The sequence below is a fragment of the Actinoplanes octamycinicus genome (assembly GCF_014205225.1).
Classification (GTDB): domain Bacteria; phylum Actinomycetota; class Actinomycetes; order Mycobacteriales; family Micromonosporaceae; genus Actinoplanes; species Actinoplanes octamycinicus.
Map to the genome: position 1 here is coordinate 7,571,231 of NZ_JACHNB010000001.1, position 113,817 is coordinate 7,685,047.

A 113,817-nucleotide genomic window follows, 5' to 3' on the forward strand; every position below is an offset into this window, starting at 1 on the left:
GGCGAAGCCGAGGGCGCCGCGGTTGGCGCGCAGGGTGGTCTCGTTGTCGTAGTAACCGTCCGGCAGCGAGGCGCCCTCTCCCCCGCCGTGCAGCCAGACCACCAGCGGCCGGCGGCTGCGCCGGTCCCGCGGCGAGGAGAGCCGGTACTTCATGCCGCTCGCCGAGACGTGGTGGCTGAACGCGTCCACTTCGGGGTTGACCAGCGGGCCCTGCACGAAGCGGTCGACGGTGACCCGGCCGCCGCCGCGGGTGAGCAGTGGGGCGTTCTGGGTGATCGTGTAGACCAGGTCGAGCCGGACGTTGCGGCCCCTGCTCGCGATGTAGCCGAGGGTGCCACCGCCGACCTGGCCCTCCGCGGAGCTGAGCTGCAGGACGATGGCGCCGTGCCGGTCGAGGCGGGCCGAGATGACCGGGCGGTCCAGGTCGTACTCGCTGTAGATCTGGTCGCCGGGGGCGAGCGGGATCGGGCTGGTGGCCTTGGCATGCACGGTGAAGGTGTCCGCGGTGAGGCTGTCCGGGACGATCCGGCCGAGCCGGGCGGTGTCCAGGGTGAGCGAGGTGACCTGCTCGCCGCCGTCCAGGGTCTCCGCGTTGAGGGTGAACCGCACCGAGGTGCCCGGCAGGCCCGCGGCCGGCAGGGCGAGACCGGCGGCCAGCAGCGTGCGACGGCTGACGTGGTTGTCCATCACAAGACCCCCAGACAAAGACACTTGTCGATACGTGGAACGTATCGCGGTCACTCCGTCCCGGCAACGGTTAGGGTTGCCGCGCACCATGGGGAGGGACGACCGGATGGACGACGACCACCGCCGGGCCGGCGACGCGATCCGGGCGGCGCTGCGGCCGGGCGAGCGGCTGCGCGAGCACAGCCGGATCCTGCGGTCGCCCGGCCTGGACGAGGCGCCGCCGACCGCCGGTGACCGGCTCAGCGCGATGAACCCGTTCGCCGGCTTCGGCCAAGTGGCACGCGCGGACGGGCTCGGATACGCGCTGCTGTCGGTGGCGCTGGGCGAGCCACCGGACGACAGCCGGGGGCAGCGGGCCATCGAGAAGGACCGGGCGCTCCGCAAGTACGGACGCACCTTCTGCGGCGTTCCGGGCAGCGGGGCGGGGCACCTGCTGGAGGCGTTGAGGAGAGATTCGCCGGCGTGGGCCGCGCTGACCGATCAGCGTCTGGTGGTCTTCGCCGAGCCGGGCCCGCGACCGCCGGCCGGCCCCGTGTCGGCGTTCCTGGACCTGGTCAAGGCCACTGTGGAGGTGGGCGAGGCGCTCTTCCGGCAGCCGGCGCCCCGGGCCTTCACCGGGCCGGTGTCCGCGGTGTTCGAGTGCGCTGCGGGCGCGGTGGCGGCCAGCCCGGCGCCGCCGGTCGACCGGCTGCCGCGCGTGGTGCTCTGGTTCGCCGACCAGTCCTGGCTGGTGGTGTCGCTGGGTGCGGGACCGGCCGGCGCGCGGCTCACGGAGGCGTTGCTGTGGGGCGCGGCGCGCTAGTCGTACCGGAAACTGGTCGGACCGCGCCCGAAGCGGACCGGACGCCAAAGGCGACGAGCCCGGCCGAGGTGGCCGGGCTCGTCGGTGGGACGGATCAGGCGAGGTCGAAGCGGTCCAGCTCCATGACCTTCGTCCAGGCCGCGGCGAAGTCCTTGACGAACTTCTCCCGGGCGTCGGTGCTCGCGTAGACCTCGGCCAGGGCCCGCAGCTGCGAGTTCGAGCCGAAGATCAGGTCGACCGCGGTGGCGGTGTACTTGACCTGGTCGGTGGCGAGGTCACGGATCTCGTAGACGTGCTCCTGGGACTCGGACGCCTGCCAGCGGGTGCCCGGGGAGAGCAGGTTGGCGAAGAAGTCGTTGGTGAGCACGCCGGGCTTGTCGGTGAGCACGCCGTGAGCGCTGCCGCCGACGTTGTTGCCGAGCGCGCGCAGGCCGCCGACCAGCACGGTCATCTCCGGGGCGGTCAGGTTCAGCATGTACGCCCGGTCGACCAGGAGCACCTCCGGCTGGGTCTTCTCGCCCGGCCGCAGGTAGTTGCGGAAGCCGTCGCCGCGCGGCTCGAGGACCGCGAACGACTCGACGTCGGTCTGCTCCTGGGTCGCGTCGGTGCGGCCCGGGCGGAACGCCACGGTCACCTCGACGCCGCCGTCGCGGGCCGCCTTCTCCACCGCGGCCGAGCCGGCCAGCACGATGAGGTCGGCGAGCGAGATCTTGGCGGAGGCCGACGACGCGTTGAACTCCTGCTGGATGGTCTCCAGCTTGGCGATCACGTCACCGACGCCCTGGTTGACCTCCCAGCTGCGCTGCGGCTCCAGCCGGATCCGGGCGCCGTTGGCGCCACCGCGCTTGTCGGTCGACCGGTAGCTGGCCGCCGACGCCCACGCGGCCTGCACCAGCTGCGTGGTGCTCAGGCCGGAGGAGAGCACCTTCTCTTTGAGCGCGGCGATCTCGGTCTCGCCGACCAGCGGGTGGTCGACCGCCGGGACCGGGTCCTGCCACAGCTGCGCCTCCGGCACCCACGGGCCGAGGAAGCGGTCGACCGGGCCCATGTCGCGGTGCAGCAGCTTGTACCAGGCCTTGGCGAAGGCGAGGGCGAACTCGTCCGGGTTCTCCAGGAAACGACGGGAGATCTTCTCGTACGCCGGGTCCACGCGCAGCGACAGGTCGGTCGTCAGCATCGTCGGGCGGTGCTTCTTCGCCGGGTCGAACGGGTCCGGGATGATCTCGTCGCTGGTCTTGGCGACCCACTGCTTGGCACCGGCGGGGCTGGTGGTCAGCTCCCACTCGTACCCGAAGAGGATCTCGAAGAAGCGGTTGCTCCACTGCGTCGGCTTGTCGGTCCAGGTGACCTCGAGGCCGCTGGTGATGGTGTCACCGGCCTTGCCGCTGCCGTGGGTGCTCAGCCAGCCGAGGCCCTGCGCCTCGATCGGGGCGCCCTCCGGCTCCGGGCCGACGTGCGCGTCGGCCGGGGCGGCGCCGTGCGTCTTGCCGAAGGTGTGGCCGCCGGCGATCAGCGCGACGGTTTCCTCGTCGTTCATCGCCATCCGGGCGAACGTCTCCCGGATGAAGTGCGCGGCGGCGGCCGGGTCGGCGTTGCCACCCGGACCCTCCGGGTTGACGTAGATCAGGCCCATCTCGGTGGCGCCGACGCCCTCGAGCATGGTCTTCTCGGACTCGTAGCGGCCGGCCAGCCAGGTGTCCTCCGGGCCCCAGAAGATCTCCTCCGGCTCCCAGACGTCCTCCCGGCCGAAGCCGAAGCCGAAGGTCTTGAAGCCCATCGACTCCAGGGCCACGTTGCCGGCCAGCACCAGCAGGTCGGCCCAGGAGATCTTCTGACCGTACTTCTGCTTGACCGGCCAGAGCAGGCGGCGCGCCTTGTCCAGGTTCGCGTTGTCCGGCCAGCTGTTCAGCGGGGCGAACCGCTGCCCGCCGTCGCCGGCGCCGCCGCGGCCGTCCTGGATCCGGTAGGTGCCGGCGGCGTGCCAGCTCATCCGGATCATCAGGCCGCCGTAGTGCCCGAAGTCGGCCGGCCACCAGTCCTGCGAGGTGGTCAGCACCTCGGTGATGTCCCGCTTGAGCGCCTCGACGTCGAGCTTCTCGAACTCCTTGGCGTAGCTGAAGTCCGGGCCGAGCGGGTTGCCCTTCGACGAGTGGGCGTGCAGCACCGACAGGTCGAGCTGGTTCGGCCACCAGTCGCGGTTGGTGTGCGGGCGGCCGCCGGTCTTCGGCTTCGGCGAGTCGATCGCGGGGTTCTCGCTCTCGCTCCCGCTCGCCGTCACCGAGTCGTGGGCGACCGGACAACCACCGGTTGCCTTGGGGTCTTGGATGTCGCTCATGAGATTCCTTCCGAACGGGTCACGCAGTCGGGGCAGGTGCCCCAATAGACGACTTCCGCCTCGTCGACGACGAATCCGTGGTCGTCCGAGGCAGTGAGACAGGGGGCGTGACCGACCGCGCAGTCGACGTCGGCGATCGCGCCGCAGGAGCGGCACACGACGTGGTGGTGGTTGTCCCTCACCCGCAACTCGTAGCGGGCGGTCGCACCGGCGGGCTGGATGCGACGCACCAGCCCGCTGCTGGTGAGCGCACGCAGCACATCGTAAACCGCCTGGTGGGACACCGTGGGGTGATCAGCGCGCACCAGCGCGATCACCCCGTCGGTGTCGACGTGCGGGTGATCGCGCAGCGCGGTGAGCACCGCCAGACGCGGTCGGGTCACGCGCAACGAAACCGCCCGAAGCTGTGCCCCGAAGTCGGCCGTCATGCCGAAGACCTTAGACCCGTTTTCTGGAATCGATCAAGTTTTGGCGCACTTTTGTGGTGTGTCGCTTCCGACTGTCAGTCGAACGACGGGACGGCGCCCCGGGTGGCGCCGGAGCGACCCTTCGGCTCCTCCCAGTCCTCCTGCCGGCCGAGCGCGGTCATGTCCAGGAACCCGTACGACCCGCCGGTCTGCTCGGTGCCCCGGGCGAACGTCGCATAGGTGTGGAAAATCGCCTCGCCGTCGCGCAGGAAGCAGCTCATCCCGGGCTGCTCCATCGGCATGTTGGCCGGGTCGAGCATCCAGTCCATCCCGGCCGCGCGCAGTTCGTCCGCGGTGCGGTAGTTGAACTCGATCGGGGCCACCGAGGCGTCCAGCGTGACGTGGAAGTCGTAGTTGAAGTCCGAGCCGAAGGACGAGTACAGCGGGATCGACCAGCCCCGCTTCGCCCGGTAGGCCTCCAGCTTGGCGAGCGGGGCGCGGGCCACCACGGCGTACGAGGTGTCGCGCGCCGCCAGGTGCCGGAGCAGCCCGTCGTTGAGCTCGTCGACCGCGGCCGTGCAGCTGCAGCAACCGTCCTCCCACGCCGGGTCGAACATGAAGTGCTGCAGGATCAGCTGCCGCCGCCCGTCGAACAGCTCGCCCAGGGTGCGCGGACCGTCCGGCCCGTCGAAGGTGTACTCCTTCTCGATCCGTACCATCGGCAGCTCACGGCGCCGGGTGTTGAGTGCGTCCTTCGCCCGCACCGCCTCCTTCTCGCTGGTCAGCAGCGCGCGGCGGGCGGCCGTCCACTCATCGCGGGACACGATCTCCGGAAGGTTGTTGTTCGTCGTCATACCGGTTGGACGTTCCCGCCGACGGATTTAATACGGTCGGCAGGCCGAAAACCGGGAACAGCCGGGTGTCCAGGAAGGTGTGCAGCCCGGCGATCCGGTCGCCGCGCACCTCGATCAGCTGGATCGACCAGGGCAGCCAGCGGTCGCCGTGCCGGCGGTAGTGGCCGTGCCCGGGCATCCCGTTCCCGGTGACCGGCACCAGCCGGGAGTCACGGCACTCGTGCCCCGGGCCGAGCAGGAAGCGGCCGATCTCGGCGGCGCCCCGGATCCAGGCGGCGATCGGCGGCATCGTCTGCACCGCGTCCTGGTGCAGCAGCGTGACGAGAGTGTCCACGTCGTACCGCTGGAAGGCGTCCGCATAGCGGGCGACCAGCGCTTTCTCGTCGCCGCTGAGGGCGCTGTCGGACACGCCGCGGCCGGCCAGGGTGGTCCGGGCCCGCTGCAGCATCGCGTTGACCGCGCCGGTGCTGGCCTCCAGCAGGGCCGCGACGTCGGCGGCCGGCCAGGCGAGCACGTCGCGCAGGATCAGCACGGCGCGCTGCCGGGCCGGCAGGTGCTGCAGCGCGGCGACGAAGGCGAGCCGGATGGTGTCCCGGTCGGCGACCACGTCACCCGGGTCGGTGGGCAGCGGGGTCAGCCACAGCTGGTCGGCCGGCTCGGCCGGGGAGAAGGCCTCGACCGGCGAGGCCGGTCCGAGATCGATCGGGACCGCGCGCCGGCCGCGCTCGCGCAACAGGTCCAGGCAGACGTTGGTCGCGATCCGATAGATCCAGGTACGCACACTGGAGCGGCCCTCGAAGCTGTCGGCGCGCCGCCACGCCCGCAGCATCGTCTCCTGCGCGGCGTCGTCGGCCTCGAACGCCGAACCCAGCATCCGGTAGCAGTACCCGACCAGCTCGGGCCGCAGCTCGGCGAACTGCTCGGCCACCACGGTCATGTCCGCGATCCTATCCGGATCACCGTCCCTCGCTTGCTAGCTATTTAGCTAAACTGCTATAAACCTCGGCATGGATCAAGACGCAGGCGTGTTCCGCGCGCTGGCCGACCCGACCCGCCGGCAGATCCTCGAGGATCTCCGCGACGGCGAGCTGACCGCCGGCGAGATCGCCGACCGCTTCCCGATCAGCGGCCCGTCCATCTCGCGTCACCTCGGCGTGCTGCGCTCGGCCGGTCTGATCCGGGAGCGCCGCGAGGCGAACCGGATCTACTACGCGCTGGTCCCGGAGCGGCTGGCGCTCTGCGTCGGGCAGTTCCTCTCCGCCGTCTGCCCGGATCAGATCGTCGTGCGGCACCGCAGGAAGAAGGCCCAGCCGTGAGAACCCCTACGATGTCCGGCGTCATCGAGCGCCGCCTGCTGATCAACTACCGCACCGACCCGGACGCGGTCGCCCGGCTGCTGCCGGCCGGGATGCGCCCGCAGCTGATCAACGGGCACGCGGTGGCCGGCATCTGCCTGATCCGGCTCGGCCGGCTGCGCCCGCAGCCGTTGCCCGCCGCGGTCGGCATGCGCACCGAGAACGCCGCGCACCGCGTCGCCGTCGAGTGGGACACCCCGGACGGCGTGGCGAGCGGGGTCTACATCCCGCGCCGGGACACCGACTCGTGGGCGACCACGCTCGCCGGTGGCCGGCTCTTCCCCGGCGAGCACCACCGGGCCCGCTTCGACGTCGACGAGGACGACCGCGAGCTGCGAGTGGCGTTCCGCAGCACGGACGGCACCGGGGCGGTCCGCAGCCACGTGCGGATCACCGGCGGCTGGCCGGGCAGCAAGCTCTTCGACGACCTCGGCCAGGCGTCCGACTTCTTCCGGCGCGGCTGCGCCGGCTACTCCCCGACCAGCGCCGGCCGCGCCCTCGACGGCATGCGGCTGCACAGCGAGACCTGGGCCGTCGAGGCGGTCGAGCTGACCGAGGTGCACTCGACCTTCTTCGACCGGATCCCGGCCGAGCCGGACAGCGCCTTCCTGATGCGCGACCTGCCGGTAACGTGGCACTCCCTGTCACCGATGCGGATGGACTGACGATGATCCTGGAGCGGGTGGCGTTCCCCGGCGGGCTGCACTGCGAGACCACCGCGCTCGGCGCGCTGCTCGGCCACGCCGGGCTGGAGCTGTCCGAGCCGATGATGTTCGGGCTCGGCGAGGGGCTCGGCTTCGTCTACTGGGACGCCAAGACGATGGACTTCCCGTTCCTCGGCGGCCGGTCCAAACCGATGATGGTCACCCGCACCCTCGCCGGGCATCTGGGCCTGGACCTGCGCGTCACCGAGACCGCATCGGCCGGCCGGGCCTGGCGCGCGGTCACCGACGCGCTGGACGCCGGACAGCCGGTCGGGTTGCAGCTCGACTGCTACCACCTGGACTACTTCACCACGAAGGTTCACTTCGGCGGGCACGTCGTCGCGATGTACGGCTACGACGACACCCGGGCGTACCTGATCGACACCGCCCAGCAGGGTGGCGCCGTCACCACGTCGCTGACCAGCCTGGCGCTGGCCCGGTCCGAGCGCGGCCCGATGACCGCGCGGAACCTCTCGTTCACGATCGCCACCCCGCCGGGCCCGCCCGACCTGGCCGCCGCGATCCGGCAGGCGATCCGCGGCAACGCCGAGACCTTCCTCAACCCGCCGATCGCCAACCTCGGCCACCGCGGCATCGCCAAGGCCGCCACGCAGGTCAAGAAGTGGCTGGCCCGGTCCGCCGACCCGGGCCGGGACCTGCCGCTGGCCGCCTCGCTGATGGAACGCGGCGGCACCGGCGGCAGCCTGTTCCGCGCCGTGTATCGCGACTTCCTCGCCGAGGCCGCCACCCTGATCGACGACGACAGCCTGCGCCGCGGTCATCAGCTCTACACCGAGATCGCTCCGCTGTGGACCGAGGTCGCGACGCACCTCACCGTCGCCGGCGAGACCGCCGACCCCGCGCACCTGGCCCAGGCCTCGAAGATTCTCGCCGACCTCGCCCTGCGCGAGCGCGAAGCCATGACCGTCCTGGCCGAGATCCGATGACCCCGATGCCCGGGTGGAAGATCGGTCAGGACATCCAAGACCTTCTTGCGTACGCGAAAGCCGAAGGCGCCGCGGGCTATGAGGTGCACGAGGTCCGGCTGTGTCAGTGCGCGTCATGCGGCGGCCGCGTCTTCGGCCTGCACGGCGACCCGGAGGAGAACACGGCGAAGCGCCTGTGCCGTGGATGCGGCCGGGAGCACTTCATCGCGGACAGCGGCGACTACTGGGACGACAGCAAGGCCGGCATCATGGTCTGCGAGTGCGACGGTGACAGCGACGAGGAGGACTTCGAGCTCGCCGTGGCCTTCTCGCTCTACGAGGGCGGGGACGGCATCCGGGCGCTCGCCGTCAGCAGCCGCTGCGTCGCCTGCGGCCGCCTCGGCTACTGGGACGACTGGATGGTCCGCAGCGGCGACCTGCACCTGCTCGACCTCGCCTAACGTCGGGTGCCGCTGGTCTACCGCGCTCCCGTGAGTGACCTTGACGAGCTTCTGCCCCGGTCCGGGGGTGGGGGCGCCCGGCCTGCCCGCCGCGGCCGGGCTCTGGGGCAGCCGGGGAGAACCGGCGGGGCGGAACTCGCCGCTCTTGCGGCCGGGCTGACCCACCCGGGACTGCTCGTCTCGCGGAGTCAGGCGTCCACGGTGCGCGGGCCGACCGGCTCGGGGGTGGACGGCGTCGTGGTGTGCCAGGCGGCGACCAGGCCGGCGTACGGGCCCGGCTCGGACCGGAGGAGATCGTGCGGGCCGGTCTGGGCGAGGCGGCCGTCGGCGAAGACCAGGATGCGGTCGGCGGCCTCGGCGGTCGGGATGCGGTGGGCGATCGAGATGGTGGTGCGGCCGCGGGTCAGCTCGGTCAGGGCGCGCTGCACGGCGGCGTCGGTCTGCTGGTCGACGCCCGAGGTGGACTCGTCGAAGATGACCAGGTCCGGGTCGGCCAGGGCGGTGCGGGCCAGGGCGACCAGCTGGCGTTCGCCGATCGAGAGGCGCTGGCCGCGGACACCGACCGGGGTGTCCAGCCCGGCCGGCAGGGTGGCCAGCCAGTCGCGCAGGCCGAGCCGGTCGACGATGCGCTGCGCGTCGGCCTCGGAGGCTTCCGGCGTACCGACAAGAATGTTGTCCTTGATCGTCCCATCGAAGAGGAACGGATCCTGCGGGACGATCACCACTCGGCCGGCCAGGTCGCCCACGGAGTCCAGCAGAACCCCGGACAACCGGATCGTGCCGGAAGCTGCCGTCACCCGACGCGTCAGCAGCTTGGCGAAGGTCGACTTCCCCGACCCGGTCCGCCCCACCACCGCGACATGCTCGCCCGCCGTGATCCGCACCGACACGTCGTGCAGCACCAGCGGCCCGCCGGGATAACGAGCGGAGACATCCGCCAGGTCGACGCTGATCGGGCCGGGCGGCAGGGCGACACCACCGGAAGCCCGCTCCGGCGGGGTGGAGACCAGCTCCAGCGCCCGACGCCACCCGGTCAACGCGTTCTGCGCCTCCCCCAGGCTCTGCACCACGAACTGCAACGGCCGCACGAAGAACGTCACCAGGAACACCATGGCCACCACCTGCCCGGCCGTGAAGCCGCCCCACCACACCCCGCCGAGCAGCACGGTCACCGTCATCGTGGAGATCGCCAGCTCGCCCAGCGACGCGTTCCCGTGCAGCGGCACCAGCGTGCCGATCAGGCTGTCCCGGGCCCGGTCGACCGCCCGGTCCAGCTTGCGCCGGGTGCGTTCCTGGGTGCCGGTCGAGCGGATCAGCGGGCCGCCGGTCACCGACTCGGCCACCGCGCTCTGCATCGCCGACAGGTCGCGGCGGGCCCGGTCGAACCGGCGCGCGATGATCCGCTGGGTCCGGGTCATCGCCGCGATCAGCACCGCGGTGATCAGCAGCACCGGCACCGCCAGCTGCCAGCCGTAGACCAGCAGGATGCCGGTCGCGATCAGCAGCTGGGCGGCGTTGGTCAGGAACTGGATGCCGCCGCCCTGCAGGAACGTGGTGACCTGGTCCAGGTCGCCGGTCAGCCGGCTGACCAGGTCGGCGCTGGGCACCCGGTCGGCGGTGGCGGCGGCCATGTCGTGCACCCGGCGCAGCCCGTCGCGGCGCAGCCCGGCCAGCGCCGCCTCGACCTTGCCCTGCAGACGGCGGTTGAGCAGCAACGACGAGATGCCGGCGAGCAGCACCGCGCCGACCCCGACCGCGACGGCCGGGCCGACCGTGCCCGGCGCCAGCCCGGCGTCGATCACGTGCTGCACGGTGAGCGGCGCGATGATCCGGCCGGCGCCGGCCAGCAGCGCGAGCAGCCCGGTCGCGAGCAGACCCTGCCGCAGCTGCGGGGACTCCCGGACGGCGACGGCGATCAGCCGCCGTGGCCGGCTCCCGCTCAGGTCGGTCAGCAGCTCAGTGGACATCGGAGATCCGCCCCTCGTGAAGCATCACCGTTCGGTCGGCCAGCGTGCGCGGACCCGGCCGGCTGGTGCTGATCAGGACCGTCGGGCCGGGTTCCGCGGCGAGCCCGGCCAGCACCTGCTGCTCCACCCGGGCGTCCAGCGCCGAGGTGAAGTCGTCCAGGATCAGCAGCCGCGGCCGCCGCAGCAGCGCCCGGGCCAGGCAGATCCGCTGCCGCTGCCCGCCGGAGAGGGTGGCGCCGCGCTCGCCGACCACGGTGTCCAGCCCGTCCGGCAGCCCGCGCACGATCTCGTCGGCGGCCGCCCGGCGCAGCGCGGCCCACAGCTCGTCGTCGCGATGGCGGCCGTCCAGCACCAGGTTGTCCCGGATCGACTCGGCGAACAAGAACGGGCTCTGCGACACCGTCGCCACGTGCGCCGGCACCGCGCGCCCGGCCAGCTCGCGCACGTCGACGCCGTCCAGCAGCACGCTCCCGGTGTCCGCGTGGATCTGCCCGCCGGCCAGGTCGAGCAGCGTGGTCTTGCCGGCGCCGACCGGGCCGACCACCACGGTCACGGTGCCCGGTTCGAGCACCAGGTCGAGGTCCGCGACCAGCTGGCGGCCCTGCCGGCTGACGCCGGCGCCGCGCAGGTCGACCCGCATCGGTCGCGATCCGCTGAGATCGAGACTCCCTTCCGGTACGAGGTGAGCACTGCCCAGCACCCCCTGAACCCGCTCCCGCCCGGCCGCGGACATCGGCAGCATGGACAGGAACCGGCTGATCACGTTCAGCGGGATGGCGATCGTGATCAGCAGGTAGACCACGCCGACCAGCGCGCCGACGCTGAGCGTGCCCTGCTGCACCCGCGGCGCCCCGAAGGCCAGCACCACCAGGACAGCGGCGGTCGGCAGCAGCTCCAGCAGCGGGTCGAAGACCGAGCTGACCGCGGCCATCCGCAGGTCCGCCTCGCGCAGCCGCTCCACCCCGGGCGCGAACCGGGCGTCCTCCCGCTCGACCAGCCCCAGGCTGCGGACCACCGGGCCGCCCTCGATCGACTCGTGCGCGACCCCGCTGACCACCCCGCGGGCGGCCTGCGCGTCCCGGGCCCGCGGCGCCAGCAGCCGCTGGTAGGTCACGTTCAGCGCGAGCACCAGCACCACCAGGGCCAGCCCGACCAGGCCGAGGCCGAGCGCTTGGCGGAACAGCTCGGTGAGCGCGAGCAGCAGCATGAACACCATGCCCACGGCGAAGTAGGCGAACTGCATCGGCGACCAGAGCGCGTCCACGTCGCCGCCGGCGTGCGCGAGCAGCCGGCCGGGCGAGCGCTCCCGGTGCCAGTCCGGGTGCAGCCGGAGGTAGCGGTGCACGACGGCGCGCCGGGTCTCGGCCTGCGCGCGGTACTGCACCCGGCCGGTGCTGACCCCGCGGATCAGGATGGTCAGCCAGCGGGCGGCCGAGACGCCGAGCACGAACAACGCGCTGAGCCACCAGGCGCTCGCCGGCACCGGCTCACCGGAGAGCGCCGGGACGACCAGGTGGTCGGTGGCCCAGGCGATCGCGGACGCGCCGGCCACCATGGTGGACCCGTTGACCAGCCCGGCCACGGTGGCCACCGCGGCGGCGCCGGGGTTGGCCCGGGCGCCGGCGAACTGGGTGGCCAGCGCGGACCTGCGGCGCAGGTCGGGCAGCGCGAGGCTCACGCGTTCTTCCGCTCGGGTCGGGCGATCGGGGCGCCGGCGCGGAGCCGCTCCAGGAACAGCACGATGGACGCGGCGACGGTCCGGTGGGTCTGGTCGTTGAGCACGTCGTGTGGGGCGCCGGCGATGCTCAGCAGGTCGGCGCGAGGCACCGTGGCGTACCACCGGCGGATGCCCTCGAGCGGGCTGATCGGGTCCCGCTCGCCGTGCAGGCCGAGGACCGGCACGGTGATCTCGCCGGGGTCGTCCGGATGGAACCAGTCGGCGGGCAGGTCGGTGAAGAGCTCGCCGGGCCGGACGCCGTCGTCGCTGATCCGCCGGCGGTGGGCCGGGCAGGCGGACCGGGCGTCCAGTTCGGCCGCCCAGTCGCGGTGCGGCGCGGCCTGCGGCGAGGCGGGCAGGCCGGCGAGGATCAGCGCGGAGGCGCGGGGCAGGCGGCGGGTCGCGGCCAGGCTGGCGGCGAACGCGGCGCCGGCGTCCGAGCCGACCACGATCCGCGGTGTCGCAGGCTCGGCGCCGGCCAGCAGCGCGGTCAGCTGCTCCCGGCTGCGGACCGGGTCGTCGCTGGGCGCGGTGACGGCGTGCACCCGGTACGCGTCGGCGGCGAGCCGGCGCCCGAAGCGCTCGTAGACCCGCGGCGACTCGCCGCGCCCGGGCAGGACGATCAGCGTGCCGCGTGGCGGGAGGGAGTCCGGCTCGGTCCAGGTCAGAACGGTGTCCTCGGAGGCGAGGGTCATGCGGCGGCCTTCCGGTGCGTAAACCCTATTACACCCACCAATCTAATAGGTTTTTGGATCACCTGTCCATCCTCGAGCTCTGGACAAAATCCTTTTCGGGGAGCCATGCTGACCTGCATGAATTCAGCGGCATTTCCTACTGCACCGATCGGTGATTCAGGTCACTCTCGCATCGTCGTGATCGGCGCGGGAGCGGTCGGCGCGTCGATCGCCGCCGAGCTGCACCGCGCTGGGGCCGACACCGTGCTGGTCGCCCGCGGCGCCCAGCTCGCCGCCCTGCGCGAGCACGGCCTCACCTACGTCCGCCCGGACGGCACACACCGGCTGCGCATCCCGGTGGTGGCCGGGCCGGACGAGGTGGAGCTCACCGGGACCGACGTGCTGGTGCTGGCCACCAAGACGCCGGACACCGCCGCGGCGGTCCGCGACTGGGCCTGGCAGCCGGTCAAGCGCGCCGACGGCGGCACCGGCGTCGCCGCCACCGACCTGCCCCTGGTCACCCTGCAGAACGGGCTGGACAACGAGCGCACCGCGCTGCGCTCGTTCGCGCACGTGATCGGCGGCGTGGTGTGGATCCCGGCGACCTTCGTGGTGCCCGGCGAAGTGGTCAATCACGCCGTGCCGGTCCCGGCGGTCCTCTTCCTCGGCCGCTACCCGGCCGGCGCCGACGCGCTGACCGAGCGGGTCGCGGCCGGACTGCGGCCGGGCGGCATCACCGTGCACGTGGTCCCGGACATCACCGCGCACAAGGCCGCCAAGCTGCTCGGCAACCTGGTCAACACGCTCGACGCGCTCTACCGGCCGAGCACGCTGCGGGACGCCGTGCTGGCGAGCCTGAGAGCCGAGGCCGCGACGGTCTACGCGGCCGCCGGAATCGTCCCGGCCACCCCGGACCACACCGGGTTCGACGCCGTCGACATCCCCGGCTACGCGAGGGCCGGCAACTCCACCCGGCAGAGCGTCACCCGCGCGACGCTGCCCGAGACCGACTTCCTGGACGGCGAGATCGTGCTGCTCGGCCGCCTGCACGGGGTGCCGACGCCGAACACCGCAGCGATCCAGGCCCGGCTGCACCGCGCGCTGGCCGAGGGAACACCGGCCGCCTCCCTCGACGACGCCGACCTACGCGCCACCGTGCCCGGCCTGGACTAGGAGCGGCCGGCCGGTGCCGGCTGTCCAACCCCGACGCCCGGATCGGGGTTGGACGAGCACGGCGCGATCGGTCCCTGCTGACCCGCAGGGGTGCGGCGATGATTTCTACCGGAGCCGATGGCGATCCGGGTCACTCTCGCTACGTCGTGACCGGGGCGGGCGCGGGACCCGGCCCGTCCGCCTGCCGGTCATGACCTGATCCAACGCTGGTTGCTGCCGCCGTTGCACGTCCACAGGACGACGGCGGTGCCGTTGGCCGTCCCCGCGCCGGTCACATCCAGGCACAGGCCGGACTGGACGCCGGTGATGGTGCCGTCGGCGTTGATCCGCCATTGCTGGTTGGCGGCGCCCGTGCAGGACCAGATCCGGGCCCGGGCGCCGGCGGAGGCGCTCGGGGCGTCGAGGCACTTGTTTCCGTAAACGGTCAGCTGGTTGGCCGACGTCGCCGTCCAGGTCTGGTTGGCGCCGCCGTTGCAGTCCCAGATCTGCACGACCGTCCCGTCGGACTGGCTCTGGCCGTTGACGTCCAGGCAGCGGTTGGAGCCCGCACCGCGGATCGCCCCGGTGGGGCTCGGACCGCCGCCGAGCGCGGTGACGGACAGGTTGTCGAACTGCGCTGTCACCCCCTGACCGGTGGCGTACCCGACCTGCCCCGCGACCCACGTGGCATCCGTGACGCTGCCGACGGTGGCCCCGTCGATGGCTGCGGTCAGGGTGCTGCCGTTGACCGTGAGGGCCAGCTTGTGCCAGCGGCCGGTGCCCAGGGCCGACGTGGTGCCGCTGATCAGGGTCCGCTGGTTGCCGCTGGTGTTGTTGCTGCGGATCGACCACGACCCGTTGTCGGCCACCCGCAGGTAGTAGGCGTTGAGGTTGTGCGGGTTGTCGTGGTTGTAGTTCCCGGCCCGGCCGATCAGCTGGGCATAGCCGCTCCTCTCCAGCATGACGTCGGAGGAGACGGTGTAGTTGCGCCAGTTGAGGTCACCGAGCAGCGTGAACGGCTCGGCGTGGCCGGAGGTCCAGAAGATCGGCGCCTGTTCCGCCATCTGGCGTACGCACTGACCGGCCCGGCCACCGCCGCACCCGGTCACCTCGAAGGAGCCCTGGTGATCCGACAGGTACTTCGCCTCGCGTCCGGTCGCGTAACCGTCGAAGTCGTCGCTGTACGGCAGCGCCAGTTGTCCCTGGGCGGGGCTGGCCGCGGTGCCCTTGCCCTGCCCGGTCGTGGTGGTGATGCTGTAGACGTAGCCGGGCTGGACGGTCAGCGAGAACGAGCCGTTGGACGGGGTGATGTCGGCGCGCCGGACGAACTGGTCGGCCGGGTTGCTCGACCGGACGTTGGTGGACCACACGTGCACGGTCCCGGCCGACAGTCCGCCGGTGACGGTGAACTGCAGGTCCTGGGCCGATCCGGCGTCCATCGTCTCGATCACGGTGCTGTAGTCGCCGGTGTTCGGCGCCCGGAGCGAGACGTAGCTGCCGTTGTTGCGGCTACCGCCCAGGTAGCCGCTGGCGCTGTCGAGGTAGCGCCAGCCCGGTGCGGTGAACTGGGTGGTGTGGCCCATGACCCAGGCACTCGTGCCGATCGAGTAGTAGCCGGACCAGGGCTGCGGCGCCACGGCCACCCCGGTCGTGACCCAGGGGACGTTCGGCGTGATCGCGGCGATGACCGGCCAGTTGAGGTAGGCGGTCATCTTGCCGTCGAGGTAGTCGCGGTTGATGCCGCGGGCCAGGGCCGGCGCGCCGGCGTTGTAGTCGTCCGAACCGTTCTCGCTGGCCCACAGCGTCTTGCCCGAGTTCACCGCGTTCGCCGAGCTGGGACAGGAGGTCTGCGCGCTGCGGTAGCCGCAGACGTAATGGCTGCCGACCACCGAGATCGCGGCGCCGAACGCGGGGTCACGCAGCGCGTCGTCCGCGGAGCCCCAGCCGAACTCGTCCGAGGCCACGATCTTCACGTTCGGGTAGCCGCGGGAGTTCAGCGCCGAGCGCAGGTTCTTGTACCAGTTCAGATCGCGGCCGCGTTCGTTCCAGCCGCCGAGGTAGTCGATGGTCAGTCCATGCGAGGCCGCGCAGCCGAGCCAGGCGATCAGATAGTCGATCGAGTCGCTGGACCAGAAGTTGCCGTTGCCGATCCAGCCCGGGGCGCCCCAGGACAGTCCGACCAGCTTGATGCTGGGATTGCGGACCTTCGCCTGGCCCATCAGCCACCACTCGTACCCGCGGTCGCAGTTCACGGCGCCGCGGGTGTGCTCGTGGCTGGGCTCCGCGCCGGAGGTCGAGTTGGTGTCCCCGCCGATCTCCACCTTCATGATCTGCATCGCCGCGCCGTATCCCGGCTTGAACAGGTAGTCGAGGATGTCGCTGCGCTGGGGTTCCGGGTAGTCGACCAGGAGGCGGCTGTTGCCGCCGCCGCCGCTGATCGCCCCGACCCCGTCGAAGGTGCGCCCGGCCGACGTGCCGTTGATCGTGATCGCCGTGGCGGCCCGCGCCGGCGCGGGATCCGCGACCAGCACCCCCGCCAGTGCCAGCAGAAGGCTTGTGGCCACCGCCCAGCCGCGGCGCGGCCGTCGGCGGTTCGACCCGTGGTCGTCACCTGTTGTCATCGGAATGTCGTTCCCTTCTGCCGGCCCGGCTTCGGGCGGTCCGAAGCCGGGCGGCGCAGCAGCGTGAGGGTGTGCGAGGTTCGGTGCCGGGCGCCGGTCAGGAGCTGGTGCAGGTGAGTCCGCCGGGCGCCGTGGTGGTGCTTCCGTTGACCAGGAAGCCGAAGCTGGTGGAGGCATTCGCGCCGAGCGACCCGTTGTAGTCGGCGTTGCGGACGCTGACCGTGCCGCTGGTGCCGGTGGCGACGCCGTTCCAGACGTTGGCGATGGTCTGCCCGCCGGCCAGAGTCAGTCGCACGGTCCAGCCGTGGAGCGTGCTCGAGCCGTTGTTGGCCACGGTGACCTCGCCCTGGAACCCGCCGCCCCAGCTGTTGGTCAGCCGGTACGTCGCGGTGCAGGCGCCCGGCGATCCGGAGACCGGCGGGATGCTCGGCGGCGTGCTGACCGGCGTGCTCGGCGGGGTGCTCGTGCCGGGCACCGAGGTCGAGGCGGCGTTGAGGGCGTTGAGCACCGAGGTGTACGCCGGCTTGGGGTTGCTGTTGCGGTCGAACAGCAGTGGGTTCTCGCTGCCGCGCCAGGAGTCGCTGTCGCGGATGCCCCACGTCGTGATGCCGACGCAGCGGGGAACGTTCGCGCAGGCCTGGGTCAGACCCGCGTACTGGGTGGCGGACGCGTTGGTGACGTCGGCCTCGGTCAGGGCCACGTCCACGCCGAGGGCGGCGAAGCTGGACAGCGTGGTCGGGAAGTTGCTCGGCAGCGAGCTGCCGCCGGTGAAGTGGGTCTGCAGGCCCACGCAGTCGATCGGCACGCCGCGCGACTTGAAGTCCCGGATCATGTTGTAGACGCCCTGCGTCTTGGCGTACGTCCAGTTCTCGATGTTGTAGTCGTTGTAGCAGAGCTTGACCGACGGGTCGGCGGCCCGCGCGGCCCGGAACGCCGCCTCGATCCAGTCGTTGCCGGTCGCCTGCAGGTTCGACTGCCGGCGGCTGCCGTTCTCGGCGAACGCCTCGTTGACCACGTCCCAGGCGTAGAGCTTGCCCCGGTAGTGGCTCATGACGCCGTTGATGTGGTCGATCATCGCGGTCCGCAGGGCGCCACCGCTGAGGCTGCCCCAGAACCGTGGTTGCTGGGCGTGCCAGGCCAGCGTATGGCCGCGGACCCGCATGCCGTGCTGGGTGGCCCAGTTGTAGATGGCGTCCCCGGCCCGGAAGTCGAACTGACCACGGTTGGGCTCGGTCGCGTCGGGCTTCATCTCGTTGACAGCCGTCATCATGTCGAACTCGCGGTTCGCGATGGTGAGGAAGCCCTGGTCGTTGAGCCGGTCACCGCCCATGGCGGCGCCGAAGTACCGGCCGCTGCGCTCGGCGGCCGCCTTCAAACTGGTTCCGGGCGGGCCGGTGAGGTCGGCGTGGGCGGAGCTGGCCACCGCCACCGAGGACACGGCGACGGCCACGGCGCAGACACCGCCGAGGAGCCCTCTGGCACGGCGTTGGGGCCGACCGTTCAGATCTTTCATCGGTGCGCTTCCTCCGGGGGATCAGCGGGTGGTGACGGTGAGCGTGGTGGGCGGGTCGTTGGCGCCGGTCACGGTGGCGATGAGGCCGAAGGTGGCGGTGGCTCCGGCGGCGAGAGCGCCGTTGTACGCGGCATTCGTCACCGTCACGGCGGCACCGCTCTGGGCGAAGGCGCCGTTCCAGACCTGACTGACGGTCTGTCCGCCAGGGAAGGTCCAGGACACGGTCCAGCCACTGATCGCCTGGGTCCCCGCGGTCACCGTCACCTCGGCCTGGAAGCCTCCGGACCACGAACTCGTCACCGCGTACACCGCCCGCGCTCCGGCCGGTACCGGGGCCGACGAGGACGGGACCGCCGAGGGCGACACGCTCGCGGAGACCGTCGGCGTGCCGCCCGGCCGGGCGGCCCGGTAGGTGTGGCCGGCGCGGGCGGTGAGCTGCACGGCGTCGGGCTCCAGGCGGGTGACGACGACGGCGGCGCCGGCGGTGACGTCCTCGACGGTGAAGTCCGCCGCGAACAGCCGGGCACGGAGCCGCACGGCGCCGTCGCGATCGGCGGTGATCAGCACCTCGTCCGCCTGACCGGCGTTCCACACCATGCCCACCGTGTAACCGCCGCGTCCCCGCAGGCCGGTCACCCGGCCGGCGGGCCAGGCGGACGGCAGCGCCGGCAGCAGGTGCAGCTCGTTGTTGTGGCTCTGCAGCAGCATCTCGGCGATGCCCGAGGTGGCGCCGAAGTTGCCGTCGATCTGGAACGGCGGGTGCAGGTCGAACATGTTGGGCGCGAGGCGGTCCGTACGCACCAGGTCGCCCAGCAGCTTGCGGGCCGGCGCGGCATCCTCCAGCCGGGCCCAGTAATTGATCTTCCAGGCGAGCGACCAGCCGGTCCCGTCGTCGCCGCGGAGCTCCAGGGTCCGGCGTGCGGCCTGGTGGAGCTGGGGAGTGCCACGCTTGGTGATCTGATTGCTCGGGTGCAGGCCGTACAGGTGGGAGACATGCCGGTGGTTCGGCTCGGTCTCGACCCAGTCGGCCAGCCACTCCTGGATGTTGCCGCGGGAGCCGACCCGCATCGGGGGCAGCCGGTCCCTGGCCGAGCGCACGCGGGTCCGGAAGTCCTGGTCGACGCCGAGGACCTCACCGGCCCGGGCGACGCCGTCGAACAGGTCGCGCAGGATCTGGTTGTCCATGGTCGGGCCGGCACACACGCTGGCGTTCGCGTGGTGCGGGAGCTCGGGAGAATTCGACGGGTTGGTGACCAGGTATCCGAGCGTCGGATGGCTGACCAGGGTGTCCAGGAAGAACTGGGCGGCGCCCTTCATGGCCGGGTAGTTGTCCCGGAGGAAACCGAGGTCGCCGGTGAACAGGTAGTGGTCCCAGATCAGCGTGGCCAGCCACGCTCCGCCGGTCTGCCACATGCCCCACAGCGCGCCGTCGACCACCGAGGTGCCGCGCCAGGCGTCGGTGTTGTGATGGGTGACCCAGCCGCCCGCGTTGTACTGCGCCCGCGCCGTCCGGGCGCCGCTCACCGCCAGGTCCTTGATCATGGCGAAGACCGGCTGGTAGCACTCCGCCAGGTTGGTGGAGTCGGCCGGCCAGTAGTTCATCGGCAGGTTCGCGTTGATGGTGTACTTCGAGTCCCACTGGGGACTGGTCGAGTCGTTCCAGATGCCCTGCAGATTGGCCGGCTGGGTGCCCGGCCGGGACGAGGAGATCAGCAGGTACCGGCCGAACTGGAACAGCAACGCGGAGAACTGCGGGTCGTCCACGGTGGCGTGGCGGGCGATCCGCACGTCGGTCGGCTGGTCGGCGGCGGCGGTGCGGCCGAGGTCGATCGTCACCCGGCCGAACAACGCCTGGTAGTCGGCGACGTGCCGGCTGCGCAGCTGGTCGTAGGCGATGGTGCGGGCGGCCGCCAGCCGGCTGCGGGCGAGACCCTGGTAGTCGCCGTTGACGGTGCGGAAATCGACGTAGCTGGAGCCGATCGAGACCAGCAGCGTCACGCTGGTGGCGCCGGACACGCGCAGCGTGCCGCCGGTGCTGGTGACCGTGCCGCCGGTGACGATCGCCTGGGCCAGGGCGAGGAACCGGACGGAGCCGGTGACGCCCTCCATGGAACCGGAGATGCCCTCGAGGGCGATCGTGGCGCTGTCCGGGCTGGACGTCGTGGTGCGTTGCGGGCTGGCGAAGGTGCCGCTGAACGAGACAGCGCCGGCCCGGTCCGCGGTCAACCGGACGACCACCACCTGGTCGGGCGCGCTGGCGAACACCTCACGCTGGTGGCGCACACCGTTCAGCACGTACGTCGTGGTGGCGATCGCGGTCGTCAGGTCGAGCCCGCGGTGGTATTGCGTCGCCCCGGAGGCGGAGCCGAACGCGAGCCGCAGATCCCCGACCGTTTGATACGCCAGCTGCCCGCCGGGTGTGCCCATCATGGTCTGGTTGATCAGATCCTGCGCTGACGTCCACTGGTCGGCGAAGACCCGCCGCCGGATCTCGGCCAGCGCGGCCGCTCCCCGCGAGTTGGCGGAGTCGTAGGGGCCACCGGCCCAGACCGTGTCCTCGTTGAGCTGGAGGCGTTCGGTGTCGATGTTGCCGAACACCATCGCCCCGAGGCGCCCGTTGCCGATCGGCAGCGCCCGCAGCCACTCGGCGCCGGCCGGCTGGTCGTACCACAGGGCCAGGTCGTCGGCCGCCCGCACCTCGGGCGGCGCGGTGAACCCAGCCCGGGCGGCGGCTGTCCACCCCAGCGGCACCAGCGCCGCTCCGGCCGCGCCCCCGAAGATCAGGTGTCTCCGTGTCACTTCGGGCATGGCGGTCTCCTCGGAGAAGAGCGGGATCGGGTGCCGGCCATTCGTGGAAGCGCTCCCAGCGCGCCCCCAGATTGCCAGATCGTTTCCAACTCATCAAGCGAGAGACGTCAATGCTTATCTGTCATTCCATGCCCTGGCCACATAACAGTTTTCGATGCTCGACTTTTGGAAGATGGCGCACGGCCGACTATTCCGGGACCGCTTCCACCATGTCCGCTCAGCGGGTCAGGCGGGCGCCGAGCAGACCGGGCAGGGCGCCGAACAGAATCGCGTGGGCGGGATCCTTGGTCAGCCAGAGCAGCCGATGGTGGGTCCCGTCGCGCAGGGTGATCCGCAGCGCGTCGTTCAGGACGCCGCTACGCAGCCGGGCGGTGGCGATCGCGTCGAAGGGGATGAACCGGTTGGTGCGGTGCTCGGCCACGATCGCCTCGCGGTAGTGGTCGAACCACCCGGCGTCGGCCACCGGCAGCGGCGCCCGCACCGTCGGCCCGATCCCGTTCGCCATCGTGTCGGCCAGGCTCAGCCGCCGCCGCACCAGCGCGACCGGGGTCAGCCACAGCTCGCCGTGGATCCAGTCGGACCAGCCGCTGGTGCAACTCCGGCTCACGCACTGCGCCACTCCGGCCACGAGGTGATCTTAGGGGGCACAGGGTTCCGCACGCCGGTGCGAGAACAAAAATCAACTTCAGGATCTTCAGTTACGCAGGCCCGCTGGGTGCGGATCGCATGCTCCCGGCACCCCTCTGTCAAGGGGTTGGTGTGAGGGGTGTTTTAGGGTGGTGGTTGGCGGGTCCGGGTTGTGACTTTTCCGAAGTGTCGATCTTGGGGTTTGGGTCGGCCGCGCTGGAGTTCAGAGTCGCCCCCGTGTGTCCTCCCGGACCCGTCGCTGTCTGTTGTGCCGTGTGGTCGTCTTTGATCATTTGGCGGTAGACGGTGTCGGACAGGCGTCGTTTCAACGCTCGCATGGCTTCCATCGCGGTTTTGCCTTCGGCGCGTTTGCGCTGGTAGTAGGCGCGGCCGGGGGTGTCGAAGCGGAGCTGGGTGATGGCCATGATGTGCAGGACCCGGTTGATGCGCCGGTTCCCGGCCCGGTTGAGCCGGTGATGATGGTTGTCGCCGGAGGACACGTCGATGGGGGCGGTGCCGTTCCAGGTGGCGAAGTGCCCGCGGGTCGGGAAGCGGCTGATGTCGCCGATGTCGCCGAGCAGGCGGGCGGCGCCGGAGGGGCCGATGCCGTTGAGGCTGGTCAGCTGGGTGCCGGTGGCGGCCAGCACGGTCTTCAGCTGCCGGTTGGCTGCTTTGATCTTGGTGTCCAGGGTGGTGAGCTCGTCGGCCAGGTCGCCGGCCAGCTGATAGCGGGTGGCGGTGACGATGTCGCCGGCCGGGACGCTGACGCGTTCGAGCAGGGTGCGGGCCTGGTCGGTGGTCAGGTTCTTCTTCGCGCCGCCGGGGATCAGTTCGAGCAGTAGCTGGTGCAGCCGGTTGATGGTCTCGGTGCGGGCGACACCGAGCTGGTCGCGGCGGTCGGCCAGCAGCCGCAGCGCGACGGTGGCGCCGTCGGCGTGAACGCGGCGCAGGCCCGGGGTGCGCAGGGCGGTCACCGCGATGTGGTGCGCGTCGTGACCGTCGGTTTTACGGCCGTGCCCGGTGTCAAAGTTGCGGGCTTTCGCGGCGAGTTTCGCCGGGACGTCCAGCACGGTTTCGCCGTCGGCGACCAGCCGCTGGGCCAGGTGCCGGCCGATGCCGTTACAGCCCTCGACCGCCCACACCCGGCCGGCGTGACGGCGGCCGGCGGCGAGCATCTGCTGGTAGCCACCGGTGTCGGTGCCGTACCTGCCACGGGCCAGCACCTGTTCACGCTCGTTGATGATCTCGATCGTCGCGGACCGCTTGTGCGGATCGACTCCAATGATCAGCTGACCCATGTACCCGTTGACCTTCCCGTCGTCGCGGCAGAACCACACCAGCGGGAGGGCAACGCTACTTACAGCTGGGCAAACCCCTCTTCAGCCACTCCGCGCCACGGTGACCGGCAGGGTCCAAGCCGGGAGAGAGCCACACCCCGCCATATGAGTGGGCAGCGCGGGCCTGAGCACCCTACCGATCACCTCGACCAAGCCTGGCCGGGCCGCGGTCGTACACCAAATTCTCTTTAAGTAGCGCGGGCCGAGCACGGCGATCTGGCCGCTGGCGCGTCCAGAGCGATCGCCGCACTCTTCACTGTCCGCGGGTGGTTCTGAAGATCAAAACCGGTCTGCAGGCTGCTGTGCGGTGCGTGCTTACCGCGTACCGAAAACGGACAACCGCATCGGAAGCGGACCTGGCGGTGTCAGAGGGGTTTGGTGCAGAGCACGTCCGGCATCGGCAGGTAGCCGAGTTCCTGCCAGAAGCGCAGGCCGGCGTCGTTCTCCGGCATCACCAGCAGGTTGATCCGCGGGCAGCCGAGCGCCCGGAAGCGGGCCTCCAGCTCGTGGACCAGCGCGGTGGCGATGCCCTGCCGGCGGCGGGCCGGGTCGACGGCGAGGCGCAGGATCCAGCCGCGGCGGCCGTCCCAGGTGCCCAGCACCACCCCGGTGACCTGGTCGCCGTCGGTCGCGACCAGGAACAGCTCGGGGTCGCGGGCGAGTTTCAGCTCCAGCTCGGCGCGCGGGACGACCTCGCGCGCGGCCGCCGCCCAGACAGCGGCGACCGCGTCGTAGTCCTCCCAGCCGAAGGTCCGGATCACGGTGTCGGCTGCCGCTTCTTGGCGGCCAGGGCGTCGGCCAGCAGCTGGACCAGGTGGACGCCGGAGACGTCGGCCAGGTCGTCGGCCTGGGTGCGGCAGGAGAAGCCGTCGGCCAGGAAGACGTCGCCCTCCTCGGCCTGCTCCAGCGCGGGCAGCAGCTGCTGCTCGGCGACCTGCACGGACACCTCGTAGTGCCCGCGCTCGACACCGAAGTTGCCGGCCAGGCCGCAGCAGCCGCCGAGCCGCTTGACCGTGGCGCCGGTGCGTTTGAGCAGCTTGGCGTCCGCCTCCCAGCCCATCACGGCGTGGTGGTGACAGTGCGGCTGGGCGACCACCCGGACCCCGTCCAGCGACGGCGGGGTCCAGTCCGGGGTGGCGGCGAGCAGCTCGGCGACCGTCCTGGTGGCGGCGGCCACCTCGCGGGCTGCCTCGTTGTCGACCAGCTCGACCGCGTCGCTGCGCAGCACACCGGTGCAGGACGGCTCCAGGCCGACGATCGGGATGCCCTTCTTGACCGCGCGGTGCAGCTCGTCGACGGTGACGCCGAGGATCCGGCGGGCCGCGTCCAGCTGCCCGGTGCTGATCCAGGTCAGCCCGCAGCACGCCTTCTTGCTGGTCACCTGCGGCGCGTAGCCGGCGTCGACGAGCAGGTCGACGGCCGCCTGGGCGATCTCCGGCGCGAAGTGGTCGGTGAAGCTGTCCACGAACAGGATGACCGGCTTGCCGGTCTTCATCGGCTTGAACGTGGACTTGAAGGTGCGGGGGGCGAAGGTCGGGATCGACCGCCGCGAGTCCACGCCGGCGAGGTAGAGCGCCAGGCCACGGATCCCGGGCAGGCTGGTCATCAGGTTCGCCAGCGCCGGCATCTTCGACGCGAGCCGGGACCAGCGCGGCAGCCAGCCCAGCGAATAGTGCGACCGCGGCCGGGCCCGCCCCTTGTAGCTCTGGTGCAGCACCTCGGACTTGTAGGCCGCCATGTCGATCCCGGTCGGACAGTCCGACGCGCAGCCCTTGCAGGACAGACAGAGATCAAGGGCGTCGTGTACGGCCTCCGCCCGCCAGTCCGGCGCCAGCTCCCCGTCCAGCATCTCCTGCAGCACCCGGGCCCGCCCCCGGGTGGAGTCCTTCTCGTTCTTGGTGGCCAGGAACGACGGGCACATCACCCCGCCGAGCACCGTGGTGTCCGCCCGGCACTTACCCACCCCGGTGCACCGGTGCACGGCCTGGTTGAAGTCCCCGCCGTCGTGGTGGTAGGCCAGCGCCAGCGGCACGGTCACCTTCCGCGCCTGCGACACCCGGATGTTCGCGTCCACCGGGTCCGGGTCGACCAGGTTGCCCGGGTTCAGCAGGTTGCCCGGGTCGAAGGTGTGCTTGATCTGCCGGAACAGGGTCATCGCCTCGGCCGAGTACATCCGGCTGAGCAGCTCGGACCGGGCCCGCCCGTCGCCGTGCTCGCCGGAGAGCGACCCGCCGTAACTGACCACCAGGTCGGCGGCGTCCTCCAGGAACGCCCGGAACTTGCCCGCCCCGCCCGGCTTGTCCAGCGGGAAGTCCAGCCGCACGTGCACGCACCCGTCGCCCAGGTGGCCGTAGGGCATCACGGCCAGCCCGTGCCGCTCGCACAGCGCGTCGAAGTCCCGCAGGTACGCCCCGATCCTGGCGGGCGGCACCGCGGCGTCCTCCCAGCCGGCGTGCGCGGGCAGGCCACTCGGGGCACGCCCGGCCAACCCGGCGCCGTCCTCCCGGATCTTCCACAGCGGGGCGGCCTTCGCGGTGTCCTCGACGATCACGTGGTCGACCGCCCCGGCCGCCGCGACCAGGCCCTCGACCCGGCCGCGAACCTCCTCCAGGTCGTCGCCGGCGATCTCCACCATCAGCCAGGCGGTGCCGCCGGGCAGCGGCGGGACCGCGTCCGGGCCGCGGCGGGACCGGACCACGTCGCAGATCCGGTGGTCCAGGCCCTCGCAGGCGGTCGGCGTGAACTTGAGGATCGCCGGGATGACGTCGCCGGCCGTACCGAAATCGGGGTAACCGAGCACCACCAGGACCCGGTGCGCCGGGTCGGCGACCAGCCGGACCGTCGCCTCGGTGACGATCGCCAGGGTGCCCTCGCTGCCCACCAGGAACTCGGTCAAGTTGAACCCGTTCTCCGGGAGCAGGTGCTCGACCGCGTAGCCGGAGACCTGCCGGCCGAAGGTGGCGAACTCGGTCCGGCCGACCGCCAGGTTCGCCCCGATCAGCTGGCGCAGCGCGTCCACGGTCTTCTCCGCGCCGCTCGGCTGCGGGCCGGTGACCAGGCGCTCGCCGTCGATCGTGAACGCCGTGAGCGCGACCGTGTTGTCCGAGGTGCGGCCGTAGCCGAGGGTCCGCGAACCGCACGAGTTGTTGCCGATCATGCCGCCGATCGTGCAGCGGGTGTGCGTCGACGGGTCCGGGCCGAACCGCAGCCCGAACGGCTTCGCCGCCGCCTGCAGCACCGCCTGCACGGTGCCGGCCTGCACCCGCGCGGTCCGCGCTTCCGCGTCGATCTCCAGCACCTTGTTCATGTGCCGGCTGAAGTCCAGGATCACGCCCGGCCCGATCGCGTTGCCGGCCACCGAGGTGCCCGCCCCGCGCGCGGTGATCGGGATGCCCAGCTCACGGCAGACCCGGAGGGTGGCCGCCACGTCGTCGTCGTGGCGCGGCCGCACGATCGCCTGCGGGACCACCCGGTAGAGGGAGGCGTCACTCGCGTACGCCGAACGGTGTGCCAGGTCGGTCAGCACGTCGGGGACGCCGGCCCGGGCGAGGGCTTGCACCAGGTCGGTGGAGATCGCTGCGGTTGTCACGTATCAGGGCAATCTGTAGGCGGTGTAGCGGAGCGGCTCGCACATTACCGACATGCCAGGGCGGGCCGGCGGAGGCTTCCCGCAGCTCGGGACTGGGTCACACCACCTCACGCGACGATCCGGTGAATCCTGCCGATGAAGTCCGGCCGCCGGTCCGCATGCTTATCCAGCAACAATCGTGCCTCGTACTCCTCGACGTCCGGATATTTCAGTCCGAGCTCGGCGAGCCGGATCGCGGCCTCCACCTCGGCCTCGAGCCACCCGGTCGCGGCGTGGCTGTCCAGGATCTGGACCAGCAGCTCCGCCAGCGGAGCCCCATCGACCGGGTCGAGGTGCGCCAGCAGGCAGCTGACCAGCTCGGCCCGGCAAGGCCCCGGATCCTGGAACGACACGAATACGTCCATCACATCAGTCGTGGTGAGATCCCGATCGCGTTCGATGCGGCGCAGCACCAGGTCGAGGTAGACAAAATCGAAATAGGGTGCCTCATCAAGACAATGTCGGTATCGTCGCACGCGCTCCGCGACCGGCTCGGAGGGTGGACCAACCAGCATGAGGATGTCCCGCAGCAGAACCGTCGGCCTGCCCCGCTGAGCGGCCGAGAAGATCACGCCGCCGGCTTGGCCGAAAGCCGGATCCATCAGTGGTTCCAGGGCATGCTGTTGAACGTCGTTGATCGCGTCGCAGGTGAAGTGGGCCTCACGGCCCACATCGCGCAACACGTTGCCGTAGGTGAGTGAGACGCCGGTGTGCTTCGGTTCGTCCGGACCCAGCGCCCATGCCAGGTCCACTTCCGGAATGACGCTGGGGTCGCCGTCGAAGGTGAGCACGACGTCCCGCTTCCCGGTGCGGCCCACTCGCTTCACCACCACTAGGCGGAGCAGCCCGGACCAGCCGCTGGCGCCACCCTGCGAGTGCCAGAGCAGGGCCATGTCCTGCCACTCCCGAATCGCCGCCTCGTCGGTGGTCCGGAACAACCGTCCCGCCGTCAGATCCTCGCCGCACAAGGCCAGGAGCAGCAGGTTCGCGGTGTAGGCGGCGATCCGGGACGGAACGGTCAGCGCGCGAGGCTGGTATCCGCCGAAGCCACGCGGCTCCCGTGGCTGCGGCGCCGCCCGGAACAGCTCGACCAGCAGTTCGGTCCACTCGGCCCGCGCCTCGGCCGGCTTGACCAGGACCATGCCGTGCAGGAAGGCCACGATCTGCCGCCGGTCCGCCAGCGGCGCCCAGGAGAGCAGGGCGTGCAGCAGGTCGTCGTCGGTCGGCTTGCCGCCGGTGAGGAAGGTGACGGTCCGCTGCCGGTTCACCATCTCGGTGACGATGGTGTGCAGGAGCCGGGCCACCAGGTACTCGCCGAAGGTGGCGTGCAGGAACTCGTAGGTGCCGAGTCGCACCCCGTCCCGATCGGCACCGGCGCGATGGACGAAGTAGAACGAGTCGAGCGCCTGCTCCACGGCGCTTTGCCGAGCCCGCAGGCCGGCCGGTTGCGCCACCCCACTGGGGGCGGCCGGCATCGGCAGGGCCTCCAGATCCCGGGCCAGATCGTCGCCGCTCACCCACTGCGCCCCGCGGTTGAACATCGCGAACGCCACCACGCTGAGCCGGTAAAGGTGCAACTCGACGAGCTGCGCCCGCTCCCGCTCGGGCAGCCCAGCCCCCAGCTTGTCCACCTCACGGCGGGCGAAGCGCGCCAACAGCCGCTCATAGAGCTCGTCCGGGCGCAGCGTGCCGGCGTCCCGCAGGGCATTCCCCTCGGCGTCGTAGAGGGCCAGCATCAGCAACAGCAGCGGCTGCTCGGCGAGATGCCGGTAGCGCAGCACGGTCACCAGGTCCAGCGGCGCCTCCGGGCCGGCCGCGAACCGGTCGGCGTTGGCCCGGTTCCAGACGTCGAGCCAGGCCGCGATCCGATGGTCGTCGAAGGGCTCCAGCCGGACCGCGACGGTGCCCTCGCTGGGCTGGGCCCGGTCGGCGACGCTGGTGCGGCTGGTGACGATCACCGCGACCGGCCGGTCCTGGTCCATCTCCCGGCGCTGGAAGGCGGTGACCCGGCTCAGGTAGTCGGTCTGGCTCACCCCGGTCGCCTGCAGCAACTCGTCGAAGCCGTCCAGGATGACCACCGGGAGCGCGTCACCGGACGACCGGCTCAGCGCCGGCCAGTCCAGCCGTTCACCGGTGGCGGCGCGGATCGCCTGTTCGATCTGCTCCTGCAGGTCGGCCGAGGCGGACACGTCGCGCAGCGGCACCAGCACCGGCAGGAACGCGCTGGCCGGCAACTGCCCGGCCAGCAGCTTGCTGAGCACCGACTTCCCCGAACCGGGTTGGCCGAGCACCAGCAGCGGCGCGGTGACCGCCTCCGCCGAGGTGAGGTGCCCGGTCAGGAACGACAGCAGATCGTCCCGGACCGGCTGCCGATCCCACCAGTTCTCACTGCTCAGCGGCAGGCTTCCGGTAACCACGCAGGACCGGTACAGCTGCGGTAGGAAGGCCTCGGCCAGCGACGGCATCCGCAGGCCGGTCGGCACGTCATCGGACGGGCGCCGCAGCGCGGCGGCGTAGGCCCGGGACAGCGCGGCCCGGCGGGAGTCCGGCGGCCGGCCCTCGGCGAGCCGGTCCAGCACGGCGCGCATCCCGGCCAGCGCGGTGGTCGCCTCGGCCAGCGCGCCGCGAGTGGCGTTGTGCTCGCGCATCCCGGCCCAGAACGCCACCTCGGGAAACTCGGACGCCAGCCGCCCGAGCAGGCTGTCGAACCGGTCCGCGGCCCGGTCCGGCAGCGCCGCCAGCGCCTCGGTGACCGTCCTCCGCTCGCCGGGCGACAGGCGCTCCCAGACCGCGAGTCCCTGGAGGAAGCCGCCGACGGTGTCGCCGACCTGGCGGTAGTGGTCGATCAGCGTCTGGCGGAACATCTCGTGCGACTCGGCGGCGCCGGGCACCGGGACGGACCTCCCGGCGGCGCCCAGCGAGCGCTGCTCGGCCGCGGTGAGCTCCAGGTCCCGGTGGCCGACCGGCAGCTTCGTCTCGGCGAGCGCCTCGAAATACGCGGTGACCGCGAGGACCGCGTGCGCGGCCCGCAGCCGCTCGGTCCGCTCCCAGCGGGACAGGGTCGACCGCCGTTCGATGAGTCCGGTCACGAGCTTCTCGACGACCTTGCTCAGTTCCGCCTTGGCGTCGAACCAGCCGAGCAGGTCACGGAACGGGCCGACCGCCGCCAGCAGGCCCGCGCCGAGCAGGGTGTCCAGGAGCTTGACCCACTTGTCGCGGTCGCCGCCGAGCAGCTGGACGGCGTCGTCGTAGCTCACCTCACGTCCCACCGCCGCAGTATTTCAACGGCTGTCCATCACCGGTGCGCTCCACGGCGTACGCGAATCGATGTTGTGCCCGGGTCAGCCGAGCGATGGCGCCCGCGTGGTCGAATGGGGCATGCTGCTCGCCCCGATGCTCGCCGCCGCGGTGGCGGCCGGACCGGTCTGCCAGGTCGACGACAAGCGGTTGGACGAGATATCCGGGCTGGTGGCGACCAGTGACGGTTACGTGGTGGTGAACGACAGCGCGGACGAGGCGTCGCACCGGAAGATCTTCTATCTGAAGCGGGACTGCTCGCTGAAGCGCACAGTGAACTATCCGTCGCGGCCCCGGGACACCGAGGACCTGCAGCTCGGGCGGGACGGGACGCTGTGGGTCGCGGACATCGGCGACAACGGGGAGAATCGGGACACCATCGCGCTGTGGAAGCTGGCGCCCGGCTCGTCGAAACCGAAGCTGTTCCGGTTGTCCTACCCGGACGGCGCGCACGACGCCGAGGCGCTGCTGCTGGCCGCGGACGGCAGCCCGATCGTGGTGACCAAGACGCCGGGTGCGGCCGGGGTCTACGTGGCCGACGGCGCGCTGCGGTCCGGCGGGACGACGCCGCTGCGCGCCGCGGGCAGCGTGACCGTGCCGATGACCACCACCAGCAACCCGTTCTCGCTGCCCGGCCACCTGGTGATCACCGGGGCGGCGAGCAGCCCGGACGGTTCCCGGGTGGTGTTGCGGACCTACGCGGACGCCTTCGAGTACGACGTGGCCGGCGGCGACGTGGTCAAGGCGATCACCACCGGGACGCCGCGGCAGATCGCGCTGCCGGACGAGCCGCAGGGCGAGTCGGTGGCGTACTCGGCGGACGGGACCGCGCTGCTGACCATCTCGGAGGGCGCGAAGCCGGTGCTGTTCCGCCACGCGCTCCCGTCCGCGCCCGCGGCGTCGTCGCCCGCTCCTTCTCCGTCGCCGTCCGCGGCCGGGGAACCGCTGGCCGCGATGAAAACGGCCGAGGACGAGCCGAACCGCCTTCCCATCCTGCTCGTGGTGCTCGCCGGGACGGCTGCGATCCTGGCCGCCGCGGTTCTCGTCCACCGCCGGACCAGGAGGCGGTAACCGCTTGCGGCCGTTCCGGCCGCGTCGCAAGGTTCAGGGATGGCTGCAACGATCGGCGCCGCTGGGCGCGTTCTGGGCGATGCTGAGGTACGCGCATTCGTCCGTGACCGGCTCGCCGAGGCGGACGTGGACGGCCGCCGGGTGTGCGTGATCGTGCCGGACGCGACCCGCAGCTGCCCGCTCCCGCTGCTGCTCGGCGCGCTGCACGAGCCGCTGCACGGGCGGGCCGCCGCGGTGACCGTGCTGATCGCCCTGGGCACGCACGCCCCGATGTCGCAGGCCCAGCTGGCCAAGCACCTGGGCGGGCCGTACCCGGGCTTCGAGATCCGCAACCACGAGTGGTGGCTGCCCGAGCGGCTGGTCTCGCTCGGCCGGATCGGCGCGTCCCGGGTGGCCGAGCTGTCCGAGGGCAGGATGGCGCAGCCGATCGAGGTGGCGCTGAACCGGGCGGTCGTCGAGCACGACGTCTGCCTGGTGATCGGGCCGGTCTTCCCGCACGAGGTGGTCGGCTTCTCCGGCGGCAACAAGTACTTCTTCCCCGGGATCGCCGGCCAGGAGATCATCGACTTCTCGCACTGGCTGGGCGCGCTGATCAGCAGCGCCGAGATCATCGGGACCCGCGGGATCACGCCGGTGCGGGCGCTGATCGACGAGGCGGCGGCGATGATCCCGTCGCAGCGGCTGGCGTTGTGCCTGGTGGTCGAGTCGGGGACCGGGGCGCTGCACGCGATGTCGTTCGGCGAGCCGGAGTCCGCGTGGGCGGCGTGCGCGGACGTCTCCGCGGTCACCCACGTGCAGTACCTGGAGGCGCCGGTGCACCGCGTCCTGTCGATCATCCCGGAGAAGTACGACGACATGTGGACCGGCGCCAAGGGGTTCTACAAGGTCGAACCGATCGTCGCGGACGGCGGTGAGGTGATCATCTACGCGCCGCACATCACCCGGATCTCGGCGATGCACCCGGAGATCGAGAAGATCGGCTACCACTGCCGGGACTACTTCGTGAAGCAGTGGGATCGGTTCCGGGACCAGCACTGGGGGGTGCTCGCCCACTCCACGCACCTGCGCGGGGCCGGCACCTGGGATCCGGTCGACGGGGAGCGGCCCCGGGTCCGGGTCACCCTGGCCACCGGGATCCCGGAGCACGTGGTCCGGGCCGCCGACCTCGACTATCTCGACCCGGCGACGCTCGACCTGGACGCTCTGGCCGCCGACTCGTTCGTGGTACCGCAGGCCGGCGAGATCCTGTTCCGCCTGCGGTGAGTGTCCGAGTCATGATCGACATCGTGCGGTGAGCTGAGGACCGCCGACGGGAGGAGAGCACCATGGACGGCGCGGAGGTCGACGAGGTGGTGGCCCGCCTGGCGGGGCTGCTGACCGGGATTGATCGGCTGGCGGTGGCGTTCTCCGGCGGTGTCGACTCGTCGCTGCTGCTCGCCCTGTCGGCGCGGGCGCTCGGGCCGGGCCGGGTCCTGGCGGTGCTCGGGGTGTCACCGAGCCTGCCCGCGGCGGAACGCTCCGCGGCGCACGAGGTCGCCCGCGGGATCGGGGTCCCGGTGGTCGAGGTGGTCACCCACGAGGGCGACCGGCCGGACTACCGGCGCAACGGGCCGGACCGCTGCTACCACTGCAAGGACGAGCTGTTCACCCGGATCGGCGACGAGGTGCTCGACGCGCATCGGGTGGACGCGGTCGCCTACGGGGAGAACGCCGACGACGCCCTCCGGCCGGATCGGCCCGGGTCGCGCGCGGCGGCCGCCCATCGGGTGCTGCGGCCGCTGACCGACCTCGGGCTGCGCAAGGACGACGTGCGGCGGCTGGCGCGGGCGTGCGGCCTGCCGTCCGCCGACAAACCGGCCGCGCCGTGCCTGGCCTCGCGGGTCCCGCACTTCAGCGAGGTGACCCCGGCGAAGCTGGCGCAGATCGAGCAGGCCGAGGCCGCCCTGCGGCGGATGGGCTTCGCCGATCTCCGGGTCCGCCACCACGGCGAGATCGCCCGCATCGAACTGCCGGTGGCGGATCTGCCTCGTGCCGTCACGCCGCCGCTCCGGGAGGCCGTGCACGAGGCGGTCCTGGCCGCCGGTTTCCGCTTCGCCGCGGTCGACGTGGCCGGCATCCAGTCCGGCGCCTTCACGCTGCCGTTGGTCCAGGTCACCCGTGCCTGATCCGCTCAACCCCGGCCCCGCCCAGCCCGCCCACACCAGCCACCCGGCCGGAACACCCGGCCCGGGACCGACACCGGACGAGCACCACCCCGCTCGCCCGGAGCCGACAACCAGCCACCACCTCGGCGGCCCGGAGCCAGCGCCCAACCACCATCCCGCCGGCCCGGAACAAGCGCGCAACCACCACCCCGTCACTAGCCCGGAGCCAGCGCCCAGCCACCGCTCCGCTGGTGACGGGCTGGCGCAGGGAGCGCCCCGCTATGCCGAACTGGATCTGGAACGGACGGCGCGGCGTGGGTATCCGGAGGCGGTCTACTGCGCCGGCAAGACGGCCGCGCAGGTGGCCGGCATCGCGGCGGCCGTGCGCGGACGACCGGATGTGATCACCCTGTTCACCCGGGCCCAGCCGGAGCACGCGGCGGCGGTGCTCGCCGAACTGCCGGACGCCTTCCACGACGCCGACGCAGGGCTGCTCGCCTGGCCGCCCACTCCCCCACCACCGTCCGGCGGGCTGGTCGTGGTGGCCGCCGCCGGAACCTCCGATCTGAGCGCCGCCCGCGAAGCCGAACTGACCGCGCGTTACCTCGGGCGACCGACCGAGCTGGTGGTCGACGTCGGCGTTGCCGGGCTGCACCGGATCCTCGGCCGTCTCGACCTGCTGCGCCGCGCCCGGGTCGTGGTGGTCGCCGCCGGAATGGACGGCGCGCTGCCCAGCGTCGTGGCCGGGCTGATCCCGGCGCCGGTGATCGCGCTGCCCACGTCGGTCGGTTACGGCGCGGCCCTCGGCGGTCTGGCGCCACTGCTGACCATGCTGAACGCCTGCGCCCCGGGCGTCGCCGTGGTCAACATCGACAACGGCTACGGCGCCGGTCACCTGGCCGCCCAGATCGCCGCCGACATCACCCACCAGCCATGGGCTTCCGCGCAGCATCCCGCCAGCACCACACCGCCGGAAACGCCCCAGGTCTCGCCCGCCGAGGCCGTCCGCCCCTCACGGACTCACACCCCACACCCCGATTCGTCCACTCCCGCCCCATCCCGCCGATCTCCCCATGCCACCGACCTCGCCGCGCAAGCCACCCCCGACCACGGCGCGGCAGCCGCCCCAGCCATGACCGGCCTCGCCACAACCAGCCGCCTTCCGGTGGGCTCCTCCGACAACACGCCTTCCCCGTCCACCGCACCCGCCGCCCTCGACAACCAACCTCCACACCGCACGGCCGCCGCGATCCCCGATCACTCGCGTCAGCAGGGCATCTCGGCGTTTCGGAGAGAGGGGTTGCCGGGCGGGCGGCATGCCTGGATCGACGCGTCGGCCGGGGTCGCCGGAGACATGCTGCTCGGAGCCCTGCTCGACGCCGGCGCGGACCTTGCCGTGGTCCAGGCCGCTGTTGACGCGGTGGTGCCCGGTTCGGTGCGGATCGGCTTCGGGGAGGTGACCCGGGCCGGGTTGCGAGCCGGCCGGGCCCAGGTCGACGTGCTGGTGGCGGAGCCGCCGCACCGGACCTGGACCGGGATCCGGGCACTGCTGGCTGCGGCTGAGCTTCCCGGGCCGGTCCGGGACCGGGCCGTCGCGGTCTTCGCACGGCTCGCTGAGGCGGAAGGCCGGGTGCACGGCATCGATCCCGGAGACGTGCGCTTCCACGAGGTCGGCGCGCTCGACTCGATCGCCGACGTGGTGGGGGTCTGCGCCGCCCTGCACGACCTGGGGGTCACGTCGGTCTCCGCCGGCCGGGTGGCCGTGGGCTCGGGCCACGTCCGGGGCGCCCACGGCCGGTTGCCGGTCCCGGTCCCGGCCGCCGCCGAACTCGCCCGCGGCTGGCCAATCGAGGCGGGCGGCCCCGGTGAGCTGGCCACCCCCACCGGCCTGGCCCTCCTGCGAGTCCTGGCCCCGGCCTGCGAAGACCTGCCACCGATGATTCTCGGCACCACCGGGGTCGGCGCCGGCGGCCGAGACCGCCCGGACCGCGCCAACGTCGTCCGCGTCCTGCTGGGAACGCCCGCTCCCGACCGGTCCGCCCCCACCGACCGGTCCACCGCTACCGACAGGTCCGCCCCAACCGACAGGCCCGCCCGAATCGACAGTTTCGCCACTATCGACCGGTCCGCCCCTATCGACCGGTCGCCCTCCACCCACCGGTCCGCTCTCAGCCATCGGGCCGCCGCGACGACCTCGGCCCGCTCGGACACGGACCGCGGTGACGGCACGGAGGCGGCGGTGCTTCTGGAGGCCAACGTCGACGACCTGGATCCGCGGCTGTGGCCGGGCGTGCTGGCCGGGCTCCTGGCGCTGGGCGCCGCCGACGCCTGGCTGGTGCCGATCCTGATGAAGAAGGGCCGGCCCGCGCACACCCTCTGCGTGCTGGCCGCCCCGGAGCGGACGGCCGCGCTCCGCGACTACATGTTCGAGCACACCTCGACGCTCGGGGTCCGCGAGTCCGCGCGGCTCAAGACCCCGCTCGATCGCCGCTTCGTGCCGGTCCGCCTCGCCGACGGCCAGGTCAACGTGAAGGTCGGCTTCCGCGACGGCGTGATCCTGCAGGTCATGCCGGAGTTCGACGATGTCGCGACGCTGGCCCGTCGAACCGGCCGCCCGGAGCGGGCAGTGCTGCAGGAGGCCATGACCGCAGCCGCGGCCGCCGGCCTGGTTGCCGGCCGGCCAGTGCCCCGAAGCCGAGCCGAGCCGGCCTGAACCGTCCTCCATCCCGCCAGGCTCGGGAGCGATTGGCAGGCAGGGAGTCAAGCGAGGGCGGCGAGCGGCAGTCGACGGGCAGCGGGCGGCGAAAGGCAGGCGGCGGGCAGCGGCCAACGGGCAGCGGGCGATACGGTCGGGTCGCTGCCGAGCGCTAGGAGTGGATCATGGCAGGGCCGACGCGGGAGCTGGTCGAGCACTACGTCCGGTTCTTTGAGGAGCTGGACGACATTCCCTGGGTTGTCGGGGAGTCGCTGTTCTGGACGGTGGTGCGGCCGGCCGGCGTGGACGCGGTGCTGTCGCTGATCGGGGGCGATCCGGGAGCGCTGGAGAGCTGCCGGCCGGATGAGGTCGCGTGGGAGGACGATCGGGTCTTCGTCGAGCAGCGGGGTGACGCGGTGCTGCTGGTCGGTCCCAGCGACGTCGGCCTGGAGGAGCTGGACCGGCTGCGGCGGCTCAGTCGGGACGGGACCGTGGATCAGGTGTTCTGGGCGATCAACAACTACAACCTGCTGCGCCACCTGGCCGGCGGGGAGCTGGTGACCGAGCTGAACACGCTCTGGCCCGCGGAGCGGTCGGGCGCCGACCCGGACGCGCTGAACGAGCATCTGGGCGCGCTGCACGAGCTGGACGCTCAGGGTGACGAGCGGGGCGCCGACCTGGACTGGCCGACCGCGATGGCCACCATGGAGTCGATCACCGGGTTCCGGATCGACGTGGACTGGTTCCGCCGGCCGCACTCGTGGGCGCGGATCAAGGTGTGACGCGGAGCTGGCCAGCGGCTCCGTGCGGTACCGCGAGGCGGGGCCTACCGGCGTACCGAAAAGGGAATCAGACGCTGACCAGGACCACGCCCGCGGCGACCAGGATCGAGGAGATGATCCGCCAGCGGCCGAACGGCTCGCCGAAGCGGACCACCCCGATCACCGCGGCGATCACCACGCTGCTCTCCCGGAGCGCCGCGACCGGGGCGAGCGCGCCGCGGGTCTGCGCCCACAGCACCAGGCCGTAGGCGCCGACCGAGAGCAGGCCGCCGGTCAGGCCGAGGGTGCGGTGCGGGCGGAGCTGGGCGAGCAGCTTGCGGCCGCGCATGGCCAGGGCGACCAGCGGGATCGCCGGTCCCATCAGCAGGAACAGCCAGCCGGCGTAGCCGGCCGTGGTGCCCGCGGCCCGGACCCCGATCCCGTCGATCGTGGTGTAGGCGGCGATGCTGACCCCGGTGAGCAGCGCCGCGGTGATCGACGGCAGCTGGGCCCGGCCGGGCACGCCGCCGGCGAAGACCAGGATGCCCAGGCCCACCGAGATGATCACCACGCCGAGCAACTGGACCGGGCCGGGCACCTCACCGATCAGCAGCGCGGCGCCGCCGGCCACCAGCAGCGGCGACGCGCCCCGGGTGAGCGGGTAGACCTGGCTGAAGTGGCCGAGCCGGTAGCCGCGCATCAGCAGCACCAGGTAGACGACGTGCACCGCCACCGAGAGCAGCAGCCACGGCCAGGACCCGGCGGCGGGCAATGGGGTGGCCAGCACCATCGGCACGGCGATCACCGCGCCCGCCACCTGGATCAGCACGAAGCCGATCAGCCGGTCCGGGATCGCGTGGGCGATCGCGTTCCAGGCGGCGTGCAGCACCGCGGCGAACAGCACCGCGACGACAATCCCGGTGGACAACCCGCGTCACCCCTTTTCTCGGCCCCGTCGGCTGGTTACCGTTCAGGATCATGACAAAGGCTCTCGTTCTCGGCGGCGGCGGTGTCACCGGCATCGCCTGGCATCTCGGTCTGCTCTGCGGTCTGCAGCGGGCCGGCGTCCCGCTGACCGGCGCGGACAGGATCATCGGCACCTCGGCCGGTTCGGTCGTCGGCACGCTGGTCGCCGCGGGCATCGACCTGGAGGCGGCGGTCGCGCTGCAGCAGGTCGACGTCACCCCGCGGCCCGGCGGCAGCGGCAGCGGGGGCGGCGGGAGCAACGGCCGCTGGCTGGCCGCGCTCGCCGTGCTGGCCGACCCGTCGATCCCGGCGCAGCAGGCCCGCGCCCAGGTCGGCGCGATGGCGCTCGCGGCGGACACGCCCGAGGAGCGGTCGTTCGTGGCGCAGATCGAGGCGATCCTGCCGGTTCGCGAGTGGCCGGACCGGGATCTGCGGATCACCGTGGTGGACACGGCCGACGGGCAGGACGAGGTGCTGACCGCCAAGTCCGGGGTGCCGCTGGTGAGCGCGGTCGCGGCGAGCTGCGCGGTGCCCGGCCTGATGCCTCCGATCACCATCGGTGACCGCCGCTACATGGACGGCGGGGTCCGGGTCGGTGCGGGTGCCGACCTGGCGGCCGGCGCGGAGCGGGTGGTGGTGATCGCCCCGCTCGCCATGCTCAGCCGCGACCGGATCGTCACCGAGCTGGGCCTGACCGGCGCGCCGAAGACCCTGCTGATCGAGCCGGACGAGGCCGCGGTCGAGGCTTTCGGCGGCAACTTCATGGATCCTTCGCGGCGCGGTCCGTCGGTCCGCGCCGGGTTGGCGCAGGCCGAGGCCATTGCTGATTCGGTACGCGCGGTCTGGTCCTGACCCGACGCCGCCAGCGATCGAACTCCCGGCCGGCGCCAAAAGCGATCCGGGCTCCCGGCCGGCGTCAAAAGCGGCCCGGGCTCCGGGTCGGCGTCAAAAGCGGCCCGGGCTCCCGGCCGGCTCCTTCAGCGAGCCGGGAGACAATCGTGCTCCTTGAGCGGGCCGGGAGCCGGCCGTGCTCCTCAGCGGACCCGGATCCCGGCCCGGTAGACGGCCGCCACCGCGGTCAGCGCCCCCGGGTCGGTCAGCGGGTCGCCGGCCACCGCGAGCAGGTCGGCGTCGTAGCCGGCCGCGACACGTCCCTTCCGGTCGCCCAGCCCGCACGCCCGCGCCGCGACCGAGGTGACCGACCGCAGCGCCTCGACCGGCGGGATGCCGAGCAGGCCCACCATCATCGCCGGGCCGTAGCCGAGCACGTCGGCCGGTTTGAGCGGCCCGATCCCGGCGTCGCTGCTGCACACCAGCGGCACCCCGGCCGCCCGCAGCTCCAGGAACACCGTGATGAGCAGCGGCAGCATCTTCTCGATCCGGGGTGGCCGGGACACCCCGGGCACCGGTTTCAGGGCGACCGTGGCGCCGATCGGGATGCCGGCCGCGGCGATCGCCCGCACCACCGCCGGGTCCGCCTCGGCGCCCTCGGCGGTCATGAACGTGCCATGCTCGATCATGTCGACGCCGGCGGCGACCGCGTCGGCGATCCCGGCCCCACCGTGCGCATGCACGGTCACCGGCAGGTGGCACCGGTGCGCCTCGTCGGCCGCGGCCCGCATCTCGGCCGCGCCGAACTGGGACACGTGCGACGCGCTGCCCTCGGTCAGCTCACCGCCGGTACCCATCACCTTGATCACGTCGACGCCGTGCTCGGCGTGTTCACGCACCGCGGCCCGGACCGCGTCCGGGCCGGGCTCGACGCCGCCGCCGAGGAACCAGCAGTGCCCCCGGCCGGTGGTGATCGGCGGACCGGCGACGAGCAGCATCGGGCCGGCGGCCGGGTCGGCGGCCAGCTCGGCGCGCAGCCGCAGCGACAGGTAGCCGCGGTCGCCGAGGTCGCGGGCGGTGGTGACGCCGGAGGCGAGGGCGAGCCGCGCGTTCGCCCGCATGGTGGACAGCACCTGCTCGTCGCCGGCCGTGGCCAGCCCGCTGACCGGGTCGGCGGTGGCGTCGAAGACGAAGTGGACATGCGTGTCGACCAGGCCGGGCAGCAGGGTGACCGCGCCCAGGTCGGTGACCGGGACGCCGGCGGGCAACTCGCCGCCGGACTGGACGGCGACGATCCGTCCGTTCTCGATCAGCACCGCGGGTTTCTCGACCGGCTGCTCGCTCACCCCGTCGAAGAGCCGGCCGGCTCGCACAGCCAGCATGAGAACCATTCGACGCCGGTTGCTCGGCTGCCGTCGATCGGCTACCCGGTCCGATTGCGAGCCTTTCAGGTGTCTTCGCGGAATGTCCGGCCCATGTCGCTCCGCATGGGTCCGGCCTGACCCGCCAAGACCTGAAGCAGTCGGGTTGCGGCGTGGGTGAGCGGGATGGCCTCCTGTTCGATGCGCCGGAACGGGGTGGGGCCGGCGGTGGCGATGGTGTGGTACGCGATGGTCTCCGCCTCGGTCAGGTGCGGCAGGAGCACCGGTGACGCTTTGATAGGCCGGCCCGCCCTGTCGTGGTTGACCCCGTGCAGCGCGTACTGGTGCAGGTCAGCGGCTTCCATGAGGATGGAGGAGACCTGTTTGGCCGGTGCGCCGTCCGGCGCGGGCTCGGCGAGGGCAGCGCGGAAATGGTCGAGGATCGCGTACCCGTCCGCGTCGATGTCGCCCCAGTAGACGACGTGCTCCGCGGAGCGGATCCACGGCACGTTCGCAAGGAGGACGGCCGCGGCCTTACCCCCACCCTCGACCACGATCGTATCGCTGACCGGCGGGAACCAGAGACGGGAGTCGCGGTTCTCCACGACCAGGACGACGCGCGGCTGATAGGCGATGTCGTGCACGTCCCCGGTGGTCCAGGCGTCGTGCCGGCGCCGGCCGGACGCGGCGTGGCGTGGGTCGACGTCACGCCCGGCGACGTCGCGCAGCAGCCCGCCGTGCGTGTCGAGCCATTTGGTGTGCATCCCCGGCACCGGAAGTTGCCGCCGCGTCCAATCACCGGCGTCGGGGTGCCGGCGCAGCCAGGTCACCGCGTTGATCAGGACGTCAACGTCGGTGGCGGCAAGGCGGTAGACGGCCCGCAGCGTGGCCGGGGTGAGGGTGGCGCCGGCCGATCGCAGGGCCGAGGCCAGCGCCCGGGCCCGGCCGATGTCCACGGCCGGTGGCCCGGCATCGTCGCGGGTGTCGCGGAGGAGCGTGGCGGCGCCGTCCAGGTCCGCCTGCAGCACGGCCGGGAAGTCGCCGGTGACGCCTCGGACGGTCACCGCGGCCCGGGCGACTTCCACACCGGCGGGGAGCCGGCCGCAGAAGTCGCGCCACTGCATGTGCCACCCGTGCCAGGCGGTGTATCCGAGCTGCTCGACGGCTCTGCCGGTCCGCACCCCCGGGCGCAGCCGAACGGAGAATGCGACGGGGTCGCCGGCGCCGAGTTCCGCGCACACCGCCTCCGCCCACTTCTGGTCGAGCTTGCGGCCGACCGCCGCGACCGCGGCGAGCGGGGTGACGAGCGCGCTCATGCGTCCGGCAGACCGACCAGGAGCTTCGCCCAGGATCGGCCGTGCGCATTCTTGAGGATCACGTACTCCGCGTCCACGTGCGGTTCGATCGCGCTGTGCTTGTCGTTCGGAGCGCCGATGACCAGTTGGAAGCCCAGTCCGCGCCAGGCACCGATGGCACGGCCGGTGAAATGCGCATCCGCCTTGATCAACGCCTCGTCGAGGAAGACCGGGGCGTAGCGGGGACGGGCAGCGCCCGCGTCACCCAGCTGGTATCGCAGTGCGGCGCCGACGATGAACGCGACGAGCTCCTGCGACTCGCCGCCGGACTTCTCACCGATGTGGTCGTAGACCGCGACGTGCCGGCCGTCGAGGTCGATCTTCTCGGCGCTGATCCGGACGTGGTTGCGCACGTCGACGAGGTCGGCGAAGTCCGGCGCGGTGCGGCGGATACGGTCGATCACCCTGGCCATCCGGTGATAGGCGCGTTCCCGGTCATCCTCGGTCGCGGCCTTGTCGATGAGGGCACGTACGTCGCGTAGCTCCTTGCGGAAGCGGGCGCGCGTCGTGGAGTGGCTCTCCTGCGGGTCGATGCGCAGCCGGTGTCCGTCGTCGGCGAACGGCAGTTCAGCGAGGATGCGGTTGACCGGGTCGATCCGGTCGCGGATCTCCCGGACCGCGGCGGCGAGTTCGCTGTCCAGGCCGGTCAGGTCGTTGCCGGACAGATTGAGCAGGCTGTCCCGCCACTCCGTCTCCAGCTCGTGCAGGCCACTGGACTCCAGGTCGGTGAGCAGGTGGTCGAAGTCGCGGTAGGAGGCGTCCGGGTCGACGCCGAGGTTCGGGTTCGGCCAGCGTTCGAGGAACGTGGAGAAGATGTCGAGCAGCGCCTTCCGCGACCGGCCGATCGAGTCCGCCGCGGTTCGCCGGTCGGTGTCGAGCCGCTCGGTCGCGCGTTTCACTCCCGCGTCGAACTGCGCGAGCAGGTCCACCGGGCCGGCGCTGTCCGGGTCGTTGTCGAAAAGGGTCTCCAGGTAGTCCCGGTGGTCCTCGTCGAGGGTGACGCCGGATGCGGTGGCCGTGTCGAGCGCCGTCTGGGCGCGATCCACCTCGTCGACGATGGCCGCCCAGGACTTCGCCACGGCGTCCCGGGTGTCCTTCTGCCGGCCGACACGCTCGGTGAGGTCTCTGACCTGCTGCTTGAGGTCGTCCAGCTGGCGCTGCAGCTGATCGATCTCCGGGTTGCCGGCGCGGATCTCCTCGATGACGCCGTTCCAGCGATCACGTTCCGCCCGCACCGCATCGACGTCCACCTGATCCCACGAGAACTCAGTCACCAGCTGGTAGGCGGTGCGTCTGGCTTCCAGCGAGTCGAGGTTCTCCTCCTGCGTCGACACTCTCGCGACGGCATCGTCGAGGCGCTGGCGCGTACGGGTGCTACGGTCCTCGAGTTCGGCGAGCGTCCTGCTGTTCGTGAAGCCGAGCACGTTGGCGCGGCCGTGACCGCCGTGCGCGCCGCGGCCGCCGTCCGACGTCTGGCCGGTGATCGTGAGGGCCTTGGCGTACTGCGGCAGCAGCCGGGGCGAGTCGACGCAGACGTACGCGAACCGGCGGGCGAGTTCGCTCTTGAGCCAGGCGGTGAACGGCGACGGCCGGTAGTCGAGCCGCCCGGGGAGCGTCTTGCCGTCGAGTCCGACCTCGTCCCGCAGCCCGGTGCGGACGCCCTCGAACTGGACCCGCCGCGCGGTCGACACCGAGTTGATCGCCTCGCGGAACGCGTTCAGCCGGCCGATGTCGATCAGCAGCCGGGTGGCGAATCCGCCGAGCGCCAGGTTGAACGCCTCCCGCCACGGCTCGAACTCGGTCCGCACCTCGATCAGCTCGCCGACGAACGGCAGGTCCTCAGGGCCGAGTCCGGCGGCCTCGGCCAACGCCGCGCGTGCCGCGTGCAGGTCGGTCGGGATGTTGCCGCGGCGGGCCTTGACCGCGGTGTGCTCGGCGCGCAACGCTTCCAGCTCCTGCTCGGCCGCTTTCCGCTCCGCCATCGCGTCGGCGTAGGCCTGCTGAGCGGTCCGCCGGGCGTCGACGTCCGCCACTGAGCGATGCGCCGTCTCGACCAGCCCGGCGAAGTCCGCACCGGTCGAGACCGAGGCGCCGATCGTGACCAGCACCCGGTCCAGTCGCTCCCGGGCGCGTTCCACCTCGGCCAGCCGCTGCTCCACGACGCGGATCTCCCGCTGCGCGGTGTCCATGCGGTCCCCACCCGAGGCGCGAATGGTGTCGGCGATTCCGTCGCGCTGCGTCTCGGCCGCGGTGACCAGGGCGTTGGTCTCCGCCAGCTCCTCCTGGGCGCGGCGGTGCCGCTGGTCCAGGTCCTTTTCTGCCGAGCGCAACAGGTCGAGCCGGCGGTGATGACGCCACAGCGCGGCGGGCGACGCCGCGTCGGTGAAGGACCCGATCTCATCGATCGACCGCAACCGGTCCACCGCTTCGTCGATGGTGCGCCGGTGGTCGCGGATCGGGGTCAACGCCTTCACCTGCTGGCGGGCGGTGATCATCCGGGCGCGGGTGCCGGACAGCTCGTCGAACTGCTGCACCACCGCGTCCGCGGTAGCAAGCGTGGAAGGCTCCTCCAGGACCATCGTCTTGTACAGGGCGTCGACCGTGGTGATCTGCTGGCCGGCCTGGATCCGGCCGAGCAACGCGACCGCTTTGTGCCCGTCCCCGGCGGCGCCGATGCCGAGCGTGGTGTGCAGGCGCGCGGTGAAGTCCCGGTCGGTCTCGCACCAGTTCAAGCCGGTTGCCACCACGTCGGCGCGGGCGAGCTTCCGGCTCGCCGGGCCCTCCAGCGCTCGCAGCTGATATTCGTGGTCGCAGGTGGCGCGTACCGCCACGACGTCGTCCAGGGTGCGGGCGGACGACGGGACGTACCAGGCGCGCAGCGCGGTGAACTCGGCACCGGTGTGGTCCACCCAGGTCATCGCGATGGCAGACCAGGTGTCGCGGCCGTCGCCACGCAGCACTCGGAGCTTCGTCTCCCCGTCGGTGCGTGACTCGTCGAGCTTGCCGCGCGCGTAGGAGAGGATGTTGCGCTGGTCCTTGCCCCGCGGCCGGCCGACCACTCCGCCGTTGGACGCCCCGTTGAAGGGAGTCGTGTGCGGCATGAGCAACGCGATGTACGAGTCCATCAGTGTCGACTTGCCCGATCCGGAACCGCCGCTCAGCAGGGTGGCGCCGGGCGCGAGCCGTACGTGGTGATACCCGTCGTAGCCGCCCCAGTTGACCAGTTGCAGGTCGCGCGCCACCCACTGCTGACCTCGGGACGCCGCCGGGACCAGGCCGAACAGCGTGTCGATCATGCTCATGCGGTGGCCTTGGCCTGGTCGCGCAGCCACTGGTCAAGCTCGGCCAATTTCTCTCTGCTCAGCACGACCTCCACCAGAGGGGTGATCCGGTACCGGCCGGTCGACTCCTCGGCGAGCAGGCCCTCACTGACGAGCCGCTGCACCGCGTTGCGCACCTCCTGCTGGCGCCGGGCCAGGTTGAGATCGTGCGGGTCGAAGTAGGTCAGCACGGTCTGCTCCAGTTCCTCGATGTCCACTCGAGCGGACGTCTCGCCCGTGCCGCGCTCCCGCTGGTAGACGGTGCGCAGGTGGACCAGGACCAGGGTCTCGGCCCGGTTGTAGGGGTCGTCCTTGAGCAGGATCGGCACGTCCAGCTCCACCGATCGCACCTGCTGCTTGTAGGCGACGCCCCGGTCGTGGTCGACCACCAGGCGGACGAACAGGTCGTGCATGCGCGACTCGATGATCTGCTGGTTCTCCAGCAGCGTGCGCCACTGCGCCGGGTTCTTCTCGGCGAGCAGGAACTTGCGCCGCAACAGCTGGACCAGCACCCGGCGGACATCCGCGTCCAGCGTGCCCGCGTCGCCGGCGAACAGCTCGGCGGGATCCTCCTCCATCGAAACCGGATCGATGAACCCGGCCGCCTCGCCCGCCGACCAGTCGTCGTCAGTCTCGACCGGCTCACTCATCGCCACCGCTCCTGTCCGCGCCGAACGGGTTCGCCGCCACCACACCGCCGAGAGCGAACCGCCGCCGGGTCCGGTCCGGGCGCACCGTATCGACCACCTCGACCTCGGCCGTCTCGGTCATCCCCGCACCGTTGGCGATCTCCAGCAGGCCGAGCAGATCGACCGGCCGCTGGAGCTCCGCACCCGCCGCGCGGAACGCGGCCACGACATCGACGCTCGCCGCGCCGCCCGCGAACGCCGCCAGATGCGTGTGCAACTCGGCGTACCGGGGGCCGCCCCAGGCCCGGGTGTCGACGGCCGGCATCTCCTCAGTCTCCGCCCAGTCCCGCAACGGCGCCGGAGGTTGCGGCGGCCGCGGGTCGGTCATCCGCTGACGCAGGTGTCCGACGTCGGCGACCGGCAAGCGGCGCAGCGGCTCGACGGCCTCGCCGCGCCGCGAGCCGGGAATCCACCTGTGCAGGCCGGACATGACATCCCGCAGCAATTCGTCCACCTGACGGTCCCGCATCGGATCGTGGTTGCGAACCTGGCTGGTGATCACGTGCGACGCCTGCCGCTGGGCGGCCAGCACCTCCTTGACCCCTTGTTCGATCCGCCGCGATATCTCGGTCAGCTCGCGCCGCTGCTGCTCCGGCAGCAGCTCGGTGAACCGGTGGCGCAGGACAGTACGCAGCTGCCCCCACAGGGTGTCGATCTGCGCCGGGTCGCCGATCAGGCGCAACGCCCCGGCAAAGGCGCGACCCTCCGGTGTCGCGTCCAAGATCCGCTGACCGCGCGCCAGGTACTCGCGCAGCACCTCACCGGTGGGCCGCACGTCGTGCCGCAGTTCCGCGACTACGTCGCGCTGAATCGCTTTGATCGACTCGGCCACGCGGGCGAAATCCGCGGGCAGTTCCCGCGCCAGGTGCAGCACGTTCTCGGCCGCTTCGAGCAGCTGCTCGTCGGCGACGGTCTCGACGGCGCCACCTTTCTCGAGCCGTGTCAGCTCCTTCTGCCGCTGCTGGATCTCCTCGTGCAGGCGCACCATCCGGGACATCAGGTCCGGGTCCGCGTCCTGCGCGAGTCGCTCGATCGCGTCCAGCAGCGTTCTGACCCGCGACTCGGACACCCTGGTCCGCGCCCCGCCCACCCGCCCGGCGACCTCGAGGGCACCGACGCCGTACGCCGACAGCCGGTACACCTCGACATCGTCGTCGGACACCTGCCGGACCAGCCATCCCGCCTGCACCCACTGCCGGCAGAGATCACGCGCGGTGCCCGCCGGCAGAGGCTGGCCGTCCTCGTCGCCGTAGCCCGCGGCCCGTAACTGGTCGAGGGCGTCGTTGATCTCCGCATGCGTGTCCGCGACCGCGACCGTCGGCCGTTCCGCGGTGAAGACCATCGCCAGCACCGTCACCACGAAGGGCGCGTGCGTCTGGTGCAGCAAGGCGAGCATCGGATTCTGGAACGCCCGCAACGCACCCTGATAAGCACCTTCAACACCTCGTGTAGCCATCAGCAGACAGCCTAAGGCCGGGCCGCTCCGGGCCGGTCAGCGGCCAGAACTCCCGCAGGAGCGGCGGCCCGGGACTCACTGGACCGGGTCGGCCAGGCCGCACTCGTAGCCCAGGATCACCGCCTGGACGCGGTCGCGCAGGTCGAGTTTGGCCAGGATCCGGCCGAGGTGGGTCTTCACGGTGCTCTCCGAGAGCACCAGGGTGGCGGCGATCTCCGGGTTCGACAGGCCGCGGGTGACCAGGGTGAGGACCTCGCGCTCGCGGCCGGTGAGGACGGCGAGCCGCTGGTCGGCGGCGGCGCGTGGCGGGGTGCTGCCCAGGTAGTGCGCGATCAGCCGCCGGGTCACGCTGGGCGCGGCCACCGACTCGCCGGCGGCGACCACCCGGACCGCGGAGACCAGGTCGGCGGCGAGCGCGTCCTTGAGCAGGAAGCCGCTGGCCCCGGCGCGCAGCCCGGCCAGCACGTACTCGTCGAGGTCGAAGGTGGTCAGGATGATCACCCGGGCCGGGTGCGGGCCGGTCCGGATCCGGCGGGTGGCCTCGATGCCGTCCAGGCCGGGCATCCGGACGTCCATCAGCACCACGTCCGGCCGGGTGCGGGCCACCACGTCGAGCGCCTGCGCGCCGTCGGCGGCCTCGCCGACCACGTCGATGTCCCCGGTCTCGTCGAGCACCAGCCGGAAACCGGTCCGCACCAGCGTCTGGTCGTCGACCAGCACCACCCGGACGCTCATCCGGTCACCGGCAGCAGCGCGCCGAGCCGGAACCCGCCGCCCGGCCGCTGCCCGGTCTCCAGCACGCCACCCAGCATGGTGACCCGCTCGGCGATCCCGCGCAGCCCGCTCCCGTGCCCGTCCGCACCGCCCGCCCCGGGGCCGTCCGGCCCGGGACCGGCCGCGCCGCCGCCCGGCCCGGGGCCGTCGTCGAGCACCTCGACCCGCAGCCGCTCCGGCTCGAAACAGAGGGTGACCTGGGCGGTGGCCGCCGGGCCGGCGTGTTTCAGGGTGTTGGTCAGCGCCTCCTGGACGATCCGGTACGCCGACAGGTCGACGGCGGCCGGCACCACCTCGGGCACCCCGTCGATGTGCAGCTCGATCCGCATGCCGGCGGAGCGCAGCTGGTCGACGAGCGCGGGCACCGCCGCGATCCCGGGCAGCGGGGCCAGCTCGGCCGGGACGGTGCGGTTGGCGGCGAGCAGCCGGCGCATCTCGGCGAGCGAGGACCGTCCGGTTTCAATCACGTGCTGCAGGGCCGTGGCGGTGCGCTCCGGGTGCCGGTCGAGCGCGGCGGCGGCGCCCTGCGCCTGGACCACCATGACCGACATGCCGTGCGCGACGACGTCGTGCAGCTCCCGGGTGATCCGGGTGCGCTCGGCGGCGACCGCGAGCGCGGCCCGCTGCCGCTCCTCCCGGGCCAGGTCGGCGGTCCGCTGCTCGACGGCGGCCAGGTGGGCGCGGCGGCTGCGCATCCCGTCGCCGACCGCGTAGGCCGCGACCAGCAGCAGCCACATCTCCAGCGCGGCCTGGCTGGTGTCCACCACCGGGTCGACCCACCAGTGCGGGGCCTGCGCGGGCCGGGTCGATCCGATGACGGTCCGCTCGATGACCTGGCCCTCCTTCGCCGCCTTCGCGTCCTTCTCGGCCCGCAGGGTCTCTTCGTCGACCTGGACCCGGTTGATCAGCATCGACACGTAGGTCAGGCTCATCAGGGCGGCGAGCACGATGACCGCGGTGCGGCGTCGCCGGGCGCCGGCGGCCACCGTGTACATCATCAGCGGCAGGGCGGCCAGGTCGAGCAGCTGGAACTTGGTCTGCGAGATCAGGTGGCCGAACACGCCCGCCCCGGCGAGCGCCAGCGCCAGCAGCGGGCTCTGCCGCCGCAGCAGCAGCCCGGCCATGATCAGCCCGGCCAGCACCCACCAGGCGTAGCCCACCGGGATCAAGGACTGTGCCTTCTTCTGATCGGTCATCAGATAGGAGGCCAGCCAGGGACCCAGGGTCATCAGGAGCAACGCCAGCGCGAGCCCGGCGTCGGTCAGCAATCGACGCGGCACGTCCCTCATCGTAGGAATCGGCGCCGCCGAGCGCGTCAGACCAGAGTCCTACATCGGCGGTGCCATCGGCGGCCGAAGCACCGACCGTGGTCCGACGAGATCGATCACCGGGTGGGCCACGGTGAAGCCATGACCAGAACTAAGTCCACTGTGCTCCTTTGTGTAGTGGTGGCGGCCGGGCTGGCCGGCTGCCACGGCGGCGATCCGGCCGCCTCGCCGAGCGCCTCGGCGGGAGATCGCCAGCAGGTGCTCGCCCTCGGTCAGGAGTGGGTGCAGTGCCTGCGCGACCACGGCCTGACCCGGATGCCCGACGTCGAGCTCAGCCCGGAGGGATATCTCCAATTCCCGGCTGTGGACGGCTACAACTGGAAGGACGAGCTGCGCAAGCACCAGGACATCATCGAGGCGTGCCAGTCGATCGAGGACCGGTACCCGCCCAACGCGTTCCGCCCGCGCCAGCAGTACTCCGCCGACGACCTGCGCAAGCTGGCCGAGTATGCCAAGTGCCTCCGGGAGCACGGCATCCCGGACTTCCCCGACCCGAACGCGCAGGGTGAGTTCGACGTGAGCGGCACCTCGGTGGAGCACGGCATGTCCCAGCGGGTGCGGGAGCAGGCGGAGAACGCCTGCAAGTCGATCTGGAACGGCGATGTCCGGATCAAGGGCGGCGCCGGAGGCAAGAAGTGAGCCGCCGCGGCGTCGCGATCGCGATCGCGGTGACCGCGCCGCTGGCCGCCGGGGTGGCCTATGCCGTGCACGGCGGCCCCGGCCCGTCGACGCCGGCCGCCGCCCAGGTCGCCACCGGCACCGCCAAGGTCACCCGGGGCACCCTGTCGCAGACCACGCAGATCCCCGGCGAGCTCGGGTACATCGGCTCCTACCAGGCCGATTACCAGGGCACGCCGGGCATGCTCACGGCCTCGGCCGCGCCGGGCGCGACCATCGGCCGCGGCGGCATCCTCTTCCGGGTGTCCGACGATCCGGTCCGCTTGCTGCTCGGCTCGGTGCCGGCCTACCGCGATTTCGGGTACGGCATGACCGACGGCCCGGACGTCCGGCAGCTGGAGCGCAACCTGGTCGTGATGGGTTTCGACCCGGACCGCGAGATGACCGTCGACCGGCATTTCAGCGTGGCCACCGCGCGGGCGATCCGCCGCTGGGAGAGGTCGTGGGGCCGCAAGTCGTGGCAGCGCACCGGCCGGCTCACCCAGGGCCAGGTGGTCTTCCTGCCCACCCCGCTGCGGATCCTCACCCAGCCGGTCCGGGTGGGCGCCGCGGCCGGTCCCGGCACCACGGTTCTGACCGGCACCTCGACCAGCCGGGCGGTGACCGCCCAGCTGTCCACCGCCGACCGGGGCTCGGTGCACGTCGGTGACCGGGTCGAGGTCACCCTCCCGGACACCGACCCGATCCGCGGCCGGGTGACCGAGATCGGTCAGGTGGCGAGCACCCCGCCGGCGGAGAACCAGGATCAGCCGCCGGACCCGGACTCGGCGACCGTCCCGGTCACCATCGCGCTGACGCTGCCCCGCGGCATGGCCCTGAGCGAGGCGCCGGCCACCGTCGACGTCGTCGGGCGTACCCGGGAGAACGTGCTGCTCGCACCGGTCGCGGCGCTGCTCGCCCGGCCCGGCGGCGGATACCAGGTCCGGCTGGCCGGGGGCGTGCTCACGCGGGTCGAGCTCGGCGCGTTCGACGAGGGCAGCGGCCGGGTCGAGATCACCAGCGGCCTCACCGAGGGCCAGTCCGTGGAGGTGCCGGCCGCATGACCGCCGTGCTGGAACTCCGTGACGTCCACAAGGTCTATCCCGGCACACCGCCGGTGGCGTCGCTGCGCGGGGTCACCTTCGCGGTGCACCGCGGCGAGCTGGTGGCCGTCGCCGGCCCGTCCGGCTCCGGCAAGACCACGCTGCTCAACCTGGCCGCCGGTCTGGACCGGCCGACCACCGGCTCGGTGCGCATCGGGGGCGAGCCGGTGGAGAAGCTGCGGGACCGGCAGCTGTCCGGGGTCCGGGCACACCGGCTGGGCGTGGTCTTCCAGCAGTTCGTGCTGCTGGAGCGGCTGACCGCGGCCGAGAACGTGGCCACCGGCCTGCTCTATCGCGGGGTACCGGGAGCCGAGCGCCGCCGCGCCGCCCGGGACGCCCTGGACCGGGTCGGGCTCGCCCACCGGGCCGGCTTCCCGGCCGCGCACCTGTCCGGCGGGGAACGTCAGCGGGTGGCGATCGCCCGCGCCCTGGTCGGCCGGCCCGCCGTGGTCCTCGCCGACGAGCCGACCGGCAACCTCGACTCGGCGTCCGGTGCCGGGGTGGTCGAGCTGCTGCACGAGCTCAACGCGGACGGCGTGACGATCGTGGTGATCACCCACGACGAGCGGATCGCGGCGGCCATGCGCCGCCGGGTCGAGATCCAGGACGGCCGGGTGGTGCGCGACTCCGGGGGTGTGTCGTGAGGTCACGGTTGCGGGCGGCGGATCTGCTGCCGGTCAGTACGGTCGGGCTGCGCTCCCGGCCGGGCCGGACGGTGCTGTCGATCGTCGGGGTGGCGATCGGGATCGCGGCGATGGTGGCGGTGCTCGGGGTGACCCGGTCCAGTCAGGCGGACGTGCTGGCCCAGATCGACCGGGTCGGGACGAACCTGCTGACCGTGGCGAACGGGAGGACCACCCGCGGGGACGAGGCGGAGCTGCCGTCGACGGCGGGGGCGGCGGTGGCGCGTACCGAAGGCGTGTTGTCCTCGGCGGCGACCGCGACCCTGCCGGTCCGGGTCTATCGCAACGACCGGATCCCGTCCGGCCGCACCGGCGGCCTGTCCGTCCGGGTGGCCGACCCGGCCCTGGCCGACACGCTCGACGCGGCGGTGGCGCACGGGCGGTTCCTGGATCCGGCGCTCATCCGCTATCCGGCGGTGGTGCTCGGGCACTACGCCGCCACGGTGCTGGGCATCGGCGACGTCAGCGGGCAGCCCCGGGTGTGGCTCGGCGAGCGGTGGTTCACCGTCGTCGGCGTGCTCGCGCCGGTCGAGCTGGCGCCGGAGCTGGACGCGGCGGCGCTGATCGGGGCGCCGGTCGCCGAGGCCGACTTCGGGTACCGGGGGCATCCGACCCGGATCTTCGTACGGGCGGAGACCTCGCGGACCACCGAGGTGGCCGGCCTGCTCGGCCGGGCGGCGGATCCGGCGCACCCCGAGGAGGTCGCGGTGAGCCGGCCGTCCGAGGCGCTCACCGCCCGGGTCGAGGTGGCGAGCGGGACCACGGTGCTACTGCTCGGGCTGGGCGCGGTGGCGCTGCTGGTGGGCGGGATCGGGATCGCCAACGTGCTGGTCATCTCGGTGCTGGAACGGCGTACCGAAATCGGTCTGCGCCGTGCCCTGGGCGCCACCCGCGGGCATGTCGGCGCGCAGTTCCTGACCGAGTCGCTGCTGCTCGGCGTGGGTGGCGGCGTGGCCGGGGTGGTGCTCGGGACGCTGATCACCTTCGCCATGGCGGCCGCCCGGGGCTGGCAGACCCTGGTCCCGGCCCAGGCGGTCGGGGCGGGGCTGGCGGCGGCCGTGCTGATCGGCGGGTGCGCCGGGCTCTATCCGGCGATGCGGGCCGCCCGGCTGTCGCCGACCGAGGCGCTGCGCACCATGTGACCGACGTGGCACTTTTCCGGGAGGGAGCGCTCCCACGATGTTCTCTAGAGTCTCTGACGAGGCGGTCCGAAAGGGACGACCGCCCCTCTACCTACGGGGAATCACGTGTTGAAACGAGCCGGCCTGTTCACGTCCGTCGCCCTCGGCGCTCTCGCGCTCACCGCGGCCTGCTCCAGCAGTCCTTCCTCCACGACCGGCAGCGACGCCGGCGCCACCACGAGCAGCAGCGCGCCGGCGGCGACCGCGGCGGCCAGCGAGCCGGCCGAGGCCACCACCCAGGCGGCCCCGGCAAAGCCGAAGACGACGACGAAGGCCACGCCCACCAGCGACCCCGGCGACGGGGACATGCTCGCCGGGCTCGGCAGCGACGCCGACTGGAAGAAGTACCTCGAGCCGTGCGACGCGCCGCAGAAGGTGCTGATCCAGAAGGTGGTGACCGCGGACGTCAACGGCGACGGCACCTTCGACGCGCTGGTCGCGCACGCCTGCTCGCCGATCACCTCCTACTGGCCGACCGTGGTGGACGTCTTCGACGGCGCCTCGTCGTCGGCCAAGCCGAAGCGGCTCGGCACCCTGCTCCAGGACGTCGGGCCGGACGACCTGCCCTACCTGGACACCCTCAAGGTCAAGAAGGGCACCGTGGTGATCGAGGCCTACGGCGTCGACAAGCACACCAACCAGTCCTGCCCGAGCATCTACTACACCTACGAGTACAAGTACACCGGCGCGAAGTTCACCCGGACCAGCCGCAGCGCCGGCAACGCCAACCAGTGCCCGGACATCAGGAACTGACCCGCGGCGCGATTTCTGTCGGACCCCGGCCTTAGGGTCGGGGTCATGGCTTCGAGCACCGTCACCACCGAGGACTGGGACAGCGGCGTCGGCGAGCGCAAGGCGCACGACGGCGTCGCCTTCGTCGACCTCGACTTCTGCGAGATCACCCTGCAGGGCGTCGAGTTCACCGACTGCACGTTCCGCAACGCGCGGTTCAACTGCGCCGAGCTGACCGACGTCGCGTTCGTGAACTGCACGTTCACCGGGTGCAACTTCTTCGACGCCACGTTCACCGGGTGCAAGCTGACCGGCAGCGTGTTCGAGCGGTGCGAGTTCGAGCTGCTCACCGTCGACGGCGGGGACTGGTCGTTCGCCGCGCTGCGCCGCGCCGACCTGGGCGGGGCCACCTTCACCGGCGCCCGGATGCGGGAGACCGACCTGACCGGCGCCCGCTGCGCCGGTGGCACCCTGCGCGGCGCCGACCTGTCCGGCGCCCTGCTGGAGGGCGCCGACCTGACCCGCTGCGACCTGCGCGGCAGCGACCTGTCGTCGCTCGACCCGGCCCGCACCCAGATCCGCCGAGCCGTCATCAACCCGGACCAGGCCATCACCATCGCCACGGCTCTGGGCCTGGAGATCCGCGACTGAGCAGTCCTCCGCCGTCGTGAGCGCATTTGACTTCACGACCGGCGCGCAGTGTCGATCAGGATGCTCGTGTTCTCGACCGGCGAGCCTCCAGCGTCACGACCCAGACGCCTCCTCGGGGTGGCGATCACCGTTCTGGTCCTGGCCGGCGCGGGCGTGCTCCTCCGGACTCAGGAGCACCCCGAGCCGGAGCCGAGCAGCCCCGACGTCTGCGCCGACAGCGACGCTCCGGCCGACGCTGCCTGCCCCTACGGCGGCCTGAGCGCGGCCCACCCCATCTCCGTGGAGCGACTCCAGGACCCTGATCTCGGTCTCCGGACAACTATCGCCACGGTATGGCCTACCCTCCTCGGCTCGATCTGCACGTGGGAGGACTCGCCTTGCGTGCACCGCCGTCCCGCGACAGAGGCCGATGCGGAACGCATCTACCAGGTGCTGAGAGATCAGGGCCTGGTCTACGTGCGTGTGCGCCTGGCACGTCCCGGCGACCCCGCCCCGACCGGCGCCGTCATGTACGCGATCCTCTCCCCTAACGGTTGCATCGCCGCCTACGCCGATTTCCGGAAAGACCCGACCTGGACGGACATCACGCCTCTCCTGCCCGGCGGCCGCTGCCCAGCACCCTGATCGCCAGTCGGACGCCGGCCGCCCCGGCCCGCGGCAGAGCTGCTGGAAAAAGTTCGAAGAAATGTCGGCGGGGATGTCGAGACGGCGGTGCGGGCTCCGTCCTCGGGGTGAAGGCGGCCACAATGGGTCGCACAGGATCGAGGAGAACGATCATCATGGCGAAGTACCTGCTGCTCAAGCATTACCGCGGCGCTCCCAGCGCGGTCAACGACGTGCCGATGGAGAAGTGGACGCCGGAGGAGATCTCGGCGCACATCCAGTACATGAACGACTTCGCGGCCCGGCTGGAGAAGACCGGGGAGTATGTCGACGGGCAGGCTCTCGCGCCGGAGGGCACCTGGGTGCGGTTCGACGGCGAGGGCCGGCCGCCGGTCACCGACGGGCCGTTCGCCGAGACCAAGGACCTGATCGCCGGGTGGATGGTGCTCGACGTGGACAGCTACGAGCGGGCCGTCGAGCTGGCCGGTGAGCTGTCCGCGGCGCCCGGCGCCGGCGGCAAGCCGATCCACGAGTGGCTGGAGCTGCGGCCGTTCCTGACCGCGACGCCGAACGCGACCGACGAGTGCCACAACGGTGGATGAGACGCTCCTGCGGAGTCTCATCCCGGGTGTTCTCGGGATCCTCGTCCGCCGCGGAGCTGACTTCGCGGCGGCCGAGGACGCCGTGCAGGACGCCCTGGTCGAGGCGCTCCGGGTGTGGCCGGCCGACCCGCCCCGGGACCCGAAGGGCTGGCTGGTCACCGCGGCCTGGCGCAAGTTCCTGGACGCCAGCCGGGCGGACGCCGCCCGGCGCCGGCGCGAGGACCTGGTCGACGACCAGCCGGCGCCCGGCCCGGTGTCCGGGGTGGACGACACGCTGCGGCTCTACTTCCTCTGCGCGCACCCGTCGCTGACCCCGTCGTCGGCGGTGGCGCTCACCCTGCGGGCGGTCGGCGGCCTGACCACCCGGCAGATCGCCGACGCCTACCTGGTGCCGGAGGCGACGATGGCGCAGCGGATCAGCCGGGCCAAGCGGACCGTCGGCGCGGTCCGCTTCGACCAGCCCGGCGACGTCGGGACCGTGCTGCGGGTGCTCTACCTGGTGTTCAACGAGGGCTATTCCGGCGACGTCGACCTGGCCGCCGAGGCGATCCGGCTGACCCGGCAGCTGGCCGCCGCGGTCGACCACCCGGAGGTGGCCGGACTGCTGGCGCTGATGCTGCTGCACCACGCGCGGCGGGACGCGCGGACCGGGGCGGACGGGAGTCTGGTGCCGCTGGCCGAGCAGGACCGCGGCCGCTGGGACACCGAAATGATCGGGTCCGGCGTGGCGATCCTGCAGGCGGCGCTGGCCCGGGACCGGCTCGGCGAGTTCCAGGCGCAGGCGGCGATCGCGGCGTTGCACGCGGACGCGCGGACCGTCGCGGAGACCGACTGGGTGCAGATCGTCGAGTGGTACGACGAGCTGGCGAAACTGACCGACAGCCCGGTGGTGCTGCTGAACCGGGCGGTCGCGGTCGGCGAGGCGGACGGCGCGCGGGCCGGGCTGGCCGAGTTGGGCCGGCTCGACGCGGCGCTGCCCCGCTATGCGGCGGTGGCGGCCTACCTGCACGAGCGCGACGGTGACCTGGACACCGCGGCGCGGCTGTATGCCGAGGCCGCTCACAAGGCCACCACCATCGCCGAGCGCGATCATCTGACCCGCCAGGCCGCTCGGCTCAACAACCGCTGACAACACCGCTTTCCGGTACGGCGGACAGCCGCCAAGGCGCGTCCCCGCCAGCGCCGGAGGCTTCCGCGGCGGGGCGGCGGCCGATAGACCGTTGACCATGAGTCTCCTCCCCTCCGGGCGACGATCCCGACGCGCGCTGACCGCCCCGGTGGCCGGCGTCGTCGCCCTCCTGCTGCTGTCCGGCGCCCGACGCCGCGGCGGCGGGCACGCGGCGATGCTGCCGCTGCGGCACAACGAGCACACCGCACCCGCCTCGGTGCTGATCCATCCCAGCGGACTGCTCGACGCGATGCTCGCCTTCTACGACGTGCTCTGGGAGCGCGGCTACCCGGTGGCGCCCGGCGCCGCCGGCGAGGAGCTCGACGAGGTCGACCGGCGGCTGCTGTCGTTGCTGCTCAGCGGGCTCACCGACCAGGCCGTCGCGGGCCGGCTCGGCCTCTCGCTGCGCACCGTGCAGCGCCGCATCCACCAGCTGATGACGAAGGCCGGGGTACACACCCGGCTGCAGCTCGGCTGGCACGCCGCCACCCGTGGCTGGGCCTAGACTAGAAGACCGCCACCCAGTCGTCCCGGATGCTGACCACCGTCCAGCCCCGCCGGTCCGCCTCGGCCAGCGCCTGCTCCGACCCGGCGACGTAGTCGAACTCCCGCTCCGCGTCGTCGTGCTTGACCAGCAGCCGCAGCGACGGCTTCCCGGGGCGCTGGGCGAAGTGGAGCATGGCGAGGTCGCCGTTGGAGTTGCCCGCGGCGAGCAGCGGCCGGCGCCCGGCACGGCTCCAGATCCGGATCGGCTTCTGCGGACCGTCGTCCAGATAGTCGGCCTCGGCCCGGTGGATGATCGTCCCGCCCCGCTCGTCCGGCCGGTACTCCAGCGCGACCGCACTGCCGATCACCCGCTCGCGGGGGATGCCGTACACCTCCCGGCTGATCGGGCGCATGAAGTCACGGCCGCCGCCGGAGGCGATGTAGGTGGTGAAGCCGTTGCCGGCGAGCAGGTCGAGCAGGTCGACCATCGGCGCGTAGGTGCAGCGCAGGTATTCACGGCCGAGCGTGGGGTGCTTGGTCTCGCGCAGGAACCGCTCGGACTGCTCCTCGAACTCCTCGACGCTGATCCCGTCGTAGGCGGCGAGGACGCCGGCCGCGAGCACTCGTACGTCGCGGTCGTCACCCGCGTAGTGCTCGGTCAGCACCCCGGCCAGCCAGGCATGATCCTGTTCGTACGCGGCCTGCCACGGCTGGCGGCCGCGCAGCGCCGGGTCGGCCTCGGCCATCGCGGTCAGCCGTCGCAGGATGAAGTCCAGCTGGATCGGCATCGGCTTCTCGCACCACAGCGTGCCGTCGTTGTCGAAGACGGCGACCCGCTCCTCGACCGGCACCTCGGCCACCACCGTCCGGACGAACTCCAGGATCGCCCGCTTCGTGTCCCCGTCCCGCCAGCTCGCCAATGCCTCCGTCACCCTCCGACCATCGGGCAGCCGGAACGGTGTCCGCCTCACCCGGGCGGGGTGAGGCGGGCACCACCGCGGCTCGGATTGACTGGGTCCGCCACGCAGTCGAGAAGACGGGGAGCTGGCCATGCCGACCGACCGGCCGAACATCCTGGTGATCTGGGGCGACGACATCGGTATCTCGAATCTGAGCTGCTACAGCGACGGGTTGATGGGCTACCGGACGCCGAACATCGACCGGATCGCCGAGGAGGGCGCCCGGTTCACCGACTACTACGGCGAGCAGAGCTGCACGGCCGGGCGGGCCGCCTTCATCTGCGGGCAGAACCCGATCCGGACCGGGCTGACCAAGGTGGGCATGCCCGGGGCGACCGTGGGCATCCAGGCCGAGGACCCGACGATCGCGACCGCGCTCAGGGCACACGGGTACGCGACCGGCCAGTTCGGCAAGAACCACCTCGGTGACCGGGACGAGCACCTGCCGACGGTGCACGGCTTCGACGAGTTCTTCGGCAACCTGTATCACCTGAACGCCGAGGAGGAGCCGGAGCAGCAGGACTATCCACGGCCGGAGGACTTCCCGGAGTTCCACCAGCGGTTCGGCCCGCGCGGCGTGATCCACTCCTGGGCGGGCAAGGACGGCAGCCAGCGGATCGAGGACACCGGCCCGCTGACCCGCAAGCGGATGGAGACCGTCGACGAGGAGTTCCTCGCCGCCGCGGCCACCTTCATCCGCGACAAGGCCGGCGCCGAGCAGCCGTTCTTCGTCTGGTTCAACGCGACCCACATGCATTTCCGCACCCACGTCAAGCCGGAGAGCCGGGGGCAGGCCGGGCGGTGGCAGTCGGATTACCACGACACGATGATCGACCACGACAAACTGGTCGGTGAGCTGCTCGGACTGCTCGACGAGCTGGGCATCGCCGACGACACGATCGTCGTCTACTCGACCGACAACGGGCCGCACATGAACACCTGGCCGGACGCCGGGATGACCCCGTTCCGCGGGGAGAAGAACACCAACTGGGAGGGCGCCTACCGGGTGCCGTCGGTGGTGCGCTGGCCGGGGCGGATCGCGCCGGGGACGGTGCTCAACGACATCATGAGCCACGCCGACTGGTTCCCGACCCTGCTCGCCGCGGCCGGGGTGCCGGACATCGCCGACCGGCTCCGGGCCGGCGCCGACCTCGACGGAACCCGCTATCACGTGCACCTCGACGGGCACGACCAGTTGCCGTACCTGACCGGTCAGGTGGAGTCGAGCGCGCGGGAGCACTTCTTCTACGTCTCCGACGACGGTGACCTGACCGCGGTCCGGTACGGCAACTGGAAGCTGGTCTTCCTGGAGCAGCGCGCCACCGGCACGCTGCGGGTGTGGGCCGAGCCCTTCACCGAGCTGCGCGTACCGAAGATCTTCAATCTGCGGACCGATCCCTACGAGCGGGCCGACACCACCTCGAACACCTACTACGACTGGCTGCTCGACCACGCCTGGCTGGCCGTGCCGATGCAGTCGTTCGTCTTCAGCATGCTGCAGAGCTTCGGCGAGTTCCCGCGCCGGCAGAAACCGGCGAGCTTCAGCCTGGAACAGGTGCTGGCCAAGCTGCAGGCCGGCATCCCCAGCGCGTGACCGCCGCGGCCACCGTCCCGGCCGGCGCCCCGCCGGCCGAGGACATGCGGTGGATCCCCGGGGGCACCTTCCGGATGGGCTCCGACGACCACTATCCGGAGGAGGCGCCGGCCCGCGACGTCGAGGTCGGTGGCTTCTGGATGTGCCGGACGACGGTGACCAACGCCGCGTTCACCGCGTTCGTCGCCGCGACCGGCTACCGGACGGTCGCCGAGCGGCCGCTGGACCCGGCCGACTTCCCCGGCGCCCCGGCGGAGAACCTGGTGCCCGGATCGATGGTGTTCGTCGGCACGCCCGGCCCGGTCGACCTGCGCCACCTGAGCCAGTGGTGGCGATGGACGCCGGGCGCGTCCTGGCGCCGCCCGGAGGGACCGGGCAGCAACCTGGCTGGCCGCGCCGGTCACCCGGTGGTGCACGTCGCGTACGAGGACGCCGACGCCTACGCGACCTGGGCCGGCCTGGCCCTGCCGACCGAGGCGCAGTGGGAGCACGCGGCCCGCGGCGGCCTCGACGGCGCCACCTACACCTGGGGGAACGCGCCCGAGCGGCCCAGCCGTCGGCAGGCGAACTACTGGCACGGCGACTTCCCGTGGCGGGCGGAGAGCGGATACGGCCGGACCGCGCCGGTCGGCTCGTTCCCGCCCAACGGCTACGGCCTGGTCGACATGGCCGGCAACGTCTGGGAGTGGACGCGGGACTGGTACACCGAGGACCGCTGGGCCGGCTACGCCGCCTGCTGCCTGCCCCGTGACCCGCGCGGCGGCCGGCCGGCCGACAGTTACGACCCCGCCCAGCCGCAGATCCGGATCCCGCGCAAGGTGATCAAGGGCGGCTCGTTCCTCTGCGCGGACAGCTACTGCTTGCGCTACCGACCCGCCGCCCGCCGGCCGCACATGGTCGACACCGGGATGAGCCACGTCGGCTTCCGCTGTGTGGCGGTGCCGGCCCCGGAGGCATAGGACGTTTCTCGTCGAGCCGTCCGAAGTCCACCGAGCGCGAGGCCGCAAGCGGTTCACCCTAGGCTGTCACCATGATCCGAGCAGTGGTCGTGGACTTCGACGACACTCTGTGCCTGACCGAGGCGGCCTCGTTCGCGCTGGAGAACGAGGTGCTCGCCGAAATGGGCCGCCCGCCCATGTCGCGCGAGGTGCACCTGGCCACCTGGGGCGAGAAACTGCTCGACGCCATGCGGCGCCGCTCCCCCGGGCTGGACCTGGACCGGTTCGCCGAGCTGTTCCGGATCCACAACCAGCGCTACCTGGCCGACGGCCGGCTCGACGTGATCCCCCCGGAGAACCTGGCCGCCCTGGACCGCCTGGTCCTCGGCGGCCGGACCGTCCTGCTGCTCACCTCACGGACCGGCGAGGAGGTCGCGCACCTGCTCGAACCGGACCACCTGCTGGCCGGCCGGGTCACCGGCGCCTACCACCAGGACAACACCCGCTTCCACAAACCGGACCCGCGGGTCTTCGACGAGCTGCTCGCCGAGACCGGCCTGAGCCCGGACCAGTGCGTCTACATCGGCGATTCCCCGGGCGACGCGGTCGCCGCCGCCGGCGCCGGGATCCGTTTCGTCGCCTGCCTGCAGAGCGGCGTCCGCCGCCTGACCGACTTCGACCCCCGCCACGTCACCGCCGCGGTCAGCACCTTCCCGGAGATCGTCCCGATCGTCGAGGCCCTGTGACGTCCTCCCGGATCGTCCCCAGGTGAACCCCACCGGCCGTGGGACCCGGTCCGTATATTGCCGACCATGACGCTACTCGACGCCGGTGGTCTGGAGCTGTCGCGGCAGGCGGCGCCGCCTCGGCGGGGTGGGCTCGGCCGGTGGGTCGCGGCGTTCGGCGCGCGGGCGTTCGTGGTCGCGGGGCTCGCGGCGCTGGTCGGCGGGCTGAGCGGGATCGCGCTCGGGTCCTGGCTGGCGTGGCGCGACGTGGACGCGCTGGCACCGGGCCGGGCCACCGCGATCCGGCTGGCGCCCACCGTCCTGCCGGGCGCCTTCGACGACCGGGTCGACTACTACGGGCGGCACACCTTCTGGAACCCGTACAGCGAGCACACCCTGCACGGCGGCACCGGGGTGCGGGCCGGCCGGGCCACCGTGACCGGCACCGCGCCGGCGGGAGCCCGCCCGACGGAGGTCGCGGCCGCCGTCGTCGAGCGGATGCGGGCCGGCGGCTGGCGGGACGTGCGGAGCACGGTTCGAACCCTGCCGATGGGGACCGTCGAGGTGACCGGCACGCGCGACGGGTATCTGGCCGCGGTGCAGTTCTCCCGGGGCGACGAGTTCAATCCGGCCACCCTGGAGTTCGCTCTGATGTGGGCCGAGCCGCCCGGCCACCTGCGCGACACCGTCGCCGGCGGGGTGGCCGGCGCGCTGCTCGGTGCACTGCTGGGATTGATCACCTCGTGGCGCTGGCGGCGGCACGGCCGGGGGATGCAGTGGACGTACGTGACGCTCTGCTCCGTCACGCTGCTCATGCTCGCCCCCGCCTGCCTGGGCAACGTCCCCACCACGACCGGTTCCCTGCTCGCCAGCACCGATCGCGACGGCCCGGGCCCGTCGGTGTACTGGGGCGGCTTCGTGATCTACGGCGCCGAGCCGCTCGCCATCCTGTCCCTGCTGCCGCTGCTGGCAATCGTCGCCGGCTGCTTCCTGCCACCCATCACCGCCGCCCGCCGAGCATGGCGGACGACCCGGCGGGCCTGATCCCCGCGGTGACCGCGCCCAGTCGCGGGCGCGGTCCACCGGGGCTGGGTCAGCTGCAGTTCGAGACGAGGCAGACCGTGATGACGTCCAGGTCGAGCGACTTGCCGAGGTTGGTCAGGTAGAAGCCGGCGACGGCGGTCTTGATCACCGTGACGTCCACGCCGGCGTTGTTCAGCACGTTCTGCAGGGCGACCAGCTGGGTGCCGCTCAGCACGTTCACGTCGCCGACGGTCACCGTGACGTTGTTGTCGTTCACCGTGCCGACGCAGTTGACCTTGTGGTCCTTGCCGCCGCCCTGGTTGGTGCAGGTGTAGTTCTTGTTGCCGTTCCCGGACGACATCGCGGGAGCGGCGGTGGCCGGAGCGGCGAAACCGACCGCCAGCGTGCCGATGACCAGGGCCAGCTTGATCGAGTGCTTCATGGGGGGGTCCTTTCGTGGCACGAATATGAAGAAAGTCCGCAAATACTCGCTTTACGGACGAAACGGAACTATGCCACCACCGCTCCCGGCATTCGGGACGCGGCGGCGCGCCACGCCGCGGGTACCGCTCCCGGGTGACGCCCGCCCGCCGGAGCCGGTAGCGTGAGCCCGATGAAGCGGGCCGTGCTGCTGGCGCTGGTGCTGCTGGCGGTCCTGCTGCCCGGCACCCCGGCCGCCGCCTCGGTGCCGGACCGGCTGGCGCACGTCGGCAACGCCCGGCAGTTGATCGTGGTGTCCGGCGCCGGCTGGTCGTCCAGTCACGCCACGCTGCGCGCCTACCAGCGCGGGCCGGACGGCAAGTGGCGGCAGGTGTTCGGCGCGATGCCGGCCCGCAGCGGTTACGGCGGCTGGGTCTGGGCGGCGCAGCGGGTGCAGAACACCGGGACGACGCCGGTCGGCACGTTCACCATCACCCGGGCGTTCGGCGTGCGGGCCGACCCGGGGACGCGGTTGCCGTACCGGAAGGTCGACGCGAACGACTACTGGGTCGGCGACCGCCGGGACCCGAAGACCTACAACGTCTTCCAGCCGTCCGCGTCGAAGCACCGCACCTGGCGGATCTCCCAGGCCGAGCGGCTGGCCGCCTACCCGACCCAGTACGCCTACGCCGCCGTGATCAACTTCAACCGGCCGGCCGGCGTGCACTGGAACGCCAAGCTCGGCGAGTACGTCACCGCGACGCCGTCCCACGTGGGCCGCGGCTCAGCGGTCTTCCTGCACGTCAACGGCAAGGGCTCGACCGCCGGCTGCGTGTCGGTCCGCCGGACGGACATGGTCCGGCTGCTCAAGTGGCTGCGCCCGACCCAGCATCCGCGGATCGTGATGGGCCCGGCCGCGGTGATCACCCGGGCGTGACCAGCGCGTCGCCGCGCGCCGTGCGCACGTAGAAGACCTGCCGCCCGGCCCGCTGCCGGGCGGCCAAACCGGCGGTCACCAGCCGGGCCAGGTGCGCGGACACGCCGCCCGGGGCCAGCCCGGTGCGCCGGGCCAGCGACGTGGTGGTCGACGGTGTCGCCAGCTCGGCCAGCAGGGTGGCCCGGGCCCGGCCGAGCACCGCCGCGAGGTCGGCGGCGGGCGGCGCGTCGTGCCACATCGCGCCGACCCCCCGCGCCGGGTAGCGGAGCACCGGCGCCCACGGCTCGGCGGCCTTGACGTAGACGTGCGGCCAGGCGAACAGCGACGGGACCAGCACCAGGCCGCGTCCGCCGAGCAGGTACTCGAGGTCCAGGCCGGGCCGGTCGACGGACAGGACGCCGTCCGTCCAGGAGATCGCCGCGTCGAGCTCGGCGAACATCGCCTGCGGACCGGCGTCGGCCAACCGGCGCGCCCGGTACATCACGTCGGCCTCGAGGATCCCGCGCATCCGGTCCCAGTACGGCGCGAGGGCCAGGTCCCAGTAGGCGCGCATCTGGTCGCCGTACCCGTCCACCGCCGCGAACTCGGCCCGCGGGTCGGCGACCGGCGTGTGCGGCACCGGGGCGAGGAACCCGGGCAGGTGCCGCTCCGGGGTGAGCACCAGGTCGCGCAGCTCCCGCAGGCCCGCAGCGGCCAGCACGGCGTCCCGGTGCCGGGTCACCCACGGCAGGTGCACCGCGTGCGCGCCCGGATCGCGCAGCACCCGCAGGCTCGCGACCACCTCCCAGGCGGGCGAGATCGCGAACCGGACCCCGGCCAGGTCGGCCGCCGACATCGACATCCGTAGCATCGAGGATTCACTCTAGACCGAATCGTTGGAGCGGACCGGGGCCCGGCGCCGAAGCTGCCGGGCATGCCACGTGACTTCACCCGCTATCTGATCGCCGCGGTCGCCGCCAAGTGGGGTGTCAACCTCGCCAAGGTGGCGATCCCGCTCGTCGCGATCACCTCGCTCGGCGCCGGGCCCGGCGCGGCCGGTTCCCTGGCGGCCGCCGGGACCGCGCCGTTCCTGCTGCTCGGGCTGCCCGCCGGGGCCTGGCTGGACCGGATCGCCCGGCGGCCGGTCATGATCGCCATGGACCTGGTCCGGTTCGCGCTGCTCGGTTCGGTGCCGCTGGTGGCCGCCGCGTCGGCGCTGACCATGCCGTACCTCTGGGTGGTGGTGTTCCTGAACGGCGTCGCCACGGTCTTCTTCGACGTCGCGATGCAGAGTCACCTGCCGGATCTGCTCGGCGGCGCCGACGGCGGGCGCCTGGTCCGGGCCAACGGCCGGCTGGCCACGGTGGACCAGCTGGCGCTGATCGGCGGCCCGGCGCTGGCCGGCTGGTTGATCGGCCTCTGGACCGCGTCGACGGTCCTGGTGGTGACGGCGTTCGGCTACCTGTGGTCGGCGCTGTGGATCCGGCGCATCCGGCAACCGGAGCCGCGTCCGGCGGCGGCGCCCCGGTCGCTGGTGGCCGAGGTCCGCGAGGGCCTGTCGTTCGTCCGGCGGGACCGCACCCTGCGGGCGATCGCGACCGCCGGCGCGCTGGTGAACTTCGCGATCGCGGGCGTCGTGGCGATGCTTCCGCTGCTGCTGGAGCAGGGACGCACCCTGAGCCTGTTCCTGAGCGCCGGCGGCGTCGGTGGTCTGCTCGCCGCCGTGGTGGCGAAACGGCTGCCGAGGGGCCGCTCGGTGATCGCGACCGGGCTGGCCATCGTGCCCGCCGCGCTGCTGCTGCCGTTCGCCGGCCGGCCGGTGCCGGTGGCGCTCGCCGCGGCCGCCTGGGCGGCGGTGATTTTCAAGGTGGGCTACGACAGCGTGGTGCTGATGTCGTTCCGCCAGCTCGTGACGCCGCCGGCGCTGCTCGGCCGGGTCAACGGCACTCTCCGGGTGATCTTCAGTGGGGCGCTCACGCTCGGCGCCGGGACCGCCGGACTCATCGGGGAGCAGGCCGGTCCCCGGACCGCCGCCGGGGTGGCGTGCGCCGCGCTGGCGCTCGTCTGGGTGCCGATCGCCCGGTCACCGTTGCGCAGCACGGGAGGCGCAGACGGTCGTACCGCAAGCGCAGGGGCCGCACGAAGGGCGGACCCGAAGCGTGCCCGCGACCGAGCGTGGTTGACATCACTCTATTCTGGTTCGATCACTCGCCCCGATCGAAGGCCATGATGAGCAGCCGCCGGGTCCGCAGCAAACAGGTCGAGCAGACCCGGGACCGCATGCTGCGCACCGCCGAGCGCCTCTTCGCCGAGCACGGGGTCGCCTCGGTCTCCAACCGGCAGATCAGCGAGGCGTCCGGGCAGGGCAACAACGCCGCGGTCAACTATCACTTCGGCACCAAGTCCGATCTGGTCCGGGCGATCGTCCGGCGGCACGCCGGCCCGATGGAGGAGATCCGCCGCGGGCTGCTGGAGCGCTACGCCGGCAGCGGCGAGGTGCGCGACTGGGTGACCTGCGTGGTCCGCTCGATCACCGACCACCTGGAAGCGCTGGGCAGTCCGAGCTGGTACGCCCGGTTCGCCGCCCAGCTGATGACCGAGCCGACCCTGCGCGAGCTGGCCGCCGCCGAGATCGCCGAGGCGCCGATGTTCCTGGCCGTGCTCGACGCGCTGCACCGGTGCCTGCCCGATCTGCCGGAGGCGGTGCGCCGCGAGCGGGACGACATGGCGCACACGCTGATCGTGCATTTCTGCGCGCAGCGTGAGCGGGCCGGCACGGTCGGATGGTCGGCCACGGCAGCCGCGCTCATCGATGCGATCGATGGCCTTTATCGGGCCCCGACCCACCAGTAAGTGGCCTAGATCACACATTGGATCAAGCAGTTGCTTTAAATTCGGGCCTTCGGTTGGCTACCCCGTACCGGACGAACCCCGTGAAAGGGCCCACCCATGTCCCCCACCCCCCTTAGCGGTCAGCCCCACCGTTACCGGCCCGACGAGCTCGCTGCCCTGCGCGCCCGGTACCAGCACGAACGTGACCGCCGGATCCGTCCGGAAGGCACCGCGCAGTACCGGCGGGCGGCCGGTGAGTTCGGCTACTACGCCAAGGATCCGTACACCCCGTGGGCCGAGCGGGCGAGCCGGCACGACCGGGTCGACGCGGTCGTCATCGGCGGCGGCTTCGGCGGCCTGCTCACCGGCGCGCGGCTGCGGCAGGCCGGCGTCAAGGACATCCGGGTGATCGACGAGGCCGGCGACTTCGGCGGCACCTGGTACTGGAACCGCTACCCCGGCATCCACTGCGACATCGAGTCGACCGTCTACCTGCCGCTGCTGGAGGAGGTCGGCTACGTCCCGAAGTGGCGGTACGCCCCGGGTGAGGAGATCCGGCAGCACTGCATGGCGATCGCCGAGAAGTTCGACCTCTACTCCGGCGCCCTCTTCCACACCCGGGTCGTCGAGCTGCGCTGGGACGACGAGGCCAGCCTGTGGACGGTGCGGACCGACCGCGGCGACGAGTTCCAGACCCGGTACGTGACCGTCTCCTCCGGCACCCTCACCCAGCCGAAACTGCCCGGCGTCCCAGGCATCGAGAAGTTCTCCGGGCACACCTTCCACACCAGCCGCTGGGACCAGCACTACGACCTGACCGGCAAGCGGGTCGCGGTGGTCGGCACCGGCGCCACCGGCATCCAGGTGATCCCGCACGTCGCCGAGGCCGCCGAGCACCTGTACGTCTTCCAGCGCACCCCGTCCACCGTCGACTTCCGCGGCAACCGGCCGATCGACCCGGAGTGGGCCGCCACCCTGCAGCCCGGCTGGCAGCAGGAACGCCTGGACAACTTCCTGACCATCGTCACCGGCGGTCACGCCGACCAGGACCTGATCGCCGACGGCTGGACCGCCACCGCCAAGCTGCAGCGGCAGCTGCTCACCGGCACGCTGGACAGCACGATCACCGCCGAGGAGCGGGACTACCTCGACGAGCTGGCCGACTTCCGCAAGATGGACGAGATCCGGGCCCGGGTCGACGAGATCGTCGAGGATCCGGCCACCGCCGAGGCGCTCAAGCCGTGGTACCGCTACATGTGCAAGCGGCCCACCTTCAGCGACTTCTACCTGCAGACCTTCAACCGGCCGAACGTCACCCTGGTGGACACCGCGGACTTCGGCGGGATCACCGCGATGACCTCGTCCGGGATCCTGGTCGGCGAGCAGGAGTACCAGGTCGACTGCGTCATCTTCGCCACCGGCTTCGAGGTCGGCATCTCCGGCGTCGTCTCCGGCACCCTGCCGGTCCACGGGCGGGACGGGCAGCAGCTGCTGCACTACTGGGCGCGCGGGCCGCGTACCCTGCACGGCTTCTACACGCACGGCTTCCCGAACCTGTTCCACCTGGGCGCGCTGCAGAACGCCGCCGCCGTCAACTTCGTCCACGTCCTGCAGGAGCAGGCCACCCACATCGCCGCGGTGGTCGCCGAGGCGGAGCGGCGCGGGGCCCGCCGGGTCGAGCCGACGCTGGAGGCGGAGGAGGCGTGGCTCGCCACGATCCGCGAGACGGCGCCGGACAACTTCAAGTTCCAGGCGGAGTGCACGCCCGGCTACTACAACGGCGAAGGCAAGCCGCGGCCGGTCAACAACTCGTTCGGCCCGGGACCGGTGGTCTTCCACGAGCTGCTGCGCAGCTGGCGCGCGGAGGGCGGGATGGACCAGGTCCTGGTGACCGATTAACCCCATTTTCGGTACGCCGGGGAGCCGCCCGGCGTACCGACCTGGCGGTGTGGCACCGTGGGGGTCCCCTACCGCGAGGCCAAGGTGACGATCTATTTCTACGGCGCCGACGAGGTTCCGTACGGCTGCTTCTCCAACTTCTCCGCGCACGGCTTCGACCTCGACGGGCACTGGTGGCCGACGTCCGAGCACTACTTCCAGGCCCAGAAGTTCGCCGGCACCCGGCACGCCGACCTGATCCGCCGGGCGGCCACCCCGCTGCGCGCCGCCGAACTGGGACGCGACCGGTCCCGGCCGCTGCGCCGCGACTGGGAGCGGGTCAAGGACGACGTGATGCGCCGGGCCGTCGCGGCCAAGTTCGCCGCCCACGCCGACATCCGCGCCATCCTGCTGGACACCGGCGACGCCGAGATCGTCGAGGACACCGGCACCGACCACTACTGGGGCCGGGGCCGCAGCGGCACCGGCAAGAACATGCTCGGCCGCATCCTGATGCGCACCCGCACCCAGCTGCGCACCGATCCCCGTCACCAGGGGTCATGACGGCCCTCGTCAGCCCGCCGGGATCTCCGCCAGCTTTCCGTCCCGGACCTCCAGCAGCAGGAAGACCGGGTTCTCCCGGGTGCCGTCGGCGTTGAACTTGACCGTCCCGGACAGCAGCGGCAGGTCCGGCGTGGCGGCGATCGCGGCACGCACGGCGGCGCGGTCGACCGAACCGGCCCGCTTGATCGCGTCGACGGCCACCTTGACGGCGTCGTAGGACTCCGGTCCGCCCGCGCCGGGCTGCCGCCCGGTTACCTGCGCGAATCGCTTCGACCACTCGGCCAGTGACGGCATGAGCGCCGGCATCATCAACGCGGTCCCGTACACGTCCTTGGTCTGCGCGGCGGTCAGCCCGGTGAGCAGCGGCCCGTCCGTCGCGCCGTCACCGACGAAGATCCGGCCGTCGAACCCGGCGGTCCGCAGATCCTTGATCAGCTGGTTGGCCTCTCCGTAATAGCCGGTGAAGTACACCGTGTCGACTTTCTCGCCGACGATCTGCTTGGCCAGCCGCGCGTACGACGGCGCACCCTGACTGAGTTCGTGGGTGGCGACCGTCTCGATACCCACACCGGGCTCGGCGGCCGCCTCGGCGGTCGTCCGGCCGAGGGTGACCGGGAAGCTGGTGCCGTCGTTGACGATGACCAGCCGCTTGCTGCCCATCCGGCGCATCGCCTGGGCTGCGAAGACGCCCTCGGCAGTGACCGTGCCACTGATCAGGAAGACGCTGTCGTACTTCGGCACCAGCAGGTCGGTGGAGGTGGCCAGGGCGATCACCATCGGCACGCCGGCGTCCCGGAAGACCTTCAGGGTGGGCACGGTGGCGCTGCTGCAGTAGCCGCCGACCGAGACCGTGATGTCCTGCGCCACCAGATCGTTGGCCTTCACCACGGCGGTGCCCGGGTCGCAGGCGTCGTCCAGGACCAGCAACTCCACCTTCCGGCCGAGCACTCCGCCGGCCGCGTTGACCTCGTCGACCGCCATCTGGGCGGCATCGCGCATCTCCCGGCCCGACTGCGCGTTGGTGCCGGACAGCGGCACCAGGGCGCCCAGCCGGATGGCAGCCGGCGCCGGGGCGGTGGAGGTGGCCGCGTCGTCGCCGCCACAACCCCCGAGCGCGGCCGACCCGGCCAGCACCAGGACGGTGAGCAAAGTGCCGAACCGTGGGCCGATGCCCATGACAGTGCCTCCCCGCAGGAGCTTTTCGCCGCCTTCTCTGATCGGCGTCCCCGGGGTCTGTGCTGAGCACTTGGTTCAGGTTTCGCGACGGTCGGCCGATGGTTCAGCCGCCAGGCCTCACCGGTGAGGGACCGAAGGGAGACATCGTGAGACAGTGGCGGATGCTCTCCGGACTCGTCGGACGCCGGTCGCCCGTCCGCGACGGCTCCCGGTCCCGGCGGCGGGGCAGCGTGAACACCACGGCCGCGCTGGCGAGCGTGCTGCTGGCACTCGGCGCGTACACCATCATCGGCACGGCGCTGACCGCCCAGGCGGTGCACGACCACAGCCGGGCCCTCCGCGTGGACGCCGACTTCAGCGAGGCCCGCGGGGCGATCACCCTCGAAGAGGTCAATCTGCGCCACTACCAGGTGGAGCCGTCCTCGGCAGTGCTCAGCCGCTTCCTGCAGGCCGCCGACTCGGTGGACGCGGCGCTGCACCTCGCGGTCCAGCACGGGCTGCCCGACGCCGACCGCGAGGCGGCCCGGCTGCTGGACCGGCAGCGGGAATACCGGACCAACGCCGAGCAGCTCATCGCACTGGTGGCGGACCGCGACCCGGACAGCCTGAGCCTGGACAGTCTCCGCGTCACGCCGTCCTACTACACCCTGCAGCAGGATGTGGACGCCGTCAGCCGGGCGTACCACGCCAGCGCCCAACGGCAGGCCGACGAGATGCAACGCGCCGAGGTGCGCATGCTGATCGGCACGTCGGTCGGTTTCGGGGTGGGGCTCACGCTGGTCGGTGTGATCTGGCGGCTGGTGCTGAGCTACCAGCGCCGCCTGGTCCAGGACGCCGACGCCAGCGAGCACCGGTCCCTGCACGATCCGCTGACCGGCCTGCCGAACCGGCGGATGTTCCACGAGCGCCTGAGCGATGCGGTCCGGGTGGCGGCCGACCGGCGGGGCGACCAGGTGGCCGTCATGATCATCGACTTGGACGGCTTCAAGGCCGTCAACGACACGCTCGGTCACCAGGCCGGCGATCAGCTCCTGCAGGAGTCCGGGCACCGGCTGCGGGCCGGCATCCGCGACGGCGACCTGGTCGCCCGGCTGGGCGGTGACGAGTTCGCGGTGCTGCTGCCCGGCGTCACCGACCTGGCGACCGCCGTCGAGGTGGCCGAGGGGCTCTCCGACCGGATCCGGCACGACTTCCTGCTCGACGTCGGCGCGGCCTCGGTCAGCGCCAGCATCGGTCTTGCCGTCGGCACGACCGGGGTCGCCGACGACGAGCTGCTGCGCCAGGCCGACGCGGCGATGTACCGGGCGAAGGCAGCCGGCGGCGGCGTCGCGGTCTACGACCAGCTCCTGGACGCCGTGGCGCCCGAGGAGATGAGCCTGTTCGGGGAGCTTCGCGCGCTGCTGGACACCGGCGACCCGGAGAACCAGCTGGTGTTGTACTTCCAGCCGCAGATCCGGATCGCCGACGGGTCGGTGGCCGGCGTCGAAGCGCTGGTGCGCTGGCGCCACCCGACCCGGGGACTGCTGCTGCCCGCGGCGTTCCTCGACATGGCCGTGTCCCGGGGGCTGGAGATCTCGCTGACCTACCACCTGCTGAAAGTCGCGGTGGCGCAGGCGGAGCGGTGGGCGGCCGCCGACAACCCGCTGACGGTGTCGGTCAACATCTCGCCGCGGTGCCTGCTGCACGAGGACTTCCTGCCCCGGATCCGCGACGCGGTGGCCGGTGTGCACCTGCCCCACGGCACCCTGCAACTGGAGCTGACCGAGAGCAGCGTGATGCTCGAACCGGAACGCGCCCGGACCGTCCTGCGCCAGGTCCGCGAGGAGGGCATCCTGATCTCGGTCGACGACTTCGGCACCGGATTCAGCTCGCTGTCCCAGCTCCGCCAGCTCCCGGCGGACGAACTCAAGATCGACCGGTCGTTCGTGCAGGGCCTGGCCCGGGACGCCGACGGCGTGGTGCTGGTCCGCAGCGCCATCGACCTGGGCCACAACCTGGGCCTGTCGGTTGTCGCCGAGGGCGTCGAGGAACTCGAGGCGCTGGCCGTGCTCCGCGAGATGGGCTGCGACCTCGCCCAGGGCTTCGCGCTGAGCCGGCCGGTGCCGGTCGACGAGGTGCCGGCCGCGTGCGCCCGGGCCAGCCAGGCGGCGGCCCGGCAACGAGTCCCTCAACCACACGCCGGGTGATCCCGGCACCAACCATCAGAACGGCGGCCCGTCGTCCGCCTGCTGCCCGGTCGACGCGTCCCGCCTACGCCACTGTTCGTCGTCCGCGAACTGGTGCAGCAGGATCCGGACCCACGGATCGGTTTCGGTCGCCATCATCGCCCACAGGTGCGGGGCGAACTGGTCCTCTCCGTTCGCCGCGAAGACCGCATGCGCCCGGACGAGCCGGTCCTCGTCACCGAGCAGGGACGTGACCACGGCGTCCGGAACTTCGCCGGTGACACGCCAGCCCAGCAGACGGGTCGCCAATCGCCGACGCTCGACGTCCGGTTGGGTCAGCTCCGGCAGCAGGTCCTCGGCCGTGAGCGCGCCCAGCAACTCCAAGGTCTCCAGCCCGGCGACGCCGGTCCTCCTGATCAGTTCGACGACCTCCTGCCTCCTCGGCTCCGGAAGCCGGTTGTGCCGCACCAGAGCGCCCGCCAGCTCGGCCCGAACCGAAAGATCGCGCTCGCTGTCCAGCGCCACCTCGATCGCGGCCCACACCTTCGTGCCGGTAACCGGCCGCCTGAGCAGCGATCGCATCGCGTGCGAGCGCCGCTCCGCCGACGGATCGCCGGCCAGGACCTCGAGAAGGCCGGCTTCCTCCAGCGGCGTCGGCATGGCCGCGACCCGGACACCGGACTGGCCGACCTCGGATCCTGCGAGCGTCTCGTCCAGCCAGCGCTCGTACCAGGCGAGGAAGTCGGCGTCCGCAACCATCGCGGGCGCGTTGCTTCTCGTCGGAAGGCCACCGCTGTCGAGGTTGAACATCCGCCCACGGGCCGGGCCCGTGATCGTCATGTGGGTGACCAGTGAGCAGCCGTGACCGGCGACGTTCAGCGTGCCGGGTAGGAACACGCTCTCCGGTCCCCACGGGTCCTCGTACCGGATCACCCAGTCGCACTCGTAGTCCCGACCCGGCAGATAAGGGCTGGGCCGGGTCAGATGACCCGGCCGACAACCGCCACAGGCCTTTTCCAACGGCGTCAGACCGTATCCCGGTCCCGCGCCGCCGTTTCCCAGCTCGACGAGAAAGCGGCGGTAGGCGACCGGCAGCTCGACCTCGTGCCGCTCCTCGAACTCGACCACGACACTCTCCGGCAGGCGTGGCCCGAGCCGGAAACCGTGGTTGCCCGCTCCGAAAGCCGTCGCCGCCACCGGCGAATCCCGCGCAGTCTCCAGTTTCCTGCCGATCCGAGCCAGCTGATCGTCCACGCCAGAAACCTAGAGGCGGGGTGTGACAGAAAGGCGAGGCTCAGAGGTGCTCGGTGATGTGGGTGACGATGGCGTGGCGGCCGGCCCGCGCCTCGGGCACCGGCAGCAGCGGATAGACGTGCAGCGCGCCGGGCTCCTCGTGATAGGTCAGCGCGACCCCCGGCGGCATCGCGGACCGCAGGGCACGGCAGTCGGCCAGGGTGATGTCCCGGGTGCCGACCAGCAGCTGCACCGGCGGCAGCGCGGACAGGTCACCGTGCAGCGGGCTGATCCGCGGGTCCTTCAGGTCCAGCCCGTTCGCCCAGGCCGCCGCCATCGGGTGCAGGCCGGGCCGGACCAGCCACGGGTCGAAGGGCTGGATCGCGTCGATCTCCGGGTTGTCCATGGCCAGGTCCAGCCAGGGCGCCAGCAGGGTGAGCCCGCTGACCTCACCGACGGCTTGCGTCACCGCCAGCGCCAGGCCGCCACCAGCCGAGTCCCCGGCCAGATAACAGCGCCGCCCGCCGGCGATGACCCCCGCCACCACCTTGGAGACGAAGTCGAGGGCTTCCAGGCCGTCGTGCGCCGGCGCCAGCCCGTAGATCGGTACGTGCACGTCACACCCGGTACGCGCGGCGATCTCCCCGATCAGCGACCAGTGCTCCCCGACGATCTCGCTGACGTAGGCACCCCCGTGCAGGTAGATCACCACGGTCGGGCTCGGCGCCGCCCCGGCCCGCACCACGTGCACGTCGAACCCGTGCTCCCGCGAGCTGGTCACCCGGAACCGTTTCGTCAGCCGGGCCGGCGGCGCGGACGGCCCCTTCGGCTTGGCCAGGATGCGACGGCCGGCGGCCTCGGTCGCGAACTTCCGGCGGTACGCCAACCGGGTGAACAGTCCCACGCCCCGCATCTGCCAACTCGACATCGGTCGAGGCTGCCATCCCGGCCCGCCGGTGATCAAGTACCCGAACGGTCAGCGGCAGCCGTACCCGGGTGCCCGGTCCCGATCAAGCACCTGCGCCCTCGTCCGCACGGTCGCGGACGAGGGCGCAGATGTCTCGCTCAGTCGCGTTACTTCACCGCGCCGGCGGTGAGGCCGGCCTGGATCTGCCGCTGGAAGATCGCGTAGACGACGATCATCGGGAGGATGGAGAGGGTGAGCGCGGCGAACAGGGTGGACCATTCGGCGTGGTAACCGGCCTGGGTGCTGATGTTCGCGATGCCCTGGGTGAGGACCCACTTGGAGTCGGCGCCGGCGCCTTGCATGATCACGACGGGGAGCAGGTACTGGTTCCACTGCCCGACGATGTTGAAGATGGTGATGCTGATCAGCCCGGACTTCGCCATCGGCATCATGATCTGGAAGAACCGGCGCAGGTGCCCGGCCCCGTCGACCAGGGCAGCCTCGTCGATCTCGTGGGGCAGCGTCTTGAAGAACGCGGCCAGGAAGAACACGGTGAACGACAGCGAGTAGGCGATGTAGACCAGGATCAGCCCGGTGAACGTGTTCAGCAGCCCGAGGCTCTGCACGATCCCGAACAGCGGCGCGAGGGCCATGAAGGTCGGGAAGGCCAGGCCGGAGACGAACAGGTAGTAGATCGCCCGGTTGCCGGGGAACTTGTAGCGGGCCAGGACGTAGGCGGCCATCGAGCCGAGCAGCATGGTCCCGGCGGTGCTGATCGCGACCACGAACACGCTGTTGAGGAAGTACTGCCCGATGTGGGCCTCGCTCCACGCGTCGGTGTAGGTGGTGAACGAGAACGTCTCCGGCAACGCGAACGGCTTGCCCAGGAAGATCTCGGTGTTGTTCTTGAACGACGCCAGGACCACCCAGATCAGCGGCCCGGCCGTGGCGAGAGCCCAGAGGAACAGGGCGACGTGCGCGACGCCGTTGAGCGGGTTGAGCCGTCGCTGCTTGTCGGTGGCCGGGGCGGTCTTGGTGGCCGCGGCGCGAGTGGTGGCTACGTCAGTCATCGTCATCTCCGTCAGGCCTGTACCGCGTCGCGGCGGGTGACCCGCAGGGTCAGCGCGGCGAACGTCAGGGTCAGGAAGAACAGCACCACGCCGAGCGCGGACGCGTAACCGGCCTGCGAGTTCTGGAACGCGTTCAAATAGATCTGCATGCTCAGCACCTGGGTACTGTTGTTCGGCCCGCCGTGGTTCACCGACATGATGTTGACCAGCGCGAACGCGTCGAACGCCGCGATACCCAGATACACCCACGCCACCTGCAGCGTGTCCCACAACAACGGCAGCGTGATCCGGAAGAACAAGGTGATCTTCGTGGCCCCGTCCAACGCGGCAGCCTCGTAGATCTCCTCGGCGATCGACCCCATCCCGGCGGAGAACAACACCACGTAGAACCCGACCGCCTGCCACACCAGAACCACCAGGATGCAGGTCAACGCCCACCGTTCGTCGGCCAGGAACAGCCACGGCGTCCACGACTGCGGCAACAACCCGTTGATCATCCCGGACTTGTCCGACCCGAACACCCGCCCGAAGATCACCGCCACGATCGCCAGAGCCAGCAACTGCGGGAAGAAGAAGATCACCCGATACACCTTCGAACCCCACACCCCGCCGGCCTTCTTGCCACCGGAGTTCAGCAGGAACGCGAAGAACAACGCCAGGGCGATCGTCACGATCGGCATCAGGATCAGCAGATACAGGTTGTGCCGCAACGCGATCCAGAACACCGGGTCGTCCCACAACTTCTGGAAGTTCTCCAGCCCGATGTAGCTGAACCCGCCGTACCCCGACCAGTCGGTCAGCGACAACTGGAACATCTGCAAATACGCGCCGACCACAAACACCAGATAGAGCGCCAGCGGCACGACAAGGAAACCGATGATGAAGGGATACTTGCCGTGCCGCATGACGCCTACCTATCTCTTACCGACGAATAACTTCAGGAGCGGGTGAACTTGGTGATCGACGAGTCCTTGGCCACCGCCTGCGACGCGGCCTCCATGGTGTCGCAGAACTTCTGCGCGTCGCCGCCCTTGAAGAACAGCTGGTTCGCGGCCTCCCGCGAAGCGTCGTCGAGCTTCTTGTACCAGGTGTCGAACAGGTACCCCATGAACACGTCCTGACCGGCCTTGCTCAACGCGTCATTCGCCGAGGTCAGACCGGGGCTGATCGTCACCCCGTCGGCCGCACCCGCGACCACGGTCAGCGACTTGGTCAGCTTCGTGAACTCCAGCGCCGCTTCCTTCGACAGCATCGTGCGCAGGTATTCCTTACCACCCTGCGGGTTCTTGCTCTTGGCCGCCGCGAAGTAGATCTCCCCGGCCGCCGCGTTGATCGCCGTCGCCGGCAGCTTGTCCGACGCGGTCACGCTCGGGAACGCCATCATCGCGTACTCGAACCCCGCCGGCGTGCTGGCGGCCTGCTCGTTCTCCAGCCACGACCCACACGGGTAGAACGCGACCTTGTCCTGGTTCTGCTGCAGCTGCACCTCAGTGTGCTTCAGGCCCAGGTGCGACGGGTTCGCGAACTTCTTACCCACCTCACCCCACGCCGCCGCGGCCTGCTTGACCGCCTCGTTCGTCCACGCACCCGGCTTCAGGTTGTCGATGTCCTTGAGCACCTGCTCGGTACCGATCTTCGCCGCACTGGTCATGATCGCCCGGACCATGTAATACGACGCGTTCGCCCCCGCGTACGAGAACGGCGTGATCCCCGCCGCCTTGATCTTCTCCAACAGCGCCGTGAAATCCGCCCACGTGGTCGGAATCGTCCACTTGTTCTTGTCGAACAGCTTCTTGTTGTACCAAAGCCCGAACACCGTGAACGAGTAGTTCACCGCGAACGGCTTGCCGTCGTACGTGCCCTGCTGCACCGCACCCGGCACCAGGGTCTCCGCCACCGTCTTACCGGCGATGTCCAGCGACGGCGCCGCGAACAGGTCGGACAGGTCAGCAGCCTGACCCGCCTTCACGATCGCGCCGAAGTCCATCAGGTCCGAGCCGGAGTTGTTGATCATGTCCGGGGCCGAGCCCGAGTTCAGCCGCGGCTTGATCGTGGTGGCGACCTGCTGGGTGGCCGAGTAGGTGACCTTCGAGTCCGGCCACTTCTTGTTGTAGAGCGGAGTGTCGACATCGGTGGCGTACTTGGTGCCGAGACCACCATCGAAGATCACGATCTCGATGCCGGCCTTCGGGTCGATACCCAGCGGGTTGTCGGCGGACTTCTCGCCGGTCGCCTGCTTGGTGTCGTCACTGTTGTCGTCCGAGCCGGCACACGCGCTCAGGAAGCTGACACCGGGGGCGGCGACCAGGCCGACCGCGGCAGCGCGGCGCAGCAGGGTACGACGGTCGAGCTCGGACTGCGTTATCTCAGACATCGGTGTCCTTTCAGAAGGGTGGGCGATAAGAGGGCTGAGTTGCGGTTGGCTAGGGTGCGCTGCCCTTCGCCGCTTTGTGTCCCTGCACTGCCTGGGCGGTGCGCTGGAAGGCGGCGTGGGAGCGTTCGTGGGTGCGCTGGGCGACCGCGACGTAGACCAGGTCGCAGACGACCAGTTGCGGGTGCCGGGCGGAGAGCGCGTCCGGGCGGAAGGTGGTCGCCTGGGTCGCGGTGAGCAGCACGATGTCGGCGAGCTCGGCCAGCGGCGAGCGCGGGAAGCTGGTGAGCGCGATGGTGGTGGCGCCCCGGCTGCTCGCCTCGGCGAGCAGCTCGATCGTCTCGCCGGTCTCGCCGCTGTGCGAGATGCCCAGCGCCACGTCGCCCGGCTTGGACAGGGCGGCGCTGGCCAGGCCGTTGTGCGTGTCGGTCCAGGCCCAGCACGGGATGCCGATGCGGTGCAGGCTGAACTGCATCTCCTCGCCGACCAGCGCGCTGCCGCTGGCGCCGAAGATGTTCACCCGGCGGGCACCGGCGATCGCTCCGGCAGCCCGCTCCACCTCGGCCAGGTCGAGGAGGTTCGCGGTGTCGTGCATGGCCTGGGTGTCGGCCGCCATGATCTGGCCGAGCACGCGCTCCAGCGGGTCGTTCGGCTGGATCTCCCGGCCGATGTCGACGGTCCAGCCGGCCGAGCGGGCCCGGCCGGTCTCGGCGGCGATGCCCAGGCGCAGGTCGGCGTACCCGTCGAAGCCCATCGCGCGGCAGAACCGGGTCACCGTGGCCGGTGAGGTGCCGCTGCGCTCGGCCAGCTCGACGATGGTCGCCCGGGAGGCAGCCGCCGGGTCGGCGATCACCTGCTCGGCGACCCGCTTCAGCGCGCCGGTGAACTCCGGCAGCAGCGTACGCAGCCGGACCAGCACGCCGTCCGCCGACGAGTGCTCGATGCCCATGGTGCTGAGGAGGCTCATAGTCGTCCCGTTGTTGCCTGCGGTGTCCTGATCGCGAACCACCGTGTCGGCGACCGCAGTCGACGCGGTGCCGTCCATCTCTGGCTCAGCCATCAGACACCCCTTCAGGACTGAGTGTTAACTGTCGCGGTAAAAGTTCTTACTGACGGCCCCTACCTGTCAAGACTGCGGGCGAAATTTTCAAACCGTTATCTGATCTCAGGGCGGCAGAGCGCTCCCAGGAGCGTCAGTTCGCCGTAGTTTGTCACGAATTACCGGCTCACCGGACGACTCACGGTGGTATGCGGCTGCTCCGGCCGGTTTGCCCGGTGACCTGCGTCTCGCCGTCGTCCTCGGGTGGCCCCGCCCTGACCCGCCGACTCACGAGATCAACCGGTAACCCGGGAAACGATCGAGAAAAGAATTCTTTTCCAACCCGAGACCGACCCTGTCTTCCGTACGCCACCGAGCTCCCACTCGCGCCGTCCGCTGCGCCGCGCGCGGCCCGGCGTACCGGAAGCGGGTGTGGGTCTTTCCGGGGGTGCGGGCGGGGCGGCGGGCTGCCAGACTTCCGGCATGGAGGACGTGACGCGGGTTCCTGAGGACGAGGCGAGCGCGATCGGGCGGCGGGGCTTCGGGCGGATGTTGCTGGCCGCCGGAGCCGCGGTGACGCTGCCGCTGCTGGCCGGCTGTCCGGGCGGCGGAGATGACGACGACGACGGCGATGACGACGACTGAGGCGCCCGGGGCTGAGGCTGATTCCGACAGCGCATAGCCCCGGGCCGGGCATCGGCACCCCGCGCGGAGATCGGGCGGGCCCGGCAGCCGCCGCCGACGGTGCGGAACTCGCAGGCGCGGCAGCGGAGGGGATCCGGGTCGCGAAGGGCGGTGAAGATCGCGCGGTTCCGCGCCAGGCCGGGCCGAAAGACCCGGCGCCGCGGAATGGCGTTCAGGCGATCGCGACGGTCCAATTCTCGCCGCTGTCGGTGCCACTGCACGGATTGAAGAGGTGCTGCCCGCTGACGCACACCCGGAAAGTGACGGTCCGCCCCGTACCGAAATGGTGGTGGAATGTGGCCGGGGTGCCTGCCCCGGTGGCGCCCCAATGGGTGCCGGTCTGCACCGACCCGTCCACCCGGACGTACCGGTAGTTCAGGTAGGGCCGATCGGCGGCGACCCGGCCGACCAGCGTGAAAGCGTCGTCACCGGCGTCGAAGCGCGCCTCGGCGAGCAGGGTGCTGTCCGGGTCGTAGACCTGGGCCGTGGCCGAGACCTCGGACGGTGACAAACCCGCGGGAACCGGGGACGGGGAAAATCCCACCGTCGCCACGATCGCGGTGAGCGGAACCAAGCTGTTCATTGCTACCTCCGCTGGACGGGCCGACACGACACGGCAGTTCTGCCAGGTCGTCCCAAACCAGAGGTGTCATTCGCTTACCCGCGAGTAGATCGAGGAAAACCCGAAAGACGCTCACCAATTGCGCGGAATACCGGACCGGTCACCGACCACCGGGCAGCCCGAGCCGGACCGCGAGCAGTTCGACCGCCTCCTTCGCCTCGGCCAGGCCGGCGCCGGTCACGTCGCGGTACTCCTTGATCGCGGCGATCTTGCGGCCGGCCAGCAGCTCGGTCACCACCGTCGGATACTCCGGCTCCGGGGCGGCCACGCCGAGATGGTCCATCACCAGGCTCAGGTTGCGCTCGATGACGGCCAAGCGCAGCTCGGCGGCCCGCCACCGGGACTCGAAGCGGCGCGGGAGAGTCAGCGTGGTGAGGACGGCCACGCCGCCGATCACCAGAACAGCCCAGGTGTAGTCCATGGCGCGATCGAAGCATCCGGGCTCAACCCGGCGGGCGGCCGAGGTCCCCGGGCAGGGAGCAGGTCGGCAGCACCGGGGAGGAGCACTCGTGACGCGCGCTGCCGAGGTGCTGGAGACCGTCCTCAGCCGGGAGAGGCCGACCTCGCGGTGCTCCGCACGATCGCCGAGCCGGCCCGCACCCCCGGACCTGCGGACGGTGATCGAGGGCAGCGGGACCGCCGCCCCGCGCGACGCGATGCGCCGTCTCGGCTGTGACCTGGGCCAGGGCTACCGGCTGTGCCGCCCGGTGCACCCGGAGGACCTGCTCCGCACGATCGACCCGCCGCTGCCACCTGAGCCGGGTCCTCGCCGCGCGCACGGATAGGTCAAGATACTCACCGTCGAGTGAGACGAGGGGGCGAGCGTGACCGATTTCGACAGCCAGCGGCGGCGCCCGTCGCGGGCCGACAACCTGCGGCTGACCCGGATGCCGCCCCGGCCGCCCCGCGTCGTGCCCGGCTACCCACCACCCGCCGCCCCGGCACCGCTCACCCCTGCCCCGACGAACGGCCCCGCGACCCCGCCCACCCCGGCCGGCAAGCCCGCTCGGAAGCGCGGCGGCTGGCTGGCCGGGATCGTGGTGCTGCTGCTCGCCACGGGCGCCGGAGTCGCGTACCGCTGGAAGTCGGAAGCGGCCGCAAGCCCCGCGACCACCGCGACCACCGCCTCCCCGGCCCCGGCGGTCGGCGTCGCGCCGGAGGAGCGGACCGCCGCGCCCACCGGCGCGCCCGCCGTCAGCAAGAGCCCGAAGGCGGTCACCGGCAAACCCAACCCGGCCCACGCCAACCTAGCCCTGCAGGCCACCTGCACCGCCTCCGGCGCCGAGGACGACTCCTGGCGGCCCGCCCTCGCCTGCGACGGTGACCAGGCGACCCGCTGGTCCAGCGCCTTCCAGGACAAGCAGTGGCTGCGCGCCGACCTCAAGCGCCGCTGGCAGCTCACCACCGTCACACTGGCGTGGGAGCGGTCCTACGCGGTCAGCTACCGCGTCGAGACCTCGGTGGACGGCAAGACCTGGCAAAAGCTTTACGCCACCACCAAGGGCAAGGGCGGCACCGTCGAAATCCCGGCGAAGGGACGGGTCGCCCGTTTCGTCCGCGTCTACGGCGTCAAGCGCCTCACCCGGTACGGCTACTCCCTCCTCGAGCTGGAGATCCGCTGAGTCTCTGCGATCGGGCGGCCTGGTAGTCACACCCGGCCGCCCGCAGCGCCGCCGCCGTTGCCCGCACCCGCTCGTCGTCCCCGGCGAGCAGGGCGTCGGCCCGGTCCACCAGGGCCGTCGCGACCGGGTTGCCGGTCACGATCTCCCGGGCCGCCGCGATCCGGGCCGCCGCCTGCGGGTGCCCGGCCAGCACCGCCGCCTCGGCGCGCAACGCCACATACCAGTGCAGCCAGATCCAGGTGACCCACTTCCACACCTCGTCCGGCTCCGGGACCAGACGCTCCGCGGCCTCGGCGGCGCGGTCCTGATCGAGCAGCCGGATCGCGTCGAAGACGGCGCCGAACCCATACGTGCACTCCGGGGTGACGCCCATCGTCTCCAGCACGCCGAGCCAGCGCTGCCGCTGCTCCTCGTCGCCGCGCAGCCCGTGCACCATGGCGACCGCGGCCGCCGCCGGGGCGAGCGCCGACTTGGCCGGGCGGCCGGCCCGCTGCCAGGACTCCAGGAACCGCTCGCCGTGCCGCAGCACCGCGTCGGTGTCGCCGGCGAGGGCCTCGGTCACCACCAGCCAGCAGCTGCCTCGGTGCCCGACCTCGCTCATCAGCGGATGGTCGGCGAGCTGCCGCCCGGCGCGGCGGGCGCCGGGCAGGTCACCGGCGCCGAGCGCGGTCTCGGCGGCCATCCCGAGCGCGTCGAGCAGCTCGTGCGTCGCGGCCGGGGTGTCCGGGAGGGCGGCCAGCAGGATGATCCGCTTGCGGGCGGTCGCCGCGGTGCCGAACGTGTCGCCGGCCCAGCACTGCGCGCCGATCAGCGCGTCGAGCGCGGCCGACTCGGCGAGCGGGTCGCCGAGCCGGTGGGCCAGCTCGACGGCCCGCTCGGCGCGGGCGACCGTCTCCGGCACCGCGTTGTCGGCCGGGCCCTGCGCCGCCCCGAACGCGTCGCTGAGCACCCCGGCCTCGGCCAGCGCGACAGCGGCCCGGGCGGCCGGGTCGTCGCCGGCCAGCTCACCGGCCCGCTCGACCAGGGCGACGGTCTCCTGCCGGGTGGGCAGCTGGTCGAACTTGCCCCAGAACCGGTGCGTGGTGGTGGCCGCGGTGGCCAGGTCACGGGCGGCGGCGGCCGGGTCCGGGCTGATCTCGGCGGCGGCCAGCAGATAGCGGTAGGTGTCGTCGCCGCGGATCCGGCAGCCGGCGACGGCGGCCGCCTGCCGGAACATCTCGGCGGCCTCGGCCGGGTCGGGAGCCAGCCGGGCGGCCTGCTCGAACCGGATCTGGGACTCAGAGGCGAGCTTGCGGGCGAAGGTCAGCTCGGCGAGCCGCCTGGTCAGCCGGTAGTCCTCGGACCAGCCCTGCGCCGCGCGCAGGTCGTCGGCGACGGCGTCGAACCGGACCCGCCACTCCGGCCCGAGACCGGCCAGCCGGTCGGCCTGGCAGGCGCACCACGCCAGGTGCCGGGCCCGGGCCTGGTCCAGCTCGCCGGTGGCGGTGAGCTGGTCGGTCGCATACTGCCGGATGGTCTGCAACATCCGGAACTCGGTGCCGGCCGGGGACGGCGTGACCACCAGCAGGCTCTGCTCGGCCAGCCGGGCCAGCCCGTCCGCGGTGGCACCGGCCACCTCGGCCGCGGCGTCCAGGGTGAACGGCGAGACGAACACCGACAGCCGCCGCAGCAGCGCCTGGTCCTGCGGGTCGAGCAGCGCGTGGCTCCAGTCCAGCGCGGCGCGCACCGACCGGTGCCGCTCGTCGGTGCGCGAGCCGCCCTCCAGCATCCGCAGCGGGTCGGCCAGCCCGGCGGTCAGCCCGTCCAGCCCGAGGGCCGACCAGCGGGCCGCGGCGAGCTCGATGGCCAGGGCCATCCCGTCCAGGCGGGCGCAGAACGCGGCGATCGGGTCGCGCAGCGCGTGGTTGGGCGGCCAGCTCGCGGCGGCCGCCCGGTCCAGGAACAGCGCCACCGCGTCCGACTCGCCGCCGCCCTCGAGCGAGAGCGGCGGCACCGGATAGACCCGCTCGAACGGGACCATCAACCGGGCCCGGCTGGTCGCCAGCACCGCCACCCGCGGGCAGCTGGACAGCAGTTTCTCCAGGAAGGGGGCGACGCCGTCGCGGACCTGCTCGCAGTTGTCCAGCACCAGCAGCACGGACCGGTCGGCGAGGGCGTCCACCACCGACTCGGTCATCGCCCGGCCGAGCTGCTCGCCGATGCCCATCGCGGCGGCGACCGCGGCCGCGACCACGCACGGGCCGGGGCCGGTCACCGGGACCAGGTCGACGAACCAGACGCCGTCGGGATAGCCCGCGCCGATCTCGGCGGCGACCGCCAGGGCCAGCCGGGTCTTGCCGACCCCGCCCGGCCCGACCGCGGTGACCTGCCGGTGCGCCGCGAGCAGCTCGGCGAGGGCGGCGCGCTCGGGCACCCGGCCGACGAACGAGGTGAGCGGGGTCGGCAGCGGGTTTCGCGACGGCGCCTGCGAGAAGCCGGCCAGGGCCCGGCGGTCGGTGACGTCCAGTTTGCGCAGCAGGGCGGAGACGTGACTCTCCACGGTGCGCACCGAGATGAACAGTTTCGCGGCGATCTCCGCGTTGCTCAGGTGCTGCCCGACCAGGGCCAGCACCTCCGCCTCGCGGGCCGAGACCTCCGTCGTCACCGTCATGCGGCCCATTATGGCCCGGCCGGCGCTCACCGAATTTCCCACGAATCAGTATTCGTCTCCGTGGCCGCCACCGATGCCCGGCCCGGCCGGGTCCAGCACGATCGGGACATGCGTGAACTGCTGAGACATCCCGTCGTCCCGGGTCTGCTGGTGTCCGCGCTCGGCGACGGCATGAGCCTGGTCGCGGTCGCCTGGCTGGCCGTCCAGATCGCCCCGGCCGGGCAGGCCGGCGCCTGGACCGGGCTGGCGGTGGCCGCCTACGCGCTGCCCGCCTCGCTCGGCGCCGCGCTGCTGTCCCGGTTCATGCGCGGCCTGCGGGCCGCCCGGCTGGTCGCGGTGGACGCCACCCTGCGGGCCGTCGCCCTCGGCGCGATCGCGATCCTCGCGATCGCCGGTTCGCTCACCCCGTTCCGGTACGTCCTGCTCCTGGCCGTCTCGTCGCTGCTGCACGCCTGGGGCAGCGCCGGCGCCTACACCCTGGTCGCCGAACTGCTCCCGGACGAGCAGCGGGTGGCCGGCAACGCCCTGCTCTCCACGTTCACCCAGGCCTCGATCATCGTCGGCCCGGCGATCGCCGGCACGGTCACCGGGCTCGCCGGTCCGGGCTGGGTGATCGGCGCCGACGCGGCCAGTTTCGCGGTGCTCGCCGTCGCCGCCTGGTCGGTCTCCGCCCGCCGCGCCCATCAGGCGCCACCGCCGCGGGAGTCCACCGCCGGCGCCTGGCAGACCCTGCGGGACCGGCCCCGGCTGCTCGGCCTGCTGCTGGTCACCATGGTGTTCTTCTTCCTCTACGGCCCGGTCGAGGTGGCCCTGCCGGTGCACGTGGCCGAGGACCTGCACGGCTCGGCCGGCCTGCTCGGGCTCTACTGGACCGTGTTCGGCGTCGGTGCCACCATCGGCGCGCTCGGCGCCGGCCTGCTCGCCCGGTTCCCGCCGGCGCCGGTGGTGGCCGCGATCATCGTCGGCTGGGGCGCCGCCCTGCTCCCGCTGGGCCTGACCGACGCGATCTGGCCGGGCCTGCTCGGGCTCGCCGCCGGTGGGCTGATCTACGGGCCGTTCACGGCGATCTCCACCGGGCTGTTCCAGCGGGGCGCGCCACCGGAGGCGCTCAGCCGGGTGCTGGCCGCCCGCTCGGCGCTGACCATCCCGGCCACCTCGCTCGGCACGCTGCTCGGCGGGCCGCTGGTCGCCCTGCTCGGCGGGCAGCTCACCCTGCTGCTGTCCGGCCTGGTCACGGTGCTGCTCGGGGTGGGTGTCGCGGTCGCCGTCCGGGGCCGTTCCGTGGCGCGTTCCGTGGTCGCCACGGATGTGGAACGGGCCCACCGGCCGCGAAGCTGAACGCATCACCTCCACGGAACAGGGAGCGACCATGACTCTGCGAATCACCACCGTGCTGCACTCGGTGTCCGACCTGGACGCGGCGAAGAAGCTCTACACGGCCCTGCTCGGCATCGCCCCGCAGACCGACACCTCCTACTACGTCGGCTTCGACACCGCCGATCAGCACCTCGGCCTGATCCCGGCCAAGGACGGGGTGGCCGCCCCGGTCGCCTACTGGGCGGTCACCGGCATCGACGCCAAGGTGGCCGAGCTGACCGCAGCCGGCGCCACGGTCCGGGAGAAGCCGCACGACGTCGGCGGCGGCCGGCTGATCGCCACCGTCACCGACCCGGACGGCACCGTGATCGGCCTGCTGCAGGACAGCTGACACCCGGCGGGTGGCAGGGGCCGGCGGCCCCTGCCACCCGGCCGTTCGCGCGGCTCTCCGGTACGCCTACACCCGCACGGTGATGATGTCGGCGTGGCCCCGCTCGGCGGTCGTCCAGCGAACCATGTCACCGTGCAGCCGCCGCAGGCGCCGCGGGTCGAACGCCTCCTCCGGCGCGTCGAACGCCTCCCACACGATCATGAAGACCCGGTCCAGCAGACCGGTCCCGCTGCGCCCCAGCAGCGCCAGCCCGCCGTCGTCGGCGATCCCCCACACCGTCCCCGGCTGCGACCTGATCACCACCGCGCCCAGATACGCCGTGACCAGCTCGACCGTCGCCCGGTACCAGGGCTCGAACGGCGCCCCGTTCCACCGCCGGCCCGCCCCGTCGAGCGGGTAGAACCGGGCGGCGAACACCGGTTCGGCCCCGGCCAGCCCGGTCCGCAGCCGGTCCGCGCTGACCCGCAGCCAGGCCCACAGCTCGTCGAGCGACTCCGGCGAACCGTCCAGCGGCAGCCCGGTCAGCTCGCGCAGCCGCTGCGTCCACGCCTGCGCGCCGGTCTGCCAGGCGATCAGGGTGGCCTCGTCGGTCCGGCTCAGCCGCGGGTCGGCCGCGGTCTCCAGCGGCGGCACCCCGAGCCGCTCGGCGTACCGCGCCGAGTACGGCCGGTGCCGTGGCTGCTGCCGCTCGTAGTCCGCCTGGTACAGCTGCCACGCCTCGGCGACCCGGCCCCGGGTCAGCAGCGCCCGGGCCCGGAACAGGCCGGGCGGCGCCTGCTCCAGGATCCCGTCGACCGACGACAGCGCCGCCAGCTCCGGCCGCACCCGCCCGCTCAGCTCCTCGGCGAACCCGGCCGCGTCGCCCAGCTCCACGAAGCAGTCCTTGAGGAAGTACCGCGCGTCGTCCGGCACGGTCAGCACCACCCGGGCCATCACCCGCACCTGATGCTCGTCCGTGCTCCGCCCGAACTCGTGGTCCAGGCTGATCACGTGGGTCACCTCGTCGTCCAGCACCCGGGTCAGCACCCAGCCGTCGCGCTGGAATTCGGGGAACAGGCCGGCCGCCGTGGCGACCCGTGCCTGCATCGCCACCATCCACGGTTTCCGTTCCCGCTTGGCCCGGTCCCACCAGCGGCCCAGCATGCGGGCGATGCGCTCGGCCGGAACGCCGCCCGCGGTGATCTCGACGATCTCCCGCTCCACGTGCTCCACCGCGGTCACCCCGGGCACCGTGGCCAGGAACGCGACCGCGCCCTCCATCAGGTCCTCCCGCGCCACCCGGACGTCCTCGCCGAACACCAGGACGTGCGTGAAGGAGCACTCGCCGCCGGCCGCCGTCAGCTCCCAGTCCTCCACGGCGGCCAGTATGCCGCGCTCGGGCTCGGCTAGCGTGATCACCATGGCGCTCCCCGCGGACAGTCACGTGCACAGCGAGTTCTCCTGGGACACCCTGCTCGGGTCGATGGAGCGCACCTGCGAACGGGCCGTCGCGATCGGCCTCCCGGCGCTCGCCTTCACCGAGCACGTCGACCACACCCGCTGGACCGTGCCGACCGAGGGCCCCTACGCCAGCAAGGAGCTGATCGCCGCGGCCGACCCGGACGGCCTGATCACCCCGCCGGCCTTCGACGTGGCCGGCTACCTGGAGACGATCGACCGCTGCCGCACCCGGTTCCCGCAGCTGCGCATCCTGACCGGCCTGGAGGTCGGCGAGCCGCACTGGCACGCGCGGCAGTGCGCGCAGATCCTCGCCCAGGGCACCTTCGACCGGGTCCTCGGCTCGTTGCACTGCCTGCCGGACGGCGCCGGTTTCGCCGAGCCGTGGGCCCTCTTCCCGCACCGCGACCCGGCCGAGCTGATCCGCGAGTACCTCACCGAGATCCCCCGGATGGTCGCCGGCGACCATCCGTTCACCGTGCTGGCGCACATCGACTATCCGCTGCGCTTCTGGCCCGCCGACCGGTCCGGGCCGTTCGACCCGGGGTTGTTCGAGGACCATTTCCGGTACGCCCTGCGCGCCACCGCCGAGTCCGGCCGCGCCCTGGAGATCAACACCCGGATCCCGCTCGACGCGACCATCCTGCGCTGGTGGCACGAGGAGGGTGGCCAGGCGGTCAGCTTCGGCAGCGACGCGCACCGCCCCGACCTTCTCGCCCACGGCTTCCCGGAGGCCGCCGCGCTGGCCGAGGCGCACGGCTTCCGCCCGGGCCGCCACCCCTACGACCTCTGGCCCCGGCTCAGCTGATCACCAGGCCCAGGCCTCCGGGGCGGGACCACCGTTGCCGACCGGCGGGAAGATCTCGTCGAGGCGGGCCAGCACGTCGGCGGGCAGCGGCGTGACCGGCACGTCCAACTGCTCCGGGGTGCGCGGCCCGAGGATCGGGGCGGTGACCTCCGGCCGGGACAGCAGCCAGCCGATCGCCACCGCGGTTGGTGCCGAGCCCAGCTCGGCGCAAAGGTCCTCGAAGCGCTGCAGGGCAGCCCGGTGCGGCTCGACCCGGTCCGGGGCGTGCAGGACGCTGCGACCCGGGACGCCGTCACGCTGCTTGCGCAGCGCGCCGGAGAGGGCACCGAAGTGCAGCGGCGAGTAGGGCAGGATGCCGATGCCCAGCTCAGCCGCGGCCGGTAGCACCTCCAACTCGACGTGCCGGGTCAGCAGATTGTATTTGCACTGTTCGGAGACGATGCCGAGGTGGTGGCGACGGTCGGCGGCGGCCTGGGCGCGGGCCAGGTGCCAGCCGGCGAAGTTCGACGAGCCGGCGTACCGGATCTTGCCTTGGGTGGTGAGCGTCTCCATCGCCTGCCAGATCTCCTCCCACGGGGTGCCGCGGTCGATGTGGTGCATCTGGAACAGGTCGATCCAGTCGGTGCCGAGCCGGCGCAGCGACGCCTCGCAGGAAGCGATGATGTTGCGGGCGGACAGGCCACGGTCGTTCGGGTCGGCGGACATCGGCGCGTAGACCTTGGTGGCCAGCACGGTCCGGTCCCGAGCGCCGGTCTTCGCCAGCCAGCTGCCGATGATCCGTTCGCTGAGGCCGTCGCCGTCCTCCCGGCCGTACATGTTCGCGGTGTCGACGAGGTTGATGCCGAGGTCGGCGGCGTGGCCGAGCACGGCGTGCGCCGCGTCCTCGTCGATCTGCCAGCCGAAGTTCATCGTGCCGAGGGCGAGGCGGCTGACGGTCAGGCCGGTCCGGCCGAGACGGGTGTAGTCCATGGCCGGGACGGTAGGCGGGCCGGGCCGCCGGCCGGTATTCGTTCGACCGTGGTCGAACGCTCCGGTGACCGCGCGGGATTTCCGGGCCGCCCGACCCGGCCGGATTGCGGTGCGCGCACTCGCCGATGGCGAGCGGATCAGAGGGTCAGGCGGATCACCCGGGCGCCGGCCGCCCAAGCACGGTGCAGCGCGGCAGGGTCCGGTGTGCCCCGCGCGTCCAAACCGATGTTGTTGAAGCGCGCGAATTGCGCATTGTCGCGGGCGATGAGCGCGTAGTCGGCAACGACCTCGCTCTCCGCCGTGCGCACCTCGACCGCGGCGACCCGGCGACGTCCCTTGTAACGGACCTCGACCGGCTCACCGGTACGCAGGTTGCGCGCCCACCCGAACGGCGTCCCGATCAGCAACTGGCCGTCGTGCCGGGTGTAGGCGACCGGCACCTCGTAGTGCTTGCCGGACTTACGGCCCACGACGTAAAGGACGACCAGTCGGGCGCCGACGGCGTTCGCGATCAGCGGCGTCCGCAGCAGGCCCCGGACGACCAGGTTGGCGAAGCCCTGGAAACGCAGCGTCTTCGGCAGTTCCGCGTCACTCATGAGACCTCCCGAGCCATCGTCACCCCGCTCCGGTCCGGAGCCGTCCTTCCCCCGTGCTCGCCTCTACATCTCCCAGTGTGCCGCCGGCCCGGCGCGCGGTCGTGGCCGACGGTTAGGCAGGCGGGAGCGCGGCCAGGAACCGGAAGAAGTGCGGGTCGAACCGGGCCGGGTCGGCGGCCGCCAGCTCGGCCCGGGACCACCACCGGACCGCGTGGAACTCGCCCGCGTCCGGGCGCAGCTCCTCCTCGCCGGTGCAGGACAGGACGAACCACAGGGAGACGTCGGTGTGCCGCTGGACGGCTCCGACCGTACCGGTGACCGTCAGGAAGATCGGCGACCGCGACAGGCCCGCATCGCCCAGCCCGAGCTCCTCCTCGATCTCGCGCCGCGCGGTCAGCGCGGGATCCTCGCCCGGCTCGACGTGCCCGCCCGGCGGCAGCCACAGCCCGGCCTTCACGTGGTCGACGAGCAGCACCCGGCCGTCACCGGCGACCGGCACCACATATGACACCAGGTGCTGCGGCGGCTCGGCCGGCGGCACCCGGCGGAACACGTTGTCGGTGCCGCTCAGCCACTCCAGGACCAGCGCCCGGTGCACGCCCGCCAGCTCGTCGACCGGCTCGATCCCCGCCACCATCCTGTGCACCACGGCCACCGCGTCAAGCATCCGGGAATGCTCCCATGAACACCTTTAGACTCGGGGCATGACGGGCCGGTTCCTGCGCGACATCGCGCTCGACACGACCGGCCTGGACCGCCGCCGGTACCCGTTCAACCTGCCGATCGTCACCGGACTGATCGCCGCCGGCCGGCTCGACCTGGCGCCCGGCGTCACCTTCCTGACCGGCGACAACGGCTCCGGAAAGTCCACCCTGGTCGAGGCGGTCGCGGTCGCGGCCGGCTTCAACCCGGAGGGCGGCAGCCGCAACTTCCGGTTCGCCACCCGGGCCACCGAGTCGCCGCTCGGACAGCACCTGATCGTCGGCCGGCGGCCCGGGCGCCGCGAACGCTCCAACTTCTTCTTCCGCGCCGAGTCGTTCTACAACGTCGCCACCGAGATCGAGAACGTCGGGATGGAGCAGGCCTACGGCGGCCGCAGCCTGCACGAGCGCTCCCACGGCGAGTCGTTCCTCGACTTGATCACCCACCGGTTCCACCCGGAGGGCCTCTACCTGCTCGACGAGCCCGAGGCGGCGCTCTCCCCGCGCGGCCTGCTGATCGCCTTGGCCCGCCTGCACGAGCTGGTCCGGGCCGGCTCGCAGATGCTGATCGCGACCCACTCCCCGATCCTGCTCGCCCTGCCCGGCGCCACGATCCTGCAGGCCGAGGCGGACGGCCGGCTACGCCAGGTCACCTACGACGAGGCCGACGCGGTCCAGGTGACCCGCGACTTCCTCACCGCTCCCCAACGCTCCCTGCGCCACTTACTGACCGATCAACCCGATTTCCGGTACGGTCCGAGCCCGCCGTGACCGCCCGCGTTCGCCCTGCTCCCGGACCGGGGCAGGTCGGGCTGCCGGGGTGTGCTGCTCCCGGGGCCACCGTCCGGCCGGGCTGCTTGACCGTGCTGCGTCTCGGGGCCACCATCCGGTTAACCCGATTTCCGGTACGGTCCGAGCCCGCCGTGACCGCCCGCGTTCGCCCTGCTCCCGGACCGGGGCAGGTCGGGCTGCCGGGGTGTGCTGCTCCCGGGGCCACCGTCCGGCCGGGCTGCTTGAGCGTGCTCCGTCTCGGGCCACCGACCCGACCCGGCTGCTTGAGCGTGCTGCATCTCGGGTCACGGACCCGACCGGGCCGTTTCAGCTTGCTGCGACTCGGGCCACGGACCCGGCCGGACCGTTTCAGCTTGCTGCGTCTCGGGCCACGGACCCGGCCGGGCCGATCAGGTGTATTGGGAGGCCGGGCGGCGGGACGGCTCCGCTCCGGTGGCGCCGCCGGCCCGGCGCAGGGTGCGGTCGTCCGCCACCGTCGCCACTCCGCTGGTCCAGAGCAGGGACGGGACCGGGGCGGCCGGCGCGGTCTGGACCGGCGCCACCACGGCGAGCGTCGGCAGCGGATGGCGCTCCCAGGACGCCAGCACGAAGCGGGCGGCTCCCGTGCGTACCGCGGAAGACTCCGTCGTGTCCGCGACGGTGAGCCGGGCCTCGGTCGGCACCTCCGCATGCCGCCCGACGGTCACGGCCTGAGCCGGCGCGGCCGCCAAGCCACTCATCGCCAGCCCGGTAGCCGCGGCGACAAGAACGGACAGTGAACGCTGGCGCATCGGGCGCTCCCCTCAACGAACCGGTGATGAACCCACGATCACCGCGCCGTCTGTGCCCCCGCTGTGCCACACCGTGCGGATATCTTGTGAGCCGCCACCCGAACCGCAGCCGCGCCGACCCCACCTCGGCCGCGGCGCCTCCCGGCGCCGCACCGGAGCACCATCCCCGGCCGGTCACTCACCGGCACCGACCGCACGGCCCTCTGCCCGGCACCGAAGCCCCGGTCCACTTCCCCGGCGTGGGTGTCCGTTTCCACGACCGCCGCTCGTCACCTCGATGAGGCCTCGTCATCGGCGTGGGTGTCCGTTTCCACGACCGCCGCTCGTCACCTCGATGAGGCCTCGTCATCGGCGTGGGTGTCCGTTTCCGCGACCGCCGTTCGTCACCTTGATGAGGCCTCGTCATCACCGGCGAGGCCCGACGAGTCCGCAGGAAGTGGAGCGAAGCATGGATCTGGTCACGGACGCCGAGGTCACGGTCGCGCGCCTGGTAGCGGTGCCGCGCGAGCGCATGTGGGAACTGATCACCGCGATCGGCCGGATCGGCGAGTGGAGCCCCGAGACAGTCCGCATCGACGCCCCGCCGGAACTGGTCCCGGGCGCCCGTTTCGTCGGCCACAACCGCTACCCGGACGGCTTCGTCAGTACCGTGACCTGCGAGATCACCGAGTTCGACCGTCCGGCGGTGTTCGCCTTCACCGCCCTGGACGAGCACGGAGTTCCTGCTTCGCTGTGGCGCTACGAACTCCAGGACGGCCGGCACCCAGAAACGACCCTGGTCCGCCAGACCTTCCGCCACGGCCCCGGCATCACCGGCATGCGGGTAGCCGCCAACGCCGATGAGCGATCCCTGGACAGCAGACTCGCCACCCTCGGCGCGAACATGCTGACCACCATCGCCGCCATGACCACCCAGACCCAGCTCACCCCATGACCGCCGTCATCACACCGCCCGCCGCCACACCGGCGCGGGTCTCCCTTGCGGTCACGCTGCCGTCACGCCATCGCGTCGCTGCACTGGCCGCCGGGACGCCAGCGCGGGCCGCCTTCGCGTGGTCACGCTAACGGTCATGCCATCGCCTCACCTCGCTGCGCCGCCTCGCTGCGCCGCCTCGCTGCGCCGCCGCGCCGCGCCGCCTCGCCGCCGCGCCGCGCCGCCTCGCCGCCTCGCCGCGCCGCCTCGCCGCGCCGCCGCGCCGCCGCGCCGCGCCGCCGCGCCGCCTCGCTGCGCCGCCTCGCTGCGCCGCCTCGCCGCGTCACCGCGCCGCGTCACCGCGCCGCGTCACCGCGCTGGCCGTGGCCGCGCTGGCCGTCGTGGGTGGATGCCCGAGCACAGCCGACGACCCAGGGCCAACGGGTGGGAGGTAGCGGTCGGGTCAGGCGGTGGCCAGGGTCGCTGTGACCAGGCGGAGGTCGGCGTCCGGGAGGCCGCCGCGTTTGCGTACGGCATAGTCGCCGTCGCAGACCAGGACATCCTCGTCGGTGGTCCACCGGGCCGGGTTGTCCAGGATCTGGCGAGCGGCCTCGGTTGCCGCGGCCGGGGCGTCCTTCCCGACCGCGGTGAACGCCGCGGCGATCCGGTCGGCGGCCTCCGGCGGGGCGTCCGCGTCGCCGAACGCCGGCAGCGCGAGCAGCAACCGCTCCGGCGTGGTCGCGAGCCGGTCGAACTCCGCCCAAGACAGCCCCGGCCCGTAGCCGTGACCCTCGCGAGCGGCGACCGAGATGGCCCGCCCCGGGGTCAGCACCACGTAGTCGTCGCCGCCCTCGAAGTCATGCCCGTGCCAGATGACCTGCGCGAACCGCTCCCCGATCGGAATCACCGGCCAGCGCTCGGCGGCCCGCAGCTCGTCGGAGAAACCGGCGATGTCCTCGTCCTCCCCGCCGAACAGCTCCCCGATCAGCTCGGACTCCGCGCACCCGTCGAACATGGTGAGCCAGAAGACACGCCGCGCCACCAGCCCGGATCCGTCGGTCAGGATCGTCGCGGAAACGCCGTCGTATCGCCGGACATAGTCGGCGGCCTGCTCATCGGTCAACATCAACAGCAGCTTACGGCCTCCGCCACACCGTGTCCGGCATCCTAGGAAACCAGTCCTCCCTCCTCCAGCCTGCGCCGGATGTCCGCCCACTCGGTCCCCACCGGCTCGACAAACGCCCCATCGCCCGGGCGCTCCGCGCTCCATCGCCGCCCCGACACCTCGTGGCCCTCCTCCGGCAACTCTGCTTCCGATCCCTCCCTACTCCAACGCTGCTCGGCAACTCGCGGGCCCCCGTCCGGCCACTGACCTCCCTGCCGCCGTTTGTCCGCCTCTTGCCGCTCCTCTCCGCGAAGCCGCTCCTCCCCGCGAAGCCGCTCCTCCCCGCGAAGCCGCTCGTCCCCGCTGGACCACTGGTCCGCACGCCACTGGTCGTCCTGCCGCCGGCCAGCCCCTCTCCGATCCCCGGTCTGCTGGCGACCGTCGCTGGGTCGGGCGGTCCAGTTCTTCAGGCCGGTGGAAGTGGAGATGCAGACGACCGGGCCGTCCAGGGCACCCAGGCCGGCTCCGTCGCCGGACTGGACGCTGCGCAGGCCGGCCAGACCGGCGGCGCTGGACAGCTCGGCCCAGATGCCGGCGCGCGCCAGCTCGGCGTGCGCGGCCCGCAACTGGTCGTCGGTGAGTGCGAGCGCCGCTCCCCCGCTCTCCCGGACGGCGACGACACCGCGATAGCCGCTGACCGCGGAAATGATCGAGAACGCGTCGGTCTGACCGACTTCGACCACGGCGGTCGGCTGGTCGTACCGTAAAGCTCTGGTCAGCGGCGCAGCCGCAGCGGGCTCGCAGGCGACCAGCTGGGGCACCCGGTCGGCGAGGCCGAGCCGCCGCAGCTCGGCGAACCCCTTCCCGATCCCGAACAGCAGCTCGGCATAACCGGTCGGCACGAAGACCGCGGCCGGCGTGCCGATCTCGGCCGCTATCTCGTACGCAATGGTCTTGTATCCCTCCGGGCCGAACGGGTGCCCGGTGTGCGTGGCGGTCAGATTGCTCACCGGGTGCAGCCCACACCGGTCGACGATCTGCCGCATCAGCGGCCAGCGGGCCTCCCACGGCACCGGCAGCACGACGGCCCCGTGGGTCTGCAGGAAAGCCGGCGCGACCGGACCGGTGATGATCACCGACCGCAGCCCGGCGCGCGCCGCGAAGGCCGACGCCGACAACCCGTGGTTGCCGGACGACGCGACCACGACGCCCGGCGCGCCCACCCCGACCGCGGCGCTCACCGTGCACCTGTTCAGCCGGTCCTTGTGACTCCACGTCGGATTACGCGACTCATCCTTGACGAAGACGCCCGGCTCCAGCTCGATCAGCGGCGTGCCGCCCTCGCCCAGCCCGGACGCCAGCAGCGGTGGCAGGAGCGGCGCCCAGCGATCCAGACCGGACCCGACCGCCGGCCGGAACAGGTCGGATGGCACCCGGTCGTAGTCGTAGTCGACCTCGAGCGGATAGTCGGCCTCGGCCGTGCTCGTCCGCGGGCAGCCGCTGGTCAGCGGTGGCCACAGCGGATAGTGCACGGCCCTGTCACCCAGAGATCGTTGCCCGGTCGCCAAACTCATGGCACGACCGTATGCCGGGGGTCCGACAACTTCCGCCGCGCGGATTTCTGTCGCACCCGGCTCGTAGATTGCTCCCGTCAGACCGCGACGGGGAGATGAGACGACATGATCACGGACGATTCGCCGCGCACCGCGACCGGGCACGGACTCCGATGAGTGTGTCCGAGGGCGACACGCGCGCCGCGCTCGAGCGGGTGGTCCGGCACGCTGACGAGTTCGGCGAGGATCTCGCCGCCGACATGGATCTGCTGATCAGTACGCGGGACGTCACGCTGCTGCCGGCGCTGCATGCGCATCTCGACCGGTTCCTCGACGAGGGGGACGCGTTCGGCCGGGACCTGATCGCCACCGTGCTGGCCGCGGTCGCCGGGCCGGCTGCGCTGCCGGTCCTGCTGCGGGCGGCGACCCGCGAGCTGTATGACGATCAGGAGAATCTGTTCGGCGAGATCGCCCGGCTCACGCGGGCCGATCCCGGCGAGGGGCGACGGGTGGCCACCTGGTTCGCCACGGGTGAGACGGTCGCCGAGCGCCTGGCCGGTTTCCGGGCGCTCGGCGACCTGCCCGGCTCCGCCGATGTCATGCTGCTCACTCGCGCCTTGACTGATTCTGATCGGGACGTCAGGTTGCTCGCGGTCGACCGGCTCGTCGCCGCGTTCACCGACGCGGACGATCTGGCGGCTTATCCGGCTCTGGTCGGGGCTTCGCGCAGCACCGACGAGGAGGTCCGGGTTGCGGCCGTCCGCTTCGTGGGCGAGCGCGGCCGCACCGCGGAGAGACTCGCGGCCAGAGCCCACTCGCGGCCGCAGAGCGGCGCGCTGACCCGACCCGCCCCGGACCCGGTGCCGGCAGCTGGCCATAGGGCGCAGGATCCGGTCGGGACACCCGCCGACCGCACGGCCGACTCGGCACCCACAGCGAGCCATGGCGTGCCCGACCCGGTGGGGACGCTTGCCGGGCTCGTCGCCGATCCGGCGCCCTCTGTGCGGACGGCGGTCGCGCACGCTCTGGGCCGGCTCGGTGGCGCCGAGGCGGTGGCGTTGCTGCTCCGGCTCGGCGCCGACGCCGAGCGATCAGTCCGGGAGGCGGCGCAGGCGGCTCTCGGCACGGTCGGGGTGGACGACGCGCTGACCCCGCTGCTGGCGCTCGCCGCCGATCCGGCGCCGGCGCGGCGGGTCGAGGCGGCCAAGGCGCTGACGCGTTCCATCGAGAACGATCCGCGAGCCGCGCAGCGGATCGTCGCGCTGGCTGGCGATCCGGCCGCGCCGGTGCGGGCGGCGGCGGTCAGCGCACTCGCCACCGTGCGGGACCGTCCGCGCTGGATTCCGCTGGTCCTGGCCCTGGCCGACGATCCGGAGCCGGTGGTCCGGCAGCGGGTCGCGGTCGTGCTCCGTCACCTCGATCCGGCGGCGGCCATGCCGGTGCTGCGCCGCTACCTGGACGATCCGGATCCGACCCTGGTCTGGATCGCCACCACCCAGCTGCAGCAGCTGATCGACCGGCAGGTATGACCGTGGGCGGCAGGTCCCCTGCGAGCGTGCCGCCCACGGCAGCACCAGACAAAGGCCCCACCAGAGGAAGCCGGGCGAAAGCCGAGCGGTCACCGGGACAAGCCGGGGAAGCCGGGCGAAAGCCGAGCGGTCACCGGGACAAGCCGGGGAAGCCGGGCGAAAGCCGAGCGATCAGCGGGACAAGCCGGGGAAGCCGGACGGGAGCCGAGCGATCAGCGGGACAAGCCGGTGGAAGCCAAGCGTCCGCACCAGAGAAAGCCAGGCGGAAGCCGATGGATCAGCGGGACGGGGAGGCGGGACGGACCGGCATCGCTGGGAACGAGCGGCCGGCGCGCCCGAAGCCGGGCAGCACCCGCTCGGTGACCAGGCGTCCGGCGGCCAGCTGCGCGGCCGACCGGCGGCGGCGCTCGGCCAGCACCGCGCAGAGGAACAGCCACGGCGGGGTGCCGGCCGGCGGGGGCGGCGTCACCCGGGCGCCCACCTCGTACGCGAGCATGTGCAACAGACTGCTGTTGTACGGCTCGCTCAGCTCCGCGGCGCGGGACAGGTACTGCCGCACCTGGCCGGCGAGCTCGTCGTCGACGGCGGACAGGTCGGCGGTCGCGGCCCACGGGGCGAGACCGCCCGGCATGCCGGGGACGAAACGGAACGGGACCGGGCGTCGCTCGTGCACGACCAGGGTGCCGGCGGCCAGGTCGCCGAGGCGGCGGCCCTTGTCCGAGGCGATCATCGTGACCAGGCTGCCGGCCCAGGTGAGGAAGGGCAGCAGCAGGCCGGGCCACTCGACGGTGAAACCGATCAGGGAGCGGGTGAACGCGTGTCGTACCGTGATCGGGCCGCCGTCCTCGCGGATCACCCGCAGCCCCATCGCGGACTTGCCCGGGCTGCGCCCGTTGGTCTTGGTCTCGACGATCGTCGGGTAGGCGAGCAGCACGACCGCGAGCACGATCGTCATCATGCCGCTGACCAGCGCGTCGTCGACGACGCTGTCCGGCAGCATGGCCAGCACGATGCCGACCACCAGCATCACCATGCCGGCCAGCGCGAGTTCCACCAGGATGTCGATCGCCAGCGCGATCGCCCGGGAGCCGAGCCGGGCCGGCCGCAGGTCGAGCGCGACGGCCTCGGCCGTGACCAGCCCGGTGCCGCTCGACGCGGACCCGGAGGTAACCAGCCCGAGGCCGGCCGTGGCCAGCCCGGGGCCGCTCGACGCGGGACCGGCGGGGACCAGCCCGGGGCCGGTCGGCGACGCGGGACCGGCGCTGGACGAGGCCGGGGTGCCGACCGCGGAGGCGGCGGGAACAGCGGGCGGGACGGCGTTCACGCGGACAGTCAACACCACCGGGGCCAGCCCGGGAACACCGCGTCCACTACGCTGCCGTCAACGAGGACGGCGGGGGCGGCACGATGATGGATCTCGACGCGTATGTGGCCGAGCGCGGCGGCGAGTGGCACCGGCTCGAGGTGCTGGCGACCCGGCGTGACCTGACCGCCGCCGAGGTCGACGAGTTGGTCGTGCTCTATCAGCGGGCGGCCACCCACCTGTCCGTGCTGCGCAGCCGCAACCCGGATCCGATCATGTTGGCCGAGCTGTCCCGCCTGGTGCTGGCCGGCCGGGCGGCGGTGACCGGCCGCAGCGGCCGGGGCTTCTGGCGGCCGGTCGCCGACTTCGTGGTCTTCCGGTTCCCCGGCGCGCTGTACCGGACCCGCCGATGGTGGGGCACGCTCGCCGTGCTGCTGGTCGCCGCCTGCGCCGCGCTGATCTGGTACATGGCCGCCAACCCGGACGTGCTCGCCCTCTTCGCCAGCGACGCGGAGATCGACAAGGTGGTCGACCAGGACTTCGTCGGCTACTACAGCGAGTACCACGCGCAGAACTTCGCCTTGCAGGTGTGGACGAACAACGCCCTGCTGACCGCGCAGTGCCTGGCCGCCGGGGTGCTCATCCTGCCGGTGTTCTACCTGCTCGCGACGAACCTGCTGAACACCGGCGTGGTCGGCGGGATGATGGTCAGCCAGGACGCCGGCGACACCTTCCTGACCTATCTGGCGCCGCACGGCCTGCTGGAGATCACCTGCCTGTTCGTCGGCGCCGGGGTGGGCCTGCGGCTGGGCTGGTCGTGGATCGCGCCGGGCCCGCTGCGCACCCGGCGCGAGTCGCTGGTCGCCTGGGCCCGGGAGGGCATGGTGGTCGCGGTCGGCCTGGTGCCAACGCTGGCGGTGGCCGGTGTCCTGGAGGCCTTCGTCACCCCGTCCGGGCTGCCGGCCCCGGTCCGGATCGGCATCGGCGCCCTGGTCTGGCTGACCTTCCTGGGGTACGCCCTGGTGTGGGGCCGGATCGCGGACGAGAACCGGCCGGCCGGGCCGGACCGCGCCGACCTGCCGACCGCCTAGAGTCGCCCGGACGCCTTGAGCAGCAGGTAGACGTCGGCGACCTGGCTGGCGAAGGTGTCCGCGTCGGCGTCCACCACGGTCGCCCCGGAGCGGGCCAGCACGTCCCGGACCCGGTCCCGCTCGTGCAGCACCCGCTCGGCGGCCGCCGCGGTGTGCACGTCCGCCGCCGTCACCGACTCGCTCGGGCCGAGCACGGCCAGCCTGGCGACCGCCGGGTCCCGGACGCCGGCCACGATCACCTTGTGCCGGGCGGCGAGCCGCGGCAGCACCGGCAGCAGGCCCTCGATCATCGGGGCGGTGTCCAGCGCCGTGAAGATCACCACGAGGGAGCGTTTCCGGTCCCGGCGCAGCAGCTCCCGGGCGAGCAGCGCGAAGTCGCTCTCGGCCAGGGCCGGTTCGAGCGACGCCATCGCGTCGATCAGCCGGGGCAGCTGGGTCCGGTGCCCGCCGCCCTCGACCCGGGTGCGCACCGCGCTGTCCAGGGCGATCAGGTCGACCCGGTCGTCGGCCCGGGCGGCCAGCACGGACAGCAGCAGCGCCGCGTCGATCGAGGCGTCCAGCCGGGGCGCGTCGCCGATCCGGACCGCCGAGGTGCGGCCGGTGTCCAGCACGCAGATCACCCGGCGGTCGCGTTCCGGCCGCCAGGTGCGGACCACCACGTCGTGGTGCCGGGCGCTGGCCCGCCAGTCGATCGAGCGCACGTCGTCGCCGATCACGTACTCCCGGAGCACGTCGAACTCGGTGCCGTGACCGCGGCCGCGGGTGACCACGGTCCCGTCCAGCACCCGGATCCGGGCGAGTTTCTCCGGCAGGATCCGCCGGGACGGGAAGCGCGGCAGCACCCGCAGCGTCCAGGCCGGCGTCATCGTGTCGTTCCACGCCCGCCGCCGCTGCCGGTAGGCGAGCCCGAGCGGCCCGTACGACCGCAGCGTCACCCGCACCGCCGGCCGGTCGCCGTGCCGGGTCGGGGTCAGCGTGGTGGTGAACGCGTGCTCGGCGCCCGGCGCCAGCTCGACCTGGTGGGCCTGCGACCCGGCGCCGGCCGACGGCACCCAGCTGTCCCGCAGCCCGAGCCGGATCGGCCGCGCCCCGGCGTTGGTGACGGTCAGCGTGGTGCTGGCCGAGTGGCCCAGCCACACCGTCCGGTCCCCGTCGCGGCGCAGCCGCACCCCGGCGAGCGAGCCGGCCACCGCCAGGTCGACCAGGGCGAGCGCCGCCGCGAGGGCCAGCACCCCGGCCACCACCAGCCACGGCGACGGCAGCAGCGCGGGCAGCGGCAGGCCGATCGCGAGCAGGACGGCGAAACGCCTGGTGATCATCGCGGGGCCGGCACCGCGGCCAGGACCGCGGCCAGCACCGACTCGACGGTGACCCCGTCCAGCTCGGCGTCGGCGCGCAGCCGGACCCGGTGGCGCAGGGTGGGCAGGGTGTAGCCCTTCACGTCGTCCGGCACCACGTAGTCACGCCCGTTCAGCCAGGCGTGCGCCTTGGCGGTGGCCAGCAGCGCGGTCGCGCCCCGCGGGGAGGCGCCCAGCTCCAGCGCCGGGGCGACCCGGGTGGCCCGGCACAGGTCCACGATGTAGGCAAGCACCGGGTCGGCGACCTGCACGCGCTGCACGGCGGCCCGCCCGGCGGCCAGGTCGGCGGCGCCGGCGACCGGGTTCACCCCGGCGGCTTTGAGGTCACGCGGGTCGAAACCGTTGTGGTGGGCGCGCAGCACGGCCAGCTCGGCGTCCCGCTCGGGCAGCGGCACGACCAGTTTGAGCAGGAACCGGTCGAGCTGGGCCTCGGGCAGCGGGTAGGTGCCCTCGTACTCGATCGGGTTCTGCGTGGCGGCGACCAGGAACGGCTGCGGCAGCGGGCGCGGCGTGCCGTCCACGCTGACCTGGCGCTCCTCCATCGCCTCGAGCAGCGCGGCCTGGGTCTTCGGCGGCGTCCGGTTGATCTCGTCGGCGAGCAGCAGGTTGGTGAAGACCGGACCGGCCCGGAAGTTGAACGCGGCGGTCCGCGAGTCGTAGACCAGCGAGCCGGTGACGTCACCGGGCATCAGGTCGGGGGTGAACTGGACCCGCTTGGTGTCCAGGTCGAGCGCGGTGGCCAGGGACCGGATCAGCAGCGTCTTGGCGACGCCGGGGACACCCTCGAGCAGCACGTGGCCGCCGCAGAGCAGGGCCACCAGGACACCGCCGACAACCGCGTCCTGGCCGACGACGGCTTTGCCGACCTCGGCGCGCAGCCGGCCCAGGGCGAGGCGGGCTTCATGGGCATCGGGGGTCACGGCTGGTCTCCTTCAAATCCGGTGATCTCGCGTACCAGGTCCTGCACGGCGATCGCGGCGGCGATCAGCTCGTCGTCATCGTCCGGGTGGACCCCGGCGAGGATCTCCCGGACGTCGTCCGTCTCGTAGCCGGCGTGCTCGGCGATGTCGGTGATGGTGGCGTCCGGCGGCAGGCCGAGATGCTCGGTGAGGCGCCGCCGGGCCGCCGCGCGCAGCACGTCCAGCGACGCGGTGCGGGCGCGGGCCCGCTGGTAGAGCTGGGCGTGGCCGAGCATGGTCTCGTTGGCCGGGACCCGGGACGGCAGCGGCTCGGCGACCGGGGTGCCCAGCCGCCGGGCGGCGGCGACCGCCAGGGCCAGCAGCACCAGCGCGAGCAGCGCCAGGGTCGCCCAGAACGCCGGCGGGAAGGCCTCGGCGAGCGGGTTCGGCTCGTCCTGCTGCGCCTGGGTCGGCTCGTCGACCGGTTCGGTCTCGTCCGGCTGGTCCGTGTCGGTGGGCTGCGCGGTGCTCGTCGACCGGCGCGGCTCGGGCTTCTTGCTTTTCGGCGGCGGGCTGAACGCCGGCGGCACCTCGCGCTGATGCGCGTCCAGCCAGACCACCCGGGCGGTCTGCGCCAGCAGGCCGACGGCGAGCGCGTTGTTGCCGTGCTCGTCGATCCGGTCGTTGCGGAACGGGTCGGCGGCGCCGACGAAGGTGACCGTGACGCCGCCGGTGATCACCGTCATCAGCGAGTCGTCGTAGCAGTTCGACGCGGTCTCCGGGGCGAAGCGCAGGTTGTGCACGGCGGCCGGACCGGCCGCGGTGGCGACCGGGTCGGTGCAGCCGGGCTCGGTGACCGCGGTGGTCCAGCGGCTGCCGGAGACCGCGACCGGCCAGTTGCTCGACCGCAGCGCCGCCGCCGGCGGGGCGGCCACCACGACCCGGGTGCCGGGCGGCAGGTCGCCGAAGTCGCTGACCTTGCCCAGGTCGACCAGCCCGGGGGTGCTGAGGAACAGGGTGGCGCCGTCCCGGGAACTCCACAGCTCGCGCAGCGCCTCGGTGCTGGTGGTCTCCCGGACGACCGTCACGCCGCGCTCGCGCAACCGGCCGGCGAGCACGGCGGAGCCGATCCCCTCGCCGCTGATCGGCGACAGGTAGGCGGCGTCCTCCGGGTCGGGCTGCTCGATGGCGTGCGCGATCAGCGTGCCGGTGAGCAGGGTGAACAGCACCAGGAACGGGATCGCGACGCGCAGCCAGCGCCGGTCGCGCTGCGGTTTCGGCACGACCTCCGGGCGCACGTCGCCGGCGGTGGCGGTCATCGCTGCCCTCCCGGCGGTGAGGTGAGGGCGGCGCGGACCTCGGCGGTCAGCGCACGCATCCGGTCGTCGTGGTCACGGCGCGCGTCGCGGCGGCCGTACCAGATCTCCGAGAAGATCTCGGTGGCGCCGCCGAGCGGCGGCCCGATCACCGGCCGGTTGCCGGCCGCGGCCGTGGTCAGCTCCAGCGCGGTGGTGCCCGGCTGCGGAGTGATCACCCCGGCCCGGGTCAGGTCGGTGACGGTCTCCCGCAGCCGCTCCCGGATCGCCTCGGCGTAGCGCCCCTCGGCCGCCAGCCGGTCGGCCAGCGACAGGCCGCCGACCGGGGCCGGGGCGGGCGCCTCGGCCTCCTCGTCGACCGGCTCGGCGACCGCCGGCGCCGGTTTCGCCTTGACCTTCGGTTTCTCCTTGCGGCGCCGGCGCCACCTGGGCAGCTGCCACTTGGGCAGTTTCCATCTCGGCAGCCGCCATCTCGGCAGCCGGAAGCGGGGGCGCCGGAGGGCGCGCAGGCGGGGCATCCGCCGCGGGATCCAGCGCGGGAAGAAATACCACAGCAGGGCGATCAGGCTGGTCAGTGCGATCAGGATGAGCAGCACGGTGGGTGCCGACACCCGGTCGAACAGCCGCCCGAGGAACTCGTCGTAGTCCCGGATCATCGGGCGACCACCAGCGTCGCCGCCTCGTCCTCGCCGCGCGACCGGCTGCGGTTCAGCGCGATGTCCAGGCCCTCGGTCCGGATCCGCGCCTCGACCAGCAGCACCGCGTCCAGGCAGGCCAGCGCCGCGTAGGCCACCGTGTTGGCCAGGGTCCAGGCGAAGGTCGCGGCCCAGCCCAGCCAGGACGGCCGGGAGAAACCGAGGATCAGGCCGGCCACCGCCATCCAGCCGACCCCGAGCGCGAACCGGATGCCCAGCCAGACCAGGAAACCGAGGATCCGGATCCGGGCCACCCGCAGGCCGCGCCCGGACAGCCGCGCCGACCGGATCAGCGCGGTCACCGGGTTACCCACCCGGTCCATCGTCAGGATCACGGTGGCCAGGCCGAACAGACCATAGAGAAGCACAAAGCCGACCAGGCCCGCGTACGCCGCCGGCCAGGCCACCGCGGTCAGCAGCACCGCGATCAGCAGCGCGCGTCCCGGCCGGCTGCGGCGCAGCACCTCCCGGTGCGACATCACGCGGCCCAGCAGCGCCGGCCCGGCGGCCGCCCCGGCGAACGCGCCGAGCAGAGCGATGATGCCGACCTCCAGGGCCAGGCCGGTCGCGATGCTCGGCCACCACACGTCGAAGTCGGCCTGGGTCCAGTCGTAGACGGCGGGGAGGTCCTCAGCCGCACCGACAAGGGTCAGCAACCACTGCTCGCCCGCCGCCAGGATCGCCGCAGCGACCAGCAGCGGCAGCGCCCGCTGCCGCAACAAAGCGACCGCGCCGTCCAGCGACTCCCCCGTGGTCGTCGCCCGTAACGGCAGGATCGCCGGTATCCGGCGCGATCCCGCCGCCTCTCCCCGCATGGCGGGCAGATTAGCCGACCGGTACGACAAGCCGCCGCCCGGTGTGAGCAAACCTGTCGACGTCCGGTGCGGCCCGATCCCCTACCGTGATGCCCATGATCAACGAGCCGGTGCCGCCGGGCGACCGCGCCGACTGGCTGGCCGGCCAGGGGCGGGTGGACGAGGCCGCCGCCGTCCTGCGGCAGTGGTTCCGCGACAGCGCGGACATCGAGCCGCTGCGTCAGCTGGACGCCCTGCTGGAGGAGCACGGACGCCTGCACGAGACGGAGCCGGACTGGCGGGCGGCCGTCGCGGCCGGCCTGCCCCGCGCCCGCATCGGTCTGGCCCACCTGCTGGAGGATCTCGGCCGGCTCGACGAGGCCCTCGCCGAGTGGCAGGCCCTGGTCCGGGACGGCGACCGGACCGCCCGGCGCTCGGTCGGCGAGATGCTGCGCAAGCTGGGCCGGCTGGACGAGGCGATCGCCAACCACCGGGCGATGGTCGCGGACGGCGACGCGGCCGCCGGGAGCGCTCTGGCCCGGATGTACCGCCAGGCGAACCGGCCGGAGGAGGCGATCCGCGCCTACCGCGCCGCGATCGCCGAGGGCGGCGCGCGGCGCTGGCCGCTGGGCGAGCTCTACGACAAGCTGGGCCGGCCGGACGAGGCGATCACGGCCTACCGGGATGCGCTGGTGGCTGGGGAGGACACCGCCCGCCCTCGGCTCTTCCGGTCGCTGGCGGCGGCGGGCCGGTTCGCCGAGGCGACCGAGGTGATCCAGGCCTCCGGTCGCGGCCCCTACCTCCAGCTCGGCTGGCTGCTCGCCGAGCAGCGGCGCTTCGACGACCTGGACGCCGAAGCGATCCGCCTGACGGAACGCGACAACCTGCTCGGCCTGGCCCACCTGATCACCGGCGCCCAGCGCAACCCGAACTACCACGACGACTGCCCGCCCGACTGCCAGGCCCGCGCCAAGGCCGTCCCCGACCTGCCGGAATGACCGGGCGGGGCGCCGAGATCAGTAGCCGGGCTCGTCGCGGGCCGCGGCCTGAGCCGGCGTGTCGTAGTAACCCGGGCGGGCGACCAGCACCGACGCGAACCGCTCGTCGTCGAGGCTGAGCGCGAGCAGCAGCTCCGGAGCGACGAAACCGCAGGCCTCGTCGTCCTCGTCGACGCGTGTGTGCCGGCGCAACCCGGCCACCACGCGCTCCGCCGACTCCCCGAAGACCGCTACGTCGCGGAACCGGACGACGACCCCGGCGTCCTCGTCCGGGCGGAACAGCTCGATGGCGTTCACCCGCTGCGCGGTCGGGCCGGCCACCCCGAAGCCGACGCTGATCCGCAGGCCGGTGGGCAGGTCGACGGCGAGTTCGCCGCCCGGGGCGAGTGGCCCGAGCGACGCCAGCGCCGCCCGGGCCTCGCCGGCGGTCATGCCGAGGCGGACCGGGCCGGCTCCGTGCGGCGGGTCGAGGACGATCTCCATCCGGAGATGATGGCACCGGGACCGGTGCGGCGGCTGAGCAGGATCACCAGGGCCGGCATCAGCACCGTGCGGACCACGAAGGTGTCCAGCAGGATGCCGGTCGCCACGGCCAGGCCGAGCTGGGTGAGGGCGACCAGCGGCAGCGCGGCCAGCACCAGGAAGGTCGCGGCGAGCACCACCCCGGCGCTGGTCACCACGCCGCCGGTGGCGCCGGTCGCCCGGCGCATCGCGGTCACCGGGTCGTGCGTCCGGGCCTCCTCGCGGTAGCGGCTGAGCACGAAGATGCTGTAGTCGACGCCGACGGCGAGGACGAAGACCAGCGCGAACAGCGGGATGCGGGCGTCCAGGCCGGCGAAGCCGAACGCGTACCGGCCGGCCGCGACCGTGACGCCGGCCGCCGCGACCGCGGTGAGCAGCACGGCGGCCAGCAGCGCGGCGGCCAGCCGGACGCGGCGCAGCAGCCCGCACAGCACCACCGCGATCACTGCCAGGATCGCGGTGCCGGCCCGGAGCAGGTCCCGTTCGGCGGCCGTCCCGCTGTCCAGGGTCTCGGCGGCCGGGCCGCCGAGCAGGGCGCCGGCGCCGACGCTCGCGGTGAGCGCCCGGCGCAGCTGGGCCACGGTGTCCTGGGCGGCGCGGCTGAACGGCAACGCGGCCACCCGTACCTCGAAGACCGTCCAGCCGGGCCGGTCACCGGTGTGCTCGACGGCCCGCACCCCGGGCTGGCCGGCCAGGACGGCGCGGGCCCGCTCCGCGACGGCCGGTTCGGCGAGCATGACCAAGGGGTCCAGGTGCTCGGTGGGAAAGTGCGCGGCCACCGTGCGCAGCCCGGTGACCGACTCCGGCGGGGTGCGGAACTGCTCGATCGGGTCCAGGCCCCAGCGCAGCGCGCCGACCCCCTGGCCGAGGCTGAGCAGCAGCAGCGCGCTGACCACGGCGGCCCGGACCGGCCGGGCGGCGACCGCGCCGGAGATCCGGTCCCAGAGCGGGGTGGCCGGCGCGGCGGCGCCCGGGCGCGGGATGCGTGGCCAGAAGATCCAGCGTCCGCAGAGGACCAGCAGCGCCGGCAGGACGGTGAGCATGACCAGCGCGGTCGCCGCGACGGCCAGGGCCAGGGTGGGTCCGAGGGCACGGGTCTCCGGCACCGCGGTCAGCAGCAGGCACAGGACGCCGCCGATCACCGTTCCGGCGGCCGCCGCCACGGTGCCGGCGGTGCGGCGCAGGGCCCGGCCCATCGCGCGGTACCGGTCGGCGTCCCGGACCAGCTCCTCCCGGTACCGGGCGACCAGCAGCAGGGCGTAGTCGGTGCCGACCCCGAAGACCAGCACCGTGAGGATCTTGCCGGTCAGCCCGGAGTACTCGCCGCCCACCGCGCCGAACCAGCTGACCAGCGCCTGCGCCACGACCAGCGCGGTGCCGACGGCGAGCAGCGGGAGCAGCCACAGCACCGGGCTGCGGTAGGTGAGCAGCAGCAGCGCCACCACCACGAGCAGGGTGCCGATCAGCAGCGTGGCGTCCGTCCCGGCCTCCACGTCGTCGGCGTCCATGTCCAGCGCGGCCGGGCCGGTGACCTGCGCAGTCGCGCCGGCCGGTGGCCTGGCCGCCGCCGCCCGGACCGCCGGCACCAGGTGTTCCGCGTCGGGGTGGGCGACCGGCAGCAGCGCGGCCGTCCCGTCGGCCGCCGCGACGATCGCACCGGCCCGGTACGGCGTGCGCCCCAGCTCCCGCCGCACCCCCGCCAGCCAGTCCCGGTCCGCCCCGGTCAGCCCGCCGGCCCGGGCGAGGACCAGCACCGCGCTGTCGTCGTGGTCCCCGCCGTCCGCGTCGAGCACCGCCCGGACCCGGGTGCTGTCCGCGCCGCCCGGCAGCTCGATGGTCGCCGTGCCGGTCTCCCGGTCGGCCATCCGCTGGGCGGCCGGCCACAGCGCCACCACCGCCGTCAGCCAGAGCGCCAGCACCGTCCAGAGTCGTACCCGTGGTCTCGCCAGGAATCTCATGCCGGCTGACGCTAGGCACGCTGAGCTGGGAAGCCCTCACCCGGCGGAACGGTCTTCGGACTCCTCCGCGGGGACTACCCCGTGCTGGTAGGCGAAGACCACGGCCTGCACCCGGTCGCGCAGCCCGAGCTTGGCCAGCAGCGCGCCGACGTGCGTCTTCACGGTGTTCTCGCTGACCACCAGGGTGCCGGCGATCTCGGCGTTGCTCAGCCCGCGGGCCACCAGCTCCAGGACCTGCCGTTCGCGGGCGCTGAGCCCGCCCAGCCCGGGCGGCACGGCGGGCCGCCGGCCGCGCCCGGCGGTCCGGACGAACTCGGTGACCAGCCGATGGGTGGCCGCCGGGGAGAGCAGCGACCGGCCGGCCGCCACCTCGCGCACCGCCCGGATCAGGTCGCCGCGCGGCGCGTCCTTGAGCAGGAACCCGCTGGCCCCGGCCCGGAGGCTGTCGAAGACGTACTCGTCCAGGTCGAACGTGGTCAGGATGATCACCTTGGTGGCCGGTGACCGGCGCAGCACCTCGGCGGTGGCGGCGACCCCGTCCAGCACCGGCATCCGGACGTCCATCAGCACCACGTCCGGGCCGTGCCGCCCGGCCAGGTCGGCCGCCGCCCGGCCGTCACCGGCCTCGTCGACCACCACGAAGTCGTCCTGCGACTCGAGGATCAACCGCATCCCGGTACGGACCAGCTCCTCGTCGTCGACCACGAGCACCCGGATCGGCACGGTCAGCCCCTCTCCGACAGCGGCAGTCGCAAGTCGACCACCCACTGATCGTCGACCGGCCCGCTGGTCAGCGTGCCACCGGCGCTGGCCGCCCGCTCCCGCATCCCGCGCAGCCCATGCCCGGTGCCGCGTCGCGACGGATCCGGCGCCCGGTTCGTCACCCGTACCGTCAGCATCTGGTCGTCGGCGCCGACCTCGACCCGGACCGGGGCGCCGGGCGCGTGCCGCACCGCGTTGGTCAGCGACTCCTGCACGATCCGGTACGCGGCCAGGCCGCCCGCCGAGTTGACCGGGGCGTCGGTCGGGCCGTGCAGGCTGACCTGGACACCGGCCTGCCGGGTCTCGGCGACCAGGCCGGTCAGGTCGGCCAGCGCGGGCAGCGGCTGGAGCCCGCCGGTCTCGGCCGGGGCGCGCAGCACACCGAGCATCGCGCGCAGCTCGGCCAGGGTGCGCCGGCCCCGGCCGGCGATGCTGTCGAAGGTGGTCGCGACGCCGCCCCGCCCGGCCTCGGCCGCCGCGGCTCCGCCCTCGGCGAGCACGACCATCACGCTGACCGAGTGGCTGAGCAGGTCGTGCATCTCGCGGGCGATCCGGGCCCGCTCGGCGGCCACCGCGCCGGCCCGCTCCGCGTCGCGCAGCAGGTCCAGCGTCGCGGCGCGCCGGGCGGCCTCGGCCAGCGCGGTCCGGCGGTACCGGCCGACCCAGCCGAGCAGCCAGGCGATCACGATGATCAGCACGGTGTGCAGGCCCTCGACGCTGTCCGTGCCGGCCTCCCGGCCGAGCAGCGTGACCGGCACCGCGACCAGCGCGCCGGCCAGCACCAGCGACGCCTGCCAGCGGTGCGCGTAGGACGCGGCGGCGTGGATCGCGATCAGCGGGCCGAGCGGCACCGGCAGGGCCGGCCAGTCCGCCGTCGCGAAGATGATCGCGCTCGGCGCCACCAGTAGGTTCACCGCGAACGGGGCGGCCCGCCGGGCCGCGATCGGCAACGCCTGCCCGGCCGCGGCGACGTAGGTCCACGCGGTCACCTGGCAGTCGCAGTCACCGCCGTCGGTGACGATCGCCTGCACGCTGAGGGCGAAGACGGCCAGGGCGAGCAGCACGTCGCCGAGCGGGGCCAACCACCGTCGTACCGTGCCGCTGTCCACCCCACCGACCCTAGAGATCACCGTGCCGGCCGGGCATCATGCGCGCGGACCATCCGGCGGCTCACCCGCACGGATGAGGCCGGACTCGTAGGCGTAGACCACCGCCTGGACCCGGTCCCGCAGGCGCAGCTTCATCAGCACCCGGGCCACGTGCGTCTTCACCGTCGCCTCGCCGACGGTGAGTGCCGCGGCGATCTCGCCGTTCGACCTGCCGCGGGCCATCAGCCGCAGCACGTCGGCCTCGCGCGGGGTCAGCTCGCCCAGCTCCGGCGGCGGGGTGGGGCCGGGCCGGTCGGCGAAGGCCGAGATCACCCGGGTGGTGACCGCCGGGTCGAGCAGCGCCTCGCCGGCCGCCACCACCCGGATCGCGGTGATCAGGTGCTCCGGGGAGGAGACCTTCAGCAGGAAGCCGCTGGCCCCGGCCCGCAGCGCCCGGTACAGGTTCTCGTCGGTGTCGAACGTGGTCAGCACGATGATCCGCGGCGCTCCCGGCTGGGCCAGCAGGGTGCGGGTGGCGGTCAGCCCGTCCTGGCGCGGCATGGCGATGTCCATCAGCACCACGTCCGGGCGCAGCCGCCGGGCCACCGCGACCGCCTCGGCGCCGTCCCCGGCCTCGCCGACCACCAGCATGTCCGGCTCGGTCTCGATCACCATCCGCAGCCCGGCCCGGAGCATCCGCTGGTCGTCGGCGATCACCACGCTGATCGTCATCGGACCGGCACCGGCATCGGCAGCCGGGCCCGCACCGCGAACCCGCCCTCCGGGCGCGGCGCGGCGCTCAGCTCGCCACTGAAGAGCCCGGCCCGCTCCCGCATCCCGATCAGCCCGTGCCCGGTGCTCTCCGCGCTCGCCGCGACCACCGGGCCGTCGTTGACCACGGCCAGGTGCAGGCCGTCCGCCCGATGGTCCACGGTCAGCTCCGCGGTCGCCGCCGGCGCGTGCTTGAGCACGTTGGTCAACGCCTCCTGGACGATCCGGTAGGCCGACAGGTCCACCGCGGGCAGCAGCGGCGCGGCCTGCCCGGCCCGGCGGACGGTCACCGCCAGCCCGGCCTCGCGGAACTGCCCGATCAGCTCGTCCAGGTTGTCCAGCCCGACCGGCGCGAGCGTGTCGCCCTCGCCGCGCAGCAACCCGAGCGTGCGGCGCAGCTCGACCACCGCGTCCCGGCCGGCCGACTCGACGCCGCGCAGCAGCTCCGGATCGACCGGCAGGCCGGCCTCCATCCGGCGCCGCACCACGCCGGCCTGCACCACCATCACCGTTACGCTGTGCGCCACCATGTCGTGCAACTCGCGGGCGATCCGCACCCGCTCCTCCATGACCGCCTCCCGGGCCTGGCGCTCGCGCAGCTCGGCCCGGGCCGCCGCGGTGTCGGCCAGCCGCCGCGCCTGCACCGCCAGCACCACCCCCAGCACGTAGGGCGCGAGCGGAAAGAACAGCGCGGCCATCGGGTCCTCGTCGTTGCTGACCAGATAGCACACCACCGTGGTGAGGACCAGGCCGAGACCGGCGACGCCGCGCCGGGACCGTCCGGGCGGCGGCACCCACCGGCCCACCGTGTAGGTGGCGATCATCATCGAGACCAGCTCCCAGAGCCGGAAGTTGAGCGTCTCCTCGCCGCCGACGGTCGCCGGCACGTAGAACATGTTCAGCACGCTGATCGTGTTCGGCACCATCACCAGCAGCGGGAACCGCCGCCGGAAGAGGATCAGCACGGCGGCCGCGGCCAGCGCGAACGGCCACCAGCCGCCGGGCATCCGGATCAGCAGCTCCTCGATCAGCGCGAACACCACGAAACCGGCGGTCAGCGCCACGTCACCGCGGCGGACCCGGGCCAGGCGATCAGTCACGCGTCGACCGTACGGGCCGGGGCCGCCCGCCCGGACCCACCCGCGGGATGACATCAGGTCCGCCGTGCGACGGAGAGCGGATCGATTTCGGTACGGACGACGCCACGCCCCCACGTTCGTAACGTCATCGGCCATGTCCACGACGACGGGGGGAATTCTCATGTGGCGGAAAGCCGCGGCCGTGTGCCTGGTGGCCGCGCCGATCGCGTTGACCGTGGCGACCGGGGTGGACCCGGCGCTCGGCGACGACCAGGGTTACGGGATCTACCGGCAGCACCCGGACGCCGCGCAGTGGCATGCGATCCTGCTGCACTGGGCGTGGGTGCTCTTCGTGCCCGGATTCCTGGGCCTGCTCGCGCCGATCCGGCAGCGGGGCGCGGTGCCGGCCGGCATCGCCTGGGTCGCGACGATCGTCGGGCTGACCACGTTCTCGGCGCTGATGGCCAACGACTTCGTGCTGCTCGCGCTGGAGCAGAACCTGCCGGACGCCCAGGTGGCGCTCTTCGACACGAAGCTGCGGGCGCTGACCGTCACGGCGGCCGGCTGGCAGTGGCCGGGGCTGCTCGGCTGGGGGATCGCGCTGGTGCTGACGCCGATCGCCGCCGCGCGCGGGCGGGTGATCGACTGGTGGACGGCCGGGGCCGCGCTGGCCGGGACCGCGTTGTATCTGGCGTTCGCGATCTCTCCGGTACCGGTCAATCTGCTCGGGCCGGTGGTGCTGATCGGCGCCTATGGTGCCGCGGCCCGGCGTCTGCTGCGGCCGCCGGCCGCTGACGGCCCGGACGCGTTCGGCGCCTTCCGGCGCGCTTTCGGACGACTGTCGCTGTACGCCGCCCCGCTCGCCTTCGCGGCCGGCATGGCGACCGTCCCGGACGCCGACGGCGACTTCGGCAACGACCCGACGCTGACCCAGGTCAGCGCGTTGCTGCTGCACCTGGGCTGGGTGCTGTTCGTGCCGGCCGTGCTGTACCTGGCCGCCCGCGCCAACCGGTTCACCCAGGTCGCGGCCGGCGTCACGGTGCTCGCCCTGATCAATTTCAGCGGCCTGATGCTCGGTGACAGCGCCGACCTGGCCGCCCATCAGGCCTACGGCGCGGAGGTGGCGAAACGGGTCACCGACACCATGGGCGGCTACGCGTCGTTCACCTTCGGCTGGGCGCTGCCCAGCATGGTCCTCAGCCTGCTCGGCCTGATCGCGGTCGCGGTCGGCGCGGCGGTCAGCCGGGTGGCGCGCTGGTGGCAGACGGCGCTGGTGGTCGCCGGGGTGGTCGCCTTCCTCGGGCTGGGCCTCGGCCCGATCGGGGTGACCGGCCCGCTGCTGCTGCTCGCCGGCTTCGGTCTGATGGCCCGGTCGCCGCGGCCCGCCCCGGCCGCGCCGGTCCCGGTCGGCGGCTGACCCGATTCGCCCGGCGTAATCGCGTTGCCGGTCGCGTGCCGATGTGCGACCGTGCGCTGCCCGACGAACGTGGGGCAGCACGGTGAACCGGCGACCACGAGCCGCCGGTTCCGGAACGAGCGGGGACCACCCATGAGCATGGCCATCGTCGACGACCACGACGCGGACGACTGCCGCAAAGCACTGGCCGAGGAGCAGGCCGCCAGTCTCGCCGCGACCGGCAACTGGTCGCACGTCGACAAGGACCAGGTCCATCGCGACTGGCACGACCTCTACGGCGAACTGGCGGGCGCGCTGCCCGGCGCACGCCCGGACGACCCGCACATCCAGGAGCTGGTCGACCGGCACTACGCCATCGCGTGCCGGTTCTACACGCCGAGCCGCCAGGCGTACCTCGGCATGGCGCTGCTGTACGCCGAGGACGCCGCCATGCGCGACTTCCACAACGCCTACCACCCGGAGATGGTGCAGTTCCTCGGGTCGGCGATGCGCAGGTACGCCGAGACGCGCCTCTGACGGCGCCCCCTCCGGGGCAGGGCGGGCAGCACCGGCTAGTTTCTCGCGGATGAACGAGGTGCTGCTCGGTGACGGCGATCTGGCCGGCCGCGGCGTTTACGCCGCCCGTGACTTCGCGGCCGGCGAGGTCGTCATCGACTACCGCCTGCGCCCGTTGACCACGGCGGAGTACCACGCGCTGCCGCCCGGCGAGGATCTGTTCGTGCACAGCTACGGCGGCCGTCGTTTCCTCTACCCACCGCCGGCCCGTTTCGTGAACCACTCCGACGACCCGTCCTGCTGGCAGGACTTCGACCGCGGATGCGACATCGCCCTGCGTCCGATCGCCCGGGGCGAGCCGATCACCATCGACGCGACTCAGGAAACCGCCCGCGAGCTGTCCACCTTCCTGGACGCCTACCGCACGGCGGACTCGGCGGTCCGGCTCGGTGAGCTGGTCGACGCGGACGCCGTGCTCTGGCTGTCCGGGCAGGCCGTCCGCGGCCGGGAGGC

102 protein-coding genes (2 of these 102 only partly in view) are annotated in these 113,817 nt (G+C 72.4%); 46 read left to right on the forward strand and 56 right to left on the reverse strand.

Features of this window, described 5'->3' with window-relative positions; all coding sequences use genetic code 11:
- Positions 1-687 carry the 5' portion of a prolyl oligopeptidase family serine peptidase gene (locus BJY16_RS34165; RefSeq protein WP_185043676.1) on the reverse strand. Its footprint begins 519 nt before the window's first position, so only the first 687 of its 1,206 coding nucleotides appear in the window; the start codon lies at positions 685-687; the stop codon falls past the left edge of the window.
- Positions 688-793: 106 nt separating this feature from the next.
- Here BJY16_RS34165 and BJY16_RS34170 point away from each other — a divergent pair, with 106 nt between their 5' ends.
- Positions 794-1,489, forward strand: a complete 696-nt coding sequence (locus BJY16_RS34170) for a hypothetical protein (RefSeq protein ID WP_185043677.1) — start codon at positions 794-796, stop codon at positions 1,487-1,489.
- A gap of 94 nt (positions 1,490-1,583) precedes the next feature.
- Here the strand turns inward: BJY16_RS34170 and katG are convergent, their stop codons facing one another.
- From katG to BJY16_RS34190, 4 genes are all read right to left on the reverse strand, one after another.
- Positions 1,584-3,824, reverse strand: coding sequence for a catalase/peroxidase HPI (gene katG / locus BJY16_RS34175; protein ID WP_185043678.1), 2,241 nt, complete (start codon positions 3,822-3,824; stop codon positions 1,584-1,586).
- Positions 3,821-4,252 carry a Fur family transcriptional regulator gene (locus BJY16_RS34180; RefSeq protein ID WP_185043679.1) on the reverse strand — a complete coding sequence of 144 codons (432 nt, stop codon included), beginning with the start codon at positions 4,250-4,252 and terminating at the stop codon, positions 3,821-3,823. Before BJY16_RS34180 ends, katG begins: the two co-directional genes overlap by 4 nt.
- A 74-nt stretch (positions 4,253-4,326) precedes the next feature.
- On the reverse strand, positions 4,327-5,085 hold the full coding sequence (locus BJY16_RS34185; RefSeq protein WP_185043680.1) for a DUF899 domain-containing protein: 759 nt from the start codon (positions 5,083-5,085) through the stop codon (positions 4,327-4,329).
- Positions 5,042-6,031: a sigma-70 family RNA polymerase sigma factor gene (locus tag BJY16_RS34190; RefSeq protein WP_275408098.1), complete on the reverse strand. Its 990-nt coding sequence runs from the start codon at positions 6,029-6,031 to the stop codon at positions 5,042-5,044. The genes BJY16_RS34185 and BJY16_RS34190 overlap by 44 nt, the downstream gene beginning before the upstream one ends.
- 61 nt (positions 6,032-6,092) lie before the next feature.
- Between BJY16_RS34190 and BJY16_RS34195 the strand changes: the two genes are divergently transcribed.
- From BJY16_RS34195 to BJY16_RS34210, 4 genes are read left to right on the forward strand one after another with little or no spacing between them, the layout of a single operon-like run.
- A complete protein-coding gene (locus tag BJY16_RS34195) occupies positions 6,093-6,401 on the forward strand; it encodes a metalloregulator ArsR/SmtB family transcription factor (protein ID WP_185043682.1) in 309 nt (102 codons plus the stop codon).
- Positions 6,398-7,105 (forward strand): DUF2071 domain-containing protein, encoded by a 708-nt coding sequence (locus BJY16_RS34200; protein ID WP_203759198.1) that lies wholly within the window; start codon positions 6,398-6,400, stop codon positions 7,103-7,105. The genes BJY16_RS34195 and BJY16_RS34200 overlap by 4 nt, the downstream gene beginning before the upstream one ends.
- Before the next feature lie 2 nt (positions 7,106-7,107).
- The gene (locus BJY16_RS34205) at positions 7,108-8,091 is read left to right on the forward strand and encodes a BtrH N-terminal domain-containing protein (RefSeq protein ID WP_185043683.1); all 984 of its coding nucleotides are present in this window, start codon (positions 7,108-7,110) and stop codon (positions 8,089-8,091) included.
- On the forward strand, positions 8,088-8,531 hold the full coding sequence (locus tag BJY16_RS34210) for a hypothetical protein (RefSeq protein ID WP_221502064.1): 444 nt from the start codon (positions 8,088-8,090) through the stop codon (positions 8,529-8,531). The genes BJY16_RS34205 and BJY16_RS34210 overlap by 4 nt, the downstream gene beginning before the upstream one ends.
- Positions 8,532-8,719: 188 nt before the next feature.
- Here BJY16_RS34210 and BJY16_RS34215 read toward each other — a convergent pair whose 3' ends face one another.
- Genes BJY16_RS34215 through BJY16_RS34225 form a run of 3 tightly spaced genes read right to left on the reverse strand, consistent with a single transcriptional unit; the run spans position 8,720 to position 12,910 of the window.
- A complete protein-coding gene (locus BJY16_RS34215) occupies positions 8,720-10,498 on the reverse strand; it encodes an ABC transporter ATP-binding protein (RefSeq protein ID WP_185043685.1) in 1,779 nt (592 codons plus the stop codon).
- Positions 10,488-12,176 carry an ATP-binding cassette domain-containing protein gene (locus BJY16_RS34220; protein ID WP_185043686.1) on the reverse strand — a complete coding sequence of 563 codons (1,689 nt, stop codon included), beginning with the start codon at positions 12,174-12,176 and terminating at the stop codon, positions 10,488-10,490. The genes BJY16_RS34215 and BJY16_RS34220 overlap by 11 nt, the downstream gene beginning before the upstream one ends.
- Positions 12,173-12,910 (reverse strand): alpha/beta hydrolase, encoded by a 738-nt coding sequence (locus BJY16_RS34225; protein WP_185043687.1) that lies wholly within the window; start codon positions 12,908-12,910, stop codon positions 12,173-12,175. The genes BJY16_RS34220 and BJY16_RS34225 overlap by 4 nt, the downstream gene beginning before the upstream one ends.
- Positions 12,911-13,087: 177 nt before the next feature.
- Between BJY16_RS34225 and BJY16_RS34230 the strand changes: the two genes are divergently transcribed.
- The gene (locus BJY16_RS34230) at positions 13,088-14,062 is read left to right on the forward strand and encodes a ketopantoate reductase family protein (RefSeq protein ID WP_185043688.1); all 975 of its coding nucleotides are present in this window, start codon (positions 13,088-13,090) and stop codon (positions 14,060-14,062) included.
- A 188-nt stretch (positions 14,063-14,250) separates the two neighbouring features.
- Here BJY16_RS34230 and BJY16_RS34235 read toward each other — a convergent pair whose 3' ends face one another.
- The 8 genes from BJY16_RS34235 to BJY16_RS34270 all read right to left on the reverse strand — a co-directional run bounded on the left by BJY16_RS34235 (position 14,251) and on the right by BJY16_RS34270 (position 29,844).
- Complete coding sequence (locus BJY16_RS34235) at positions 14,251-16,662, reverse strand: ricin-type beta-trefoil lectin domain protein (RefSeq protein ID WP_185043689.1); 2,412 nt, start codon at positions 16,660-16,662, stop codon at positions 14,251-14,253.
- Positions 16,663-16,759: 97 nt separating this feature from the next.
- Positions 16,760-18,175 (reverse strand): glycoside hydrolase family 10 protein, encoded by a 1,416-nt coding sequence (locus BJY16_RS34240; RefSeq protein WP_185043690.1) that lies wholly within the window; start codon positions 18,173-18,175, stop codon positions 16,760-16,762.
- Positions 18,176-18,196: 21 nt separating this feature from the next.
- Positions 18,197-20,983, reverse strand: a complete 2,787-nt coding sequence (locus tag BJY16_RS34245; protein ID WP_185043691.1) for a glycosyl hydrolase family 95 catalytic domain-containing protein — start codon at positions 20,981-20,983, stop codon at positions 18,197-18,199.
- Positions 20,984-21,200: 217 nt separating this feature from the next.
- On the reverse strand, positions 21,201-21,611 hold the full coding sequence (locus BJY16_RS34250; protein WP_185043692.1) for a hypothetical protein: 411 nt from the start codon (positions 21,609-21,611) through the stop codon (positions 21,201-21,203).
- Positions 21,612-21,729: 118 nt separating this feature from the next.
- On the reverse strand, positions 21,730-22,947 hold the full coding sequence (locus tag BJY16_RS34255; RefSeq protein ID WP_311775285.1) for an IS110 family RNA-guided transposase: 1,218 nt from the start codon (positions 22,945-22,947) through the stop codon (positions 21,730-21,732).
- A 365-nt stretch (positions 22,948-23,312) separates the two neighbouring features.
- Complete coding sequence (locus BJY16_RS34260) at positions 23,313-23,708, reverse strand: GNAT family N-acetyltransferase (protein ID WP_185043693.1); 396 nt, start codon at positions 23,706-23,708, stop codon at positions 23,313-23,315.
- Positions 23,705-26,536 carry an FAD-binding and (Fe-S)-binding domain-containing protein gene (locus BJY16_RS34265; protein WP_185043694.1) on the reverse strand — a complete coding sequence of 944 codons (2,832 nt, stop codon included), beginning with the start codon at positions 26,534-26,536 and terminating at the stop codon, positions 23,705-23,707. Before BJY16_RS34265 ends, BJY16_RS34260 begins: the two co-directional genes overlap by 4 nt.
- Positions 26,537-26,643: 107 nt before the next feature.
- Entirely contained in the window at positions 26,644-29,844 is a 3,201-nt protein-coding gene (locus BJY16_RS34270) for an NACHT domain-containing protein (RefSeq protein ID WP_185043695.1), read from the reverse strand.
- Positions 29,845-29,938: 94 nt separating this feature from the next.
- Between BJY16_RS34270 and BJY16_RS34275 the strand changes: the two genes are divergently transcribed.
- The 5 genes from BJY16_RS34275 (at position 29,939) to BJY16_RS34300 (ending at position 36,564) form a co-directional block, all read left to right on the forward strand.
- A complete protein-coding gene (locus tag BJY16_RS34275; protein WP_185043696.1) occupies positions 29,939-30,943 on the forward strand; it encodes a hypothetical protein in 1,005 nt (334 codons plus the stop codon).
- A 39-nt stretch (positions 30,944-30,982) separates the two neighbouring features.
- Positions 30,983-32,206: a lactate racemase domain-containing protein gene (locus BJY16_RS34280; protein WP_185043697.1), complete on the forward strand. Its 1,224-nt coding sequence runs from the start codon at positions 30,983-30,985 to the stop codon at positions 32,204-32,206.
- Between the two features lie 62 nt (positions 32,207-32,268).
- Positions 32,269-33,108 (forward strand): ATP-dependent sacrificial sulfur transferase LarE, encoded by an 840-nt coding sequence (gene larE / locus BJY16_RS34285; RefSeq protein ID WP_185043698.1) that lies wholly within the window; start codon positions 32,269-32,271, stop codon positions 33,106-33,108.
- The gene (gene larB / locus BJY16_RS34295; RefSeq protein WP_239178013.1) at positions 33,101-35,800 is read left to right on the forward strand and encodes a nickel pincer cofactor biosynthesis protein LarB; all 2,700 of its coding nucleotides are present in this window, start codon (positions 33,101-33,103) and stop codon (positions 35,798-35,800) included. The genes larE and larB overlap by 8 nt, the downstream gene beginning before the upstream one ends.
- Positions 35,801-35,967: 167 nt before the next feature.
- Positions 35,968-36,564: a DUF6461 domain-containing protein gene (locus BJY16_RS34300; RefSeq protein ID WP_185043699.1), complete on the forward strand. Its 597-nt coding sequence runs from the start codon at positions 35,968-35,970 to the stop codon at positions 36,562-36,564.
- Between the two features lie 67 nt (positions 36,565-36,631).
- Here BJY16_RS34300 and BJY16_RS34305 read toward each other — a convergent pair whose 3' ends face one another.
- Positions 36,632-37,471 carry an EamA family transporter gene (locus BJY16_RS34305; RefSeq protein WP_185043700.1) on the reverse strand — a complete coding sequence of 280 codons (840 nt, stop codon included), beginning with the start codon at positions 37,469-37,471 and terminating at the stop codon, positions 36,632-36,634.
- A 50-nt stretch (positions 37,472-37,521) separates the two neighbouring features.
- Here BJY16_RS34305 and BJY16_RS34310 point away from each other — a divergent pair, with 50 nt between their 5' ends.
- On the forward strand, positions 37,522-38,361 hold the full coding sequence (locus BJY16_RS34310; RefSeq protein ID WP_185043701.1) for a patatin-like phospholipase family protein: 840 nt from the start codon (positions 37,522-37,524) through the stop codon (positions 38,359-38,361).
- A gap of 182 nt (positions 38,362-38,543) precedes the next feature.
- Here BJY16_RS34310 and BJY16_RS34315 read toward each other — a convergent pair whose 3' ends face one another.
- The 7 genes from BJY16_RS34315 to BJY16_RS48715 all read right to left on the reverse strand — a co-directional run bounded on the left by BJY16_RS34315 (position 38,544) and on the right by BJY16_RS48715 (position 48,575).
- Complete coding sequence (locus tag BJY16_RS34315; RefSeq protein ID WP_185043702.1) at positions 38,544-39,722, reverse strand: amidohydrolase family protein; 1,179 nt, start codon at positions 39,720-39,722, stop codon at positions 38,544-38,546.
- A 65-nt stretch (positions 39,723-39,787) separates the two neighbouring features.
- On the reverse strand, positions 39,788-41,017 hold the full coding sequence (locus tag BJY16_RS34320) for a Wadjet anti-phage system protein JetD domain-containing protein (protein ID WP_185043703.1): 1,230 nt from the start codon (positions 41,015-41,017) through the stop codon (positions 39,788-39,790).
- A complete protein-coding gene (locus tag BJY16_RS34325; protein ID WP_185043704.1) occupies positions 41,014-44,358 on the reverse strand; it encodes an ATP-binding protein in 3,345 nt (1,114 codons plus the stop codon). Before BJY16_RS34325 ends, BJY16_RS34320 begins: the two co-directional genes overlap by 4 nt.
- A complete protein-coding gene (locus BJY16_RS34330) occupies positions 44,355-45,026 on the reverse strand; it encodes a DUF4194 domain-containing protein (protein WP_185043705.1) in 672 nt (223 codons plus the stop codon). The genes BJY16_RS34325 and BJY16_RS34330 overlap by 4 nt, the downstream gene beginning before the upstream one ends.
- Complete coding sequence (locus BJY16_RS34335; protein WP_185043706.1) at positions 45,019-46,521, reverse strand: DUF3375 domain-containing protein; 1,503 nt, start codon at positions 46,519-46,521, stop codon at positions 45,019-45,021. The genes BJY16_RS34330 and BJY16_RS34335 overlap by 8 nt, the downstream gene beginning before the upstream one ends.
- A 75-nt stretch (positions 46,522-46,596) precedes the next feature.
- Positions 46,597-47,256 carry a response regulator gene (locus tag BJY16_RS34340; RefSeq protein ID WP_185043707.1) on the reverse strand — a complete coding sequence of 220 codons (660 nt, stop codon included), beginning with the start codon at positions 47,254-47,256 and terminating at the stop codon, positions 46,597-46,599.
- Complete coding sequence (locus BJY16_RS48715) at positions 47,253-48,575, reverse strand: sensor histidine kinase (protein ID WP_185043708.1); 1,323 nt, start codon at positions 48,573-48,575, stop codon at positions 47,253-47,255. Before BJY16_RS48715 ends, BJY16_RS34340 begins: the two co-directional genes overlap by 4 nt.
- 129 nt (positions 48,576-48,704) lie before the next feature.
- On the opposite strand from BJY16_RS48715, the gene BJY16_RS34350 reads away from it, so the two are divergent.
- The 10 genes from BJY16_RS34350 to BJY16_RS34395 all read left to right on the forward strand — a co-directional run bounded on the left by BJY16_RS34350 (position 48,705) and on the right by BJY16_RS34395 (position 56,508).
- The gene (locus tag BJY16_RS34350) at positions 48,705-49,262 is read left to right on the forward strand and encodes a hypothetical protein (RefSeq protein ID WP_185043709.1); all 558 of its coding nucleotides are present in this window, start codon (positions 48,705-48,707) and stop codon (positions 49,260-49,262) included.
- Positions 49,259-50,344: an RND family efflux transporter gene (locus BJY16_RS34355; protein WP_185043710.1), complete on the forward strand. Its 1,086-nt coding sequence runs from the start codon at positions 49,259-49,261 to the stop codon at positions 50,342-50,344. Before BJY16_RS34350 ends, BJY16_RS34355 begins: the two co-directional genes overlap by 4 nt.
- Entirely contained in the window at positions 50,341-51,027 is a 687-nt protein-coding gene (locus BJY16_RS34360; protein ID WP_185043711.1) for an ABC transporter ATP-binding protein, read from the forward strand. The genes BJY16_RS34355 and BJY16_RS34360 overlap by 4 nt, the downstream gene beginning before the upstream one ends.
- Positions 51,024-52,208, forward strand: a complete 1,185-nt coding sequence (locus BJY16_RS34365; RefSeq protein WP_185043712.1) for an ABC transporter permease — start codon at positions 51,024-51,026, stop codon at positions 52,206-52,208. Before BJY16_RS34360 ends, BJY16_RS34365 begins: the two co-directional genes overlap by 4 nt.
- Positions 52,209-52,313: 105 nt before the next feature.
- On the forward strand, positions 52,314-53,000 hold the full coding sequence (locus tag BJY16_RS34370) for a hypothetical protein (RefSeq protein WP_185043713.1): 687 nt from the start codon (positions 52,314-52,316) through the stop codon (positions 52,998-53,000).
- Between the two features lie 45 nt (positions 53,001-53,045).
- Positions 53,046-53,630, forward strand: a complete 585-nt coding sequence (locus BJY16_RS34375; RefSeq protein WP_185043714.1) for a pentapeptide repeat-containing protein — start codon at positions 53,046-53,048, stop codon at positions 53,628-53,630.
- Between the two features lie 117 nt (positions 53,631-53,747).
- A complete protein-coding gene (locus BJY16_RS34380; RefSeq protein WP_185043715.1) occupies positions 53,748-54,254 on the forward strand; it encodes a hypothetical protein in 507 nt (168 codons plus the stop codon).
- Positions 54,255-54,409: 155 nt separating this feature from the next.
- The gene (locus BJY16_RS34385; protein WP_185043716.1) at positions 54,410-54,835 is read left to right on the forward strand and encodes a YciI family protein; all 426 of its coding nucleotides are present in this window, start codon (positions 54,410-54,412) and stop codon (positions 54,833-54,835) included.
- The gene (locus BJY16_RS34390; RefSeq protein ID WP_185043717.1) at positions 54,828-55,964 is read left to right on the forward strand and encodes an RNA polymerase sigma factor; all 1,137 of its coding nucleotides are present in this window, start codon (positions 54,828-54,830) and stop codon (positions 55,962-55,964) included. Before BJY16_RS34385 ends, BJY16_RS34390 begins: the two co-directional genes overlap by 8 nt.
- Positions 55,965-56,061: 97 nt before the next feature.
- Positions 56,062-56,508: a helix-turn-helix transcriptional regulator gene (locus BJY16_RS34395; protein WP_185043718.1), complete on the forward strand. Its 447-nt coding sequence runs from the start codon at positions 56,062-56,064 to the stop codon at positions 56,506-56,508.
- 1 nt (position 56,509) lies between these two features.
- On the opposite strand, the gene BJY16_RS34400 is transcribed toward BJY16_RS34395, so the two are convergent.
- Positions 56,510-57,421, reverse strand: coding sequence for an HAD family hydrolase (locus tag BJY16_RS34400; protein WP_203759373.1), 912 nt, complete (start codon positions 57,419-57,421; stop codon positions 56,510-56,512).
- 118 nt (positions 57,422-57,539) lie between these two features.
- Between BJY16_RS34400 and BJY16_RS34405 the strand changes: the two genes are divergently transcribed.
- The 4 genes from BJY16_RS34405 (at position 57,540) to BJY16_RS34420 (ending at position 61,749) form a co-directional block, all read left to right on the forward strand.
- Positions 57,540-59,042, forward strand: coding sequence for an arylsulfatase (locus BJY16_RS34405; protein WP_185043720.1), 1,503 nt, complete (start codon positions 57,540-57,542; stop codon positions 59,040-59,042).
- Positions 59,039-60,001, forward strand: coding sequence for a formylglycine-generating enzyme family protein (locus tag BJY16_RS34410; protein WP_507762602.1), 963 nt, complete (start codon positions 59,039-59,041; stop codon positions 59,999-60,001). The genes BJY16_RS34405 and BJY16_RS34410 overlap by 4 nt, the downstream gene beginning before the upstream one ends.
- A gap of 71 nt (positions 60,002-60,072) precedes the next feature.
- On the forward strand, positions 60,073-60,726 hold the full coding sequence (locus BJY16_RS34415) for an HAD family hydrolase (protein WP_185043721.1): 654 nt from the start codon (positions 60,073-60,075) through the stop codon (positions 60,724-60,726).
- Positions 60,727-60,792: 66 nt separating this feature from the next.
- Positions 60,793-61,749, forward strand: coding sequence for a hypothetical protein (locus BJY16_RS34420; protein WP_185043722.1), 957 nt, complete (start codon positions 60,793-60,795; stop codon positions 61,747-61,749).
- 49 nt (positions 61,750-61,798) lie between these two features.
- On the opposite strand, the gene BJY16_RS34425 is transcribed toward BJY16_RS34420, so the two are convergent.
- Positions 61,799-62,170 carry a hypothetical protein gene (locus BJY16_RS34425; protein ID WP_185043723.1) on the reverse strand — a complete coding sequence of 124 codons (372 nt, stop codon included), beginning with the start codon at positions 62,168-62,170 and terminating at the stop codon, positions 61,799-61,801.
- A gap of 171 nt (positions 62,171-62,341) precedes the next feature.
- Here BJY16_RS34425 and BJY16_RS34430 point away from each other — a divergent pair, with 171 nt between their 5' ends.
- Positions 62,342-63,085 carry a L,D-transpeptidase family protein gene (locus BJY16_RS34430; protein ID WP_185043724.1) on the forward strand — a complete coding sequence of 248 codons (744 nt, stop codon included), beginning with the start codon at positions 62,342-62,344 and terminating at the stop codon, positions 63,083-63,085.
- Here BJY16_RS34430 and BJY16_RS34435 read toward each other — a convergent pair.
- Complete coding sequence (locus tag BJY16_RS34435) at positions 63,072-63,926, reverse strand: ArsR/SmtB family transcription factor (RefSeq protein WP_239178015.1); 855 nt, start codon at positions 63,924-63,926, stop codon at positions 63,072-63,074. The two genes, BJY16_RS34430 and BJY16_RS34435, sit on opposite strands and share 14 nt — an antisense overlap.
- A gap of 72 nt (positions 63,927-63,998) precedes the next feature.
- Here BJY16_RS34435 and BJY16_RS34440 point away from each other — a divergent pair, with 72 nt between their 5' ends.
- The 4 genes from BJY16_RS34440 (at position 63,999) to ybiA (ending at position 68,338) form a co-directional block, all read left to right on the forward strand.
- Complete coding sequence (locus tag BJY16_RS34440) at positions 63,999-65,294, forward strand: MFS transporter (RefSeq protein ID WP_185043726.1); 1,296 nt, start codon at positions 63,999-64,001, stop codon at positions 65,292-65,294.
- Entirely contained in the window at positions 65,294-65,917 is a 624-nt protein-coding gene (locus BJY16_RS34445; RefSeq protein WP_185043727.1) for a TetR/AcrR family transcriptional regulator, read from the forward strand. The genes BJY16_RS34440 and BJY16_RS34445 overlap by 1 nt, the downstream gene beginning before the upstream one ends.
- A gap of 96 nt (positions 65,918-66,013) precedes the next feature.
- A complete protein-coding gene (locus BJY16_RS34450) occupies positions 66,014-67,795 on the forward strand; it encodes a flavin-containing monooxygenase (protein ID WP_185043728.1) in 1,782 nt (593 codons plus the stop codon).
- Positions 67,796-67,852: 57 nt separating this feature from the next.
- Positions 67,853-68,338 carry a riboflavin biosynthesis intermediates N-glycosidase gene (gene ybiA, locus BJY16_RS34455; RefSeq protein WP_239178016.1) on the forward strand — a complete coding sequence of 162 codons (486 nt, stop codon included), beginning with the start codon at positions 67,853-67,855 and terminating at the stop codon, positions 68,336-68,338.
- Between the two features lie 9 nt (positions 68,339-68,347).
- Here ybiA and BJY16_RS34460 read toward each other — a convergent pair whose 3' ends face one another.
- Entirely contained in the window at positions 68,348-69,514 is a 1,167-nt protein-coding gene (locus BJY16_RS34460) for a branched-chain amino acid ABC transporter substrate-binding protein (protein WP_185043729.1), read from the reverse strand.
- Between the two features lie 146 nt (positions 69,515-69,660).
- Between BJY16_RS34460 and BJY16_RS34465 the strand changes: the two genes are divergently transcribed.
- The gene (locus BJY16_RS34465) at positions 69,661-71,700 is read left to right on the forward strand and encodes a putative bifunctional diguanylate cyclase/phosphodiesterase (RefSeq protein WP_185043730.1); all 2,040 of its coding nucleotides are present in this window, start codon (positions 69,661-69,663) and stop codon (positions 71,698-71,700) included.
- A 15-nt stretch (positions 71,701-71,715) separates the two neighbouring features.
- Here BJY16_RS34465 and BJY16_RS34470 read toward each other — a convergent pair whose 3' ends face one another.
- The 6 genes from BJY16_RS34470 to BJY16_RS34495 all read right to left on the reverse strand — a co-directional run bounded on the left by BJY16_RS34470 (position 71,716) and on the right by BJY16_RS34495 (position 78,320).
- A complete protein-coding gene (locus BJY16_RS34470; RefSeq protein WP_185043731.1) occupies positions 71,716-72,933 on the reverse strand; it encodes a HEAT repeat domain-containing protein in 1,218 nt (405 codons plus the stop codon).
- Between the two features lie 40 nt (positions 72,934-72,973).
- Positions 72,974-73,840, reverse strand: a complete 867-nt coding sequence (locus tag BJY16_RS34475; protein WP_185043732.1) for an alpha/beta hydrolase fold domain-containing protein — start codon at positions 73,838-73,840, stop codon at positions 72,974-72,976.
- A 146-nt stretch (positions 73,841-73,986) separates the two neighbouring features.
- Complete coding sequence (locus BJY16_RS34480; protein WP_221502066.1) at positions 73,987-74,889, reverse strand: carbohydrate ABC transporter permease; 903 nt, start codon at positions 74,887-74,889, stop codon at positions 73,987-73,989.
- Positions 74,890-74,900: 11 nt separating this feature from the next.
- The gene (locus tag BJY16_RS34485; protein ID WP_185043734.1) at positions 74,901-75,794 is read right to left on the reverse strand and encodes a carbohydrate ABC transporter permease; all 894 of its coding nucleotides are present in this window, start codon (positions 75,792-75,794) and stop codon (positions 74,901-74,903) included.
- 32 nt (positions 75,795-75,826) lie between these two features.
- Entirely contained in the window at positions 75,827-77,263 is a 1,437-nt protein-coding gene (ngcE, locus tag BJY16_RS34490; RefSeq protein ID WP_185043735.1) for an N-acetylglucosamine/diacetylchitobiose ABC transporter substrate-binding protein, read from the reverse strand.
- A 49-nt stretch (positions 77,264-77,312) separates the two neighbouring features.
- Positions 77,313-78,320 carry a MurR/RpiR family transcriptional regulator gene (locus BJY16_RS34495; protein ID WP_185043736.1) on the reverse strand — a complete coding sequence of 336 codons (1,008 nt, stop codon included), beginning with the start codon at positions 78,318-78,320 and terminating at the stop codon, positions 77,313-77,315.
- 462 nt (positions 78,321-78,782) lie between these two features.
- Between BJY16_RS34495 and BJY16_RS34500 the strand changes: the two genes are divergently transcribed.
- Positions 78,783-78,944, forward strand: a complete 162-nt coding sequence (locus tag BJY16_RS34500) for a hypothetical protein (protein WP_185043737.1) — start codon at positions 78,783-78,785, stop codon at positions 78,942-78,944.
- Positions 78,945-79,155: 211 nt separating this feature from the next.
- On the opposite strand, the gene BJY16_RS34505 is transcribed toward BJY16_RS34500, so the two are convergent.
- Together BJY16_RS34505 and BJY16_RS34510 are read right to left on the reverse strand one after the other, a co-directional pair.
- Positions 79,156-79,566 carry a hypothetical protein gene (locus BJY16_RS34505; RefSeq protein WP_185043738.1) on the reverse strand — a complete coding sequence of 137 codons (411 nt, stop codon included), beginning with the start codon at positions 79,564-79,566 and terminating at the stop codon, positions 79,156-79,158.
- Positions 79,567-79,705: 139 nt separating this feature from the next.
- Positions 79,706-80,026, reverse strand: a complete 321-nt coding sequence (locus BJY16_RS34510) for a ribosomal protein L7/L12 (protein WP_185043739.1) — start codon at positions 80,024-80,026, stop codon at positions 79,706-79,708.
- An 88-nt stretch (positions 80,027-80,114) separates the two neighbouring features.
- Here BJY16_RS34510 and BJY16_RS34515 point away from each other — a divergent pair, with 88 nt between their 5' ends.
- Together BJY16_RS34515 and BJY16_RS34520 are read left to right on the forward strand one after the other, a co-directional pair.
- A complete protein-coding gene (locus tag BJY16_RS34515; protein WP_185043740.1) occupies positions 80,115-80,390 on the forward strand; it encodes a hypothetical protein in 276 nt (91 codons plus the stop codon).
- A gap of 39 nt (positions 80,391-80,429) precedes the next feature.
- On the forward strand, positions 80,430-81,227 hold the full coding sequence (locus tag BJY16_RS34520; protein WP_185043741.1) for a discoidin domain-containing protein: 798 nt from the start codon (positions 80,430-80,432) through the stop codon (positions 81,225-81,227).
- On the opposite strand, the gene BJY16_RS34525 is transcribed toward BJY16_RS34520, so the two are convergent.
- Positions 81,184-83,877, reverse strand: a complete 2,694-nt coding sequence (locus tag BJY16_RS34525) for an ATP-binding protein (RefSeq protein ID WP_185043742.1) — start codon at positions 83,875-83,877, stop codon at positions 81,184-81,186. The genes BJY16_RS34520 and BJY16_RS34525 overlap by 44 nt on opposite strands.
- Positions 83,878-83,985: 108 nt before the next feature.
- Here BJY16_RS34525 and BJY16_RS34530 point away from each other — a divergent pair, with 108 nt between their 5' ends.
- Together BJY16_RS34530 and BJY16_RS34535 are read left to right on the forward strand one after the other, a co-directional pair.
- Complete coding sequence (locus tag BJY16_RS34530) at positions 83,986-85,215, forward strand: MFS transporter (RefSeq protein ID WP_185043743.1); 1,230 nt, start codon at positions 83,986-83,988, stop codon at positions 85,213-85,215.
- 31 nt (positions 85,216-85,246) lie between these two features.
- Entirely contained in the window at positions 85,247-85,585 is a 339-nt protein-coding gene (locus BJY16_RS34535) for a VOC family protein (protein WP_185043744.1), read from the forward strand.
- Between the two features lie 66 nt (positions 85,586-85,651).
- Here BJY16_RS34535 and BJY16_RS34540 read toward each other — a convergent pair whose 3' ends face one another.
- Entirely contained in the window at positions 85,652-86,986 is a 1,335-nt protein-coding gene (locus tag BJY16_RS34540) for a hypothetical protein (RefSeq protein WP_185043745.1), read from the reverse strand.
- Here BJY16_RS34540 and BJY16_RS34545 point away from each other — a divergent pair.
- Complete coding sequence (locus BJY16_RS34545; protein ID WP_185043746.1) at positions 86,985-87,830, forward strand: PHP domain-containing protein; 846 nt, start codon at positions 86,985-86,987, stop codon at positions 87,828-87,830. The two genes, BJY16_RS34540 and BJY16_RS34545, sit on opposite strands and share 2 nt — an antisense overlap.
- Here BJY16_RS34545 and BJY16_RS34550 read toward each other — a convergent pair whose 3' ends face one another.
- From BJY16_RS34550 to BJY16_RS34560, 3 genes are all read right to left on the reverse strand, one after another.
- The gene (locus BJY16_RS34550) at positions 87,831-88,799 is read right to left on the reverse strand and encodes an aldo/keto reductase (RefSeq protein ID WP_185043747.1); all 969 of its coding nucleotides are present in this window, start codon (positions 88,797-88,799) and stop codon (positions 87,831-87,833) included.
- Positions 88,800-88,936: 137 nt separating this feature from the next.
- The gene (locus BJY16_RS34555) at positions 88,937-89,395 is read right to left on the reverse strand and encodes a nitroreductase/quinone reductase family protein (RefSeq protein ID WP_185043748.1); all 459 of its coding nucleotides are present in this window, start codon (positions 89,393-89,395) and stop codon (positions 88,937-88,939) included.
- 112 nt (positions 89,396-89,507) lie between these two features.
- On the reverse strand, positions 89,508-90,062 hold the full coding sequence (locus BJY16_RS34560; RefSeq protein WP_185043749.1) for an NUDIX domain-containing protein: 555 nt from the start codon (positions 90,060-90,062) through the stop codon (positions 89,508-89,510).
- 37 nt (positions 90,063-90,099) lie between these two features.
- On the opposite strand from BJY16_RS34560, the gene BJY16_RS34565 reads away from it, so the two are divergent.
- Positions 90,100-90,867 (forward strand): AAA family ATPase, encoded by a 768-nt coding sequence (locus BJY16_RS34565; protein WP_185043750.1) that lies wholly within the window; start codon positions 90,100-90,102, stop codon positions 90,865-90,867.
- 410 nt (positions 90,868-91,277) lie between these two features.
- Here the strand turns inward: BJY16_RS34565 and BJY16_RS34570 are convergent, their stop codons facing one another.
- On the reverse strand, positions 91,278-91,658 hold the full coding sequence (locus BJY16_RS34570) for a hypothetical protein (RefSeq protein ID WP_185043751.1): 381 nt from the start codon (positions 91,656-91,658) through the stop codon (positions 91,278-91,280).
- A gap of 448 nt (positions 91,659-92,106) precedes the next feature.
- Between BJY16_RS34570 and BJY16_RS34575 the strand changes: the two genes are divergently transcribed.
- A complete protein-coding gene (locus BJY16_RS34575; protein ID WP_185043752.1) occupies positions 92,107-92,592 on the forward strand; it encodes an SRPBCC family protein in 486 nt (161 codons plus the stop codon).
- A 442-nt stretch (positions 92,593-93,034) separates the two neighbouring features.
- Here BJY16_RS34575 and BJY16_RS34580 read toward each other — a convergent pair whose 3' ends face one another.
- Together BJY16_RS34580 and BJY16_RS34585 are read right to left on the reverse strand one after the other, a co-directional pair.
- Entirely contained in the window at positions 93,035-93,697 is a 663-nt protein-coding gene (locus BJY16_RS34580; RefSeq protein ID WP_185043753.1) for a hypothetical protein, read from the reverse strand.
- 41 nt (positions 93,698-93,738) lie between these two features.
- Positions 93,739-95,250, reverse strand: a complete 1,512-nt coding sequence (locus tag BJY16_RS34585) for a pyridoxal-phosphate dependent enzyme (protein ID WP_185043754.1) — start codon at positions 95,248-95,250, stop codon at positions 93,739-93,741.
- A 152-nt stretch (positions 95,251-95,402) separates the two neighbouring features.
- Here BJY16_RS34585 and BJY16_RS34590 point away from each other — a divergent pair, with 152 nt between their 5' ends.
- Positions 95,403-96,758 carry a HEAT repeat domain-containing protein gene (locus tag BJY16_RS34590; RefSeq protein ID WP_185043755.1) on the forward strand — a complete coding sequence of 452 codons (1,356 nt, stop codon included), beginning with the start codon at positions 95,403-95,405 and terminating at the stop codon, positions 96,756-96,758.
- A gap of 277 nt (positions 96,759-97,035) precedes the next feature.
- Here the strand turns inward: BJY16_RS34590 and BJY16_RS34595 are convergent, their stop codons facing one another.
- Positions 97,036-98,082, reverse strand: coding sequence for an RDD family protein (locus BJY16_RS34595; RefSeq protein ID WP_239177927.1), 1,047 nt, complete (start codon positions 98,080-98,082; stop codon positions 97,036-97,038).
- A gap of 83 nt (positions 98,083-98,165) precedes the next feature.
- Between BJY16_RS34595 and BJY16_RS34600 the strand changes: the two genes are divergently transcribed.
- Positions 98,166-99,152: a stage II sporulation protein M gene (locus tag BJY16_RS34600; protein WP_239177926.1), complete on the forward strand. Its 987-nt coding sequence runs from the start codon at positions 98,166-98,168 to the stop codon at positions 99,150-99,152.
- On the opposite strand, the gene BJY16_RS34605 is transcribed toward BJY16_RS34600, so the two are convergent.
- Genes BJY16_RS34605 through BJY16_RS34625 form a run of 5 tightly spaced genes read right to left on the reverse strand, consistent with a single transcriptional unit; the run spans position 99,149 to position 104,235 of the window.
- Positions 99,149-100,471 carry a DUF58 domain-containing protein gene (locus BJY16_RS34605; protein WP_185043756.1) on the reverse strand — a complete coding sequence of 441 codons (1,323 nt, stop codon included), beginning with the start codon at positions 100,469-100,471 and terminating at the stop codon, positions 99,149-99,151. The two genes, BJY16_RS34600 and BJY16_RS34605, sit on opposite strands and share 4 nt — an antisense overlap.
- Positions 100,468-101,430, reverse strand: coding sequence for an AAA family ATPase (locus BJY16_RS34610; RefSeq protein ID WP_185043757.1), 963 nt, complete (start codon positions 101,428-101,430; stop codon positions 100,468-100,470). The genes BJY16_RS34605 and BJY16_RS34610 overlap by 4 nt, the downstream gene beginning before the upstream one ends.
- Complete coding sequence (locus BJY16_RS34615; RefSeq protein WP_185043758.1) at positions 101,427-102,728, reverse strand: DUF4350 domain-containing protein; 1,302 nt, start codon at positions 102,726-102,728, stop codon at positions 101,427-101,429. The genes BJY16_RS34610 and BJY16_RS34615 overlap by 4 nt, the downstream gene beginning before the upstream one ends.
- The gene (locus tag BJY16_RS34620; RefSeq protein ID WP_185043759.1) at positions 102,725-103,381 is read right to left on the reverse strand and encodes a DUF4129 domain-containing protein; all 657 of its coding nucleotides are present in this window, start codon (positions 103,379-103,381) and stop codon (positions 102,725-102,727) included. The genes BJY16_RS34615 and BJY16_RS34620 overlap by 4 nt, the downstream gene beginning before the upstream one ends.
- Complete coding sequence (locus BJY16_RS34625; protein ID WP_185043760.1) at positions 103,378-104,235, reverse strand: hypothetical protein; 858 nt, start codon at positions 104,233-104,235, stop codon at positions 103,378-103,380. Before BJY16_RS34625 ends, BJY16_RS34620 begins: the two co-directional genes overlap by 4 nt.
- A 95-nt stretch (positions 104,236-104,330) precedes the next feature.
- Here BJY16_RS34625 and BJY16_RS34630 point away from each other — a divergent pair, with 95 nt between their 5' ends.
- Complete coding sequence (locus tag BJY16_RS34630; protein WP_185043761.1) at positions 104,331-105,212, forward strand: tetratricopeptide repeat protein; 882 nt, start codon at positions 104,331-104,333, stop codon at positions 105,210-105,212.
- A gap of 18 nt (positions 105,213-105,230) precedes the next feature.
- Here BJY16_RS34630 and BJY16_RS34635 read toward each other — a convergent pair whose 3' ends face one another.
- From BJY16_RS34635 to BJY16_RS48720, 6 genes are read right to left on the reverse strand one after another with little or no spacing between them, the layout of a single operon-like run.
- The gene (locus BJY16_RS34635; RefSeq protein WP_185043762.1) at positions 105,231-105,695 is read right to left on the reverse strand and encodes a hypothetical protein; all 465 of its coding nucleotides are present in this window, start codon (positions 105,693-105,695) and stop codon (positions 105,231-105,233) included.
- Positions 105,641-107,692 carry an MMPL family transporter gene (locus tag BJY16_RS34640; protein WP_185043763.1) on the reverse strand — a complete coding sequence of 684 codons (2,052 nt, stop codon included), beginning with the start codon at positions 107,690-107,692 and terminating at the stop codon, positions 105,641-105,643. The genes BJY16_RS34635 and BJY16_RS34640 overlap by 55 nt, the downstream gene beginning before the upstream one ends.
- A gap of 36 nt (positions 107,693-107,728) precedes the next feature.
- Positions 107,729-108,421 carry a response regulator gene (locus tag BJY16_RS34645; protein ID WP_221503185.1) on the reverse strand — a complete coding sequence of 231 codons (693 nt, stop codon included), beginning with the start codon at positions 108,419-108,421 and terminating at the stop codon, positions 107,729-107,731.
- Complete coding sequence (locus BJY16_RS34650; protein ID WP_185043765.1) at positions 108,418-109,563, reverse strand: sensor histidine kinase; 1,146 nt, start codon at positions 109,561-109,563, stop codon at positions 108,418-108,420. Before BJY16_RS34650 ends, BJY16_RS34645 begins: the two co-directional genes overlap by 4 nt.
- Before the next feature lie 36 nt (positions 109,564-109,599).
- On the reverse strand, positions 109,600-110,274 hold the full coding sequence (locus tag BJY16_RS34655) for a response regulator (RefSeq protein WP_185043766.1): 675 nt from the start codon (positions 110,272-110,274) through the stop codon (positions 109,600-109,602).
- Complete coding sequence (locus BJY16_RS48720; protein WP_185043767.1) at positions 110,271-111,413, reverse strand: sensor histidine kinase; 1,143 nt, start codon at positions 111,411-111,413, stop codon at positions 110,271-110,273. The genes BJY16_RS34655 and BJY16_RS48720 overlap by 4 nt, the downstream gene beginning before the upstream one ends.
- A 133-nt stretch (positions 111,414-111,546) precedes the next feature.
- Here BJY16_RS48720 and BJY16_RS34665 point away from each other — a divergent pair, with 133 nt between their 5' ends.
- The 3 genes from BJY16_RS34665 to BJY16_RS34675 form a co-directional block, all read left to right on the forward strand.
- On the forward strand, positions 111,547-112,809 hold the full coding sequence (locus BJY16_RS34665; protein WP_185043768.1) for a hypothetical protein: 1,263 nt from the start codon (positions 111,547-111,549) through the stop codon (positions 112,807-112,809).
- Positions 112,810-112,941: 132 nt separating this feature from the next.
- Positions 112,942-113,325, forward strand: a complete 384-nt coding sequence (locus BJY16_RS34670) for a TipAS antibiotic-recognition domain-containing protein (RefSeq protein ID WP_185043769.1) — start codon at positions 112,942-112,944, stop codon at positions 113,323-113,325.
- Between the two features lie 49 nt (positions 113,326-113,374).
- Positions 113,375-113,817, forward strand: the 5' portion of a protein-coding gene (locus BJY16_RS34675; protein ID WP_185043770.1) for an SET domain-containing protein-lysine N-methyltransferase. It continues 169 nt past the right edge of the window; the window shows 443 of its 612 coding nt (coding positions 1-443); it begins with the start codon at positions 113,375-113,377; its stop codon lies beyond the right edge, outside the window.

Coding starts and splice junctions, on each gene's coding strand:
- BJY16_RS34170 (WP_185043677.1), top strand. CDS start 794: ATGGACGACGACCACCGCCGGGCCGGCGACGCGATCCGGGCGGCGCTG.
- katG (WP_185043678.1), bottom strand. CDS start 3,824: ATGAGCGACATCCAAGACCCCAAGGCAACCGGTGGTTGTCCGGTCGCC.
- BJY16_RS34180 (WP_185043679.1), bottom strand. CDS start 4,252: ATGACGGCCGACTTCGGGGCACAGCTTCGGGCGGTTTCGTTGCGCGTG.
- BJY16_RS34185 (WP_185043680.1), bottom strand. CDS start 5,085: ATGACGACGAACAACAACCTTCCGGAGATCGTGTCCCGCGATGAGTGG.
- BJY16_RS34195 (WP_185043682.1), top strand. CDS start 6,093: ATGGATCAAGACGCAGGCGTGTTCCGCGCGCTGGCCGACCCGACCCGC.
- BJY16_RS34205 (WP_185043683.1), top strand. CDS start 7,108: ATGATCCTGGAGCGGGTGGCGTTCCCCGGCGGGCTGCACTGCGAGACC.
- BJY16_RS34210 (WP_221502064.1), top strand. CDS start 8,088: ATGACCCCGATGCCCGGGTGGAAGATCGGTCAGGACATCCAAGACCTT.
- BJY16_RS34215 (WP_185043685.1), bottom strand. CDS start 10,498: ATGTCCACTGAGCTGCTGACCGACCTGAGCGGGAGCCGGCCACGGCGG.
- BJY16_RS34225 (WP_185043687.1), bottom strand. CDS start 12,910: ATGACCCTCGCCTCCGAGGACACCGTTCTGACCTGGACCGAGCCGGAC.
- BJY16_RS34235 (WP_185043689.1), bottom strand. CDS start 16,662: ATGACAACAGGTGACGACCACGGGTCGAACCGCCGACGGCCGCGCCGC.
- BJY16_RS34240 (WP_185043690.1), bottom strand. CDS start 18,175: ATGAAAGATCTGAACGGTCGGCCCCAACGCCGTGCCAGAGGGCTCCTC.
- BJY16_RS34245 (WP_185043691.1), bottom strand. CDS start 20,983: ATGCCCGAAGTGACACGGAGACACCTGATCTTCGGGGGCGCGGCCGGA.
- BJY16_RS34280 (WP_185043697.1), top strand. CDS start 30,983: ATGGCTGCAACGATCGGCGCCGCTGGGCGCGTTCTGGGCGATGCTGAG.
- larE (WP_185043698.1), top strand. CDS start 32,269: ATGGACGGCGCGGAGGTCGACGAGGTGGTGGCCCGCCTGGCGGGGCTG.
- BJY16_RS34300 (WP_185043699.1), top strand. CDS start 35,968: ATGGCAGGGCCGACGCGGGAGCTGGTCGAGCACTACGTCCGGTTCTTT.
- BJY16_RS34310 (WP_185043701.1), top strand. CDS start 37,522: ATGACAAAGGCTCTCGTTCTCGGCGGCGGCGGTGTCACCGGCATCGCC.
- BJY16_RS34315 (WP_185043702.1), bottom strand. CDS start 39,722: ATGCTGGCTGTGCGAGCCGGCCGGCTCTTCGACGGGGTGAGCGAGCAG.
- BJY16_RS34320 (WP_185043703.1), bottom strand. CDS start 41,017: ATGAGCGCGCTCGTCACCCCGCTCGCCGCGGTCGCGGCGGTCGGCCGC.
- BJY16_RS34325 (WP_185043704.1), bottom strand. CDS start 44,358: ATGAGCATGATCGACACGCTGTTCGGCCTGGTCCCGGCGGCGTCCCGA.
- BJY16_RS34330 (WP_185043705.1), bottom strand. CDS start 45,026: ATGAGTGAGCCGGTCGAGACTGACGACGACTGGTCGGCGGGCGAGGCG.
- BJY16_RS34335 (WP_185043706.1), bottom strand. CDS start 46,521: ATGGCTACACGAGGTGTTGAAGGTGCTTATCAGGGTGCGTTGCGGGCG.
- BJY16_RS34340 (WP_185043707.1), bottom strand. CDS start 47,256: ATGAGCGTCCGGGTGGTGCTGGTCGACGACCAGACGCTGGTGCGGACC.
- BJY16_RS34350 (WP_185043709.1), top strand. CDS start 48,705: ATGACCAGAACTAAGTCCACTGTGCTCCTTTGTGTAGTGGTGGCGGCC.
- BJY16_RS34360 (WP_185043711.1), top strand. CDS start 50,341: ATGACCGCCGTGCTGGAACTCCGTGACGTCCACAAGGTCTATCCCGGC.
- BJY16_RS34375 (WP_185043714.1), top strand. CDS start 53,046: ATGGCTTCGAGCACCGTCACCACCGAGGACTGGGACAGCGGCGTCGGC.
- BJY16_RS34385 (WP_185043716.1), top strand. CDS start 54,410: ATGGCGAAGTACCTGCTGCTCAAGCATTACCGCGGCGCTCCCAGCGCG.
- BJY16_RS34395 (WP_185043718.1), top strand. CDS start 56,062: ATGAGTCTCCTCCCCTCCGGGCGACGATCCCGACGCGCGCTGACCGCC.
- BJY16_RS34405 (WP_185043720.1), top strand. CDS start 57,540: ATGCCGACCGACCGGCCGAACATCCTGGTGATCTGGGGCGACGACATC.
- BJY16_RS34415 (WP_185043721.1), top strand. CDS start 60,073: ATGATCCGAGCAGTGGTCGTGGACTTCGACGACACTCTGTGCCTGACC.
- BJY16_RS34420 (WP_185043722.1), top strand. CDS start 60,793: ATGACGCTACTCGACGCCGGTGGTCTGGAGCTGTCGCGGCAGGCGGCG.
- BJY16_RS34425 (WP_185043723.1), bottom strand. CDS start 62,170: ATGAAGCACTCGATCAAGCTGGCCCTGGTCATCGGCACGCTGGCGGTC.
- BJY16_RS34430 (WP_185043724.1), top strand. CDS start 62,342: ATGAAGCGGGCCGTGCTGCTGGCGCTGGTGCTGCTGGCGGTCCTGCTG.
- BJY16_RS34435 (WP_239178015.1), bottom strand. CDS start 63,926: ATGTCGATGTCGGCGGCCGACCTGGCCGGGGTCCGGTTCGCGATCTCG.
- BJY16_RS34440 (WP_185043726.1), top strand. CDS start 63,999: ATGCCACGTGACTTCACCCGCTATCTGATCGCCGCGGTCGCCGCCAAG.
- BJY16_RS34445 (WP_185043727.1), top strand. CDS start 65,294: ATGAGCAGCCGCCGGGTCCGCAGCAAACAGGTCGAGCAGACCCGGGAC.
- BJY16_RS34450 (WP_185043728.1), top strand. CDS start 66,014: ATGTCCCCCACCCCCCTTAGCGGTCAGCCCCACCGTTACCGGCCCGAC.
- BJY16_RS34460 (WP_185043729.1), bottom strand. CDS start 69,514: ATGGGCATCGGCCCACGGTTCGGCACTTTGCTCACCGTCCTGGTGCTG.
- BJY16_RS34475 (WP_185043732.1), bottom strand. CDS start 73,840: ATGTCGAGTTGGCAGATGCGGGGCGTGGGACTGTTCACCCGGTTGGCG.
- BJY16_RS34480 (WP_221502066.1), bottom strand. CDS start 74,889: ATGACTGACGTAGCCACCACTCGCGCCGCGGCCACCAAGACCGCCCCG.
- BJY16_RS34485 (WP_185043734.1), bottom strand. CDS start 75,794: ATGCGGCACGGCAAGTATCCCTTCATCATCGGTTTCCTTGTCGTGCCG.
- ngcE (WP_185043735.1), bottom strand. CDS start 77,263: ATGTCTGAGATAACGCAGTCCGAGCTCGACCGTCGTACCCTGCTGCGC.
- BJY16_RS34495 (WP_185043736.1), bottom strand. CDS start 78,320: ATGGCTGAGCCAGAGATGGACGGCACCGCGTCGACTGCGGTCGCCGAC.
- BJY16_RS34500 (WP_185043737.1), top strand. CDS start 78,783: ATGGAGGACGTGACGCGGGTTCCTGAGGACGAGGCGAGCGCGATCGGG.
- BJY16_RS34505 (WP_185043738.1), bottom strand. CDS start 79,566: ATGAACAGCTTGGTTCCGCTCACCGCGATCGTGGCGACGGTGGGATTT.
- BJY16_RS34510 (WP_185043739.1), bottom strand. CDS start 80,026: ATGGACTACACCTGGGCTGTTCTGGTGATCGGCGGCGTGGCCGTCCTC.
- BJY16_RS34525 (WP_185043742.1), bottom strand. CDS start 83,877: ATGACGGTGACGACGGAGGTCTCGGCCCGCGAGGCGGAGGTGCTGGCC.
- BJY16_RS34530 (WP_185043743.1), top strand. CDS start 83,986: ATGCGTGAACTGCTGAGACATCCCGTCGTCCCGGGTCTGCTGGTGTCC.
- BJY16_RS34535 (WP_185043744.1), top strand. CDS start 85,247: ATGACTCTGCGAATCACCACCGTGCTGCACTCGGTGTCCGACCTGGAC.
- BJY16_RS34545 (WP_185043746.1), top strand. CDS start 86,985: ATGGCGCTCCCCGCGGACAGTCACGTGCACAGCGAGTTCTCCTGGGAC.
- BJY16_RS34540 (WP_185043745.1), bottom strand. CDS start 86,986: ATGGTGATCACGCTAGCCGAGCCCGAGCGCGGCATACTGGCCGCCGTG.
- BJY16_RS34550 (WP_185043747.1), bottom strand. CDS start 88,799: ATGGACTACACCCGTCTCGGCCGGACCGGCCTGACCGTCAGCCGCCTC.
- BJY16_RS34555 (WP_185043748.1), bottom strand. CDS start 89,395: ATGAGTGACGCGGAACTGCCGAAGACGCTGCGTTTCCAGGGCTTCGCC.
- BJY16_RS34560 (WP_185043749.1), bottom strand. CDS start 90,062: ATGCTTGACGCGGTGGCCGTGGTGCACAGGATGGTGGCGGGGATCGAG.
- BJY16_RS34565 (WP_185043750.1), top strand. CDS start 90,100: ATGACGGGCCGGTTCCTGCGCGACATCGCGCTCGACACGACCGGCCTG.
- BJY16_RS34570 (WP_185043751.1), bottom strand. CDS start 91,658: ATGCGCCAGCGTTCACTGTCCGTTCTTGTCGCCGCGGCTACCGGGCTG.
- BJY16_RS34575 (WP_185043752.1), top strand. CDS start 92,107: ATGGATCTGGTCACGGACGCCGAGGTCACGGTCGCGCGCCTGGTAGCG.
- BJY16_RS34580 (WP_185043753.1), bottom strand. CDS start 93,697: ATGTTGACCGATGAGCAGGCCGCCGACTATGTCCGGCGATACGACGGC.
- BJY16_RS34585 (WP_185043754.1), bottom strand. CDS start 95,250: ATGAGTTTGGCGACCGGGCAACGATCTCTGGGTGACAGGGCCGTGCAC.
- BJY16_RS34590 (WP_185043755.1), top strand. CDS start 95,403: ATGAGTGTGTCCGAGGGCGACACGCGCGCCGCGCTCGAGCGGGTGGTC.
- BJY16_RS34600 (WP_239177926.1), top strand. CDS start 98,166: ATGATGGATCTCGACGCGTATGTGGCCGAGCGCGGCGGCGAGTGGCAC.
- BJY16_RS34605 (WP_185043756.1), bottom strand. CDS start 100,471: ATGATCACCAGGCGTTTCGCCGTCCTGCTCGCGATCGGCCTGCCGCTG.
- BJY16_RS34615 (WP_185043758.1), bottom strand. CDS start 102,728: ATGACCGCCACCGCCGGCGACGTGCGCCCGGAGGTCGTGCCGAAACCG.
- BJY16_RS34620 (WP_185043759.1), bottom strand. CDS start 103,381: ATGATCCGGGACTACGACGAGTTCCTCGGGCGGCTGTTCGACCGGGTG.
- BJY16_RS34625 (WP_185043760.1), bottom strand. CDS start 104,235: ATGCGGGGAGAGGCGGCGGGATCGCGCCGGATACCGGCGATCCTGCCG.
- BJY16_RS34630 (WP_185043761.1), top strand. CDS start 104,331: ATGATCAACGAGCCGGTGCCGCCGGGCGACCGCGCCGACTGGCTGGCC.
- BJY16_RS34635 (WP_185043762.1), bottom strand. CDS start 105,695: ATGGAGATCGTCCTCGACCCGCCGCACGGAGCCGGCCCGGTCCGCCTC.
- BJY16_RS34640 (WP_185043763.1), bottom strand. CDS start 107,692: ATGAGATTCCTGGCGAGACCACGGGTACGACTCTGGACGGTGCTGGCG.
- BJY16_RS34655 (WP_185043766.1), bottom strand. CDS start 110,274: ATGACGATCAGCGTGGTGATCGCCGACGACCAGCGGATGCTCCGGGCC.
- BJY16_RS34665 (WP_185043768.1), top strand. CDS start 111,547: ATGTCCACGACGACGGGGGGAATTCTCATGTGGCGGAAAGCCGCGGCC.
- BJY16_RS34670 (WP_185043769.1), top strand. CDS start 112,942: ATGAGCATGGCCATCGTCGACGACCACGACGCGGACGACTGCCGCAAA.